Origin of the sequence: Paractinoplanes aksuensis, from assembly GCF_024137025.1 — a bacterium.
Lineage (GTDB): Bacteria > Actinomycetota > Actinomycetes > Mycobacteriales > Micromonosporaceae > Actinoplanes > Actinoplanes aksuensis.
In genome coordinates this window covers 168,728-283,327 of record NZ_JAMYJR010000009.1, presented here as the reverse complement: position 1 = coordinate 283,327, position 114,600 = coordinate 168,728, and the positions used below count along the sequence as shown (strand labels likewise).

The window sequence follows — 114,600 nt, the reverse complement described above, 5'->3', positions numbered from 1 at the left end:
TCGAGATCCCAGGCGTGAGCGCGGTCTACCGCGGCGGCTTCGTCGTCTATGCCACCGAGCTCAAGCACACCCTGGCCGGCGTGCCGCGGGGCCTGCTCGACGAGCGGGGTCCGGTCGATCCCGACGTGGCCGTGGCGCTGGCCGAGGGCGCCCGGGACCGCTGCGGCGCCGACTGGGGCGTGGCCACGACCGGCGTGGCCGGGCCCGAGCCGCAGGACGGTAAGCCGGTCGGCCTGGTCTATGTGGCGGCGGCCGGCCCGGCCGGTTCCCAGGTGCGCGAGCTGCGGCTCGAAGGAAATCGGTCGGCCATCCGCACTGAAAGTGTGACGAGCGCGCTACTTCTGCTCTCAGACTGTCTGCAGGACGCCTCAGCAGCGGTCTGAGCTGGGGAATGTCCCATGGACCACAGTCGTTACACGAGAGCCCCGTTGTCGGGCTGCCCCGGAATTCGGCGGGGCGGTATGTCGGTCTGGCCGGCAGCGGGTACGGTTGCGGGAAGCCTCCGGCGCGTGCCGGCGGCCCCGCCGCAGGAGGAGGTGCCATGGTCCTGCTACGCCGGGTTATCGGCGACGCACTGAGGGCGCGCCGGCAGGGGCAGCACCGCACGCTGCGCGAGGTGTCCACCGCCGCGAATGTCAGCCTGGGCTACCTGTCGGAAATCGAGCGCGGTCAGAAGGAAGCGTCCAGCGAGCTGCTGGCCGCCATCTGCGACGCCCTGGGCGCTCGCCTCTCCGAGCTCCTGGGTGAGGTCAGCAGCACGCTGTCGCTCGCCGAGGGCATGGAGGGTGTGCTCGTGCCGGTCGACGAGAAGGCGAAGATGACCGACGGGGACGTCTCCGTCGCCGTCCGCCGGGAATCGCCGCTCAAGGCGACGCTGCACGCGACTCGCAAGCCGCAGCGCGACGTCGTCTACGCCGCCTGAACAACGAGATCGTCTGCCCGGGCCGGGTCCGCTCCAGCGAGCGGAACCGGCCCGATTTCTGTTCGGCGGCTGTGGGGTTGCTGAGACTCCTCGGGGTGGCTCCCTCGGGATCGACCCCGAGCATCCAGAGCGCGTAACCTCGTAGCGTGGGGGTCACCCTGAGATCCCCCCGAGGTCACGTGACGTCGGTGGCGTCGAGCTGACACGATGGCATGACACAACTGGTGAATCGCCATCGCGACAGCTCCTCGATCTGCGTCGGTGGCGGACCCGATAGAGCGACATTGAGGGGATACCGCGAAATGGCGAACCCGTTCGTCAAGGGCTGGCGATACATGATGGCGCTCTTCGGCGCGAAGATCGATGAATACGCCGACCCGAAGGTTCAGATCCAGCAAGCCATCGAGGACGCGCAGCGCCAGCACCAAGGTCTCGTTCAGCAGGCCGCGGCCGTCATCGGCAACCAGCGCCAGCTCGAGATGAAGCTGTCCCGCCAGATGGAAGAGGTCGAGAAGCTGCAGGGCATGGCCCGGCAGGCGCTCGTCCTGGCCGACCGGGCGCGGGCCGGCGGCGACGAGGCCGAGGCTCAGAAGTACGAGAGCACCGCCACGACGCTCGCCACCCAGCTGGTCTCGGGCGAGCAGTCGATGGAAGACCTCAAGACGCTGCACGACCAGGCGCTCTCAGCCGCGGGCCAGGCCCGCAAGGCGGTCGAGAACAACGCCATGGTCCTCCAGCAGCGCATCGCCGAGCGCTCGCGTCTGCTGAGCCAGCTCGAGCAGGCCAAGATGCAAGAGACGGTGGCCAAGTCGCTCGAGTCGATGTCCTCGCTCGCCGCGCCCGGCAACACGCCGTCGCTCGACGAGGTCCGCGACAAGATCGAGCAGCGCTACGCGAACGCGATGGGCCGGGCCGAGCTCGCGTCCAACTCGGTCGAGGGCCGCATGCTCGAGGTGCAGAAGTCGAGCCTCGACCTGGCCGGTTCGTCCCGGCTCGAGCAGATCCGGGCGAGCATGGCCGGTGACAAGCTCGGCGCCGCGCCCACGCAGCCCGCGGTCGAGCAGTCGTCGGCTCCGGCCTCCGACCCGGCCAGCGTCGCGCGGCTCGACGAGATCCGCGCCAGCATGAACCAGAAGCGCGGCGACACGTCGGCCGCCGGCTGATTTTTCGAGGAGGGCGACGGTGGACGAGCGGACCAGATACTTCCGGCGGCTCAAGCGGCTGCGCAGCGCGGCGCGGCGGTGGAGTGTGCTGGGAGGCGGGCTGGCCGCCGCCACCGCCGTCCTCACTCCTTATCAGGGCATCGGCTGGGCCGACGCGATCTGGGCCGGCTCGGCCGGCGCCTCGGTCGCCCTGGCCTGGTGGCGCTTCAGCGACCACCGCGAGCTGGCGGCCCAGCCCGCCCCGCCGGCACCGCCGCCCGCGATCGCCGGGGCCAAGCTGACCGCGGCGCTCGAACGCTTCCCGGCCGGCCGCACCATGATCAACGAGGTCCGCCGGCAGAAGAACCGCTACGCCCTGCGCGGCTCGGCGATCACCCAGGCCTGGGACAGGCTCGATGTGGCTTCGTCAACTTTGACCGCTCTATCCGGTCGGCTCACCGGGGCCGGTGAGGGTGCGATGCTCGAGGCCGCGGTGGCCGAGGAGTGGTTGCGTGATCTCGGGCAGCGGGTGGCCAGTGTCGAACGGGCGCTGCCGCTGAGCCCGCCCGAGCAGCGGGCCGGGCTCACCGAGTCGCACGGCCTGCTGGCCGAGCAGTTCACCGAGGGCGTCGACGCGTACGAGCGGTTGGTCGCGGCCGCAGCCAGCTACGTCGCCGAGGACGGCCACCCGGTGACCGACGGCAAACACCCGGCCTTCGCCAGCCTGGTCGACGCGACCGACAAACTGCGCGGCATCGCCGAGGGCCTCTCCGAACTCAAACGCCCGGCCTAGCCTTTACGCTTCCGCTTCCGCTGTCGTGCCTTCGCGCCCGCGTCTCCGCGTTCGCCCGCGCCCGCGTCTCCGCGTTCGCCCGCGCCCGCGTCTCGGGTTCGCCCTCGCCCGCGCTTCGCGTTCGTCCTCGCGCCTTCGCGTTCGGGCCCCCGCGACTTCGGCCCCCGTGCATTTCGGGCCACGGTCTCTGCCTTCGTGCCCCCCTCGACCTCGCGCCTCTGCGCGGGCATCGCTGGGAGCTTCTTCCAACTGAACGGGCGGCCTAGCTTTCTGGCTTCTCTGCGGGGCGTGGCTGGCAGCGCGGACACCAGTATGTGATGCGTTCGCCCTTTTCGTCCTTCTGGATGGCGGCGCCGCACCGGCGGCAGGGTTGCGCGCGACGACCGTACACATAGCTCGTCTGGCCCCGGCGTAATGAGCCGGTGGTGGTCTGTGTCCAGCGGCCGCGATTCGAGGCGACCAGTTTCTGGGCCAGCTTCACGGTGCCGGGCAGGTCGGCGACCTGTGAAACGTGCGTCCATGGCCACAACCCGCGCAAAAAGAGCGTCTCGGCCTTGTAGAGGTTGCCCACGCCGGCCAGGTTGCGCTGGTCGAGCAGGGCCTCGGCGATGGTCCGCTCCGGCTGCTCGGCGATGCGCCGGGCCGCCTCGTCGGCGTCCCAGTCGGCGCCCAGCAGGTCGGGACCCAGGTGACCGACGTGCTGCTCCTCGTCGGCGGTCGGGTACAGCGCCAGCTCGTGCAGGTGATAACCGACAGCCACCGAGCGCCGGGTACGCAGCACGACCCGGATCAGGTGGGCCGGGCGGGCCGTCCATCGTTCGCCCGGGGCGTACGCCCGCCAGGCGCCCTCCATGCGCAGGTGCGAGTGCAGGGTCAGCGGCTGGCTGCCGTCCCGGGTCAGGCGCAGGAGCAGGTGCTTACCCCGGCTGGCCGACTCGGCGACGGTCCAGCCGCTGAGGTCGGTGGTGGCCAGCTGGGGCACGCGGAAGTCGGAGCCGGTCAGCACGTCGCCTTGGAGGGCCTTCTCCAGCACGCGCGCGGTGTTCCAGACGGTGTCGCCCTCAGGCATGCCCCAATCCTGCCCCGGAACCGCCCCCGGATAACGCCACCGCCCCGACTCGTCTCGGGTCGCTCGGTCCGATTGTTGCCGCTGGTCTGCCTTTATCGTCAGCCCGCCTGCGCCGGTCTGCCTGCGCCGGTCTGCCTGCGCCGGTCTGCCTGCGCCGGTCTGCCTGCGCCGGTCTGCCTGCGCCGATTTGCCCGCGTTGGCCTGCGCGCGTTGGCCCGCTGGACCGCTCGCGGTGGCCCGCCCACGCTGACTGGCCCGCGCCGGTCGGTGGACCGCACGCGCTGACCCGCCCGCGCCGACCGCTGGACCCCTCCGGTGCCGACCCGCCTGCGCCGGCTCCGCGTCGGCCCGCCCGCCTGTGCTTGCCCGTCTGTCCACGCCGGCGGGCTGCCTGGCGTGGTCGGCGCTACTGGCGGACGGCCACCTTGACGATGTCGCCCGGGGTCACCGAGAGGACGACCACAGCGCGGCCGTTGTTGACGGCGATCGCCACGTGGCCGGCCGAGTCCTCGAAGACCAGCAGGTCGCCCTGGTCGACGTCGGCGAAGGTGGCGCCGCGGCGGGCGCTGACCGTGCTGTTGATCACCAGGTCGCCGCTCAGCCCGCGCAGCATGTCGCCGTTCGCGGCCAGCTGCACATTGCCGAACCGGTCGACGGTGAGTACTTCCGCCTCGAGCCACCCGTCGCCCACAGTGACGACCGGGTCGGGCAGCCGGACGAGGGTGTCCTTGTCGATCGGCGTACCGGCCTCGGTCGGGGACGTGCCGGCGGCGAGCCGGGCGCCGGCCGGGGCGAAGACGTCCCGCCCGTGGAACGTGCTCGAGACGGCCTCTTTCACGGTCAGCTCATACGCCGCCTCGATGCCCCCGAGCGCCTCGGCGGCCCAGATCAGCAGGCCGTTGTCGGGCCCGACGAGCAGCCCCTCGGGCGTCACGAGGACGATGCCCCGGCGCGCCGTGCCCACCCCCGGGTCGACCACCGCGACGTGCACGCTCGGCGGCAGGTGGGGCGCCGTCTGCGCCAGCACGGCCGCGCCGCGGGCCACATCGGCCGGCGGCACGTGATGCGTGACGTCGATGACGCGCACCTGAGGCGCGACTCGCGCGATCGATCCGTGACACGCCGCGACGAAGCCGTCGAACGTTCCGTAGTCGGTAGTGAGGCTGATCCATTCATACCCGGCCATGGTGAGAAACGTTACTGCCTTGCTACGGATCGTGTGTGGCAGGTTCCCCGAGGCGCGCCGCGCACATTCTGGCAGGGTTGGGGCATGCGTCTCGTGATCTTCACCGAGCCCCAGCAGGGGGCAAGCCACGACGACCTGCGCAAGCTGGCGCAGGCGGCCGAGGCCAGCGGCTACGACGGCTTCTTCCGCTCCGACCACTTCCTCGCGATGGGCGGCGACGGCCTCCCCGGCCCGAGCGACGCGTGGCTGACGCTGGCCGCGCTGGCCGTGCAGACGTCCCGCATCCGGCTCGGCACGCTGGTGACCTCGGCGACCTTCCGCCTGCCGGGCCCGCTGGCCATCGCGGTCGCCCAGGCCGACCAGATCAGCAACGGCCGCATCGAGTTCGGCCTGGGCGGCGGCTGGTTCGAGGCCGAGCACACGGCCTACGGCATCCCGTTCCCGCCGCTGGGCGAGCGCTTCGACCGCCTGGAGGAACAGCTCGAGATCATCACCGGCCTGTGGTCGACGCAGCCCGGCCACACCTACGACTTCCAGGGCAAGTTCTACCAGCTCAATGACTCCCCGGCCCTGCCCAAGCCGGCCCAGTCGCCCCGCCCGCCGGTCATCGTCGGCGGCCACGGCAAGAAGCGAACCCCCAACCTGGCCGCCCGCTTCGCCGACGAGTTCAACGTCCCCTTCGCCAAAATCGAAGACGTAGCCCCCACGTACGAACGTGTCCGCGCCGCCTCAGCCGCCATCGGCCGAGCCACCCCGCCCGCCTTCTCCGCCGCCGCCGTGCTCTGCGTAGGCCGCGACGACGCCGAGGTGGCCCGCCGCGCCGCCGCCATCGGCCGCGAGCCCGCCGAAATGCGCGAGAACGGCGGCATCGTCGGCACCCCCGCCGAAGCCCTGGAAACCATCAAGGCATACGCCCAGGCCGGCGCCACCCGCCTCTTCCTCCAGGTCCTGGACCTACAAGACCTGGACCACATCGACCTGGTAGCCACCGAGGTAGCCCCCCACCTCTGACATCACCCACGCCCAGCCACACGCGGCCCGCCTACCCGGGGCTGTCACTGACCCCACGCGGGCCGCGCGCGGCTTGCCCACCCGGCGCCGACGCCCACCCACGCCCGGCCGTGCATGACCTGTCTGTCCGGGGTTGATGCCCACCTCGCGGTCGGCCGCGCCCAGGTCGCTTACCCGGAGCCGACGCCCGGCCGCGCCTGGCCTGCCACCCGGGGCCGATGCCTGCCTGGCGGCCGGCCAGGCCAGGCCCGCCGAGCTGCCACGCGCGTGGCCTGCCCGCCCATGGCTGACGCCTGCCTCACGATCGGCCGCGCCTGGTCCGCTCCACCTGGAGTCTGCGCAGTCTGCCCGCTTGCTGCGCGTTGGAACTGGCTCGCGTCGTGAGAGTTGGCCGCCGACCTCGAGCTTGATCGGTCGTGGGTGAGGCCGGGCGAACGGCCGAGCGCGCGGCTGGGGCGGGTCGCCTATCCTTCGGGTCGGAAAGAACAGCGGGGAGGGCGAGTGGCGGGTTCACGGCTTTATGTCGCGCGCGACGGCGCGGCCACCGTGGTTTCCCGCGAGCGGCTGCCCATGGCCCGTTCCCGCCTCGTCGACCGTTCCTGGACGGCACTGGTCGAAGTAACGGTGCCGGATGTGCGCGAGCCCGACGAAGAACTCGAACAGCGGGGCGCGGGCTGGTTCATCGGGGCTCCCGTGGCTGCGGGCGCGATCGCTGTCGCCCTGGGCCCGGTCGAGATCGGCGTCGCGGTGGCTGCCGTGACCTTCTTCGGCCTGGCCTACATCGAACCGGCCATCCGTCGTCGCCTGCAGGCCCGGCGGCCCCGCCCAGCTCCCGTCACTGCGCGCATCCTCACCGCAGCCGAAGACCGGGCGGCCTTCCGGAAAGCCGTCGAGACGGCCGACGCGGTCAGCGCCACGTGGCCCCGCCTGGGCGCCCTGGTCGACACCGCCGAGGCCGAGCCGATGCTGGCCGAGGCACTGTGGGAGATCGCCGGTGTCCTGGAACGCCGCCAGAAGCTGTCCCGCGTCCTGGCCGACCTGAGCCGCCCCGACTTCGCCGCCCAGCCCGCCTCCGACGCGACGGCCCTCGAACTGCGCAGCCAGCTGGACGCCACCCGCCAAGCCCTGGCCGCGGTGGAAGCCGACCTGGCCCAACGCCAGTCCAGCCTGCACCGCGCCGAACAAGCAGGCCAGGACTTCATCCGCGAGGACGAGATGCGCCGCGCCATCCGCGAGGCCAAGAAAACACTCGGCACCCCCGATGCCACTCCCGCCCTCCCCGCAGCCACCACGGCCCCGTCCGACACCGCCGCCGAACTGGCCAACCAGACCCGCTCAGTCCTGGACGCCTACCGCGAACTGACCGCCGGCCTGCACTCCAACCCACCCACCTGACAAAGCCACCACCGCTCGCCGCCGCTCCGTCGCTGCTGCTGCCCCCGCCGGTCCGCAGTTCGCGATCACCAGAGAGCCGGGCCGACGCCGTTCCCGGCTTTCTCACGCGTGGCAGGGCAACGCCCACACTGCCGCTCAAATCGCCGGGTGCAAGGGAGCCGAACCGACCGGCACCACACCGAATGCGCTACTCGGCTCGCGGGCAAGGGGGCCGAGCCAGCGTGGCATGGCCGGCACCGACGCCGCTGCTCATATCGCGTGCATGAGGGAGCCGAGCCGACGCCTTTCCGCGGTTTGCCAGCGCGACGGCGCCACACCGACGGGCTACTCGGTTCGCGGACAATAATGAGCCGAGCCGAGCCGAGCCGAGCCGAGCCGAGCCGAGCCGAGCCGAGCCGAGCCGAGCCGAGCCGAGCCGGCGTGGCAGGGCCGCACCGCCCGCCACTGCGCAGCTCGCGGGCATGGGGGAGTCGAGCTGACGACGTTCGTGCGGCTCGCAGGGGAACGAGGCTGCAGCGATGCTCATCGGCGGTTTGCGGGAGTGACAGGGCCGCGAATGAGCCGGTCGGTGCCGGCAGGTCATCCGCGCAGTCGCAGCCCCCTCGGGGTGGCTCGGAAGCCCGCGGCCGTCAGGGCGTCGCGTAGCGGGGAGGCGTGGACCGAGTCGCCGTCGGCGCGTTCGACCGACATGGCGCCCAGCGCGCCGGAGCGCACCGACGCGGCCAGCGCCTGGCCCGCGGCGAGGAGCGACTCGGGGTCGTCCACGAAGGACAGCAGCGTGCGCCCGCCGCGTTCGACGTAAAGGACCAGGTCGCCGGAGACCTGCACCACCAGGGCGCCCGCCTTGCGGCCGGCCCGGTGCCCGGCCTTGGCCACCGGTTCGCCGTCGCCGCTGTCGATGATGCGTTCGGGCCAGGGCAGGGCCGCGCCGTACGGGTTGGCCGGGTCGGTCGCGGCCAGCACCATGGCCGTGGCGCCGGTGCGCTTGGCCAGTTCGGCCGGCTCGGCCAGCGCGCGCAGCCGGTCGACCGCGCCGGGCACCGCGAACTGCGCCGCCCCCAAACCTTCGACGAAGTAGCCGCGCCGGGCCGCGCCCCTTTCCTCGAGCGCGCCCAGCACCGGGTAGACCCCGGCGAAGCCACCGACCGGGCCCTCGGACATGACCGCGCCGCGGGTCACCACGCCGTGGCGTTCGAGCAGCAGGTCGGCCAGGGCGGCGGCACGACGGGTCGGGTCGAGGTCGCGGTCGGGCAGCCGTGACCAGCGACCGGCCATGTTGGACGGACCGCCGCGGGACGGCATCGTCGGACGCCCGGGGCGGCGGTAGCGGGTGCGGGCCGGCGCCGACTTGGCCTTGTGGGCGCCGCTGCCGCCGAGCAGCGCCCGCAACGGCGCCAGTGTGTCGTTGGTCAGGTGGCCGGCCCACACCAGATCCCACACGACGGCGGCCAGCGCCGTGTCGTCGGTCGAGCCGACCCGGTCGGACAGCGCCCGGAAGAACAGGGCCTGCCCGTCGCTGAGTGCGTCGAGCACCGACTGGTGCAGCGGGGTGGCCGCGAACTCGTCGTCGGCCGGGGGCAGCAGCAGGGGAGCGCTGTCGGCGTAGGCCAGGGTGACCCACCCGTCGTTGCTGCCGATCGACCCCGAGCCGGCCCAGAGCACGTCGCCGCCGCCGCTGAGCTCGTCGAGCATGGGCGGGGCGTAGTCGTTGATCCGAGCCGGCAGCACCAGCCTCTCCCAGGCCGAGGCGGGCACCGCGATGCCCTGCAACTGCTCGATCGTGGCGGCCAGCGCGTCGGTGCCGCGGGCGTTGCCGCCGATCTGGTGCCAGCGCGGCAGGAACGCGGCCAGCACCCGCGGCGGCACCGGCTCGATCTCGCGGCGCAGCGCGGCCAGCGACCGTCGCCGCAGCATGCGCAGCACCTCGGCATCGCACCACTCGTTGCCGGCGCCGCCCGGGGAGAACTCGCCCGAGGCGACCCGCCCGGTCGCGGAGAGCCGCTTCAGGGCCTGTTCGACCACGAAGACGCCCAGGCCGAACCGGGCCGCGCAGGTCGCCGCCGCGAAGGGCCCGTGCGTGCGGGCGTAGCGGGCCACCAGATCGCCCAGGGGGTCGGCCACCGATTCCAGGTAGGCCTCGGGGATGCCGACCGGTAACGCCACCCCGAGCGCGTCGCGGTAGCGGCCGGCGTCGTCGATGCCGATCCAGCGTTCCTCACCCGCGATGCGGATGCGGATGGCTCGGCGGGACGCCTCCAGCGTGGACAGCCAGGCCTCGTCGACCCCACGCGCGGCCAGGTCGACGGGGGAGAGGTCGCCGAGCAGGCGCAGCAGCTCGGCCGCGTCCTCGGCGTCGCGCGGCTGCCGCTGGGTGGTCAGCCACTGCAACTGGGCCTCGGTCTCGGTGACCACCTCGGGGTCGAGCAACTCGCGCAGGTCGACGCGGCCGAGGAGCTCACCGAGCAGGGTGGCGTCGAGGGCCAGGGCGGCGGCCCGCCGCTCGGCCAGGGGCGCGTCGCCCTCGTAGAGGAACGCGCCGACGTAGCCGAAGAGCAGGGACCGGGCGAACGGCGACGGCCGTGGCGTCTCGACCTCGATCAGGCGGACCTTGCGCCCGGCGACCTCGCGCATCAGCCCGGTGAGACCCGGTAGGTCGAACACGTCCTGCAGGCATTCGCGGGCCGCCTCGAGCGTGACCGGGAAGTCGGCGTACTCGCGGGCCACGTCGAGCAGCTGGGCCGAGCGCTGCCGCTGCTGCCACAGCGGCTGCCGGCGGCGCGGGTCGCGGCGGGGCAGCAGCAGCGAGCGGGCTGCGCACTCGCGGAACCGCGAGGCGAACAGGGCCGAGGTGCCGACCGTCTCTTCGACCAGCTGGGCGATCTCTTCCGGGTCGAAGGCGACCAGGTCGGCGCCGGGCGGTTCCTCGGCCGTGTCGGGCAGGCGGACCACGATGCCGTCGTCGGAGGGCATGACCTGACCGTCGACGCCGTAGCGCTCGGACAGCCGCCGGGCGATCGCGAGCGACCACGGCGCGTTGACCCGGGCCCCGAGCACGCAATGGACGGTCATGCGCCAGTCACCCAGCTCGTCGCGGAACCGCTCGACCACCACCGTACGGTCGTCGGGCAGGTTGCGGGTGGCCTCGCGCTGCTCGCGCAGGTAGGCCAGCAGGTTGCCGGCGGCCCACTCGTCGAGCCCGGCCTCACGCAGGGTGGCCGTGGCTTTCTCGTCGTCGGCGCGGGTCAGCGTGCGCAGCTGGGCGCCGATCGCCCGGCCCAGCTCGATCGGGCGGCCGGGGGAGTCGCCCTTCCAGAACGGCATCTTGGCCGGCGCGCCGGGCGCGGGGGAGACCAGCACCCGGTCGGGCGTGATGTCCTCGATGCGCCACGAGGTGGAGCCGAGCAGGAACACGTCGCCCACGCGGGACTCGTAGACCATCTCTTCGTCGAGCTCGCCGACCCGGGACGCCCGCTCGGAACCGGCCAGGAAAACCCCGAACATGCCGCGGTCGGGGATGGTGCCGCCGCTGGTGACGGCGAGGCGCTGGGCGCCCGGGCGGCCGGTCAGCTCGTCGGTGCCGCGATCCCACACGAGGCGCGGGCGCAGCTCGGCGAACGCGGTGGAGGGGTAGCGGCCGGAGAGCATGTCGAGCACGGCGTGCAGAGCCGACTCGGGCAGTTCGGCGAAGGGGGCGGCCCGGCGCACCAGGGCCGCCATCTCGTCGACCTGCCACGCGTCGAGCGACACCATGGCCACGATCTGCTGGGCCAGCACGTCGAGCGGGTTGCGCGGGTAGCGCAGCTCTTCGATCGCGCCGGCGACCATGCGGTCGGCCACGACGGCGCACGAGACCAGGTCGCCCCGGTGCTTCGGGAAGACCACGCCGCGCGAGACCGCGCCGACCTGGTGACCGGCCCGGCCGATGCGCTGCAGCCCGGCCGCGACCGACGGCGGCGCCTCGATCTGGACCACCAGGTCGACCGCGCCCATGTCGATGCCCAGCTCGAGGCTCGAGGTGGCGACCACGGCCGGCAGCAGCCCGGATTTCAGCGCCTCTTCGATCTGTTTGCGTTCCTCGCGCGAGACGCTGCCGTGGTGGGCCCGGGCGACGACCGGTGGCGCGCCGCCGGCCTGTCCGGCCTGAGCCATCATCTGGGCCGGGGGACGGGCTGGTTCGGGCTGGGCCTCGCCCGCCCGCTCGGCCGCCAGCTCGTTGATGCGGGCACAGAGCCGCTCGGCGCCGCGCCGCGAGTTGGTGAAGACGATCGTCGACCGGTGGCCCTGGATGAGGTCGAGCACCCTTTCCTCGACCGCGGGCCAGATCGACGGGGTGTTGCGGCCGGCGCCGGGTTCGTCGGGGTCGACGTCGGGCACCTCGTCGAGGCGGGTCATATCTTCGACCGGGACCTCGACGGTGACCTCGATGGTCTTGGCGGTTGGGGGCTGGACGATCTCGACGTCGCCGGCGCCGCCGAGGAACCGGGCCGTCTCTTCGATCGGGCGCACGGTGGCCGACAGGCCGATGCGCTGGGCCGGGCGGCCCAGCAGCGCGTCGAGCCGCTCGAGGGAAAGCGCCAGGTGGGCGCCGCGCTTGGTCGCGGCGACCGCGTGGATCTCGTCGATGATCACCGTCTCGACGCCGCGCAGCGATTCGCGGGCGGCCGATGTGAGCAGCAGGAACAGCGACTCGGGGGTGGTGATCAGGATGTCGGGCGGGGTGCGGGTGAACAGGCGGCGCTCGTCGGCCGGGGTGTCGCCGGTGCGCATGGCCACGGTGATGTCGGGCGGGGTGAGCCCGAGGCGGCCGGCGGCCTGGCGGATGCCGGTGAGCGGGGCCCGCAGGTTGCGCTCGACGTCGACCGCGAGCGCCTTGAGCGGGCTGACGTAGAGGACCCGGCAACGTCGCTTCGGATCTTCCGGGGCGCCCTCGCGGGCCAGCTGGTCGAGCGACCACAGGAAGGCGGCCAGGGTCTTGCCGGAGCCGGTCGGGGCGACCACGAGCGCGTTACGCCCGGCGCCGACTGCCTGCCACGCGCCGGCCTGGGCGGCGGTGGGCGCGGCGAAGGCCGCGGTGAACCACTCGCGGGTGGCCGGTCCGAACTGCTCCAACACTTCATCCACCTCACCATGCTCTCTCGGGGGTATGACAAAAACTGAATACCCGCGTAATGGTCATCCGGGCACGGGTCGGGCGTCCGGCCAGCGGAATTTCTTGACGGGCCGGACCATGGTGCGATCGAGTGGCGGGTGGATATACATGGGCGCCACTCGAAGTTCGTGAACTTCATCGATGAAGGAGGCACCTTGTCCCTCCCCATCCGACAGCTGCGGCGCTTCGCTGCTGCCGCGGCGGCGCTCGCCATCGTCGTCCTCGGTGCAACGCCCGCCCGGGCCGCGGCCGGCGACGGTTACGTGCGGCTCGCCCACCTGTCGCCGGACACTCCGGCGGTCGACGTCTATCTGAGATCCGATTCCGGCGCGGTCGACCCGCAGACGTTCAAGGCCGTCGCCTATGGCGACATGTCCCGCTATCTGCGCCTGCCCGCCGGCACCTATCAGGTGGCGATGCGCAAGGCGGGTGCGCCCGCGAGCGAGAAGCCGGTGATCACCACTCAGGTCAGCGTCGAGAACAAGGGCGCCTACACGGTGGCCGGGGTGGGCCGCTTCGCCGACCTGGGCCTGCGCGTGCTCGAGGACGACCTGCGGCTACCCGACCCGGGCAAGTCGAAGGTGCGGATCATCCAGGCCTCGGTCAAGGCGCCCGTGCTCGACGTGGCCGGCAAGAACGGCACCACGATCGCGGACGGCGTCGAGTTCGCCACCACCACGGCCTATCGCGAGGTCAACCCTGGGCAGTGGAGTGTCGAGGTCGAGCCCACGGGTGGCGGCCGGACCAGTGAGCTGCCGTGCACACTGGGCGCGGGCAGCGTCTACAGCCTGGTGGTGCTCGACGACGACGCGGGTGGTCTCAAGCCCGAGCTTCATGTCGACGCCGAACGCCAGGGCACGGTTCCGCTGGGCAGCGTGGCCACCGGGGCGGGCGGCACGAGCCCGAGTTCCCCGGTCACCGGCGTCGTGCTCTCGGCCCTGGCGGCCGCCCTGGTCACCGGTGGCCTGGTGGTCGCCCTCCGACGCCGGCACCGCACCGTCTGAGGATCAGCAGTGGCCGCCGAGGACGCCGACACCCCGTTGATCGTCCGCGTGCCGACCAGCCCGGAGGCTCTCGCGGCCACCACTGTCCGCAACGTTGCGCGGCCCACGATCGAACACGAGGCCGAGGGGCTGGGCTGGGTCGCCCGCGGGGTAGCCAAGATCGTCAAGCCCGGCACCGTCCGGGCCCGCGCGACCGTGCCCGGCGCGCTGTCGATCCCGCGGCCGAAGCCTCGCCGGCTGATCAGGCTGGGCCAGGCGGCCATGCCTTTCCCGCGGCGCGTCTTTCCCAAGGCGGTGGAACCCGAGCCGGTCAAGCTGCGGGCGGCAATCCCCGCGGCGACCGGCTCCGAACAACTCGTGATCATGAATAGTCCCCTCAGCGATGGAGCGAGTCTTCCGCCCGCGCGGGCCGAGGACCAGCTACCGAAGGCCCGCCCTCACCCCGTACCGAAGAAGGGGTTGATCCTGCCCGTGGCCGCCGCGGCGGTGGCCGCTGTCGTGGCCGGCGCCGGATATCTGACCCTGACCGACCGCCCTGCCAGCGACAGCAACAGGGTCGTGAGCGCCGCGACGACGCCCAGCGAGAGCCCGGTCGTCGAACGGCCGGTCGGCGACCCGTTCGGCAGCGTCGAAGCCGCGCCCACCGGCGCTCCGACCAGGTTGCGCATCGGCGCTCTTAAGATCGACACTCCGCTCGAGACACTGCGTATCGGGGGCGACGGCGCCCTGCAGCCGCCCCGGGCGTTCGCCAAGGCGGGCTGGTACGCCGACGGCACGGCCCCCGGCGACAACGGTCCCGCCGTCATCGCCGGTCATGTCGATTCCAAGACCGGCCCGGCTGTCTTCTACCGGCTCCGCGAGATGAAGGCCGGTGACCGGGTCGACGTCGTGCGTGGCGGCCGATCGGTCAAGTTCACGGTGACGGCAATCCGGTGGTATCCCAAGGCCGAATTCCCCACCGAGGAGGTGTACGGCCCGACTCCGGACCGCCAGCTGCGGCTCATCACGTGCGGCGGCGTGTTCGATCGCTCGCTGCGGTCCTACCGCGACAACCTCGTGGTCTACGCGGTGGCCGGGTGATCGTGATTCCAACGGCAGGCAAGCCGAATTATGGTGGTTGAGATCGGGTCGACGGGTGGGGGCGGGATGGCGGTCGCACGCATGCTCGTCGCTGGTCGGTATCGCCTCGGCGAGCCGGTCGGCTCCGGTGGCATGGGCCGGGTCTGGCTGGCCCGCGACGAGATGCTCGACCGCGACGTGGCGGTCAAGGAGTTCGTGCCGCCCGAGTGGATGACCGACGAGGAACGTGTCCGGCTGCGCGACCGCACTCTGCGTGAGGCCCGCAGCGCCGGTCGTCTCAACCATCCGCACGTCGTCCGCATCTACGACGTCGTGCACTTCGACGGCCTGCCGTGGATCGTCATGGAGTACGTGCCGTCCCGCTCGTTGCACCAGGTGATCCACGAGGACGGCCCGTTCTCCCCGGCCACGGCCGCGCGCATCGGTGTGGCCCTGCTCGACGCGCTGCGGGCGGCTCACGCGGCCGGCGTGCTGCACCGCGACGTCAAGCCCCACAACGTTCTCATCGGCCACGACGGTCGTGTCGTGCTGACCGATTTCGGTCTGGCCACCTTTGTGGACGACGGTGCCGTGACAGGCCCCGGTCTGGTGGTCGGTTCCCCCCAGTACGTGTCGCCCGAGCGCGCCCGGGACGGCACCTCGACGCCCGAGTCCGACCTGTGGTCGCTGGGCGCGACCCTGTATGCCGCCGTCGAGGGCCGTTCCCCCTACGCCCGGGAAAATGCCATGGCCACGCTGATGGCCTTGGCCACGGAAGAGCCGGATCCACCGTCGCGGGCCGGCATGCTGGGCCCGGTGCTGACCGGCCTGCTGCGCCGCGATCCCCGGGACAGGCTGGCCGCGGCCGAGGTCGAGCGTCGCCTCCGCATGATCGTCGTGTCGACGCCGGCCCGGCCCCGGGTGCCGTCCCCGCGGGCGGCTCGGTCGATGCTCGCGTCCGAGATTGATCAGTCGGCCGCGGTGCGGTCGGCGGTGACGCCCGGGGTCGACGTGTTGTCGCAGCCGCTCGATCCGGGTCCGTCGTCACCCGTACGCCCCCGGTCGCACCCGCGTCCGGCCCTGGTTGCGGCCGGCCTCGCGCTGGTGGCCGTGCTCGGGGTGGGCGGCATCCTGGGCGGTTATCTCGTGCGGGACGAGCCGGTCGACACGCCGTCGTCCGCCGGCGCCGCCCCGCCCGTCCCGGCCCCGGTGGTGGCCGACGGTTTCTCGGCCGCCGTCTGCAACCAGCCGGAGCCGAGCGGGCTCGCGACCGCGCCGCAGCGCAACGCGTTGCGCGGGGTGGCCGGCCTGTCGCTGATCTCCGGCTGGTCGTACTTCAGTGACGGCTCGGGGTTCCGCATGCCCGTACCGGACGGCTGGAGCTACCAGCGGGTCGGCACGTCGTTCTGCTTCCGCGACCCGGCCGGCGACACCGTGATGAGCCTCGACACCGGCCGCAATCCGGCCGGTGATCCCGTGCAAGCGTGCCGGGCCGAGGCCACCCGACTCGTCCGGGCCGGGGCCCTGCCCGGGTACGAGGAAGTGCTGCTCGAAAAGAAACCTTTGCTCAACAAAGCCGCGGACTGGGAATACCGGTACGACCTGGACGGCATCCGGATGCACGCCCAGACCCGGTGGTTCGTGAAGGGCGGTGAGGGCTTCGCCATCACCTGGGCCACCCGCGACTTCGACTGGACCGGCGACCTGGCAAAGATCAACATGGTGTTGACCTCTTTCTACGCGCGCGGCTAGGTCATCTGATTCACAGCGTTCATACAGCCTTCGCTGATAATGTTCTGCGTCATGATCGGCAGTAGTCAGCCGGGCTCGGCCCGGCTCCCCGTCAGATCCTTCACGCCGTGTTGATCCTGACCGGCTTCCTCCTGGTGCTTGTGGTGACCGCGGTCACCGGCTATTTCGTGGCGCAGGAGTTCGGATATGTCGCCGCCGACCGCGGCCGCCTCCGGCACGACGCCGAGCAGGGCGACCAGGCCGCCGCCCGCGCTCTGAAAGTCACCGAGCGCCTCTCGTTCGTCCTCTCCGGCGCCCAGCTCGGCATCACCGTGACCGCCCTGATCGTGGGTTACGTGGCCGAGCCGTTCCTGGGCGAGGGCTTCTCCGCGCTGCTCGGCGGGGCCGGCGTGCCGACCGCGGTCAGCATGCCCCTCTCGATCGCGCTCGCCCTGCTCATCGCCACTGTCGTGCAGATGGTGCTGGGCGAGCTGGCCCCGAAGAACCTCGCCATCGCCCGCGCCGAGACCCTGGCCAAGGCGCTCAGCCGCTCCACGCTGATGTACCTGACGGTGTTCGGGCCGATCATCCGGCTCTTCGACCGGACGGCCGCGGGCCTGCTGCGCCGCATCGGCATCGAGCCCATCGAGGAACTGCCCGAGGGCGCGACCTCCGAGGATCTCGAGCAGATCATCCGCGAGTCGCGAGCCAACGGCGGCCTCGACGCCGAGCTCTCCACGCTGCTCGACCGCGGTCTCGACTTCCGCGGGCGCACCGCGGCCGAGGCGATGATCCCGCGCGTCGACGTGCACACCATCCCGGCCACGGCCAGCGCGGCCGACGTGGTGGCCCTGCTCGACACCCATCGTTCCCGTTTTCCCGTACGAGGTGACGAGGTCGACGAGATCGTCGGTGTCGTCAGCATCGCCGACATCCTGGCCATCGCGCCCGCCGACCGCTCCACGGTGCCGGTCTCGTCGGTGATGTCGGCGCCGATCCTGGTGCCGTCCTCGCTGCGGCTGCCGACCGTGCTCGAACGCCTCCGCTCGGCCCACCGCCAGCTGGCGTGCGTGGTCGACGAGTTCGGCGGCTTCGCGGGCATCATCACGCTCGAGGACATCGCCGAGGAACTGGTCGGCCAGATCCGCGACGAGGACGACGAGGCCGAGCCCGCGCCCGTGCGCCAGGCCGACGGCTCGTGGCTGGTGCCGGCCCGCTGGCGGATCGACGAGATCACCGACGCCACGGGCGTCGACCTGCCCGTCGGCGACGACTACGAGACGGTGTCGGGCCTGGTCCTGGCCCGGCTCGGGCGGGTCGCCCAGGCCGGTGACTCGGTCACCCTCGACGGCGGGTCCCTTTCCGTACGGGTGGAAAGCGTCGACCGGCACGTCCCCCTCACGGTTCGGATCTCCCGATGAACGCCCTCTGGGTCACGTTGCTGCTGATCGGCAACGCCTTCTTCGTCGCCGCCGAGTTCGCCCTGGTCGCGAGCAAGCGGCACCGTCTGGAACAGTCCGCGGCGAGCGGCAGCCGGGCGGCCAAGGCCGCGCTCGACGGCACCAGGGAGCTGTCGGTCATGCTGGCCGGCGCCCAGCTCGGCATCACCCTGTGCTCACTGGGCCTGGGCGCGCTGGCCGAGCCGTCGCTCGAGCACCTGTTCGGCCCGGCCCTGCACGCGCTCGGCCTGCCCGACGTGGCCAGCCACGTCATCGCGTTCCTGCTCGCCCTGATCATCGTCACGTTCCTGCACCTGGTGATCGGCGAGATGATGCCGAAGTCGTGGGCGATCACCCACCCCGAGCGCTCGGCCATCCTGCTGGCGCTGCCGTTCCGGTTCTACGCCCGCGCCGTCGGCCCGGCCCTGCGGGTGCTGAACGCGATGGCCAACGCCGCCCTCAAGCCGTTCGGCGTGCACCCGCAGGACCAGTTGGCGCAGGCCCACGGCCCGGCCGAGATGCGCATCCTGCTCGACCGGTCGCGGGCCGAGGGCCTGATCGAGGCCGAGCAGAGCGAGCTGCTGACCAGCGTGCTCAGCCTCGCCTCGCTGCCGGTGCGCGACGTCATGCTGCCGACCGCGCAGCTGGTGTCGGTGCCGCGGGCGGCCTCGGTGGCCGACGTCGAACTGGCCTCGCTGACCAGCGGCCGGTCCAGGCTGGCCGTCACCGGCGACGACGGCGAGGTGGTCGGCATCGTGCACGTCCGGGAAGCGGTACGGGCCAGCGCGGCCGGCCGGGCGGCGACCGCGGGCGAGCTGATGGAGCCCGCCTTCCTCATGGACTGCGGCGTCAACGTGGTCGAGGCGGTGGCCCACCTGCGGGCCGGCCGCACCCAGTTGGCCATCGTCACCACCCCCGGGCCGTCCGGGGCGGTCGAGCAGGTCGGCTTTGTCGCCCTCGAAGACCTGTTGGAGCAGGTGATCGGCCGTTTCGACGACGAGACCGACGACCTGCCCGTCACAACCGGCGCCTGATACCGCACGGACGAAATCGCAAGATCAAGCCACCCCGCTGTCGATTCAAGGAGGAATGACCCGGTGGTTTTCAAAAAGATGATGCGCGCCTTCGGCGTCGGCGGGCCCACCGTCGACACCGTGCTGGCCAACCCGAACACGCGGCCCGGTCTGGCCCTGGAGGGTCAGGTGCGGATCACCGGTGGCGACCACGACGTCGCCATCGACGGAGTCGTGCTGGGCCTGGTGACCCGGGTCGAGTCGGAGCACGGCGAGAACCTCATCGAGTTCCACCGGCTCCCGGTCGCGGGGGCCTTCCAGCTGCGCAAGGGCGAGAACCGGGACCTGCCCTTCTCGTTCCCGATGCCGTGGGAGACGCCGATCACCGACGTCTACGGCCAGCGGCTGCACGGCATGACGATGGGCCTGCGGACCGAGCTCGCCGTGGCCAAGGCCGTCGACAAGGGCGACCTCGACCACGTGGCGGTGCACCCGCTGCCCGCGCAGGAGCGGATCCTCGACGCGTTCGCGCGGCTGGGCTTCCGCTTCAAGAGCGCCGACCTGGAGCGGGGCGCGATCTACGGCGTCAACATGACGCTGCCGTTCTACCAAGAGATCGAGTTCTACCCGCCGCCGCAGTACGCGGGGGCCATCAACGAGGTCGAGGTGACCTTCATCGCCGACCCGCAGGGCGTCGAGGTCGTGCTCGAGTTCGACAAGCGCGGCGGCTTCCTGGCCCCCGGCCACGACTCGTACGGCCGGTTCCGGGTCTCGCACGCCGACGCGGACACGACCGACTGGACCGCGGTTGTCGAGCAGTGGGTCTCCGAGGCGGCGGGCCGCTACCAGGGTCTGCGCGCGGCCGGCGGCCACGGCGCTCCCGGCTACGGGGCTCCGGGCTACGGCGGGCACGGCGGTTACGGGCACGGCGGTGGCCACCACGGCCACTACCGCCGGGGCCACGGCGGCGGCATGGGCATGGGCGCGATGGCGGCCGGTGTGGCCGGCGGAGTCGTCGGCGGCATGATCCTGGGCGAGGCCATGGAAGAGGTCTTCGAGGACGACGGCGGCGGCGGCGAGGAAGAGTGACTCACCCCGGCTGTGCGGTCCACTGGGGCGGAACGCACAGCCACCCGCGGGCGGTTCTGCTTCGGCAGGGCCGCCCGCGGCGTTTCCCGGCCCTCGCTCGGCGGACTCGCGTCAGCCGATGCCGCCGCCGACCGGTCTCGCGTCAGCCGACGCCGGCGTCGGCTGGTCGTGCGTCAGCCGGGGCCGGCGTCGGCTGGTCGTGCGTCAGCCGACGCCGGCCGTGGCCAGCTTGATGCTGAAGCCGACGAACAGCGCGCCCACCCCGGCCGCGGCGCCCGCGGCGAGGCGCCGGCGACGCTGGAACTGCCCGGCCAGGAAGCTGCCACTGAAGATCAGCGCCGACAGGTAGAGCGCGCTGAACAACTGCACCACCGCGCCGAGCACCAGGAACGACAGGGCCGGATGGGCGTAGCCCGGCTCGACGAACTGGATGAAGAACGACACGAAGAACAGGATCGCCTTGGGGTTGAGCAGGCTGACCACGGCCGCCCGGCGGAACGGGTGGCGCAGGTCGGTCGGTTCCTCGGCCGTTGCCGGTCGCGCCGAGCCTCGGTCGCGCCAGGTGCGCCACGCGCCGCGCACGATGCCGAAGCCGACCCACAACAGGTAGGCCGCCCCCGCGTACTTGATGACCAGGAACAACGGTGGATAGGTGCGCAGCAGCGAGGCCGCGCCGGCTGCTGACAGCACCATCAGCACCGCGTCGCCGACGAAGACGCCGGCCGCGGCCTGATAACCCGCCCGCACCCCCCGCCGGGCCCCGACCGAGAGCACGTAGATCGAGTTGGGCCCGGGCAACAGGATGATCGCCATCGTGCCGATGACGTACGTCCAGAAGTCGGTGATTCCCAGCACGGTGCCCCCTCTAGGCGACCGTCCCGGCGGCCAGCCTTTCCCGCAGGCGGCGGCCCACCTCGGGCCACTCTTCGGCGGTCACGCCGAAGACTACGGTGTCGCGCCACGAGCCGTCGGGCCGCTGTTTGTGCCGGCGCAGCACACCCTCGCGCACCGCGCCGAGCCGGGCGATCGCCTGCTGCGAGCGCTCGTTGCGAATGTCGGTGTACCAGAAGACGCGCTCGGCCCCGAGTTCGTCGAAGGCATGCGTGAGCAGCAGCAACTTGGCCTCGGTGTTGACCCCGGTGCGCCACCAGGGCTGCCCGACGATCGTGTGGCCGATGGCCAGGGCCCGCCGGTCGGGGTCGACGTCGTGATAGCAGGTCATGCCGAGCACGCGGCCGGTGGACGGTTCGACCTGGGCCCAAGAGACCTGGCTGCCGGACCAGCGCAGGCTCAGCAGCCGGGCGATGTAGTCGCGCATTTCTCCGACTGTCTGCGGCCGGTGGGCGGGGATGTGTCGCCACACCTCGTCGTCGCCGATCGCCTCGATCAGCCCGGCCGCGTGCCCGGTGGTGAGCGGCTCGAGCCGGACGTGGCGGCCGGTCAACGGCACCGGGGTGGCCCAGGGCAGTTCGCCGCCGGGCAGGTAGGCCGGTTCCGCCACCGCGACGTCGTCGGCCGGAGCGGGCGGGCCGAACACCCGGCGGACGGGAAGAACGCCGGCCCAGTGCGGCAGGCCGAGATCGTCGTCCTCATCGATCACGCCGCCGGTGCGGGCCCGGGCCGAGACCTCGACCAGCGGGAGGGCGAGCACGCTCGTCTCGGCCATCTCGCGCTTGTCGGGCGGGCGGCTGTCGGCCGCGCGGCCGGCGCCGACCTTGTCGACCAGGGCCGCCATCGCGGCCTTTTTCTCATCGGGGTCGGTGACCAGCCGGGCCGAGCCGTGCACGACCACCGAGCGGTAGTTGGCGCTGTGGTGCACGTGGGAACGGGCATAGACGATGCCGTCGAGCAGGGTGACGCTGACCGCGACCGGCACCTCGCCCCCGCGCGCGGACAGGCCCATGCGGCCGCCGGACGAACCGTGCAGATAGAGCGTCTCGCCGACGCGGACGTGCAGGGTCGGCAGCAACCGGGGCTCGCCCTCGGCCACGAAGCCGACCGTGCAGTCGTAGGCCTCGTCGAGAATGGCGTGGGCCAGCGCGCGGTCGTAGTGCATGCGCTCGCGGTAGCGGGTGGCTGTCGTGCGGCTCGTCCGCGAATAGGTGTCGGACATCGGGCCTCCCTGCCGGTCGAGCGACTTGCGTCCGCTCTTGTGCTAGTACAGAATCTCTCGTGTGTCAGCACAGTATCAGGTCAGCGGTGACAGCGCCGCCACGATTTCCGCCAGCATCGAGGCCGGCGTCCGCACGGGCGACTGGGTCTTCGGCGCGGCGCTGCCACCGGTCCGGGTGCTGGCCGATGCTCTGCACGTCAGCCCGGCCACGGTGGCCAAGGCCTATCAAGAGCTGCGACAACGGGGCGTGGTCGAGACCGAGGGGCGCCGCGGCACGCGCATCCGGTCCCGTCCGCCGGTCGCCGGTCCGCGGTCGGCGCTGCGCCTGCCCGTGGCCGACGGTGTGCGCGACCTCTCGTCCGGCGAGCCCGACGTCGGGCTGCTGCCACCGCTGGGCCGGGCGCTGCGGGCCGTGGCCGAGACCAACGGCCCGCCCCAGGGCTACGCCTCGGCCGTCACGATGCCCGAGCTGATCGAGGCGGCCCGACCGCGCCTGGTGGCCGGCGGCATCCCGGCCGCCGAGGCCGAGATCGCGGTCACCTCCGGCACCCTCGACGCCATCGAACGCCTGCTCACGGTTCACCTGCGGGCCGGCGACGCGGTCGCCGTCGAGGATCCGGGCTGGGCCAACCTGCTCGACCTGCTGGCCGCCCTGGGCCTGCGCCCGCTCCCCGTCGCCGTCGACCGCGAGGGTCCCGATCCGGCCGCCATGGCGTCCGCGCTGCAGGCGGGCGCCCGGGCCGCCGTCCTCACCGTACGGGCTCAGAATCCGACCGGGGCAGCCGTCAGCGCAGCTCGGGCCGAGGCTCTACGCGGCCTGTTCGCGCGGTGTCCCGGCGTCCTGGTCATCGAGGACGACCATGCCGCCGAACTGGCCGAGCAGGCGCCCCACTGCGTCGGTCCGGTCACCGGGGCGTGGGCCCTGACCCGGTCGGCGTCCAAGCCCTTCGGGCCTGACCTGCGGATCGCTCTGCTCGCCGGTGACCCGGCCACGATCGCCCGGGTGGTGGGCCGCATGCGCATCGGCTCGGGCTGGGTGTCGACGGTCCTCCAGCGCATGCTGCTCCACCTGTGGCAAGACGATGAGGTCACCCGGGTCGTGGCGGAAGCCGCCGAGACGTACGGTCGTCGCCGTCGTGCCCTGTGCGAGGCCCTGCGGGGGCACGGCATCGCCGCCGAGGGCGACACCGGCATCAACGTCTGGGTCCCGGTGGCCGACGAGACCCGCACGATCGGTCTGCTGCGCGAGGCGGGCTACGCGGTCGCCCCCGGTTCCCTGTTCCGGGTGTCGGCCGCTCCCGGCATCCGCATCTCGATCGGCCCGCTGCCCGAGGGCGAGATCCCGGCACTGGTCGAGGCGGTGGCCGCGGCCGTCAGCCCGCCCAACCTCTACAGCCCGGCCCGTTAGGCGGTGGTGCGATAACGACTCGATCGGGGGCCCCGGATGCTTCCACGCCCCTGTTTGGGGTAGAACCTTCGGCATGCCTAGGACCGAAGCGCCGGTCGGCGCGCAGCAGTGGGTGCCGTCCGAGCCGCGCGGCATCGAGCAGCTTAAAGAGGCGGCGGCGCACTGCGAGGGCTGCGAGCTGCACGTCGACGCCACGCAGACCGTCTTCGGCCGGGGCGCGGCCGACGCGAGCATCGTGTTCGTCGGCGAGCAGCCGGGCGACGTCGAGGACCAGAAGGGCCTGCCCTTCGTCGGCCCGGCCGGTCGGCTGCTGCGTGAGGCGGTCGACGATGCGGGCATCGACCCGACCGACGTCTACATCACCAACGCGGTGAAGCACTTCCGCTTCGAGCGGAGGGGTGAGCGCCGCATTCACCAGAACCCGGGCCCGGCCCACATCACGGCTTGCCGGCCCTGGCTGGTCGCGGAGTTCTCGCTGCTCCAGCCGCGGCTCGTGGTGATTCTGGGCGCGACGGCCGGGCGGGCCCTGATCGGGCCGTCGTTCCGGGTCACCCAGCAGCGCGGCAAGTTGATGCCGTGGCCGGCCTCGGCCCAGCACCCGGCCGACTTCCCGGTGGCCGAGATCCAGGCCTTGGCCACCATCCACCCGTCGGCCGTGCTGCGGGCCGACGACCGCGAGACCGCCTATCGCGGCCTGGTCGACGACCTCAAGATCGCGGCCGACGCGGTGAAGTGAACTCCGCGACCCGTGACGCCAATCCCGCATCCGTGACGCCAATCCCGCATCCGTGACGCCAATCCCGCATCCGTGACGCCAATCCCGCATCCGTGACGTGACTCCTGCGGCCGTGAGATGACCTCGCGGCCGGGAGGTGAGCGTCAGCCGTCGTTCGAGGGGCGGGTGGCGAGCATGTGGTCGAGCCCGTCGAAGATCCGGTCGAGGCCGAACCGGAAGGACCGCTCCGAATCGCGGACAGCGTTGTACTCCTCGCCGGCCGCGGTGCCGACCCGGCCCGAGATCGGGTAGGCGCCGGGCGGCATCAGCCTGTCCAGCACCGGGGCGTTGACCGCCCACCACTCGGCGTCCGAGATGCCGGACTGCTCGGCCATGCGCCGGGCGGCCACGTCGGCCCGGGCCGACGCCGTGGTGAAGTCGCCGATCAGCGTGATGGTCTGGTCCATCTCGAGGTCGGTGAAGCCGGCCCCCTCGATCGCGGCCAGCTGCCACTCGTACCGGTCGGAGCCGTTGGGCCCGATCCACGGGCGGCTCTGCTCGACCTGCAGCAGCCACGGATGCCGGTGGAACTCGTCCCACATCTGACGGGCGACCACGGTCAGCCGCTCGCGCCAGGTGCCCTCGTGGGGCGGTAGGCCCGGCTCGCCCATCACCTCGTCGACCATCAGGCCGATCAGCTCGTCGCGGCTCGGCACGTACGTGTAGATCGACATCAGCTTGAGCCCGAGCCGGTCGGCGACCTTGCGCATCGAGAACGCGGGCAGCCCCTCCTCGTCGGCCACCGCGATGCCCGCTTGCAGCACCTCGTCGACGCTGAACCGCTGCTTGGGGCCGCGTGACCCTTGCGGCACGCCCAGGGTCCGCCGCCACAGCAGGGTCAGCGTGCGGTCGACGTCCCCATTTTCCATGTGCAGAGATTACCCCGTGGGGTGTACGGTGTACCGCGCACCAAATACCGTAAGGCATACGGAGTTAGGAGCAGCGGTGAATCTGGAAGCTGAAGGGCTACAGAAGCGGTACGGGGACGTGCGCGCCCTCGACGGCTTCGACCTGGCCGTGCCGCCCGGCGTGATCCACGGCCTGCTGGGCCCCAACGGCGCGGGCAAGACCACGGCGGTCAAGGCGCTCGCCACCCTCATCGATGTCGACGCCGGCTCGGCCCGGGTCGCCGGTTTCGACGTACGCGATCAGGCTGCGGAAGTCCGCCGCCGGATCGGACTGATCGGGCAGAACGCGGCGGTCGACGAGATCCTCGGTGGCCGCCAGAACCTGGTGATGTTCGGCCGGCTCTACGGTCTGAGCAAGGTGGACGCCCGGGCCAAGGCCGACCACCTGCTCGACATGTTCGGGCTCACCGAGGCGGCCGAGCGCGCGGTCTCGACGTACAGCGGGGGAATGCGCCGCCGGCTCGACATCGCGGCCGGTTTCATCCTCACGCCGGCCGTTCTTTTCCTGGACGAGCCGACCACGGGCCTCGACCCGAGGGCGCGCAACGAGGTGTGGGCGGCCGTCCGCGAGGTGGCCGAGGCCGGCACGACGGTGCTGCTGACCACGCAGTATCTCGACGAGGCGGACCAGTTGGCGGCCCGCATCTCGGTGATGAACCACGGCCGGATCGTCGCCGACGACACCCCGGCCGCGCTCAAGCGCCAGATCGGGGGCGACCGCGTGACGGTGACCCTCGCCGCCGACACCTCGCTCGACTCGACGGCCGAGCGGCTCACCGCGGCCGTCGGCATCCCGGCCGGGCCCGATGCCGACACGCACAGCCTCACCTTCGAGGTCGGGGCGGGTGTCACGGCGCTGGCCGGCATCGTCCGGGCGCTCGACGACCTCGGCCTCGTCCCGGAGGACCTGGTGCTGCGCCGGCCCACCCTCGACGAGGTCTTCCTCACCTTGACCGCCGCTCCGCAGGAGGCTGCGCGATGACCGCCGTACGGGCCGGATGGATTCTCACCCAGCGCAACCTGGCCCATTGGGCCCGCCAACCGTGGACGCCGATCTTCGGTTTGATGTTTTCGATCATGCTGTTGCTGGTCTTCGGCTTCCTCTTCGGCGGCGCGATCAGCGTGCCCGGGGGCGGCGACTACATCACGTTCCTGCTGCCCGGCATGCTGGCGCTGAGCATGATGTTCGGCGTCGAGTCGACGGCCACGGCGATGGCCGGCGACGCCCGCAAGGGCATCACCGACCGGTTCCGATCACTGCCGATCGGCAGCGCCTCGGTGGCTCTGGGCCGGGTCGGGGCCGACCTGGCCAACTCGGCCGTCGAACTGCTGGTGCTCATCGGCGGCGGCCTGCTGATCGGCTGGCAGATCACTTCGGACCCGGCTTCGGCTGCTCTCGCCGTACTGCTGCTGTTGTTCTTCCGGTTCTCGATGCTCTGGATCGGCATTTTCGTCGGGCTGGCGTTCCGCGGCGAGGGCGCGACGATGGCCGTGCAGGTGCTGGTGTGGCCGATCGGATTCCTGTCGACGGCCATCGTCTCGGCCGAGACCATGCCGGGCTGGCTCGGCGCGATCGCGGCCTGGAACCCGCTTTCGGCCACCGCGACGGCGGCGCGCGAGCTGTTCGGCAACCCGACCGGCATCACCGAGGGCCCGCTGGCCGACTCGGCGGTGTGGCTCGCCATCGGCTGGCCGCTGCTGCTCACGGCCGTGTTCCTGCCCCTGTCGGCGCGGGCCTACCGCCGTTTGCGGAGTGGGTAGGCTCATGGGGTGCGGTTGACGGATTTCTGGACGCGGCTGGAGGAAGCCTTCGGCGCCGCCTATGCGCGCAGCATCGCGGCCGACCATTCTTTCGGTGAGTTGGGCAACCGGACGATAAACCAAGCGATTGCGTACGGTATCGATACGGCTACTATCTGGCGCGCGGTAGTAGCCGCATACCCCGATCGGGTGCCTTCTCGCCTGCGATGACGCGTTTTTAGTACACCCGTTCTGGCGTGTCACTCGATCGTCGTACACGTGTTCGGCTATTGTCCACAGCGGCCTAGTTATCCACAGGCGGGGCAGGGCGGCGAATTTTTGTCATACCCACCGCTTACCTTGGTGCCCGTGGTGAACAGAAGCGCATCGGCGAAGACGACCGTTAAATCGGGTACAGGGGTGGCAGACATGGTGGCAGGACCTGACCGGGACAAGGCGCTCGATCTGGCGTTGGCTCAGATCGACAAGCAGTTCGGCAAGGGCTCGGTGATGCGGCTCGGGGAGCGGCCGGTCGTGGAGACCGCCATCATCCCCACCGGCTCCATCGCGCTCGACGTGGCGCTCGGCGTCGGCGGCCTGCCCCGCGGCCGGGTCATCGAGGTCTACGGCCCCGAGTCCAGCGGTAAGACGACGGTCGCGCTGCACGCCGTGGCCAACGCCCAGCGCAACGGCGGCATCGCGGCGTTCATCGACGCCGAGCACGCGCTCGACCCGGAATACGCGAAGGCGCTCGGCGTCGACACCGACGCGCTGCTGGTCTCCCAGCCCGACACGGGTGAGCAGGCACTCGAGATCGCCGACATGCTGATCCGCTCGGGCGCGCTCGACATCATCGTCATCGACTCGGTGGCGGCTCTCGTGCCGCGGGCCGAGATCGAGGGCGAGATGGGCGACAGCCACGTCGGTCTGCAGGCCCGGCTGATGAGCCAGGCGCTCCGCAAGATCACCGGCATCCTGAACAACTCGGGCACGACGGCGATCTTCATCAACCAGCTCCGCGAGAAGATCGGCGTCATGTTCGGCTCGCCCGAGACGACGACCGGTGGCCGCGCGCTGAAGTTCTACTCCTCGGTCCGGCTCGACGTGCGCCGCATCGAGAGCCTCAAGGACGGCACCGACGTGATCGGCAACCGCACCCGCGTCAAGGTGGTGAAGAACAAGGTCGCCGCGCCGTTCAAGCAGGCCGAGTTCGACATCATGTACGGCAAGGGCATCTCGCGGGAGGGTTCGCTGATCGACGTCGGCGTCGAGCAGAGCATCATCCGCAAGTCCGGCGCCTGGTACACGTACGACGGTGACCAGCTCGGCCAGGGCAAGGAGAAGGCGCGCGAGTTCCTCAAGGAGAACCCCGACGTCGCGGCCGAGATCGAGAAGAAGATCCTCGAGAAGCTGGGCGTCGGCCAGACGACCGGCGACGCGGCCGGTGGCCCCGAGCTCCCGCCGGTCGACTTCTGATCGGCTGAGCCGCCATGCCGGCCCGACGGGGCGCGCGTTCCGGACGCGGGTGGGATGCCATCCCACCCCGTCCCGCTCGCGCCCACGATGAGCACCCGCCCGGCGAGCCTCCGTCCGGCGACGACGCGGAACGCGGCAACGTTCCCACCCGTCGCCGGCGAGCTTCGCCGGGCGGTAACCCCTCCAGTGGTTACGACCCTTCCGGCGGCACCCTCTCTTCGGGTGGCTATGACCTTTCCGGCGGCACTCCCTCTTCCGGTGGCTACGACCTTTCCGGTACGGCCGGCGGCACTCCTTCGGTCGGCGGTTACGACCTCTCCGGTTCGGCCGGTGGGGGGCGCGGTCGCAGGGGCGGACGGCAGCCGGGCGGGGGAGGGGCCGATCAGCCGGCGCAGACCGAGGGCGAGCGGGCGCGCGAGATCTGCCTGCGACAGCTCGCCGTGCGGCCGCGCACCCGGGCCGAGCTGGCCAAGGTGCTGGCCCGCAAAGAGATCTCCGACGAGGTGATCGCCGAGGTCCTCGACCGGTACGACGAGGTCGGCATCATCGACGACGCCGCCTTCGCGAGGGCCTGGGTCACCAGCCGCCATCACGGTCGCGGGCTGGCCCGCCGGGCCCTGGCCAACGAGTTGCGCCAGCGCGGCGTCGACCCCGAGGTGGCCGGCGAGGCCCTGGAGATCGTCGACGAAGAGGACGAGGCGGCCACCGCGCGGGCCCTGGTCGACCGCAAACTCCGCACGGCCAACGGCACGCCCGACGCCATCTTCCGCCGGCTGGTCGCCATGCTGGCCCGCAAGGGTTACTCGGCGGGCGTGGCCATCCGCGCGGTCAAGGACGCCTTGGCCGCCCGCGACGCCGAGGCCGCCGAATTCGCCGACCAACTGGACGCCGACGCCCTGGCCACCGACGCCGACCCCACCTCCTGACCTACCACTGCGGTGGCCTCGCACCCGCCGCCACCTGGCAACTCGCTCCGGTCGTGGTGGTTCGCGCTGACCCCTTGCCGTGGTGGTTCGCGCTGACCACTCGCCGCGGCTCAGAACTGATCGGCTGCGCGGACAAGCCGTTGCGGTCCCTGGTTTCAGGGGACAGCGACAGCTGGCTTACCGCGCTGGGGTGGAAGTTCGCTGCCGTCCGATTGTTCTCAGACCGGTCGGGCTGCGGCCGGCGGTCCCGTGGACCGATCGAGGGTCGTGCCGACCGGGTGGGATGGGCGGCGGGCGGTGCGGGCGGGACGACGTAGCTGGGGCCCGTTCGCCGACGACGCGACCTCGCGGTTGGCGTGGGCGACGGGGCATGTGAGCGGTCGCGGGTGGTGGGCCAGCCGGAGTGAGTGACCCCGTGCGGTTGATTCCGCGCGCCCGGCGGGGCTGCCGGAGAGCTGGGTCAATATAGGTAACGATCAGTGTCTGGATATCCACATCTTGCTTTATGTGGATGGCGAAGGGCTTCTGATCTGGGCTAAGTTGCTCGCCTGGTTGCGGGGGAGCGACTGATCGACGTTGGACGTGTGTCCCCCGCATCGTGAACGGGGGAGGGAAATGCGGATCAATCAGCTTGCGCGGCACCGGAGTGTGCGTGTGGTCGCGCGCCTCGGAGTGTTGGCGGGGGCGGTCGGTGTTGCGGCGCTCGCCGGTGGCCATGCGGCCGGCGCGGCGACCACGTCGACCGCCACTCGCGGGATCGTCGTCGTGGCCGAGGACCCGAAGGGCGCCGACGCCAACGTGGGCGAGAAGGCGCCGGGCGACGACGAGGAACCGGGTGACCCGCCCGGCGACGGCGGCGGCGACACGCCCGGCGACGGCGGCGACCCACCGGGTGACGGCGGTGACCCGCCCGGTGACGGCGGTGGAGATCCGCCTGGTGACGGTGGTGACCCGCCCGGCGATGGCGGTGGCGACCCGCCTGGTGATGGCGGTGACCCGCCCGGTGACGGCGGAGGGGATCCGCCCGGCGATGGTGGTGGTGACCCGCCTGGTGATGGTGGCGGCGATCCGCCTGGTGACGGTGGGGGAAACCCGCCGGGCGACGGTGGTGGCGGGGGCGAGACTCCGCCGGGTGACGACGGGCCGGGGGAGACTCCGCCGACCGACGAGCCGGGCACGGGTGGTGGCACCGGTGACGACGACGAGCAGGATGGCGGGGCGCCGGATGGCGACGATGACGCGGACACCGGTGGTACCGGCGGTTCGAGCAGCGGCGGCGGACTTCCGGTGACCGGTGTGAACGTGATTGGCATCGCTGGCGTTGGCGCGGCCATCGCGGCGGGCGGTGTGGGGCTGGTGATCGTCACTCGGCGCCGGCGGCCCGAGGGTGGGAACCCGGCCTGATCCGGTGTCAGTCCGGCCGCGGTGAGGCTGCCGCGGCCGGGCTCACGATCTTCGCCGGACATCGGCGTTCGCCACTGATTGGTAACATGTGAGCTTGTGACCGAGTATCCGCAGAACGGTATGCGGGGCTACGGTCCCTTCCCGGAGGGTGCCGAGCCGACCGCCCCGATCGGTGCCCAGCCCCCGGTGGCCGGAGCTGAGGGCGGCATTCCGCCCGTCCACTCCGGCAGCGAGAACGCCCCCAGTACCCCACAGCCACCGTCCGGCCAAGCACAGGCGAGCGACATCCCGCAGCGGCCTGGCCCTGATCCGGCGCTGCCTACCGGCGGAGTCGCGCCTGCGAACGGCGCAGCGGATCCAGTCGGCGGGCAGCCGACCGGCTTCCCGCAGCAGGGTGGCGACCCCTACCCAGGCCCCGGCCCAGAACCGATGAGCCCCGGCCCGCACCCCGCGAGCCCCGGCTCGTATCCGTCGGGCGGTCCGTTCCCGACCAGCGGCGGGCCGCACCCCACCAGTGGCGGTGGCTCGTATCCGGGAGGCGGCACCCCGTCCGGCCCGCCCTATCCCAGCAGCGGCGGTGGCTACGGTCCCTTCCAAGGCGCCCCCGACCCGTTCGGGGAGAAGCAGGAAGGCTGGACCGACACCCCGTACGGTTTCGCCGCGCCGCCCGGCCGGCGTATCGAGCCGTCCCCACCCCCGCAGCGCAGCCGCCTGTTCGTCGGGCTGCTGGCCGGCCTGGTCGTGGGTCTGCTGCTCTTCGGCGCCGGCGGTTTCTTCGCCGGCCGCGCCACCGCCCCCAAGGCCGAAGCCGCCCCGGCCCCGGCCCCGACCTCGACGGCCGGCGACTCTCTCGGCGTCTTCGAGCAGAACCAGGTCGCCGTCAACAGCCCCGACTTCAAGGGCACCGCCCTCACCACGTTGGCCGAGGGCTGGCTCCCCTACTTGTCGACGTGCTCACGCCCCAAGCCCAACGGCGGCGAGAAGGTCCGCGTCCGCTGCACGCTCGACGGGATGAGTGCGATCTTCGTCGAGTACGAGTCGGTCGCCGAGCGGGACAAGGCCCGGGTCAAGGCCATGGGGCAGGCCGTCGACGCCCGTACGCTCACTCCGGGGGTCGCCCCGGCGGCGGAACGAAGCACTCCTTCGGGCCGGACCACCGGCAACTACCTGGAGTACGCGTACCGTCTCACTGAGGGTGGCACCACCCGCACGGTGAGCGGGATGTGGTGGGACGACGCCCAGACCCCGGTCGCCGGCTATCTGCTGGCGTACTGGGAGGAAGGCCTCGGTGAGAAGTGGGAGCCGATGCGCGATCTCTGGTCCCGGTACGCCTGAATTGCCCACCGGTGGTGTGAGCTGCGGGTAAGCAAGTCTGTGCCCTAAGTCCCATCCGCTGCCGAATCATGGAACCTTGACCGAAGTGCCACTCGCGACCTAGCCTCGCGTTACACAAGGTTTGTTCGACCATCGCATGCAACACGCACAACATAGATCCGATTACATTACGGCATCACTTAAGGCCCCGGGCGGGTCTTGATAAACGCCTCGGCACACGGACCGCAACGGCCGAGGGTCTGTCATAGCGCGGTCGGCTCCACGCACCGTCACGGTGCCGTGGTCCGATGACGCGCGCGGTCGTCTTGCCATGGTCGGGCATCCCGCAAATGGTCCGTGCGCGTCTCGACGTGCCGGGCGGCGAAGGGAGACGCGGCGAGATGACCGCCCTGGTTTGGGTACTGGTGGTGGCGTTCGTCGTCCTGGCCGCCCTCGTGGTGACCGGCCTGGTGCTCGGTGCCCGGGCGATGCGCCGGCTGCAGGTCAAGGGGGCCGACAAGGGCCAGGGCCAGGCCGTCGACGATGCCCTCGCCAAGGTCGAGGACGCCAACGCCAAGGTCGAGGACGCGAACGCCAAGGTTGACGACGCCAACGCCAAGGCCGCCTCCGTCCGGGCCGAGGCCGCCGCGGCCAAGGCCGAGGCCAGCTCCGCCCGGGCCGAGGCCCGCCGGGTGCTCGAAGCCGCCCACAGCGAGGCCGACACGATCCTCGAGCACGCCCACCGCCAGGCCGAGGCCGACGCCGAGCAGGTTCGCACGGCCGCCCGCCGCCAGGGTGAGCGCGAGGTCGCCCTGCTCAACACCACCGCCAAGGAGCAGGCGGCCGAGGTCGAGCGTCGCGCGGCCCGGATCGACGAGCGCGAGCGCCAGCACGCCGACGAGGTCGAGCGCCTGGTCGAGCGGGAGCGCCGCCTCGCGAGCATGGACTCCGACCTGGTCGCCCGCGAGACCGCGCTGGCCGGTCGTGAGTCGGAGTTGTCCGCGGCCGAGGAGGCCAAGCGCCGCGAGCTCGAGCGGATCGCCAAGCTGACCGCCGACGCGGCCCGCACCGAGCTGGTCGAGAGCATCGAGGTCTCGGCCAAGCGCGAGGCGGCCATCCTGGTCCGCGACATCGAGAACGACGCCAAGGCCACCGCCGACAGCCGGGCCCGCCGCATCGTGGTCGACGCCATCCAGCGCATCGCCAGCGAGCAGACCGCCGAGAGCGTGGTCAGCGTGCTGCACCTGCCCAGTGACGAGATGAAGGGCCGGATCATCGGCCGCGAGGGCCGCAACATCCGGGCCTTCGAGTCGGTGACCGGGGTCAACCTGATCATCGACGACACCCCGGAGGCGGTGCTGCTCTCGTGCTTCGACCCGGTGCGCCGCGAGGTGGGCCGGCTGACCCTCGAGAAGCTGGTGCTGGACGGGCGCATCCACCCGCACCGCATCGAGGAGGTCTTCGAGAGCGCCAAGGGCGAGGTCGAGCAGCTGTGCGACCGGGCCGCGGAGGAGGCGCTGGTCGACGTCGGCATCACCGACCTGCACCCCGAGCTGGCCAAGCTGCTGGGTCGCCTGCGCTACCGCACCAGCTACGGCCAGAACGTGCTCAAGCATCTCGTCGAGACCGCCCACATCGCCGGCATCATGGCCGCTGAGCTGGGGCTGGACGTTCCCTCGATGAAGCGGGCGGCGTTCCTGCACGACATCGGCAAGGCGCTGACCCACGAGGTCGAGGGCAGTCACGCGCTGATCGGGGCCGACCTGGCCCGCAAGTACGGCGAGAGCGAGGACGTGGTCCACGCGATCGAGGCCCACCACAACGAGGTGCAGCCGCAGACGATCGAGGCCGTGCTGACCCAGGCCGCCGACGCCTGCTCGGGTGGGCGCCCGGGTGCGCGACGGGAGAGCCTCGAGGCGTACGTGAAGAGGTTGGAACGCATCGAGGAGATCGCCGCCGGCAAGACGGGTGTCGAGAAGGTGTTCGCGATGCAGGCCGGGCGCGAGATCAGGGTGATGGTGCGCCCGGACGACATCGACGACATCGGCGCCGCGGTGCTGGCCCGCGACGTCGCCAAGCAGATCGAGGAAGAGCTGACCTATCCGGGGCAGATCCGGGTCACGGTCGTGCGGGAATCACGAGTCACCGAGCTCGCTCGTTAGCCCCAGCTGCTCGCGCAGGATGTCGGCGTGGCCGCAGTGCTGGGCCAGCTCGCGCAGCATGTGCAGGTAGACCCAGCGCAGCGGGATCGGCCCACGCCGGTTGCCGGGCAGCTTGTCGTCCAGCGACAAATCGGACACCGCGGTTCGGGAGGCTTCGACAGCGGCCAGGAACGCGGCGCGGACCGACGCGATCGTGTCCGAATCATCCAGGATGAACGACTCGTCGGGGTCGGCCGGGATGCCGATCTCCACCCGCGACCGCCCGGTGACCGCCTCGTCGAACCACACCTTCTCGACGAACGTCACGTGCTTGACCAGCCCCAACAGGGTGGTCCGGGACGGTACGAGGGACTGGCGCACCTGATCCTCGGAGAGGTCATCGAGGCAGTCGTGCAGGGCCTTCCGGTGCTCGTCGAGAAACGTCTCGAACTGGACCCGTTCCGGCTGGTTGATGACGTCGTCCGCGGAGATCATGCGGAAAAGCATGTCAAGGGTGGTGGCCCCGGATCAAGCCGGGGCCACCACACTCACACTACGCCGCCGCCCCCGCCGAGGCCGGGCTCGATGGTCGCCTGCTGCGTCGCGGCGCCGGCGGCCCGGGGCGCGCGGCCCTTGCGCCGGGTGCGCCGGCTCAGCCAGCCCGCGAACGAGGTCAGGAGCGTGTTGACGACGATGTAGATCGCGGCGGCCACGATCGCGGCCTGCAACACGTTTCCGTAGTTGGCCGCGAGGTTGTTGACGCCGAGCTGGAGCAGCTCGCTGTACGAGATGATGTAGCCCAGCGCGGTGTCTTTGACCAGCACGACGAGCTGGCTGACGATCACCGGCAGCATGGCCCGGGCCGCCTGGGGGATGAGGATGTGGGTCATCACCTGGCTCTTGCGCATACCGACCGCGTACGCCGCCTCGCTCTGCCCCTTCGGCACGGAGTGCACACCGGCCCGGAAGGCTTCGGCCAGCACCGACCCGTTGTAGAGCGTCAGGCCCAGGACCACGGCCCAGAAGATCGACATCGGCTGCTCGGTGATGAACGGCACCCCGAAGAAGATGAAGAACATCAGCAGCAGCAGCGGCACGGCCCGGAAGAACTCGACGACCGCGCCCGCGGGCAGCCGCACCCACCAGTGGTCGGAGAGCCGGCCGACGGCGAAGAGCACGCCGAAGACCAGCGACAGGAGCATCGCGACGGCGGCCGCCTGAAGCGTGCCCTGCAGACCCGGCAGGATGTAGTCGGTCCAGGTGCTGCTCTCGGTGAACGGCTTCCAGAGGGAGCCGGCCCACTGGCCCTTCTCGTCGAAGCGCGAGTAGATCCAGTAGAACAGCCCGAGCACCGCGAGCCCGAACACGATCGTCAGGACGAGGTTGCGCGCTTTGGCCTTGGGTCCAGGATGGTCGTAAAGAACCGCATCCGTACTCATGACGACTCTCCGCTTCGCTCCGAGCCGGCAAGAGCACGTGTGCTGCTGAGCCTGATTGTTCGTTCGCTGCGCTCTCTCACCTCTTCACCGCCAGACGGTTGGCGAGCCAGCCGAAGCCGTAGCCGGTGGGGATAAGAACGATCGCGAACGTGCCCGCGAAGACCAGGAAGATCGGGATGACCGCGTTGCCGTTCGCGTTGATCAGGTCCTTCATCGCGTTCGACGACTCCATCAGGCCGATCGTGCCGACGATGGTCGAGTTCTTGCAGAGCGCGATCAGGATGCTGCCCAGCGGCGCGATCACCGCGCGCCCGGCCTGGGGCAGGATGATGATCGTAAGCGTCTGGATGAACGTCATGCCGACCGCCCGGGCCGCCTCGGCCTGACCCGCCGGCACCGTGTTGATGCCGGAGCGGATGGCCTCGCAGACGAAGGCCGCGGTGTAGACCGACAGGCCGACCACGCCGAGCCAGAAGTTGTTGAGGTCGATGTCGTCGACGACCGAGAAGCCCAGCGTCGAGAAGAGACCGAAGTAGCAGAAGAAGATGATCAGGGTGAGCGGCGTGTTCCGGAAAATGTTGACCCAGGCGGTGCCGACGCCGCGCAGCACCGGGATCGGCGAGACCCGCATCGCGGCCAGGACGACACCCAGCACCAGCGCGCCGGCGCCTCCGGCCAGCGTGAGCTTCAGGATCCAGAGAAAACCGGTTATGTATACGTCCCGGTTCGAGGGGTCGGAGAAGACGTCCATCGGCACCTTCAAATCAAAAGGGTGGCGGGGCCGGTCGCCCGGCCCCGCCATCTAAGAAACGATCAGCTGCAGTTGGTGAGCTTCGAAGTGTCGAGCTCCGGCGCCGCCTTGCCGCTCTTGCCCAGGGTGTCGTCCCAGGCCTTCTTGTACGAACCGTCGGCGGCCGCCGCCTTCAGGATCTCGTTCACCTTGTTGCAGCCGGCGGTGTCGTCCTTCTTGAGGCCGATACCGTACGGCTCCTCGCTGAAGGGCTTGCCGACGACCTTGAACTTGCCCGCGTACTGGTCCTGCGCGGCGTACCCGGCGAGGATGATGTCGTCGGTGGTGACCGCGTCGACGTTGCCGCCGGCCAGCGCCGTCACGCACTTCGAGTACGTGTCGAACTGCTGGAGCTTGGCGTCCTTGTAGTCGCTCTGGATCCGCTTGGCCGGGGTCGAGCCGCTCACCGAGCAGACCCGCTTGCCGGCCAGCGACTCGGGACCGGTGATGGTCGAGGCGGTCGGCACCAGAAGGTCCTGGCCGGCCAGGTAGTACGGCCCGCCGAAGTTGACGACCTTCTTGCGCTCGTCGTTGATCGTGTAGGTCGCGACGACCAGGTCGACCTGACCCTGCTGGATGTAGGGCTCACGGTTGGCCGACACGGTGGTCTTCCACTCGATGCCGCTGTCCGGCACGCCCAGGCCCTTGGCGATGATCTTGCCGATTTCGACGTCGAAGCCCGTGTACGCCGTGCCGGACTGCAGGCCCAGGCCGGGCTGGTCGGCCTTGACGCCGATGACGAGCTTGCCGCCCGCCGCCTTGCCCTCGATGCCCTTCGCGCCGCCGCTGCCGGAGTCGCTGCCGGAGTCGTCGCCGCCGCACGCGGCCACGGCCAGCGCCATGGTGAGCGCTCCGATCGTGGCTGCCAATCGGGTGATGCGCATGATGTCGCTCCTCGAGTGTCGTTCGTGTGTCTTATGGACTCAATTGAGAAGGGTTCGCGGCCGCCCAGAGGCTGGAGAGTCGCGAACCGGTCTCAATGGGTGAGGATCTTGGACAGAAAGTCCTTGGCGCGGTCGCTCTTGGGGTTCGCGAAGAACTCGGCGGGCGGCGCCTGCTCGACGAGCTGACCGTCGGCCATGAAGACGACCCGGTTGGCCGCGTGGCGGGCGAAGCCCATCTCGTGGGTGACGACGACCATCGTCATGCCCTCCTTGGCCAGCGACGTCATGACGTCGAGGACCTCGCCGACCATCTCGGGGTCGAGGGCGCTGGTGGGCTCGTCGAAGAGCAGCGCCTTGGGCTGCATGGCCAGGGCCCGCGCGATCGCCACGCGCTGCTGCTGACCGCCGGAGAGCTGGGCCGGGTATTTCTCGGCCTGGTTGCCGATGCCGACCCGGTCGAGCAGGCTCATCGCCCGGTCGCGGACGGCCGCCGGCTTCTCTTTGCGGACCTTGGTCGGGCCGAGCATGACGTTCTGCAGGATCGTCTTGTGCGCGAAGAGGTTGAACGACTGGAAGACCATGCCGACCTCGCTACGCAGTCGCGCGAGGGAACGCCCCTCGGCCGGCAGAGGCCGGCCGTCGAACGTGATCGTGCCGTCGTTGATCGGCTCGAGCCGGTTGATCGCACGACAGAGGGTGGACTTGCCGGACCCGGAGGGTCCGATCACGACCACGACCTCGCCCTTGGCGACGGAGAGGCTCACGTCGTTGAGGACGTGCAACGGGCCGAACCACTTGTTGACCTTGTCGAGGACGATGAGAGCCTCGTCGGACACTGCTGGACCACCGTCCCTGTTCTGGCGGATCACCCGGATGGGCACACTCTATGTGGGCCCTTGTATCGGTTCACACCGAGAATGGTCACGGAGCGGTAACACAGCGAGTGCGAAGCGAGGGCATTGTCCACCATGTTCGGTATGGCTGACATGGATCCGACCGGCGGCCTTTGGAACTGGGCGGCCGCGGCGTCCCTTACCGCTGACCGGGTCCACGGTGCGCTCGCGGGTGCTTTGGAGCGCAATGTCGGACCCTTGGAGTCGGGCGCGCCGACCCTGTGCGACGTCTATCACGTCGGCGGCGAGTTCCCGACGATCATCGACGTCTACCTCGCACCGGAAACCATCGCTGAGTCCACCGCCGCCAGCGCGGTCGCGGTGCGCCTCGAGGTCGAGATCATCCTTCCGGACGACACGCTCGACCCGGCCGGCTACCTGCTGGCCGGGCCGGACGGCAGCCTGACATCGGTCGAGGTCGACGAGGTCGAGACCGACGAGGGGGTCGAGAGGCGTCTCCGGCGCGAGCGACCGGCGGCCTGAGCGTAGTCTTGGCCATTGCCATGACTAGCCAGACGCAGAGCGCCGCCCGCACGTACGACGTGCGCACTTACGGCTGCCAGATGAACGTGCACGACAGCGAGCGCATCTCCGGCCTGATGGAAGACGCGGGCTACGTGCGCGCGGCCGACCCCGAGGCGGCCGACGTGGTGGTCTTCAACACCTGCGCCGTGCGGGAGAACGCCGACAACCGCCTCTACGGCAACCTCGGCCACCTGCGGCCGACCAAGGTCAAGAACCCGGACATGCAGATCGCCGTGGGCGGCTGCCTGGCCCAGAAGGACCGCGGCGACATCGTCAAGAAGGCGCCCTGGGTCGACGTGGTCTTCGGCACCCACAACATCGGCTCGCTGCCGGCCCTGCTCGAACGGGCCCGGCACAACCAGGAGGCCGAGGTCGAGATCCTCGAGTCGCTCGAGGTCTTCCCGTCGACGCTGCCGACCAAGCGCGAGTCGACGTACGCGGGCTGGGTCTCGATCAGCGTCGGGTGCAACAACACCTGCACTTTCTGCATTGTGCCGTCGCTGCGCGGCAAGGAGAAGGACCGCCGCCCCGGCGAGATCCTGGCCGAGGTCGAGGCCCTCACCAAAGAAGGCGTCCTCGAGGTCACGCTGCTCGGTCAGAACGTCAACTCGTACGGTGTCGAGTTCGGCGACCGGCTGGCGTTCGGCAAGCTGCTGCGGGCCACCGGCGAGATCGAGGGCCTGGAACGGGTGCGGTTCACCAGCCCCCACCCCAAGGACTTCACCGACGACGTGATCGCCGCGATGGCCGAGACGCCCAACGTCTGTCACTCGCTGCACATGCCGCTGCAGTCCGGCTCCGACCGCGTGCTCAAGGCGATGCGCCGCAGCTACCGGCAAGAGAAATACCTGGGCATCATCGAAAAGGTGCGGGCCGCGATGCCCGATGCCGCCATCACGACCGACATCATCGTCGGCTTCCCGGGCGAGACCGAGGAAGACTTCGAGCAGACCCTCGAGGTCGTGCGGCAGGCCCGCTTCTCCAGCGCCTTCACGTTCCAGTACTCGAAGCGTCCCGGCACGCCGGCCGCGGTGATGGACGAGCAGCTGCCCAAGGCCGTCGTCCAGGAGCGTTACGTCCGGCTGGTCGACCTGCTCGAAGAGATCACCTGGGCCGAGAACAAGCGGCTCGTCGGCGAAAAGGTCGAGGTGCTGGTCGCGGTGGGCGAGGGGCGCAAGGACGAGCGTACGGGCCGGATGAGCGGCCGGGCCCGGGACGGCCGTCTGGTGCACTTCGCCACCGGTGACCTCGCCCCGCGCCCCGGCGACATCGTCGAGACCGTGGTGACGTACGCCGCGCCGCACCACCTGAACGCCGACGGCGCCCCGCTGAGCCACCGCCGCACTCGGGCCGGCGACGCGTTCGAGGCCGGTCGCACCCCGAAACTCAAGGGCGTCTCGCTGGGTCTGCCGACGATCGGGGCCCCGGCTCCGCTGCCGGCCACTCAGGGCTGCGCTCTCTGAGCTTCTCGACCAGGGCCCGGGTCGCGGGCGGGTCGGGCGCTTCACCGGCGACGGCCACGAGCACCCGTCGCGACCGGCCGGGCAACGGCACCACCCGTACGCCGTCGTTGCGATGGCCGGCCAACGCGAGCCCGGGCAGCGTGGTCACGCCCAGCCCGCGCGCGACGAGCTGCTGGGCGGCCACGTAGTCGTCGGTCGTGAACCGGATGTCCGGGGTGAACCCGTCGGCCGCGCACACCCGCAGCAGCTCCTCGCGGCAGCGTTCGCACCCGCCGATCCAGCGCCGGTCCCGATGGTCGGTGAGCCGGTCGCCATCGACGGCCAGGGGCGTCACCAGGTACGTCTGGTCCTCGAACAAGTCCTCGGTGCGCAGCCCGGCCAGGTCGGGCCCGCCCGCGTGGGCGAACAGCACCGCCACCTCGACCTCGCCCCGGCGCAGCAACTCCACCGCGGCGGGCGGCTCGGCCTCACGGAAGCGCAGCTCGACCTCGGGGTGGTCGGCGTCGAACGCGGCCGCGGCGGCCGGCACGAACGTGCCCAGCGCAGAGGGAAAAGCGGCCAGGCGTACGCGTCCCGCCCGCAGCCCGGTGTGGGCCGCCAGCTCCTGCTCGGCCGCGTCGAGCCGGCCCAGGATCTCTTCGGCCCGCTCGGCCAGCAGCCGTCCGGCCTCGGTCAGCCGGATGCCGCGGCCGACGCGTTGCACGAGCCGGCTGCCGGTCTCGGCCTCGAGCCGGGCCAGGTGGTGGCTCACCGACGGCTGGGCGTAGTGCAGCGCCTCGGCCGCAGCCGTGACACCGCCGTGCCGGGCCACCGCGGCCAGCACCCGTAGTCGCGTCACATCGAGCATGTCTATAGGTTCGCCTAACAATGGGCATTGGACCAATAGGTTCCGGGCCCTCAGGATCAAGTCATGGACTTCTCGTACGCCGCCGTCCGTGTCGCCGCCGCCACTGTCGCCCGCCACTTGTCGCCCACGCCCATGTGGTCGTACCCGGTGCTGAACGCCACCGTCGGCGCGACCGTGCTCGTCAAGCACGAGAACACCCAACCCATCGGCGCGTTCAAAGCCCGCGGGGCGCTGAACCTGCTGTCGTCGGCGACGACCGGCACGGTCACGTACTCGACCGGCAACCACGCCCAGTCGATGGCCTGGGCCAGCCACCTGTTCGGCCTGCCGTGCACGGTCGTGATGCCCGAGAACGCCAACCCGTCCAAGGTCGCCGCCGTCCGGGCCTGGGGCGCCGAGGTCGTCCTGGCCGGTGCGGTGCTGGCCGACTCCGAGGCCCACGCCGTTGAGCTGGCCGAGCGCACCGGCCGCCGCCTCGTCAGCCCCGGCGACACCCCGGAGCTGCTGGCCGGCGTGGGAACCCTCTACGACGAGATCCTGACCGCCCGCCCCGACATCGACACGATCCTCGTCCCGGTCGGCAGCGGAACCGGCGCCGCGGCGGCCACGGTGGTCACGCAGGCGTTGGCGCCCGGCTGCGAAGTGATCGGCGTCCAATCCGCCGCGTCCCCGGCCGCCCACGACTCGTGGCGCTCCGGCGAGCTGTGCGTCCGCCCCAACCGCACCCGCGTCGAGGGCCTGGCCACCGGTCGCGGCTACGACCTGCCCCAGCAGCTCATGCGTAAGGGCCTGCACGACTTCCTGCTCGTCGACGACGACCGCATCGCCGAGGCCCAGCGCCTGCTGGCCACCGCGGCCCACACCCTGGCCGAGGGCGCCGGCGCGGCCGCTCTGGCCGCGCTCCTGGAGCACCCCGGCCGCTTCGCGGGCCGCACAGTCGCCGTCGTCTGCTCCGGCGGAAACGCGTCGCCCCGGGAACTCGCAGCGCTGAGATGAGCGGAACGTCATCGCCTCGGGAGTTCGCGGCGTTGCAATAACGCGAAAGAGGCTCTGCCTTTAGTCCGGTCAGGGGTGGCGGGCGGGGCGGTCGGATGGGCAACGGCCCGGTCCCACCGGGGACCGGGCCGTGTCGAGGCGGGTGGCCGGAAATCGAGCGCCCCTAGTCAATCCGCGGCGGAGCCAGAATTCCGTACCGTATGAAATTGAATTTGATCTTTAGTTGGCCTGTTCCGCGAGAGCCAAGAACTGGCGCTTGCTCGACAATGCCTGCTCGGCCTCTTTGATGCGGCGCTGGTCGCCGGCGTTACGGGCCCGCTCGAGCCGCGATTCCGCCTCGGCCACCTGCTCGCGCATCTGCTGGAGCAGCGGGTTGTCCTGCGGGGTGGTCTTGCGCCAGGCCGAGTCCATGGCCACGCGGATCCGGTCTTCGGCGGCCCGCCAGCGACGGTCGAGCGAGGCCGACGACTCGCGCGGCACCCGACCCGCGTCGTGCCAGGCGGCCTGAGCGTCGCGCAGCTTGTTCTGCGCGCCCCGGGGGTCGGCGTCGACGTCGAGCGCCTCGACCTCGGCCAGGATCGCCTGCTTCTTGTCGAGGTTGCCCTTGTACTCGGCGTCGCGGGCCGAGAAGACCTCGCTGCGGCGGGTGAAGAAGGCGTCCTGTGCGGCCCGGAAGCGTTCCCAGAGGCGCTGCTCGGCCTCCTTGGCGGCGCGGGGAGCGGCCTTCCACTCGGCCATCAGCTCTTTGAGCCGGTTGGCCGTGGGCGCCCACTCGGACGACTCGGAGAGGCTCTCGGCCTCCTTGACCAGCTCTTCCTTCGCCGTCTGGGCCTGCTTGCGCTGGCCGTCGAGGGTGGCGAAGTGGGCGCCGCGGCGGCGGGTGAAGCCGTCACGCGCGGTGGCGAACCTCTTCCACAGCTCGCCGTCGGTCTTCTTGTCGACGCCGCGGATGGTCTTCCACTCGTCGAGGATCTCTTTGAGGCGGTCGCCGGCCGACTTCCAGCCGGTGGACTCGGCGGCGATCTTCTCCGCCTCCTCGACCAGGGCCGTCTTGCGGGCGAGGGCCTCGACCCGGGCCTGTTCGCGAGCGACGCGGGCCTCGCCCGCCTTCTCGTCGGCCAGCCCGGCCAGCCGGTCGAGCCGGGCCGCGAGCCCGTCGATGTCGCCCACGACGTGGGCCTCGTCGAGCTGCTGGCGCAGGCGCTTGACGCTGCTCAGCGAGTGTGACGCGTCGGCCGCGCCCGACTTGAGACGGGCCTCGACGAGCTCGACCTCGGTCACCAGGTCGGCGAAGCGCCGCGCGAAGTGGGCCAGGCCCTCCTCGGGTGTGCCCGCCTGCCAGGAGCCGACCACGCGGTCGCCCTCCGCGGTCTTGACGTACACGGTGCCGTCGGCGTCCACACGCCCGAAGGTTGTCCAGTCGATCATGACCCATCCTCGTCTTCCCGGCGTCCCCGATCTCGCCTGATCGGTGACCACCGCCACAGCACAGTTGAACGCCTAGCTTCTCTACGGCATTCTTTCTCGCGCATTGTCACAGGTCCAACCCGGTTACGGGGAAGCGCCCGATGATGACCGTGTCCAAACCTTGTCCTACCGTGGCTCCGTGCCGTTCGAGACAGCTCCGCGCGTGATCACTGTCGTCGGGCCGACGGCGGCCGGGAAATCCGCGCTCAGCCTCGCTCTCGCCCACGAGATGGGCGGGGAGGTCGTCAACGCCGACTCGATGCAGCTCTACCGGGGTATGGACATCGGCACGGCCAAACTCACTCCCGGCGAGCGGGACGGCGTGCCCCACCATCTGCTCGACATCTGGGACGTCACCTTTCCGGCCGCCGTGGCCGAGTACCAGGGGCTGGCCCGGGCCGCGATCGACGACATCCTGGCCCGGGGGCGGGTGCCGCTGCTGGTCGGCGGGTCGGGGCTGTACATCCGGGCGGTGCTCGAGGAGTTCGAGTTCCCGGGCACCGACCCCGACGTCCGGGCGCGGCTCGAGGAAGAGCTGTCCCTCAGTGGGGTGGCGGCGCTGCACGACCGGCTGCGGGCGCGCGATCCGGAAGCGGCGGCCAAGATTCTTCCCTCGAACGGGCGGCGCATCGTGCGGGCCCTCGAAGTCATCGAGCTGACCGGGCAGCCGTTCACCGCCTCGCTGCCGTCGCCGACGCCTTATTACCCGTCCGTGCAGCTGGGGGTCGACCGCGCCGACCTCGACGAGCGGATCGCGCTGCGGGTCGACCTGATGTGGGAGCAGGGACTGATCGACGAGGTGCGGGCGCTGATCCCGCTCGGGCTGCGCGAGGGGCGTACGGCGAGCCGGGCCCTCGGCTATCAGCAGGCGCTGGCCGAGATCGACGGCACACTCGGCCCGGAAGAAGCCAAGGCCGACACCGTACGTGGAACTCGCCGTTTCGTGCGCAGGCAGCGTTCCTGGTTCAAGCGCGACCCGGCGATCACCTGGCTCGACGGCGCCGCGCCGACGCTGGTGGCCGACGCGCTGGCCGTTGCGCGATGATGGACCGCGTGAGATTCACCAAGGGCCACGGCGCCGGCAACGACTTCGTGATCGTCGAGGACGTCGACGGCGCGCTCGACCTGACCCCGGCCCAGGTGGTCGCGCTCTGCCACCGCCGCTTCGGCATCGGCGGCGACGGCGTGCTGCGGGTCGTGCGCAGCGCCAAAGACCCGGCCGGGGCCGAGCTGGCGGGCGAGGCCGAGTGGTTCATGGATTACCGCAACAGCGACGGCTCGATCGCCGAGATGTGCGGCAACGGCGTCCGCGTCTTCACCCGCTACCTCGTGTCGCACGGCCTGGCCACCCCGTCGCCGGCCGGCATCCCGATCGCCACCCGGGCCGGCGTCATGCTCGCGATCGTCGAGGGCGACCAGATCCGGGTCCGCATGAAGAGCCCCCGGGTGTACGCGGCCGGCACCGCCACCACCGGTCCGCTGACCTTCCCGGGCGTGGCCGTCGACTGCGGCAACCCGCACCTGGTCTGCGGCCTGCACGACGGTCTGTCGCTCGACTCGCTCGACCTGACCACCGAGCCCGGCTTCGACCGGTCGCTGTTCCCGGCCGGGGTCAACGTCGAATTCGTGGTCACCGCGGCCCCGCTGGCCGAGGCCGACCTGCACGTCGGCATGCGGGTCCACGAGCGCGGCTCGGGCGAGACGCTGGCCTGCGGCACCGGCGCCCTGGCGGTCGGCGCGGTCGCCCTGCGCGACGCCGGCCTGGCCATGGGCGTGGTCGCGATCGACCTGCCCGGCGGCCGGCTCACGGTCACCCACGACGCCGAGGACGGGTGGTGGCTGTCCGGCCCGGCCGTCCTGGTCGCCACCGGCGAATACCTCGATGCATAACGTCGCCCATCGGGGCTACTCGGCGGTCGCTCCCGAGAACACGCTGCCCGCCTTCGCCGCCGCCGTCCGGGCCGGCGCCACGCTGGTCGAGTTCGACGTGCGCACCACGGTCGACGACGTGCCGGTGGTGATCCACGACCGCACGCTCGACCGCACGACCACCGGCTCCGGGCACGTCTGGGACGTCTCGTACGCCGAGGTGGCGGCTCTCGACGCGGGCTCGTGGTTCTCGCCCGCCTACGCCGGCGTCCGCGTGCCGACCCTGGCCGCGACCCTCGAGCTGCTGCTCGCGCCCGGCCCCGGCCTGCTGCTCGAGATCAAGCCCCCGGCCACGTTGTCCCAGGTCAAGACGATTGTCGAGCTGGTCGACGAGTACGGCCTGGCCGGTCGCACGATCGTGCAGAGCTTCGACCCGGCCGTCGTCCGCCTGGTCCGCGAGGCCGGCCCCGCGCTGCGGCGCGGCCTGCTGCGCCTGCGCTTCGAGGCCGACACCGTCGACCTGGCCGACGAGCTCGAGGTCGTCTGCCTCAACCCGTCGACCGCCGACGTCCTCGGCGATCCGCCGACCGTGTCGGCTCTGACCGCGCGCGGCATCGACGTGATGCCCTGGACGGCCAACGACATGACGGAATGGCCCCGGCTGACCGAGGCCGGCATCGCCGGCCTGATCACCGACCGGGTCGCGGAGCTGACGGGGTGGTCGGCCGCCCGCTGACGTGCGATTCTCTCCGCTCAATCACTGAGGGGGATCGATGGGCGGAAGTCCGCGACGGGTCGGGGCCTTGGCCGCGCTCGCGCTGGTCGGCGGTTGCGGCGGTAACGACGACGCCGTGGGCGACAAGAAGTGGACGCTGGCGGCCGATCAGTGCCCGGCCTGGACGGCGCCGGCCCTGGCCGGGTTGAAGCCGCTGAACGACCCGCAGAAGGCCGACCTGCCCAACGTCCTCACGTTCACCTGCGCCTACGGGTCGACGGAGAAACCGCCCGCGGCCATCGGCAACGTCGAGCTGGTCAAGAGCGATCAGCGGCTGACGCCGCCCGAGGAGGAGGCGAACTCGCAGCTCGAGGCAGCGCGCCGAGCCGGCGATCCGCATCTCGAGCTGAGCGGCCTTGCCGGTCGCGCCATCGCCTACACCTCGAACGAGGGCGGGCTGGAGGCCTATCTGTGGACAGGGAACGCCAAGCTCCAGGCCATGGTCCTCCTCGAAGCGCCGGTCACCACCCAGGGCCAGATGGACGATCACGAGGAGCTCCTGGTGTCCTCGCTCCGCGACCTGCTGGGCACCCTGAAGTCGAACTGACCGATTCTGACGGCGGCAGGCGCGTCTGACGCCTGCCGCCTCAGCTCAGAAGGTCTCTTCCGGGGCCTGGGCCAGCTCGGCCTCGGGCAGGGCGGCCACGTTGTGCGGGGCCGGCCCCTTCACCGCGGCCCGGATGGCGGCGGCCACGGCCGGCGTCACCTTCGGGTCGAAGACGCTGGGGATGATGACCGTGGGGTTGAGCTTGTCCTCGCCCACCACGTCGGCGATGGCCCGGGCCGCGGCCAGCGCCATTTCTTCGGTGAACTCCTCGGCGCTGACGTCGAGCATGCCGCGGAAGACGCCCGGGAAGGCCAGCACGTTGTTGATCTGGTTGGGCTGGTCGGACCGGCCGGTGGCGACCACCGCGGCGTGCCGGCGGGCCTCGCGCGGGTCGACCTCGGGGTCGGGGTTGGCCAGCGCGAAGACGATCGACTTGTCGGCCATGCGGGCGATGTCGTCCCCGGTGAGCAGGTTGGGCGCGCTCACCCCGATGAACACGTCGGCGCCGACGATGGCGCCGGGCAGGTCACCCGAATAGTTGTCCTTGTTCGTGTTCTCGGCCAGCCACTGCCAGGTCTCCGACATGTCGGCCATGCCGCGGTGCAGGGCGCCCTTCCGGTCGTACGCGATGATGTCGCCCACGCCCTGGCGGAGCAGCAGCTTCATGATCGCCGTGCCCGCCGCGCCCGCGCCCGAGACCACGACCCGCACGTCCGGCAGGCGCTTGCCGACCACCCGCAGCGCGTTGGTCAGCGCGGCCAGCACGCAGATGGCCGTGCCGTGCTGGTCGTCGTGGAAGACCGGAATGTCCAGCTGCTCGCGCAGCCGCGCCTCGATCTCGAAGCAGCGCGGCGCCGCGATGTCCTCGAGGTTGATGCCGCCGTAGGCCGGGGCGATCGCCTTGACGATCTTCACGATCTCGTCGGTGTCCTGCGTGTCGAGCACGACCGGCCACGCGTCGACGCCGCCGAACCGCTTGAACAGCGCGGCCTTGCCCTCCATGACCGGCATGGCCGCGGCCGGGCCGATGTTGCCCAGACCGAGCACGGCCGAGCCGTCGCTGACCACGGCCACGGTGTTGCGCTTGATGGTCAGGCGCCGGGCGTCGGCCGGGTTCTCGGCGATCGCCATGCAGACCCGGGCCACACCCGGCGTGTACGCCCGGGACAGCTCGTCGCGGTTGCGCAGCGCGACCTTCGAGGTGACCTCGATCTTGCCCCCGAGGTGCAGCAGGAACGTGCGGTCGGAGACCTTGCGGACGTCGACCCCGTCCTGCTCCTCGAGCGTCTTCACGACCTGGTCGGCGTGGCTGGAGTCGGCGGTGTCGCAGGTGAGGTCGACCAGCACGCGGGTCGGGTCCGAGTCGACCACGTCGAGGGCCGTCACGATGGCGCCGGCCTCGCCGACACAGGTGGTGAGCCGGCCGATGGACGAGGCGTCCGCGGTCACAGCTATCCGGATCGTGATCGAGAATCCTGCGCTCGGCAGGCGGGTCGTCACCACGGTTGTCCCTCCGACATTGGTGGGTGCGTCACCGTAATCTTGCCCCCGTGGAATATCGGGTTCCACCCGGGTCGTTGTACCAGGCCCCAACCCATCCAACCGCCCCACCCGCCGCCCTGGAGCGGACTGAAGACTTTCCATCATTCGAGAACGCTTGGCCACGTTATGTGGATGCGCCGGACACGGCGACGTGCCACGATCGGGGCCGAGGAGGTCACCTTTTGCGAAACACTTACCAGGCACCCGTCCTCGAGGTCGACGAGCCGGACGTGACAACCGGCGAGCTCGAGCTCGAAGAGAGGCACTCGCTGCGCCGGGTCGCCGGTCTTTCCACCGAACTCACCGACATCACCGAGGTCGAGTACCGGCAGCTGAGGCTCGAGCGGGTCGTCCTGGTCGGCGTCTGGACCGAGGGCAGCGTCTCCGATGCCGACAACTCGCTGACCGAGCTGGCCGCGCTGGCCGAGACCGCCGGTTCCCAGGTGCTCGAGGGCCTGATCCAGCGGCGCTCCCGGCCCGACACGGCCACCTTCATCGGCCGCGGCAAGGTCGACGAGCTGCGTGAGGCGGTCATCGCCACCGGCGCCGACACGGTCATCTGCGACGGCGAGCTGTCGCCGTCCCAGCTCCGCAATCTCGAGCAGCAGATCAAGGTCAAGGTCGTCGACCGTACGGCTCTGATCCTCGACATCTTCGCTCAGCACGCGAAGAGCAAAGAGGGTAAGGCCCAGGTCGAGCTGGCCCAGCTGCAGTATCTGCTGCCGCGTCTGCGCGGCTGGGGTGACTCGCTGTCCCGCCAGGGCGGTGGCGCCGGCGGTGGTTCGGGCGGTGGTGGCGTCGGGACCCGTGGTCCCGGTGAGACCAAGCTCGAGACCGACCGCCGCCGCATCAACCAGCGCATCGCCAAGCTCCGGCGCGAGATCAAGGGCATGCGGACCGTACGGCAGACCAAGCGCTCGCGCCGGCAGAGCAGCGGCGTTCCGGCCGTGGCCATCGCCGGCTACACCAACGCCGGCAAGTCCAGCCTGCTCAACCGGCTGACCCAGGCCGGCGTGCTGGTCGAGGACGCGCTGTTCGCCACGCTCGACCCGACCACCCGGCGCACCGCGGCCGAGGACGGGCGGGTCTACACGCTGTCCGACACGGTGGGCTTCGTGCGGCACCTGCCGCACCAGATCGTCGAGGCGTTCCGCTCCACGCTCGAAGAGGTGTCGTTCGCCGACCTCGTCGTGCACGTCGTCGACGGCGCCCACCCCGACCCCGAGGGTCAGGTCAGCGCCGTCCGCGAGGTGCTGGCCGACGTCAGCGCCGACACGGTCCCCGAGCTGTTGGTGATCAACAAGATGGACGCCGCGGACGAGGAGACGGTGCTGCGCCTCAAGCGGGCGTGGCCCGACGCCGTGTTCGTGTCGGCCCGCTCCGGCGCCGGCATCGCCGAACTGCACCGCGCCATCGCCGACCGGCTGCCCAAGCCCGCGGTCGATATGCGCGTTCTGCTGCCGTACGACCGAGGCGACCTGGTCGCCCGGATTCATCGGTCCGGTCAGGTGCTGCACACCCTCCATGTGGAGGAGGGCACCGAGATGCGGATCCGGGTCGACGAGCATCTGGCCAACGAACTGGAGTCCTTCCGGCACTGAGGGTGCCGTTGATCCACCTCGCCGTCAGGGCTTGACTGACGCGTAACACCAGCACGGGGCGCCGCGTGCGACACTGATCGGATGCGGCGTCTCGTGTTCCCGGTGATCGTGGCCTCCGGGCTGGTGATGATCGGCTCGTCCGCGGCGTTTGCCGAGGATCCGGCCCCGACGGTCAGTGTTCCCGCCGTCGCGGGCAAGAAAATGTGCAAGATCAGCAGCAAGAAGATCGACGAGGCGTCGGGTCTGGTCGCCACGAAGTCGGGTTACGTCGTCGTCAACGACAGCACCGACGAGCCGACCCACAAGCGGATCTTCTTCCTCGACACCAAGTGCGAGATCACCAAAGAGGTCGAATACTCGGGCAAAGGCCCGCTCGACCCCGAAGACCTGATTCTCTCGCCGGACGGCACGAAGCTGTGGATCGCCGACATCGGCGACAACCGGTTCGACACCGACGACCGCCGCCCCACCGTCAGCCTCTGGTCGATGCCGTCCAACGGTTCGGCCGAGCCCACGATCCACCGGCTCACCTATCCCCAGGGCGACGCCCACGACGCCGAGGCGCTGCTGCTCAACGGTGACGGCTCCCCGCTGATCGTCACCCGCGAGATCGGCAAGCCGGCCTATGTCTACCAGCCGACCGCCCCCCTGAAGCCCAAGACCGAAGAGGGCGTGCCGATGAAGCGCGTCGCCGAGCTGCCGATCGGGGCCACGCAGACCGACGGCAACCCGTTGGCCCGCATCGGCAACCAGACGATCAGCGGCGGCGCCGTCGCGCCCGGTGGCAAGAAGGTCGCGCTGCGCACGTACACCGACGCGCTCGAATGGGATGTGCCCAACGGCGACGTGCTGGCCGCCCTCAAGGGCAAGCCGCGCACGACCGGGTTGCCCAACGAGATCACCGGTGAGGCGATCAGCTACAGCCCCGACGGCAAGTTCTTCTACACGGTCTCCGACATGAACGGCGAGACCGAGACGGCCAACTACATCCTCCGCTACACGCCGGCCACCACTGTGGCCACCGCCGCCAAGAACGGTGGCGAGGAAAGCGGGGACAAGTGGTACGCCAACCTCGAACTGAGCGACATCACGTACGCCGTGGGCGGGGTCGGCCTGGTCGGTCTGATCCTGGTCGGGGCGGGCGTGTTCGGGATCACCCGGCACCGCAAGCGGCTCGCGGCGGCGCCCGCGGTGGCCGATGACGACGACTTCAAGAACCCGCTCGAGGGCGACCCCGAGACCGAGCTGATCGGGGTCGGTGGCGCGGCACAACGGGCCGGTGTCTACGGCGGGGCCCGCTCGGGCCCGGCGGCCAACGGCTCGCCCAAGCCGGCCAACGGTGTCTACGGCGGCAAGCCGAAGGGCAACGGCGTCTACGGTGGCGCCCCGGCCAAGGCCAACGGCCAGCAGCCGGCGCCCGCGCGGGCCGGTGTGTACGGCGGCGGCCCGGGCCAGCCCCCGCGCGGTCCGCAGGGTCAGCCGCCGCGTGGTCCGCAGGGTCAGCCGCCTCGCGGCCCGCAGGGTCAGCCCGCCCGTGGCCCGCAGGGCCAACCCGCGCGTGGTCCGCAGGGCCAGCCGCCTCGCGGTCCGCAGGGTCAGCCCGTCCGTGGTCCGCAGGGCCAACCCGCGCGTGGTCCGCAGGGCCAGCCCGCGCGTGGTCCGCAGGGCCAGCCCGCGCGTGGTCCGCAGGGCCAGCCCCCGCGTGGCCCCCAGGGCCAACCCCCGCGCGGTCCGCAAGGTCAGCCGCCCCGGGGCCCGCAGGGGCAGCCCGCTCGAGGTCCGCAGGGTCAGCCTCCGCGTGGTCCGCAGGGTCAGCCGCCCCGCGGTCCGCAGGGTCAGCCCGCGCGTGGTCCGCAGGGCCAGCCGCCGCGCGGTGGTGGCGGCGGGGTCTACGGCGGCAACAGCGGCGGTCAGCCGCCCGTCGCCAGTAACGGCAACGACTTCCGGCGGAGCCCCGAGAGCCGCTTCGACGGCTACGGCCCCCGGTAACTCCGCCAGTTGCTGGGTCCTGGCTCTCAACCGGCCCCGCTCGCCGTTCAGGAAGCCACCGGACCCGGCACTTCGCTCAGGCCCGTTGCCTAGCTCGGCGTGGCCGTCGGTCGAGGCGAGCCCACGCCCCCCTCGGCGGGCGACCGGGCCCGCTGGGCCGGGGTGCCGACGCAACCCGAATGTCAGACCCGGCGCAGGACGGCCACGACGCGGCCCATGATGGTCGCGTCGTCGCCGGGGATCGGGTCGAAGGCCGGGTTGGCCGGCATCAGCCACACGTGCCCGTCGCGCTGGCGGTACCGCTTCACGGTCGCCTCGCCGTCGATCATCGCGGCCACGATGTCGCCCGCGACGGCCGTCGGCTGCTGGCGCACGACGACCCAGTCGCCGTTGCAGATGGCGGCGTCGATCATCGAGTCGCCCTTGACCTCGAGCATGAAGACCTCGCCCTCGCCGACCAGCTCGCGCGGCAGCGGGAAGAACTCTTCGACCGCCTGCTCGGCCAGGATCGGCCCACCGGCGGCGATGCGGCCGACCAGCGGCACATAGGCGGGCTGGGGTCGCGCCGAGCGCAGCGTCTCGTCGTCGACCATCTCGGCGGGGGAGCGCACGTCGACGGCCCGGGGGCGGTTGGGGTCGCGCCGCAGGAAGCCTTTGGTCTCGAGCGCCTTCAGCTGGTAGGCCACGCTCGACGGGGAGACCAGCCCGACGGCCTCGCCGATCTCACGGACGCTCGGCGGGTAGCCGTAGCGCTCGACCCAGTCGCGGATGAACTCGAGGATGCGGCGCTGGCGCGCGGTCAGCTCGGCCGTGACCGGCTCGGGGAATTGGCTGACCACCGGAGTGACGGAACGCAGTTGCGGCGCGTCGGCGGCCCGCCCGCGGCTCGGTGTGCGGCGGCGCAGGGCCGCGCCGTTGTCGGGCTTGGTCTGGTGTTGCCGGCTGCTCGTCCGGTCGTCGGTCGACACGTCCGCCTCCCTGTCGGCCAGTGCCTCGTCGGCACGTGGTGCTCTTCGCGGAGCCGAGCGCCTTGCCGTGGGGATGGCGCGTGCCCGGCTGACCCCTTTGACGGAGAACCGTAATCGCGGGGTACGACATATTCAAACATCTGTACGACTTTCTTCCGGCGTGTCGCCCGGAAGTGCTCGACTTCCGTACGCGTGTTCTGATAGACCGTCGTACGGGCGTTCGATCGAACGTCCGTACGAAGATCGTCTTCCCGGTGGGAGATACGCCATGGTGACGGACGTTGTGGTGGCCCCGAGAATGCAGCCCGTCCAGCCTCCGCTGCGGCTGACCCGGCGCGGGCGCGCCGTCGTGCTCGGGTTTCTCGTCGTGCTGGCCTCGCTCGCCAGTGCCGTGTTGTTCACCACCGCGTCCCGGGCCGAGCAGCCGCCGGCCGGCCCGCCCCCGTCGATCGTCGTCCGCCCGGGTGACACGTTGTGGGATGTCGCCGCCCGCACGTCGTCCCGGCGTGACGGTCAGGCCGCCGTCGAAGAGTTGCGCCGCCTCAACGGCCTGTCGGGCTACGGCGTACACCCCGGTGATGTTTTGATCTTGCCGCGGGCAACGTGATCCACGTCGCGTCCGGCTCGACCGTGGCGATGTCCGAAGCGCGACAACGGCAAGGTCGAAAACGCGTGACGTTGCATGATCGAACCGGTGTCCGGAGGCAAAACGGGGCATGATCACCTCGTTCTGTGAGGGTGCGGTCAACCGCTCGTGTTGAGTCGCAAAATACGGCGCGTCGGCATGCCGCTGAGCTTGCGTCCGCGTCCGCTGCGGCATAGCGTCTACCCCAACATCTAGTAGTTACAAGGGTGTAAGTCATCCACAGGTTGGGGTTCGCCTCCACCGGTTATCCACAGGCCGTAACGGCGCGAACTGGTGTGTTACCAGCGAGCAGCCGTGCTTTTGCGTGCCCGCGTTTTCCGGTGACAGGCGCCGGAGGGGGTTCGAGGTGCGCTGTCCGTACTGTCGCCACGCTGATTCTCGGGTGGTCGACTCGCGCGAGGCCGACGACGGTCAGTTGATCCGTCGCCGTCGATCGTGCCCCGAGTGCGGCAAGCGGTTCACCACGGTCGAAGAGGCCGTGCTCGCCGTCGTGAAGCGCAGCGGCGTCACCGAGCCCTTCAGCCGCACCAAGATCATGAGCGGTGTCCGCAAGGCCTGCCAGGGCCGGCCCGTCGACGAGGACTCGATCGCGCTGCTCGCGCAGAAGGTCGAGGAGACCGTCCGGGCCAAGGGCGCGGCCGAGATCCCCAGTCACGAGGTCGGGCTGGCGATCCTGGTCCCGCTGCGGGATCTGGATCAGGTGGCCTATCTCCGGTTCGCCAGCGTCTACAAATCCTTCGACTCGCTCGACGAGTTCGAAAAAGAAATCACCGCACTGCGCGAGGCGACGATCGCCCGCGAGTCCGGTCTGCGCCACCCGGTGGCGCCGCGGTCCGGCGGCCGCACACCGAAAATCGGCGGATGACGCAGTAAAGACGAGTGGCAGTGTCAACGAGGGGGAGCAGTATGGCCGGGGACGGCATCACAGCAGGTCGGCAGCGCAGCCGTGCGAACGGCAACAGCGTGGCCGGCGGGGGGCTGCGGGTCGAGCGGGTCTGGACGACCGAGGGCGTTCACCCGTACGACCAGGTCGAGTGGGAGCGCCGCGACGTCGTCATGACGAACTGGCGCGACGGCTCGATCAATTTCGAGCAGAAGGGTGTCGAGTTCCCGTCCGGGTGGAGCATCAACGCGGCGAACATCGTCACCACCAAGTACTTCCGGGGCGCGGTCGGCACGCCCGACCGTGAGTGGTCGCTCAAGCAGCTGATCGACCGGGTCGTCTCGACGTACCGCAAGGCGGGCGAGAAGCACGGCTACTTCACCACCCCGGCCGACGCCGAACTGTTCGACCACGAGCTGACCGCGATGCTGCTGAACCAGGTGTTCAGCTTCAACTCGCCGGTCTGGTTCAACGTCGGCACCAAGTCGCCGCAGCAGGTCAGCGCGTGCTTCATCCTCTCGGTCGACGACTCGATGGACTCCATCCTCGACTGGTACAAGGAGGAGGGGCTCATCTTCAAGGGTGGCTCCGGCTCCGGCGTCAACCTGTCGCGCATCCGCTCGTCCAAGGAACTGCTGTCGTCCGGGGGGACCGCCAGCGGACCGGTGAGCTTCATGCGGGGCGCCGACGCGAGCGCCGGCACCATCAAGTCCGGTGGCGCCACCCGCCGCGCGGCCAAGATGGTCATCCTCGACGTCGATCACCCCGACATCGAAGAGTTCGTGCAGACCAAGGCGCGCGAGGAAGACAAGATCCGCGCCCTGCGCGACGCCGGCTTCGACATGGACCTGGGCGGCGCCGACATCGTCAGCGTGCAGTACCAGAACGCCAACAACTCGGTCCGCGTCAGCGACGAGTTCATGAAGGCGTACGAGGCGGGCACCGAGTTCGGTCTGCGCGGCCGGCAGGACGGCGAGGTCATCGAGACCATCGACGCCAAGAAGCTGTTCCGCGACATCGCCCAGGCTGCCTGGGAGTGTGCCGACCCCGGCATGCAGTACGACGACACGATCAACGACTGGCACACCAACCCCGAGACCGGCCGTATCACCGCGTCCAACCCGTGCTCGGAATACATGTCGCTCGACGACTCGTCCTGCAACCTGGCGTCGCTCAACCTCATGAAGTTCCTCAAGGCCGACGGCGGCTTCGAGACCGAGAAGTTCGTGCAGAGCGTCGAGTTCATCATCACCGCGATGGAGATCTCGATCGCCTTCGCCGACTTCCCGACCGAGAAGATCGGCGTCACCACCCGGGCCTACCGCCAGCTCGGCATCGGCTACGCCAACATCGGCGCCCTGCTGATGGCCTCGGGCCTGCCGTACGACTCGGAGGCCGGTCGTAACGTCGCCGCCGCCATCACCTCGCTGATGACCGGCACGGCCTACCGCCGCTCGGCCGAGATCGCCGGCGTCGTCGGCGCGTACGAGGGTTACGCCCGCAACGCCGAGGCCCACAAGCGCGTCATGCGCAAGCACGCCGCGGCCAACGACGACATCCGCCCGGCCGGTTCCGTCGCCACCGAGCTCGTCCGTGAGGCCACCAAGCAGTGGCAGCAGGGCCTCAAGATCGGTGAGAAGAACGGCTGGCGCAACGCCCAGGCGTCGGTGCTCGCCCCGACCGGCACCATCGGCCTGATGATGGACTGCGACACCACCGGCATCGAGCCCGACCTGGCCCTGGTCAAGTTCAAGAAGCTCGTCGGCGGCGGCTCGATGCAGATCGTCAACCAGACGGTCCCGCGTGCCCTGCGCAGCCTCGGCTACCCCGAGGAGCAGGTCGAGGCGATCGTCGAGCACATCTCCGAGAACGGCAACGTCGTCGACGCCCCGGGCCTCAAGCCCGAGCACTACGCGGTCTTCGACTGCGCCATGGGCGAGCGCGCGATCGCCCCCATGGGCCACGTGCGCATGATGGCGGCCGTGCAGCCGTTCATCTCGGGCGCCATCTCGAAGACGGTCAACATGCCCGAGACGGCGACCGTCGAAGAGATCGAGAACATCCACTACCAGGGCTGGAAGCTCGGCCTGAAGGCGCTCGCGATCTACCGCGACAACTGCAAGGTCGGCCAGCCGCTCTCGGCCGCCGGCTCCAAGAAGACCACGACCGAGGTCGCTCCGGCCGCCTCGACCGAGGTCGAGAAGGTCGTCGAAAAGGTCATCGAGTACCGCCCGGTCCGCAAGCGCCTGCCCAAGAAGCGCCCGTCCGAGACGGTGTCGTTCTCGGTCGGCGGGGCCGAGGGCTACCTCACCGCGTCGTCCTACCCGGACGACGGCCTCGGCGAGGTCTTCCTCAAGATGTCGAAGCAGGGCTCGACCCTGGCCGGCGTCATGGACGCCTTCTCGGTCGCGATCTCGATAGGGCTGCAGTACGGCGTCCCGCTCGAGACGTACGTCAGCAAGTTCACCAACATGCGCTTCGAGCCCGCCGGCATGACCGACGACCCCGACGTGCGCATGGCGTCCTCGGTGATGGACTACATCTTCCGTCGGCTGGCGCTCGACTTCCTGCCGTACGACACCCGGGCCGACCTCGGCATCTTCACCGCCAAGGAGCGCGCGGCCCAGGTCCAGGCCGAGGCCGCCGCCGAAGCGGCCGCGGTCGACCTGGCCGGCATGGCCGCGTCCGCCCCGGTCTCGGCCCCCGTCGGCGCCGCCACGGCCCCGGCCGAGGCCGTCGTCCCGACCACCATTGACGCGGAAGAGAAGGCGGCCCCGTCCCCGGTGGCCGGCTCCTCGACCGAACTGCTCGAGATCGTGATGGGCCAGTCGGCCGACGCCCCGCTCTGCTTCACCTGCGGCACCAAGATGCGCCGCGCCGGCAGCTGCTACGTCTGTGAAGGCTGCGGCAGCACCTCCGGCTGCAGCTGAGACTGACCATTCTCAGGGTGTCCCCTGCGGGGGTGTCTTGAGACCTCAGATGAGGCTGTACGCCTGACCAATCGGGTGTCCCCCGGACCTGCTACGGTCCGGGGGACTTTCCGTTGCTACACCACGTGGACTCGACTCGGGTTCGGCAGGGAACGACACCTGTCCGAAGGAGACCCAGTCCGTGCCACACACCGTCAAGGTTCATGAACCCATCGAGTACGAGCCCGCCATCGTGGCCGCCGTACTCGGCGAAGACGCCCTGCCCATCAACCTGACCGACCGCGTCCTCGCCCCGTTCATCACCATCAACGGCCGCATCCATACCCCGACCAGCAACTACCTGCGCCACCACTGCACTATCCGGCCGAACCTCGCCTCGGCCCGCCGCCTCGCCTCCGATTTGCGAGCCTGGCTCGACTACCTCTGCAACACTCGCGGCCTGCACCCCTACGAAGACCGCCGCGACCCCGTCCTCGCCGCCACCGAGGACCACTTCGCCGCCTTCTACCGCCAGCGCCAGTACGGCACCGACGAAGAAACCACGCTCACCTCACGCGGCTGGGCCCATGCCGCGTCCGCCATCAAGCGCTTCTACGAGTACGCCCAACGCCACTACCAGCACCTACCGCCGTTCGAGATCGTCACCGTCACCCGGCGCGACGGCGGCACCGGCACCACGATCGCCAAATACCAGCCCCGCCGCCGCAACACCGGCTCGGCAGGCATCCCCATCACCCCCGAGTATGCCCAGTACCTGCTCATGGGCGCACTCCGAACCGACCTCGACGGCAACCAGTTCCCCTACCTCGGAGCCGACCGCGACCACGCCCTCTTCGCCCTCGGCCTGGCCACCGGCATCCGACGCAACAACCTCGCCAACATCACCGTCCACGAGATCCCACCCCTGGGCGGGCTGCCGATCACCACCATGCGCGTCGCCGACCACATCACCAAGGGCGACGCCGGCGGCGACGCGCTCGCCTTCACTCACCACCTCGCCGCGGTCCGCGAGTACATCGACGGTGCCCGCGCCGACCTCATCGACCGCACCACCTATCGTCCCGCCCGGCCCCTGCTCATCGAATCGGCCGACTCCACCACGGTCCGCTACCGGACCACTGAGGCACCCGACGTGGTCGCCAGCAAACGCTGGGCCGACGCAGATGAGGACTTCCGTCGCCGCCTGGTCACGGCGGACGGCGCGAGTCCGGTCCTCTTCCTCAACGAGTACACCGGCGAGCCACTCGCCTACCGCAGCCTCCAGCACGCCATCGAGACCGCGCGCACATTCGTACGCGAACGCATCGACCCCGATTTCCCCGAAAACTTCAGAATCCACGACCTACGGCATACCTACGCCGTTCACCTCACCGTCGCGATTTACCGGGGCGTCATCGCGGACATCGTCGAACAACACCGACGTGACGACTGGATGGTCGACCACATCGCCGCGGCCGTCGAACTCGTCAAGTTCTCCCTCGGCCACTCCAGCGAACAGTCCACCCGTCTCTACACCCAGACTGCGCACCGATTCCTCGGAATCCCGGTCGATCACTTCCTCGGATGGTTCTGATGGCACACGCAACCCGAGGCCACCGCAGCGGAACCTACGAGATCGAGCGCATCAACAAGGTCGACAAACGGCGGCTGTCCATCACCTTCCAGCACGCCGCCGCCTACCAACCGCAAGTTGTCACGCTGCACGTCGACCACACCCCCGCCGCTGAGCAGATGCTGCAAGCCATGGCCGACTCGATCAAGGTCGGCGACAACGGAGACGCGGACTCCGCGTGGGAATCCTCGGAGACTCTGCGGCAGGCGAGATGGCAGGCGACGACAATGCTCAACCGTTTGGCTGAGCGCGGCTTCGATACCTTTGCCGATGCACGGCTCGACGTTGCCACGCTTAGGTGGCTCTACGAGCCTATGCACAGCAATACGAAAAGGTCCGCTTGCTGGCTCCTGGCTCGCGCCGTTCGTGATAACCATCCGAACGGCGTGGCCATTAGTCGGGCACTGAAGAACAGCCGTTTCCAGGTTGAGGATTCAACGCCGTTCATCTATGACGACGCGGTCAGCGATGCCATCGAAGCGGCGGCCAAGGCCGTCTACACCGAATACTTCACTGCTCAGCGCGAGATCTTCGAGCGCCTCGGGCACGACGTGACTGGCCGCGGCTGGCTCCGCATCCCCGCCCAGGAACTCATCGACTGGGCCGAGCGCGCACACCCTGACCTCTCCCAGCCAGGTGCGCCGCAACCGTCACTCGCCGCTCCGTACGAGCAGCAGGTCGCCTGGGCTCTGACTCATCCGCGCATGTTCGGCTACATCAAATACAACCGGACCAGCCCGCTCCGCGGACCACAGATCAAGGTGATCGGCCGCGCGCTCTACCCAGACAACATCCTCATCACTGCCGCGCTGATCCTGCACTGTCTCGGCGAGAACAGCGGATTCAACGCCTCCGTCCTGCTGCAGAAAGACGCCGACACCCTCACCTACCTGGGTAGCGACTACGCTCTCGAACATAACGTCAAGGCCCGCAACCGGTCCGAGGACACCCGACCCACCCGGCTGACCTCGATCTACACCGCAGGCGGCGTCGTCGAGACGATGACCGGCCTCACCCGCTTCGCTCGACACTCTCGACGGGACCTCACCGCCCCAGCCGGAACCCCCGCGGCCGTCGTCGACCGGCTCTACGTTGAGCATGCATCCGAACCCGTCGAAGCCCAGGTCATCAACGAGTTCCGGCGCATCAACGCCTGGAAATCGCCGACCTTCGACAAGTACTGGGACGAAGCCACAGCCGGCCCGCGCAGCGAGGTTTCCCTTCGACTGTCAGCGCTGCGCTACGTGGCCCAGCGCCGAGTCATGGGGGAAGGTCTCACCGCGGACGTCCACGGCCACACGCCGAGCACGAAACTGCACTACACCGCGCACGTGCTGCCCGACCATGTCTTCAACAAGCACGCCACGGCAGCACAGAACGCGTTCCACGACGATGCCGTCGCCGGATTCACCGTCGTCGCCGACGCCACCGAAGGACCCGCCGCTGACCTGGCCGCCGTCGACCCCGACAGGGTGATGGACGTCGAGATCGGCGTCTGCACCTCCGGCGGCAACGCACCGGACGGCTCCGGCCGCCGCTGCGACCTCGGCATCGTCGCCTGCTTCACCTGCCCCAACGGCTACCGCACCGTCGACCACGTTCCAGGGCTGCTCGCCGCCGTCGAACTCGGCGACATCATCGAACGCAACGACCCCACCGAGTGGGAACACGGACAAGCCTCCCACTTGCGGTTCTACGCCCAAGCGTGCCTCGACAAGTTCTCGCCCATGGTGGTCGGCAACATCAAACGATCCACCGATCTCGTCCCTCACATCCTGACCGTCACCGGCATGTACATGGAGATGCGCCATGGCTGAGGTCCTGCCACTCTTCCCGCTCGACTGGGGCCGCAGTGCCAGCCTGCTGTTCCGCGACGACGAGCGGCTCAACGACCTGATCCCCGGCGGGGAGGACCTCGAACGCGTCATCCTGTTCAGCGAAGACGTCTGGGACCTCGCCGGTCACCGCACCTGGAAAGACAAGTCCGGGGCGATGACCCGCATCAACTTCACCGCGGTCGCCGAGCGCTGGCGTGACGCCGCGAAGGAGATGGCGGTGCTGCAGATGAACCCTGCTCTCGCCATCGACCATGCCGACAACCCGATGGCTCAGACCTGGCCCAACGTGCAGGAACCGGTCGTGCCCGTCACCGCGCAGGGCAACATCAAGATGCTCAGCCATGCCCTCACGATCATCGACCAGCAGCACATCACCCGGTTTGACAGCGACAACTGGGCACGACTGGTAGTCCTGCTGGTCCAGCCCCAGAGCGTCAAGGAGAAGCAGGCCGGCAGCACACTGTCCAACGCCACGGGCCGCGGCCGGGCTCAGCAACTCATCACCCTTTGGCAGATCACCGAGATCGCCGACCGGCCCGGCCTTCTGGGCGACGCCCCGCCGTTCGACGGCCGCGAAACCGTCGAACTGTTTGGAGGCCGCACCAAACAGAACGCGGTCCGCCCACACGAAGGTGTCGGCCACGCCCTCGGCTTCGTCGCATGGGTCTTCGACTACATCGCCGAGGACATCGTTCGCCCACATCGAGTGGTGGACCGAGAACACCAGCGCCGAACCGCCGATGAGCAGGCAAGACACCTTCGAGGCCATGCTCGACCTGACGGCCCGCATCGCGCACGAGAATAACGGGAAGATCCCCGGCTCCCGCAACGTCAACGGCGGGCTCACCCTGGCGCACGCCCCGCTGGCACGGCTGCTCGGCGTCTACGACGCCGACGAGGCATACCTCGCCGGACGGTGGACCATGTCGCAACTGCGCGACACCGTCCAACTGACCGCCACGCTCAGCCCCTGCCCTCTACCCGTCGGCGAACTGCCCAGCCGCACGGGCGAGCGGATCACCTGGACCGAACGGCTGATCGCCTCCAAGGAGAGCCTCGACATCTGGCAGCGACGCCTCGTCTACTACGCGATGTACTACCTCGCCGCCACCGTCATGCTGCGCGACAGCCAGTTGTCCGTCCTGCCCTTTGACCCGCTGAAAACTCAGGAGTTCACCCGGCCAGACGGCAGCACCTACATCAAGCACACCCTGTCGGCCTACAAGACCAAGAACCGGCATGCCGCCGTCCCCACCAGCGTCGTGGTCAACGGCCGCGTCGCCCGCATCATCGCCCTACTCCATCGGCTGCAGCGAGCACTCGGCTACGAACCCCGCCGCAGCGACACCACCGGAGTGCCCTTCCTGTTCGACCAGCTCCTCGCCACGCCGTTGGGCAAGAGAAGCCACGGGATGGCCCGCGACGGCCTCTACCTCGACCTCAGTTTCCCCAAAATGCTCAAGGAAGGAGCCCGGGAACTCTACGACCGCGGCGTCACCAAGCGATCCCTCGACGACATCGACATCTCCATGCGACACGTCCGCATCACCAGCGCGCAGGCATACGCCGTCCGCGAGCACGGCCAAGCCCTCGCCGCCGCCTTCGGCCAGTGGGACACCGCCGCCGTCGCCCGCGGCTACGTCGGCGACGTCTACAAACTGATCACACCGATCGACCCCGACGAGGCCGCCGACCTCGTCCACCAGGACGCCGGCCGCCGGCTGCACCGCGCCTACACCCACCGGCCCGAACTCACTGGCAAGGGGCAGGCACGCCTCGACCAGACCATCGAGACGAACCTGGCCGCGTTGTCCAACCCGCAGCCGCTGACCCCAGCCAGGCTCAAGACGCTGGGCAAACGCAACCGCAACATCGAGCAAGGTCCCTTGACGCTCTGCCTCTACCAGATCGAAGGCGCCCTCTGCGGCGGCAAGGGCAAGCCCGACTTCCGGCTATGCCTGCCCGGCCAATGCCGCAACTCCGTCATGACCCCCGCCGACCGGGCCCGCTACGAACTTATGCGCCGCCAACACCTCGCGCTCAAGTCCGACGTCCTGCGCCGGGCCGCGGACAAGATGCACGACGCCAACCCCGACATCGCCGCGGAGTTCGCCGACACCACCGACGACGAACTGCACGCCATCATCACCGCACACATCGACGAGTACATCCGAGCCGCACTGGAAGACAGGGCATGAACAGCGACGACATAGCAGCACTCACCCGCGTCGCCGCCCGCATCGAGGCTGGCGAGGACCTGACCACCGAACTCATGGGCCAGGAAGGCGTGCCCGTCGCGCTGCGTCTGGTCATCGCCGCGGTCACCCTCGCCGCCGCGGACATGCCGGTCAACAAGAAGTCCATCACCACGATCGCCCCCGCAGCCCGGTCCGCGACATACCGCGACCACGCCGCCCTGCTCGACCAGGCCAAAGCCGTCATCCCCGCCCTCGTCCAGGCGCAACTCGGACTGGCCGGCACCAAGATTTCCGCCGCCGACCTCGCGCGGCAGCTCGAAGCCGCCCACGCGACCATCGAGAAGGAGCGCCGTCTCCGCGAGGAGGCCGAGGAGCGGCTCAAGCACGTCGCCGCGTACGCCCGCGAGCTGCATTGGCAGCTCAAGCCGGAATACGAAGCCCGGGTACGGGAACGCGAGGAGAAGGTCCGCTACCTTCGCCTCGTGCCCGGCGGTCCAGAGGAGGATGAGCCGGGGATCGGCGAGGAGGCTCACCAGCGGAGGTCAGCGCCCTCCAAGGAGAGGTAGCGCGGCGAGGTGGTGTCGGAGCTGTCCAGCAGTTGACTGAGCCGGACGGCAGCCTCGCGGGGCGACGTGTGCGCGTCGCTCGCTCCCATGGCGGTGGTGAGGCCGCCCGGGTGAACAGCCCAGCACCGTACACGACAGGCAAGTTCATGAGCGAGGGTGATCGTCAGCATGTTCTGAGCGGCCTTGGAGATGCGGTACGCGTAGCTGGTCCGTCGGCCGGCGAAGTCGCCCGCGGCCTGCGCGGCCAGCGAACCGAGCCGGGACGACACGTTGACGATCAGCGGTGCGGGCGCGGTCAGCAGCATCGGCAGCAGGGCCTGAGTCAGGCGCATTGGACCCGCGACGTTGACGTCAACGGCGTCCAGGATCGTCTGCGGGTCACAGTCCTCCAGCGGGCGGGCCGGTGCTCCGATGCCGGCGTTGTTGATCAGCGCATCGATCGGCCGTCCGTGGACAGCCGCCAGAAGGGCCTCGCTCACCGGGTCCCGGACGTCCTGCAGAACAGGTTCAACGCCGGCCCGCTTGATCGACACGGCTGCGGACTCTGTACGGACACAGGCCACGACGTTCCAACTTCGGTCGGCGAGATGCTCGGCCAGGGCCGCGCCGAGTCCTCGGCTGCTGCCGGTGACCACTGCCAACCGGGTAATCACCGGAGTACCAGCAGGTCGAGAGCGTCAACGACCGGTCCAGACTCGGTTCGTGCGGCCTCCTGTAGACGGACTACGCCCACCGCATAGGCTTCATCGCTGATCAACTGCAGGGGCGTATGCGCCTCACGCTGCAGAGCGGCGGCGGCATCGGCCACTGACGGGGCGGTCACTTGAGGGACCGGTTCGCAGCCAGTCGTCGCGAAGCCGACGGTGGCGAACGCCGCCTCGACGCCGGGGATACTCGGGTAGCGGTCCAGCACGGCTACGGCCTCCGGGAAAAAGCGGAACAGGTTGATCGCTTCGTGCCGACCGGCGAACGCGGAGCGGATCAACACCGGTGCGTCCGGCTTCAGCACCCGCCGGATTTCGCGGGCAGCGGCTTCCAGGTCGGGAACGTGGTGGATCACGGTGGAGAGCCAGACCCCGTCGAGGCTTGCATCCGGGAAAGGGATGTCGTCGGCCGTTCCGGCCACGACCGGCTGGAACATCGCCCGCTCCCGCATCGCTGCCGACGGCTCGACCGCCAGGACCTCGACGCTGGGCCACCAGGTGCAGAAGGCCCGCGCCCAACTGCCGGTGCCGCATCCGAGGTCGAGCAGGCGCGCCCCGGTGCGGGGCTCGAAGTGCCGGCCGATCGCGGCACGCCAGGTAGCGAGGTCATCATCTCGCAAATGCCGGGTCTCCTCGAACGCCGCTGCGTCCACGTTGTCGTATGCGATGAGGGCCATGCGCCGACCCAACCCGGCCGACCACGCGGTGAGCAAGGCTGAGTGCACCGGTTCACATCGATCGAGGGTTCCGGGCGCGTGAAGACACCAGCGTCCTCGCACGTCAGCGAATCGCAGGGACGCACTGTGATTTATCAGGCAGCGCCCGGAACACCTTGTACGCGTCGATGCGCTTAGGGTCACGCCTATGAGCTTCGGCAGCGCGGCGCGGGCGTTTCTGCGAGAGCACGGCACGGAAGCGATCGAGCATCCGGGCGGCACTCTCTACTCCCACCTGTGCCGGGTCGAACAGCGTCTCGCGGCGGCCAGTGCTGCCCGGTACGTGCAACTGGCCGGTCTCACCCACGCTGCCTACAGCACGGATGGGTTCGACCTGGCGCTGATCGCTTGGACCGATCGGCACCTGCTCCGAGCAGTTATCGGACTGGAAGCCGAGGAACTCGTATACCTGTACGGGGCTTGTGACCGTGACCGTACGTGGCGGGCTTTGGCTGCCACCTCCACCGTGCATGATCGCTTCACTGGGCAGAAGAGGATTCTCGAATCGCATCTCATCGTGCCGTTCGTGGATCTGAGCATCGTCAACGAACTCGACGTGATCGAGCAGAATCCGGCGTTGCTTGTCAACCACGGCGACTACTTCCGCGACCTCTTCGATCGCTGGGCGCCACTGACGTCGCCCAAGGTGGCCGATGAGATTCAGCGGCTGATGGGATCGCGTCAGTGAACTCGATGGCCTGACCATCGAGCCTCGGCGCTGGGCATGGCCGGCAGCGTTCAGGTCGGGCCGGATCTACGCGATGGTCGATTCTCGGCGGCATCTTGCAGGGTTCGTCCGCATGTCTTGCTTCCGTGAGGAGCAAGGGGACAGTATGCTGGGGTACGCCGACTCGGTGATCAAGGCCGCGACTTCCGTCATGGAGGGACATGCGCCGCACCGGAGGGGACCCCGAAATCCGGGGGACACCCCGAGATCGGTCAGGTACAGCTGAGCAAGGAGAAGTAGGTAGGGAAGGGCGGCCCTGGATCATTCCGGGGCCGCCCTTTTAGCGCACAACCGGCGGCCCTGAAACACCAGGACCGCCGGTCGTGTGAGCACCGCGGAGACCTCCCACCCCCGAGCCGGGAGGGCCCCGGTGATGGTGCCGGTCTTAGGGGAGCAGGGTGTCGTCGACGGTGGTCACCGTGCCCAGGGCGAGGGTGAACTCGGTGGCCTGGTCGTAGCCGGCGGCCTGGTACGCGTACTGGCTCCGCCCGTCGGCCGTGCGGAAGGCGACCTTGATCGGGCCCGGGTTGAGCTTGTCGAACGTGTAGCGGCCGTCGGCGTCGGTGGTGGTCTGCAGTTCGAACGCGGTCTCGGTGTAGATGAAGCGGACCGTGGCCGACCCGACCGGCGCCCCCGCGGCGTCGACGAGGCGGCCGGTGAGCGACGCGGCCTGGAGGAAGCGGTCGTTGACCCGGACGTTCTGGCCCGAGGCGACCGTGTAGTGGCGGGCCTGCTGCTGGTCGGTGGTGCCCACGGCGTACTGGCGGAAGTTGCCGTCCCGATAGCTGACCACGTAGTCGCCGCGCGGCGGCACCTTCACGGAGTACGAACCGTCGGCGCCCGTGGTGGTCTTGTACTCGCGGGCCGTGTTGTAGTCGTCCACGGTGACCGCGACGCCGGCCGCGGGGCCGCCCGCCGAGGTGGTCAGCCGGCCGGCGAAGGAGCCCGCCCGCTCGACGACGCTGTTGACGACGGTGAGGCGGCGTGACGACACCGCGTACGTCCGGGCGTCCTGGTGGTCGCGTTCGCGGCCCGGCGCGTACTCGGACCAGCCGGCCAGTCCGATCTCGACCTTGTAGCGGCCGGAGTCGAGGTCGGCGACCCGCCACTTGCCGGCGGCGTTGGTCCTGGTGACGGCGACGGGGTTGGTGTCCTCGTTGACGGTCGGCCAGACGCTGATCGTGGCGCCGGCCACGACCGCACCCCGGTCGTTGAGGACCGTGCCGGTGACCAGGCCGCTGGTCCAGCCGGCCTGAGCCGGTGACGCCCCGACCGTGGCTACTGCGGCCCCCGCGACGGCAGCAGCGATGGCGGTTCTGACGATGACTTTCGGTGCACGCACTGTGGTGTCCCTTTCGGATAGTTGCTTGCTGCCCCAGAACCTATGGGCGGCAGGGCATCCGGCCCATCGACGATCCCCACTCGCGGCACGAACCCGGTAGTCGATCGATCACCCCCTGCGTTCCGGGGCGCCTCGGGTTTAACGTGTAAGTTGAGGTAGTGACCGCGACTGAACTCGATCGTCCCCGTCTCGACCGAGCCCGAGTCGCCGTCGGTTTCACCTTTGCCACCAACGGCCTGGCGTACGCCGGCTGGCTCGCCCGCGCCCCCGCCGTCCGCGACGGCCTCGACCTGTCGGCGGCCGGCTTCGGTCTGCTCCTGCTCTGCCTGTCGGCCGCCGCGATCGCCGCCATCCCGTTGGCCGGCCCGCTCGTGCAGCGGTTCGGTCCGGCCCGCGCCGTGCTGCTCGGCAGCTCGTCGATGGTGATCGGCCTGTCCGGGCTGGCCACCGGCACCCTGCTGGGCTCGGTTCCGCTGGCCGGTCTCGGCCTGGTGCTGGTCGGCATGGGCAACAGCACGTGGGACGTCGCCATGAACGTCGAGGGGGCCGACGTCGAACGGCGGCTGGGCCGCACGATCATGCCGCGCTTCCACGCCGGTTTCAGCCTGGGCACGGTGGTCGGGGCCGCGTTCAGCGCCGTCGCCGCCGCGGCCGGGCTGCCGATCTGGGCCCAGCTCTACCTGACGGCGGCGCTCGCGGCCGCGGTCACGGCCCCGACCGTGCGCCACTTCCTGCCGTACCACCCGCTCCCGGCCGGGCAGAAGCCCGCGATGAGCGTCCGCCGGGCCTGGCGCGAACCTCGCACCATCATGATCGGCCTGGTCATGCTCGGTTTCGGCTTCACCGAGGGCACGGCCAACGACTGGCTGGCCATCGGGCTGGTCGACGGGTACGGCGCCGGCGACACGGTCGGCGCGGTGGCCTTCGGCGTGTTCGTCACCGCTATGACGCTGGGCCGGCTCTTCGGCGGTTACGCCATCGAACGCTGGGGCCGGGTCGTCACCCTGCGGGTCACCGCGGCGTCGGCCGTGCTGGGTCTGGTGCTCGTGGTGGCCGAGATCGGCGTGCCGGTCGCCGTGGCCGGGGCGCTGCTCTGGGGCGCCGGCGCCTCGCTGGGCTTCCCGATCGGCATGAGCTCGGCGGCCGACGACCCGGCCAAGGCCGCGATCCGGGTCTCGGTGGCCGGTTCCATCGGCTACGGTGCATTCCTGGCCGGTCCGCCGCTGATCGGTCTGCTGGCCGAGCACCTCGGCGTGCTGCGTGCGATGCTCTGCGTCTTCGGCGCCCTGGCCATCGGCCTGATCGCGTCCGGCGCGACTCGTCCCCTGCCGCAGGCAAAGGAGTGAGATGTCGTACGACAGTTCCGCGGTAATCGAGTCGCATGTGGACGCCGCGCCCGAGCGGGTCTGGTTCGCGCTGACCGACGCCGCCGCGCTCACCGCCTGGTACTGGCCCGCCGCGATGCAGCCGCGGGCCTTCTCCGAGCCGGTGGTCGGCGGCCGGTTCGGCGTCGAGGCGGGCGAGATGGGCTTCGCGGGGGAGTACCGGGAGCTCGACCCGCCCCGCCGCCTGGTGCAGTCGTGGCGCTGGGCCGGCGACGACCGCGACAGCCGGGTGACCATCGAGCTCACCCCGGCCGGCGCCGGCACCGCCCTGCGGATCGTCCACGACCAGGTCGACGACGAGACCGCCGAGATGTACCGCGCCGGCTGGGAGAGCTGCCTGACCCGCCTGCCGGCCTACCTCGAGGTCACGCCGAGCGCAGGAAGTCGGTGATCAGCCCGGCCAGCACGGCCGGCTGCTCGACCACCATGGCGTGCGAAGCGTCGGCCAGCTGCAGGTAGCGCGGGTGGCCCGCCGCCCGCACCTGCTCGAGCAGGAAGCGGCGGTGCGCCTCGTACAGCTCGGCGAACGGCTCCTGCTGGGGCAGGTTGCGCGTGGCCAGGACGACCAGCTCGGGACACGTCGTGCCGGCATAGACCGGCCCCAGGTCAAGACCGTTCATCAGCGTACGCAATTGACTGGTCACCGCGGCTGACGGCCGCGTCGACGTCTCGCCGTTCTCGTGGGCCAGGTTGCGCCGGAAGCCCTCGATCCACACCTTCTCGTTGGCGCCCATGTCCCGGGCCGCGGCCTGCTGACTCTCGACCAGGTCGGCCAGCTGATCGGCCGGGATCACCTGGCCCGCCTGGGCCTCGACCTGGTTGAAGACCGTGTTCAGCCGGTCGAGGTCGGCCGCCGCCTGGGCCGGGTCGAGCCCCGGCAGCTGCGCGACCGAGGTCGGCGGCGGGTTGCCGTCCAGGCTGACCACGCCCGGCGCCTCCGGGTGCCGCTGACCCCACAGCGCGGCCAGCATCCCGCCCAGCGAATGGCCGACCACGGCCGGTCGTTCGATCTCCATCTGTACGCACACCGCGGCCAGATCGCCCAGGGCCGAGTCCCACGTCCACGTGCCCTCGCCCGAGCGCCCGTGCCCCCGCAGGTCGACGGTGATCACCCGGTGGTTCGGGCGCAGCGCGCGGGCCAGCGTGGTCATCGTGGCCAGGTTGCCCCCGGCTCCGTGCAGCAACAGCAACGGCGGCTGGTCGCCCCCGAAGTCGCGCACCGCCAGCGGCACATCGCCCGCATCGATCAGCCGGTCGTTAATCATGTCGCCATCCTGTCGGCCGTTGACGCTGAGTGTCCAGTCGCGGGATCACTGTGCGTACATCGATGGTTTCGGACGCGGGCTTTCGGGAGCCTTGCCCGGACCAGTACGGTGTGTCCCGGATCTCTCGGGAGGATCAATAGTGCGTTCCGTCGCTGTGGCCGGCGCCGTTCTGCTGCTCGCGCTGACCGGCTGCGAGAAGCGGGACGAGGAACAGGCGGCCGCCCCGCCGCCGGTCAAGGTCGAGCAGGCCCCCGCCGCCTCGGCCGGTGGCGCCTGCATCCTCTGGGACTGGGCCTTCATCAAGCAGAAGATCGGCGTCGCGTTCGACGTGGCCGCCTCGGACCAGATCGACGACACCTCGACGTGCGTCGTGCAGACCACGGCCGGCGACTACCCCGACCTGATGCTCTCGGTGGTGGAGACCACGAAGGCGAGCCCCGCGCAGTTCCTGGCCGACCTCAAACCGTCGAAGGCGAGCACGCTCAAGGGGGTGGGCAAGGCGGCCTACCGCCTCTACACGCCGCCGACCGCGGCTCATGGCCCGACCATCGAGATCGGCTGGCTCAGCGAGGCCAAGCAGCTGCAGACATTGCGCTTCACGTTCGACAAAAAAGCGCCGGCCGCTGCCGTGTCCGCGATGAACCCGAAGCTCATCGCGCTCGCCAAGGCGATGGACACGACCGACGGCTGACGCTCTTCCGCCGAACTCAGTGCGCGGCGACGAACACCCGCGACGCCACCTCACGCGGCAGCCGGATCTTGTCGCCGGAGCGGTCTATGGTCACCCCGTCGCGTTCCTGCGCCACCGTCACCGTCGTGCCCGGGTCGATGCCCGCGGCGTGCAGCTGACGCAGCACGTCGGCGTTGGTCTGCACGCTCTCGCAGATGCGCTGGACCACGACGCTGCCGCTGAGACCGGGGAACGCGAGGTTGCGCTCGCCCGTCACCGAGTCGACGTTCTCTTCCTCGGGCAGGCCGAGCGCCTCGAGACCGGGGATCGGGTTGCCGTACGGCGAGCGGGTGGGCTTGTTGAGCAGCTCGTAGACCTTCTTCTCGACCGAGTCGCTCATCACGTGCTCCCACCGGCAGGCCTCTTCGTGTGCCTCTTCGTAGGGCATGCCGATGACGTTGACCAGCAGCAGCTCGGCGAGCCGGTGCTTACGCATGACGGAGACCGCGGTCGACCGGCCCTGGTCGGTGAGCACGAGGTGACGGTCGTTCTCGACCGTCAACAGGCCGTCACGCTCCATGCGCGCGACCGTCTGGCTCACGGTGGGACCGCTCTGGTGCAGCCGCTCGGCAATGCGCGCACGCAGCGGTGGCACACCCTCTTCCTCGAGTTCGAGGATGGTGCGCAAGTACATCTCGGTGGTGTCGATCAGGTCGTGGTTGTGCGCCGATGCCTTCATGCCCCGACCTCCAAGCGGTCTCGGTGGACCGCCAGCGCGAAGCTGACGACAGAAACATTCACAGTGCGGCCCTCCCAGCAGCGATAATACCTCGTTACCGGGGGTTGACAGACGCCCCGAGCAGGTGCATGAAGCCTACCTGACCGTGCACCTTCCGCCCACGTGTGGAAGGCGTGGCAGCATGACGTTCATGGTTGATCCGACGACCACGGTGGTGTGGGACAGGGCCCTGCTCGACTACGACATGGGCGAGCACCCGCTCAACCCCGTGCGTGTCGAGCTCACCATGGCCCTGGCCGAGGAATTGGGCGTTCTCGATCGACCGGGGGTGCGTCTGGTCACACCCGAGCCGGCCACCGAGGCCGATCTGACCCGCGTCCACCGCCCCGACTACCTCGAGGCGGTCCGGCACGCGCCGATCGACCCGTTCTTCCGGGGCTGGGGTCTCAACACCACCGACAACCCCGTCTTCGACGGCATGCACGAGGCTTCCGCTCGCATCTGCGGCGCCAGCATCGCGGCGGCCGAGGCCGTCTGGTTCGGTACGACGAAACGCGCGGTCAACATCGCCGGCGGTCTGCACCACGCCATGGCGGCCCGCGCGGCCGGCTTCTGCGTGTACAACGACCCGGCGGTGGCCATCGCGCGCCTGCTCGACCAGGGCGCCCAGCGGGTGGCCTATGTGGACGTCGACGTGCACCACGGCGACGGCGTGCAGGCCGCCTTCTGGAACGACCCCCGGGTCCTGACGATCAGCCTGCACGAGACCCCACTGACCCTCTTCCCCGGCACCGGCTTCGCCGACGAGACGGGCGGTCCGGGGGCCGAGGGCTCGGCGGTCAACGTCCCGCTTCCCCCGGGTACGGGCGACGGCGGCTGGCTGCGGGCCTTCCACGCGATCGTGCCTTCGGTCCTCCGCGCGTTCGCGCCCGAGATCATCTTCAGCCAGTGCGGGGCCGACTCCCACCTCCTCGACCCGCTGGCCGACCTGCGGCTGTCGGTCGACGGTCAGCGCGCGGCCCACCTGGCGATGCGCGAGCTGGCCGACGAGCTCTGCGACGGCCGCTGGGTGGCCACCGGCGGCGGCGGGTACGCGCTGGTCGAGGTGGTGCCCCGGGCCTGGACCCACCTGCTGGCCACGGCCACGGGCGAGCCGCTCGACCCGCGTACGCCCACCCCGGCGGCCTGGCGCGAGCTGGCCACCGAGCGGTGCCCCGGCGTCACCGTGCCCCAGACGATGACCGACGGCACGCCACCCCCGGTCGAGCAGTGGCAGCCCGGCACCACCCCCGACGCGGTCGACCGGGCGATCCTGGCCAGCCGCATGGAAGTGTTCCCCCTGCACGGTCTCGACCCCCACGATCCCCGCGACTGACCGGCCCCGAGGAGCTCGAGATGGACATCAGCGCGGACGTCCTGCTCTCCGACGGCAGTGCCGCCCACATGCGACAGATCCAGCCCTCCGACGCCGACGCCATCGTGCAGTTCCACTCCCGGATGAGTGACCGCACCCGCTATCTGCGCTACTTCTCCCCGTATCCGCGCATCCCGCAGCGCGACCTCGAACGGTTCGTCAACGTCGACCACCACGACCGCGAGGCCTTCGTCATCGTCAGCGGCTCGCGGATCATGGCCGTCGGCCGCTACGAGCGTCTCGGCCCCGATTCGCCCGAGGCCGAGGTCGCCTTCGTCGTCGAGGACGCCCACCAGGGCCGCGGCATCGGCTCGGTGCTGCTGGAACACCTGGCCGAGGCGGCCCGGGCCAACCACATCACCCGGTTCGTGGCCGAGGTGCTGCCCGAGAACGGCGGCATGCTCCGGGTCTTCAGCGACTTCGGCTACCTGGTCCAGCGCAAGTATGCCGACGGCGTGGTGCACCTGAGCTTCCCGATCGCGCCCACCGAGAAGTCGCGCGAGGTGCAGGAATCGCGGGAGCACCTCACCGAGTCGCGCTCGATCGCCCGGCTGCTGTCCCCGCGCGCGGTCGCGGTCTACGGCGCCAGCGCGAGCGGTCAGGGCATCGGCGCGGCCATGCTGGGCCACCTGCGCGACGGCGGGTTCACCGGCCCGATCGTGCCCGTGCACCCCAGCGCCGACCGGGTGGCCGGCCTGCGCGCGTACCGCTCGGCCACCGAGGCCGGCGTGCCGATCGACCTCGCCCTCGTCGCCGTTCCGCCCGAGGGGGTGGCCGACGTGCTGGCCGACGCGGCGGCCAGCGGCGCGGGCGGTCTGGTAATCGTCTCGGCCGGCTTCGCCGAGGCCGGTCCCGAGGGCGGCGCCGCGCAACGGTCCCTGATCGAGGGCGCGCATGCGGCGGGGTTGCGCGTAGTGGGCCCGAACAGCATGGGGGTGGCCAACACCGACCCCGGCGTACGGCTCAATGCCACCCTGGCCCCCCGGCTGCCCGTCGCCGGGCGGGTCGGGTTCTTCAGCCAGAGCGGCGCCCTCGGCGTGGCGTTGCTGGCCGAGGCCGAACGCCGCGGGCTCGGGCTGTCCAGCTTCGTCTCGGCCGGCAACCGGGCCGACGTCTCCGGCAACGACCTGCTGCAGTACTGGCGCGACGACCCCGGCACGGATGCGGTGCTGCTCTACCTCGAGACGTTCGGCAATCCGCGCAAGTTCGCCCGCCTGGCCCGCCGCATGAGCCGGGTCAAACCGGTCGTCGCGGTCGCCTCGGCCACCCGTCCGCCCGGTCTGGCCGGCGACCTGCCCGGGCCCGACGTCAACGCGGTCACCGCCCTGTTCGCCCGGTCCGGCGTGATCCGGGTCGACACCGTCCAGGAGCTTTTCGACGTCGGCCTGCTGCTCGCCCACCAGCCGTTGCCGGCCGGTCGCCGGGTCGCCGTGGTCGGCAACTCGTCCGCACTGTCCGAATTGGCGGTGGCCGCGTGCCGGGCCAACGGGCTGACCGTCGCCGCCGGTTATCCGCTCGACATCAGCCCCCAGGCCGGCGCCCACGACTTCGCCGACGCGCTGGCCGACGCCGCCGTCGACGAGCGGGCCGACGCGCTGGTCGTGGTGTTCGCGCCCCCGCTGCCGGGCCAGCTCGCCGACGAGGACGCCGACTTCGCGGCCGCCCTGGGCAGTGTCGCCCTGGCCGGCGAGAAACCGACAGTGGCCACGTTCCTGCTGGGCCGCCTGACCCCGGGCGTGCCCGCCTACCCGTCGGTCGAGGAGGCGGTGCGCGCCCTCGGCCGCGTCGCCACCTACGCCGACTGGCTGCGCCGCCCGCCCGGCGTGCTCCCGCTGCTCGAGGGGGTCGAGCCCGACGCGGCCCTGGTCGACGGTCCACCGGCCGATCTGCTGCGGGCGTACGGCATCACGGTGGTCCCGTCCACGCTGGCCACCACGGCCGACGAGGCCATTGCGGCCGCGGGCGTGCTCGGCTACCCGGTCGCGCTCAAGGCCGCCGGTGGTGCCCTGCGCCACCGGATCGACCTCGGCGCGGTCCGCCTGGCCCTGGCCGACGAGGACGACGTGCGCGCCGCTTACACCGAGCTGGCCGTCGCCTTCGGCCCCGACGTGCTGGTCCAGACCATGGTCGCGGCCGGGGTGGCCTGCCGCGTCGAAGTGATGGAAGACCCCGCCTTCGGCCCGGTGGTCGGGTTCGGGCTGGGCGGCGTGGCCAGTGAGCTGCTGGGCGACCTGGCCTGGCGGGCCGCGCCGCTGACCGACCGCGCGGCCGAGGCGCTCGTGGTCGAACCGCGGGCCGCGCCCTTGCTGCACGGCTACCGCGGGTCGGCCCCCGTCGACCGCGAGGCCCTCATCGACCTGCTGCTGCGGGTCGGGCGGCTGGCCGACGACCATCCCCGGCTGCGCAAACTCTCGCTCAACCCGGTGCTGGCCCGCCCCGACGGCATCTCCGTCCTGCACGCCGCCACCGAGATCGGCGACCCCACCCGCCGCCCCGACACCGGCCCCCGCCGCCTCCGCACCCCGTGACCGAGCCCGGCGACCCGGCCCGCCGCCCCCGTCGCCTCCGCACCCCTGTGCGCTGCCGATCCGAGCCGCTGCCGGTGCGCGCTACACCTTCGGTGGGCGGCCACCTTTGCGTCAGCCGGGCCGGCGAGCACGGCCAGTGCGAGCGCTCCTAGCCCGTACAAAATGATGCGCAACCAACTCACTCACCTGGACCAAAAACCGCCCGGTGAGCCGAAGCTCGCCGGGCGGTGCTGGTGTCACTCTCAGCCGGCGTAGGCCTCGAGGCGGGAGGAGCGCTCCGGGTCGCGGAGCTTGAGCATGGTGACCTTCTCGATCTGGCGGATGCGCTCGCGGCTCAGGCCGAACTCGCGGCCGACCTCGTCGAGGGTGCGCTGGCGGCCGTCGTCGAGGCCGAAGCGCAGGCGGATCACGGCCGACTCGCGCTCGCTCAGCGTGGCCAGCACGATCTCGACCTCGCTGCGCAGCTCGCCCGAACCGACCGTCACACCGGGCTGGCTGGGGTCGACCGCGGCCACGAAGTCACCGAGCGCGCTCTCGCCGTCCTCGCCGACGGCCTGGTCGAGGCTGACCGGCTCGCGGTCGTACGAGATGAGCTCGATGACCTGGAACTCGGGCACGCCCATGGCCTCGGCGATCTCGGCGATGCTGGGCTCCCGGCCGAGCGACGCGGCCAGGTCGCGACGGCTGCGCACCATCCGGTTGACCTGCTCGACCATGTGCACCGGGATGCGGATGGTGCGGGCCTGGTCGGCCATGGCGCGGGTGATGGCCTGGCGGATCCACCACGTCGCGTAGGTCGAGAACTTGTAACCCTTGGTGTAGTCGAACTTCTCGACGGCGCGGATGAGGCCGAGGTTGCCCTCTTGGATGAGGTCGAGGAAGGCCATGCCGCGGCCGGTGTAGCGCTTGGCGATGCTCACGACGAGCCGCAGGTTGGCCTCGAGCAGGTGGTTCTTGGCCGCCTTGCCCTCCGCGATGATGATCTGCAGGAGGGGGGCCAGGTCGTCGCCGGCCTCGGTGAACTTCTCGTCGGCGTACAGGCCGGCTTCGATCCGCTTGGAGAGCTCGACCTCTTCGACCGCGGTGAGCAGCCGGGTGCGGCCGATGCCGTTGAGGTACGCGCGAACCAGGTCGGCGGAGACGCCGCGCTCGTCCGTGGCGTCCAGGTCGGTCAGGAGCTCGACACCGTCAGTCATGCTGTTGTCGACGGCAACCGCCGTCTTGGACTCCGACGCCTTCATCTGCAGGACCACCTTTCAGTCCCCTCCCCGCTGAGTACTGTCTCGTGCATTCCCAGCCGCTTCGTGCCGGTGTGATCGATAGCTTGGCCTGGGGCGCGTTAAACCGAGGTGAGGCAAGCGTCCAGGTGGCATGAATCAGGGAGAACCCTGACGTCGCCAAGCCGACAAGTGACCGGATTGCCGGTACTCGCCGCGTGTTGCGCGCCGATACTGTTCCCCAAACGCCCTCGAGGAGGAGATGGTTCAGTGGTCTTCAAGAAGATGTTGCAAGCCTTCGGCGTCGGTGGGCCGTCAGTCGAAACTGTGCTGGCCAACCCCAACTGCCGCCCGGGCGGGTTCCTCGAGGGCCAGGTCCACGTGCTGGGCGGCGACCACGCCGTCGACGTCGAATATCTGGCGGTCGGGCTGATCACCCGCGTCGAGGTCGAGAGCGGCGACAGCGAGTACAACACCGATCAGGAATTCCACCGCCAGCGGCTGACCGGCTCCTTCCGGCTCGACCCGGGCGCGAAGTACGACGTCCCGTTCCGGTTCGATGTGCCCTGGGAGACACCGATCACCGAGGTGTACGGGCAACATCTGCATGGCATGACCATGGGCCTGACCACGGAACTCGAGATCGCCCGCGCCGTCGACAAGTCAGACTTGGACGCGGTGGCGGTGCACCCGCTGCCGGCCCAGGAGCGCATTCTCGACGCGCTGCTGCGGCTGGGCTTCCGCTTCAGCCGGGCCGACGTCGAGCGCGGCCGGGTGTACGGGGTCGAGCAGCACCTGCCGTTCTACCAAGAGATCGAGTTCTACCCGCCGTCGGCCTACGCGAGCGGCATCAACCAGCTCGAGCTGACCTTCCTGCCGACCCCGCACAAGTTGCAGGTGGTACTCGAGATCGACAAGCGGGGCGGGTTGTTCACCGAGGGTCACGATGCGTTCGGCCGCTTCGACATCGACTACGCAACGGTGGATCACACCGACTGGGCCGGCCAGCTCGACAACTGGCTGCGTCAGTCGGCCCAGCGGCGCGGCCTGTTCTTCTGATCCCTCAGAGCTGCCCTCAGAGCGCTTCTCTCAGAGCTCGATCAGGATCGTCCGCGGTCCGACGTTGACGCTTTCGACAAGCATGTGCGCCCGGAAACGACCGGTCTGTACGGTCGCGCCCCGGGCGCGCAGGCTTTCGACGTACGCGGTGACCAGCGGCTCGGCCACCTCGGCGGGCGCGGCGGCGTTCCAGGTGGGACGCCGCCCTTTGCGCGCGTCCCCATAGAGAGTGAACTGGCTGACGACGAGCAATGGGGCGCCGAGATCGGCGGCAGAGGCCTCATTGTCCAAGATGCGCAGTTCATAGGTCTTGCGCGCCAGTTCGGCGGCCTTGGCCGGAGTGTCATCGTGGGTCACACCGACCAGCACGAGCAGCCCGTCCTCAATCTTGCCGACAATCTCGTCATCCACAGTGACGGCAGCCCGGCTCACGGTCTGTACCAACGCCCGCATCTGTCCCTCTCCCAGTGTCTTGGTCACCACGGGGTCCGCCGCTGAGCCGCCCCGAACCAGTCTCGCCGTTTCGCCGAGCCACCACGCATCGCCCCACCGACGTCCGACAGGCCCGCCGGTCACACGCCCGGCTGACGACAGCACGCCCGGCTTGTGGTGCCGTGCACGGTCGTGCCGGGGTCAGGCGTCCTCTGTCAGGCCGACTCTCGGACCAGTGCGGCCGCTCGTGGGAGGTCGGCAACCTCTTCGGCCGACATGGTCCACTGCCCGGCCCGGAAAGCGACGACGTTGTCGAGTTGAGCCAGCGGGTCACCCGGGACCAGCCGGAGCAGGTGAGACAGCATGGCCCCCGCATCCGCCCCGATCTCATGATCGATCGACCCGATCGCCACCTGGGCCAGGATCAACGCCGTCAACGCGGTGTCGAAGTCCGGATCCCCGTCCCCCGCATTGCGCCAGTCGATCACCACCGGCCCGCCAGGAGTCAGCACGATGTTGTCCGGATGCAGGTCGAGGTGCACGATCGAGCCCGCCCCGGCCCGCCCCGGCAACGCGTGCAGCCGCCCGAGTAGATCCGCCATGATCCCGGCCGCGGCCTCCGGCAACAGCTCCCCGCTCAGATAGGCGCCGGCCATGGTTGGCCCGTCCAACCGTTCCATCTCGATCTCGGGACCATCCGCCCGGTACACGCGCGGCACCGGATAGCCGAGTCCGGCCGCATACTTCATAACCGCGGCCTCGGGCGCAGCGTCCCCACCGTCCCGGTAGCGCCGCAACACAACCCCGCCACCCAGCGCGTAGACGTCCGCTTCCCGCCCAGACGCCAACGGCTCACCCAGCGCGCGTGCGTCCGTCTTTCGTCCGGGCGCGAGTGGCTTGCCCGCGGTGTGGACGTGTGCCCGTCCGGGCGCGAGTGGCTTGCCCGCGGTGTGGACGTGTGCCCGTCCGGGCGCGAGTGGCTCGCTCGCGGTGTGGACGTCTGCCCGTCCGGGCGCGAGTGGCTCGCCCAGGGCGTGGGCGTCCGGTTCTTGCCCGGGGGCGGAGGGCTCGCCCGGCGCGTCTCCGTTCACGGCGGTGACGCTAACCGATTCGTTGCCCGGCGGCGGCCCTATTTATCGCCGCCGCCGGCGAATGTCGGGGTCAGTCGACCGCGTTGCTGCTCGCGTCGCTGGTGTAGCTGTCGACCGGGGTCTCCATGGCGCCGGTCGTGGCGTCGCCGGTCGTCGTGTTGGCGACGCCCGGGCCCGAGCGCGGGTGCGTGCGGAAGCTGTTCGGCCCCGCGGTGCCCCCGGTGGTGGTCATGACGCCGTGCTCGGGGTGCGGTCCGCCGTCTTGGAGCTGGTCGACGTCGGTGCCCGCGGCCAGCGTGCTGGACAGCCCGGCGTCGTCGTCGCCCTTCTCGGGACGATAGGTGGTGGGCTCGTCGAGGACTCCGGGGCCGTAGTCGCCACCCAGGATCTCCCGCTCGATCTCTTCCTGCGAGTCGCTCATCTCGTTTCCTTTCGGCAGATCGGCACTGCAGGTGCCCCCGAGGCCCACCGGTAAACCGTGACCCGGCGGGCGAGGTGGTCACCATCACCCTCGTCGGTCATCATGCTCGTTCCCGGAGCGGGTTGGCAGCCGTCAGATGCGCTCGAGCCGGAAGCGTGGCGGCCATCACGGCCAGGACGAAGCAAGCACCCACCGCGGCCGCCGGCACGGGCCAGGGCACGGTGAGCGCGACCGACGTGCCGGTCTGCGCCCGGAGTCCCGCTGTCGCTCCGTGAAGAGCGAGGACCGCGGCCGCAGTTCCCAGCACCGAGCCGACCAGGACCGAGAGGGCCGACTCGCCGGCGACGGTCAGCAGCACCTGTCGGCGGGTGGCCCCGGCCAGCCGGAGCAGCCGGTAGTCGTTGGCCCGCCGCGCGGTCGCCATGGCCAGCGTGTTCGCGACCGCGAGGGAGCCGTACCCCACCGAGATCCCGATCAGCAACAGCGTGAAGATCCAGACCTGCCGGTCCTCCTCGGCGTCCGCCTCGCGTGCGTAGGTCGCGACATCGACGATCCGCCCGCCGAGCGGCGCCACTGCCGGAGCGCCCGCGGCGACGGGCGTAGCCTGCACCAGCGCCGACGGATCGTGGCGCCGCACCTCCGCCCTGGACAGCACAACGCCGCTGGACCCCGAAGTGTCAGGTCGCACGGCTGACACCCGCAGCGACACACGGGCCCCGTCGGCGAACGTCGCGTCGATCGTGCCGCCCTCGGTTACACCCCACTCCCGAGCGCGCGACTCGCTGAGCACCACGCTGCCGTCAGCCGGACTGGACGGTGAGCCGGCCGCCGTGGCCACGGTGTCACCGATGTAGATGCTGGTGACGAGCTCTCCGTCAGCGGCGGCGACATCGCTGAGACCGGGCGTGCCGTCGGGGACGATCACTGCCCGCGTCCCGGTCGCCTCGGCCCGGCGGTCGGCGTACGCCTTCTCCGCGGTCTGCACGTTGCCGGCGATGAATACAGAGAAGGCCACCGTGAGCAGCACCGGCGCGGCCGTCGAAGCCGTCCGCCGGGCGCCGGCCAGGGCGCTCTCCCGGATCACCGTGCCCAGCGCGCCGCCCGCCGGGCGAAGAATCAGCCGCACCACCAGCGGCACCACGGCCGGCGCCAGCACGGTTGCGGAAACGATCAGGGCCATGGCACCGAGCAGTGCGTACGTGCCCAACGCGGACAGGTCGTCAGTGACCACTGTGGCCGCACCGGCGGCCAGGCCGATCACGACGAACACGAGCCCGACGACCCAGCGTGTGCGGGTCATGGGCCGGGTCTCGACCTCGGCCCGGCGCAACGCCTCGAGCGGACGCACCCGTGACGCCCGCCGCGCCGCGGGCGACCCACCAGCCACGGCGACCAGCGGCCCGAGCGCGATACCGGCCAGAACCGGCCACCAGTGGACACCCGCCCGGAAGGACTCGGGTTGAAAGCCGGCATCGACCAGCACACCCCCGATCATCGGGGCCAGCAGCACACCGACGACTGCACCGGCGGCCCCGCCCCATAGGCCGATCACTGCGGCCTCGCGCAGCACGGTGAGCCGGACCTGTCGTGGTGTGGCGCCGACCGCGCGCAGCAGACCGATCTCGCGCCGGCGCTGATTGATCGAGAGAGCGAGTGTCGAGGCGATCACGAAAATCGAGGAGAACACCGAAAGGGCGATCATGGCGGTCAGCACCTGCAGACCGATCCACCGGTCGTGCGCGTCGGACCTGGACTCGAGCCGCCCCAACCCGGAGCCGTGCAGCACTGTCGCGCCGCCCGCGGCGGCCCGCACCTCATCCAGGTCGGGATTGCCGGTCAGTCCGATGACCCGCACACCGGGGGCGAGCCGGGCCGCCTCGGCGTCGGCCACGTAGAGCCGGTCGGCCTCGACCAGCCCGGTCACCCGCCACGAGGCCGGACCGCTCGCGGTGAGGACAGTCGCCGTGGCACCCACTGGAAGGCCCAGGCTGCGGCCGAGCACGACCTCGCCGGAGCCGGTGGCCGCCCGGCCCGCGACCAGGCGATCGGACGCCATCGCTGCGCTCGCCCAGCCCAGGCCTTGCTGGATCGCGGCCACCGGTCGCCCCGCCACCAGTGGCTGCGCGTAAAACGGCCGGTCGGCGACGGCCGCCCGCACGCCGGGAACTTCGACGAGCCGGGCGGTGAGCCGGGTCGCCTCGTCGGCCGGCCACGGCCGGGACTCGGGGAACGGGTCGGCCGGGGTGGACACCTCGGGGCTCAGCAGGGCGACCGTCACGGCGGAGAACCGCTCGGGGCACCGCGGACCGGCCGAGGCGAGCAGGGTGAGGGTCAGCGTGACCACGGCCGTGCCGACGAGAACCGCGAGGAGGGAGCCGAGGCGGTCACGGGTCAGCATGCCGCCTCCGCCCGGGCCATCTGGGCCGCGATGACCTCGGCCGAGGCGCCGTCGAGGCGATCGGCGAGCCGGCCGTCGGCCAGCAGCAGCACCGCATCGGCCCACGCCGCGGCCACCGGATCGTGCGTGACCATGACAATCGTCTGGCCCCGATCGGTGGCCAGGGCGCGCAGGAGCTCGAGGACGTGGCGGGAGGTCTGATTGTCGAGAGCGCCGGTGGGCTCGTCGGCGAAGATGACGGCGGGCTCGGTGATCATCGCGCGGGCGATGGCCACCCGCTGCTGCTGCCCGCCGGAGAGCTCGACCGGGCGGTGCCCGGCCCGGTCGGCCAGGCCGACGGCGGCGAGCGCGGCAGTCACCTCGCCCGTGGAGACGCGGCGGCCGGACAGCCGCAGCGGTAGGGCGACGTTTTGCGCAGCGGTCAGCGCCGAGATGAGGTTGAAGGACTGGAAGACGAAGCCGATCCGCCGCCGGCGCAGCAGGGTCAGCCCGGTCTCGTCGAGATCGGCCAGACGGACACCGTCGATCGTCACGTGGCCGGCGGTGGGGCGATCGAGGCCGGCGGCGCAGTGCAGCAAAGTGGACTTGCCGGAGCCGGAAGGGCCCATCACGGCGGTGAAGCTGCCCGCGGCGAGATCGGCCGACAGACCGTCGAGCGCGGTTACCCGGGCCGGGCCGGATCCGTATTCCATCCGCAGATCTCGTATCGAAACCATCGGTGTCGTCATGCCGTCGAGCTTGGCGAGCGGCGGGCCGGTTGTCGTCCAACCGGGGTTCCGGTGCGGGGCGGCAGAAAATCGAACTGTGGGTTGACGCGGGCGGCCGGTCCGGCTCGATAACGTCGCTCTCGTGACTGCCGCTGCACCCTCCCTTCTCCTCCGCAGGCTCAGCCGTGGCCAGCTGATCGCCATCGACGGTCTGCTGGCCGCGGCGGCCGTGCTGGTCTGCGGCTACGCGGCCACCGAGGCGCCGACCGACCCGCCGGGCGGCTGGGTCGAGCCCGGCTGGTTCTCCGTGCTCCTGGGCCTTGCCCTGGGCCTGCCGGTGGCGGTCCGTCGTTTGTGGCCGATCGCGGTGTCGATCGCGGTTCTCGCAGTCGGCTCCTTTGCCGTCGGGTCCGGCGCCATCCCCTTCTACGCGGGCACCGCGCCGGTCTTCGCGCTGGGCCTGGTCCTTTATTCAGTGGGCCTGCAGGTCGGCCGTCGCCGTTCGGTGCCCATCGTCCTGGCCGCTGCGGTGGTCGTGGCGGCGGTCTTCGGTGCGACCTCGCACGACGTGATGGGCACCGGCCTGGTCACCTGGGTGGTCGGCGCGTGCTGGGCGACGGGCCGCGTGGTCCGGGAAAGGCGAGCGCACGCCTTGTCGCGGACCGAGCAGGCCACCGTGCTGGCGGTCGAGCAAGAGAGGCTGCGCATAGCCCGCGAGCTGCACGACATCGTCGCCCACAGCATGAGCATGATCGCGGTCAAGGCCACAATCGCCGATCACGTCGGGGCCGACCGTCCGGACGAGATGCGTGAGGCTCTGCGGGTGATCGCCACCACCAGCCGCGAGACGCTGGGCGAGATCCGCCGCGCGCTCGGTGTCGTCCGGGCCGAGGCGGCGCTGAGGCCGACGCCGGGGCTGGCCGACCTCGACGGCCTGATCGAGGCGGCCCGCTCGACCGGCCTGACCGTCGAGTTCGACTCGCGGTTCGAGAAACCGGGCGAGGGCGAGACAGCGGCCAAGATACCGGCTGAGCCAGAGGCCAACATACCGGCCGAGGCACGGGCCGAAATGCCGGCCAAGGGTCGGGCCGAGACACCGGCCGAGGCCGAGGCTGAGACGCCGGCGGCGGCTCTGCCCGGTGATGTCGCTCTGTCGGTCTATCGCGTCGTGCAAGAAGCGCTGACCAACGTGGTCCGGCATTCGAGGGCTACGCGCTGCCGGGTCGAGGTCGTGACGGCCGAAGGCCGGGTCGACGTGCGGGTGACCGACAACGGCGGGCCCCACGCTCCGGGCCCGGCGGCGCCTGACCGGCCGCAGCGGCGGGGAGACGACGAGGGCGAAGCCGCCGTGCCCCGGTCTGAGGCTGGGCAGGGGTTGATCGGGATGCGCGAGCGTGCGGCCCAGTTCGGCGGTGAGCTGAGCGCCGGTCCGCAGGCGGGCGGTGGGTGGCGGGTGGCGACGACCCTGCGGTACGGCTCATGACTGACGTCCGGGTGGTCGTGGCTGACGACCAGGTGCTGGTGCGGGGCAGTTTCCGGCTGCTGATCGACCACACGCCGGGGCTGGTTTGCGTCGGCGAGGCGGGGACGGGGCGGGAAGCAGTCGAGGTCGTCCGGCGGGAACGCCCTGATGTCGTCCTGATGGATATCCGGATGCCCGACATGGACGGCATCGAGGCCACCCGCGAGATCTGTCAGGGCTTTCCCCGCGTCGAGACGCAGGTGCTCGTGCTGACCACCTTCGACCTCAAGGAATACGTGCTCGGGGCGCTGCGGGCGGGCGCGCAGGGCTTTCTCATGAAAGAGGCATTGCCCGACGAGCTGATCGCGGGCATCCGGCATGTGGCGGCGGGCGGCCGTCTGCTGGGTCCGACAGCTCAGGAACGGCTGATCGATGCGTACGTGGAAATGCCCGAACGTCAGGTCGTGCCGCTGCCCCACATCACCGGTCGCGAACGTGAGGTTCTGCTGCTGGTGGCGCGCGGCCTCTCCAACGACCAGATAGCCGCCGACCTGGGCGTAAGCATGTCCACGGTCAAGACCCACATCAACCGCCTGCTGGCCAAGTTCGACGGCCGCGACCGCTCCCACCTGGTCATCGCCGCCTACGAGGGCGGCCTCCGCTGACCCCGCGGCCGGCCCCGGCCGACCGCCGAGACATGGGGGCGGCCCCGCGCCGCGATGTGGTGGTGGCGCCGCGCGACGCTGCGCCCTTGCCGCGCGACGCTGTACTCGCGCGACGCCACGTTGCACCCTCGCCTCGCCTCGCCTCACTGCGCTGCTGCGCGCTTGCTGCATTGCGCCCGTGCCGCGTCACGGACGGGGGTGTCGAGGGCGCAGCGGGTGGCTGGAGGGACCTGCGAGGATGAGCGTCATGACGCTTTCGCTGCCTATTGACGCCGAGGCCAACCAGCTGTTGTCCACCGATCCGCTGGCGTTGTTGATCGGTATGGTGCTCGATCAGCAGATTCCGTTGGAGAAGGCGTTCAGCTCGCCGTTGGTGCTGTCGCAGCGGCTTGGGCATGCGCCGACTGCGGTCGAGCTGGCTGAGTTCGATCCTGAGGCGCTGATCGCGATCTTTGCCAAGCCGCCGGCGTTGCACCGGTTCCCCAAGGCCATGGCGGTCCGGGTGCAAGAGGTCTGCCGGGCGCTGGTCGACCGGTACGACGGCGACGCTGCGCAGCTGTGGGCCGGTGCCGAGGACGGTAGTGAGCTGCTCAAGCGGGTTGCCTCACTGCCCGGCTTCGGCAAGCAGAAGTCACAGATCTTCGTGGCACTGCTCGGCAAGCAGTACGGCGTGCAACCGGCCGGCTGGCGGGAGGCCGCCGGTGGCTACGGCGTCGAAGGTTCGTACAAGTCGGTGGCCGACATCGTCGATGAGCAGAGCCTGGGCAAGGTTCGTGCGTACAAGAAAGAGATGAAGGCGGCCGCCAAGGCCTGACCGGTCCCGGAACGACGCGGTTTTGTAGCGCGCTGGGCGTCGTGATGGCAACGGTGTAATTATGGGGGGTCGATCGGAGACCCCATCGTGAAGAAGCAGCCGGACCGGGCGGTTCTCATCACAGACGCCGCTCGCAGTCCGGAAGAACAGTTCCGCTGGCGGCAGATCCGCTACGTGACGATGATGAGCATCCGGGCCGCCTGCCTGATCGTGGGCGCGGTGCTGCTCAGCATCCGTCCACCGTTGCTCGGGCTGTGGCTGATCCTCTGCGCCGCCGGCATGGTCTTCCTGCCGTGGGCAGCCGTGCTCATCGCCAACGACCGGCCGCCCAAGACCAAGGCCGAGCGCGCGGCCGACGCCCTGGCCCGCGAGCCCAAGCCGCCGGCCAGCCTGCCGCAGCACTCTGCCGAGACCACCGAGTACCTGACCATCGATCTCGAGCCGACCGAGACGGGCGAACGCTGGACCTCCGCCGACCCCCGCGACCGCGAGAAGCGTTAGGACCCGTCCCGCCGATCATGGCGGGCTCCCTCCAGCCGTTGCGGGGTGAGGACACCGGGATTCTCGCCGGCCCGACACAGCTCCGGCCTGCGGCTGACGCCGGCATGGACTGCACCTCGCACCCATGTGAGCCGCTGGACGAGCCCTATGCTGGCCGCGCGCCAATCGAGGCGACGGCTTGCGCGCCGAGTGCGGCGCCTGCCTTCAGCGCGGCTTCCGAGGCCCGGCCGGCGCACCACGCGGCGAGCAGGCCGGCCGCGAACGCGTCGCCCGCGCCGGTCGGGTCCTTCATGGCCACCCGTGTGGGCGTCACCGTCACCGCGGAGCCGTCGCGCGATCCCCAGACAGCCCCCGCTGCGCCTTGCTTGACCACCACATTGCGTACGTGTTGAGTCAGCCGACGGGCCTGCCCGGCTGCTGCCCCCGCGCCGGCCAGCACGTCGGCCTCATCGGCGTTGCACAGCAGCAGGTCGCAGTCGCGTACCCAGTCCAGGAACGCCTCGGGCCCGGCCGCGCGCAGCGGCGCCGCCGAGGCCGCGTCGACGCTGGTCGTCAGCCCCCGCTCCGCGGCGACCTTCAGTGCTTCCAGCCCGGCCCGCCGCGACCCGTCGTGCAGCAGCGGATAGCCGGAAAGGTGCAGGTGGGAAGCCTCGGTGCTCTCGATCGCGGCCCGGACGTGGGCCGGGTCGAGCCGCAGGGCCGCGCCCCGGTCGGTGATCATCGTGCGCTCCTCGGGGCCGGCCAGCACGACCACGCTGCCGGTGACCTGACCCGGGTGGGCCCGCACGGCGCAGCGCACCCCGGCCGCCGTCAGCTCGGCCACCCGCTCGCGGCCGGCCGGGTCGTCGCCGACAGCGGCGATCAGCGTGACCGGCTGACCGGCGTGCGCGAGCCAGGCCGCCGTGTTCGCGGCCTGGCCACCGCCGCTCACCGTGATGGCGGCGGCGGTGTCCGAGCCGAGCTCGATCGGCCCACGATGCGCCACCAGCACGTCGGTGACGAGATCGCCGACGACGATGATCACGCGGATGCGGGGACGCTGAAGCCCAGCGGGGCGGTCGCCTCGGTCGCGGTGGCCACGGCGATCTGCGCGGCGAGGGCGGCGTTGCGCAGAATGATGCGGACGTTGACCTCGAGGCTCTTGCCCTCGGTGCTCTCGTGGAAGTGGCTCAGCAGGAACGGGGTCACCGCCTTGCCGGTGATGCCGCCCCGCGCGAGCAGCGAGAGGCCCTCGGACAGGGTGCGGTCGTGCAGCTCCGGATCGAGCTGCTCGTCGGCCGGCAGCGGGTTGGCCAGGATCAGCGCGCCCGCCCCCACGTTCTGGTCGGAGCGGGCGCGGATCACGTCGGCCACCTGCTCGGGCGAGTCGAGCTGCCAGTCGACGTCGAAGCCGCCGTCGGTGATGAAGAAGCCGGGGAAGCGCCGGGTGCCGTAGCCGGCCACGGACACGCCCAGCGTCTCGAGCCGCTCCAGCGTGGCGCCGACGTCGAGGATCGACTTCACGCCGGCGCAGACGACCACGATCGGCGTACGCGCGAGCGTGGTGAGGTCGGCCGACTCGTCGAAGGTGACGTTCGCCTCGCGGTGGACGCCTCCCAGGCCACCGGTGGCGAACACGCCGATGCCCGCGGCGGCCGCGACCGCGCTGGTGGCAGCGACCGTGGTGGCACCGTCGGCGCGCCGGGCGGCGGCCACGGCGAGATCGCGGACCGACAGCTTGGCCACGCCCTCGGCCAGCGCCAGGTGCTCGATCTGGGCGTCGTCGAGGCCGACGATCAGCTCGCCGCCGATCATGCCGATCGTGGCCGGCACGGCGCCCTGGTCGCGCACGGTCTGCTCGATCTCGCGCGCCACCCGCAGGTTGTCCGGGTGCGGCAGGCCGTGCGAGATGATCGTGCTCTCGAGCGCGACCACCGGCCGGCTGTCCCGGCGGGCACGGGTCACGTGCTCGCCGTATCGAATCGCGAAGTCAGTCACGAGAGCTACCGTACGGTGCCTGATCACGACCTGACCAAAGACCGCCGAGCTGGTCGTTGGACCGGTCCGGTCCGAGGTGTCACACTTGCGGGTTGGAGCTTTCGTCAGCTGCCGTGGGCCGGGGGGACCGGTGGCTCGACGATCCTGACCACGTGAAATGAAGGGCAGATGTCGTGAGCACGGAGATCCTGGAGCGTCCCGAAACCAAGGATGCCGACACCGGGCCAGAGATGTTCCATTACGTGCGTAAAGAGAAGATCGCCGAGAGCGCGGTCATGGGCACGTACGTCATCGCGCTGTGCGGCGAGAAGTTCCCGGTGACCAAATCGCCGAAGCCGGGTTCCCCGGTGTGCCCGCAGTGCAAAGAGATCTACGAATCGATGAAGCACTGATCGGTCGTTCCTCCCGAGGCGCCCGGTGAACGCGGGGGACGGGCTCCTCGTCGCCGACCTGGTCGGTGTGGCGGTCTTCGCCGCCTCGGGCGCCTCGGCCGGAATCGCGAAGCGTCTCGACCTGTTCGGGATCGCCTTTATCGGTTTTGTCGCGGCGCTCGGCGGTGGCATCGTGCGCGACCTGGTGATCGGCGCCGTGCCGCCGCTGGCCTTCGCCGACTGGCGCTACGCGGTCACGGCGGTCGTCGCCTCGCTCGCCGTCTTCTGGCTCCACCCCCAGCTGACCCGGTGGCGCCGCTCGGTGCTGCTGCTCGACGCGGCCGGGCTGGGGCTCTTCACGGTCACGGGCACCCTCAAGGCGCTGGACGCCGGGGTGCCCGCGGTCGGCGCGTGCCTGATCGGCATGATCACGGCGATCGGCGGCGGGCTGGCCCGCGACCTGCTGACCGGCGAGATCCCGGTGGTCCTGCAGCGTGACATCTATGCCGTTGCCGCCCTCGGCGGCGCGATTCTTGTCACGATCCTGCGCGGGACCGGGGTCGCTGATCCGCTCACGATGGCTGTATCGGCGCTGCTCATCACCGGCGTACGGCTGGTCGCGCTGTACCGCCGGTGGTCGGCCCCAGTGGCTGCGCCGTAACCCGCACCGAGTGCCTGCCGCCGCTATGCTGAATGCCGCCTCCGGTCGCTTGCCGGGGGTGTTTTGTTGAGGGGAAAGGATCGTCGCAGCTTGAGCCCGCCACTGCCGGATCTGGAGACCTTCCCCCCGCTTCGCGACTGGCAGCGCAAGGCCCTCGTGGGCTACCTGCGCCGCCGCCGCGACGACTACATGGCGGTGGCGACCCCCGGCGCCGGCAAGACCACGTTCGCGCTGCGGATCGCGGCCGAGCTGCTGGCCGACGGCACCGTCGACGCGGTCACCGTGGTCTGCCCGACCGAGCACCTCAAGGTGCAGTGGGCGACGGCCGCGGCGCGGGTCGGCATCCAGCTCGACCACGAGTTCCGCAACGCCGACATCCACTCGTCGCGCGACTTCCACGGCGCGGTGCTGACCTATGCCCAGGTCGGCATGGCGCCGGCGGTGCACCGGCGCCGCACGATGACCCGCTCGACGCTGGTGATCCTCGACGAGATCCACCACGCCGGCGACTCGCGCAGCTGGGGCGACGGCGTCAAGGCCGCATTCGAACCCGCCGTACGCCGCCTGATGCTCACGGGGACGCCGTTCCGCTCGGACGAGAACCCGATCCCGTTCGTCAACTACGAGCGGGGCGAGGACGGCCTGCAGCGTTCGCGGGCCGACTCGGTTTACGGATACTCGGACGCGCTGCGCGACGGCGTCGTGCGGCCGGTGCTCTTCATGGCCTATTCGGGCGAGACGCGGTGGCGCACGAACGCGGGCGACGAGCTGGCCGCCCGCCTCGGCGAGCCGATGACCAAAGACCTGGTCGCCCAGGCCTGGCGCACGGCGCTCGACCACCGCGGCGACTGGATGCCCCAGGTGTTGCGGGCGGCCGACGCCCGGCTGACCAAGCTGCGCGAGCACGGCATCGTCGACGCGGGCGGGCTGATCATCGCCAGCGACCAGCAGACCGCCCGCGCCTACGCCAAGCTGATCGGGGAGATCTCGGGGCAGCCGGCGACCGTGGTGCTCTCGGACGACGACGGCGCCTCGAAGCGGATCGCGACCTTCGCCGCCTCGCAGGACCGCTGGCTGGTAGCCGTGCGGATGGTGTCGGAGGGGGTCGACATTCCCCGGCTGGCCGTCGGGGTCTATGCCACCAGCGCCTCGACGCCGCTGTATTTCGCGCAGGCGATCGGCCGCTTCGTGCGGGCCCGGCGCAAGGGCGAGACAGCGACCGTCTTCCTGCCCAGCGTGCCGCACCTGCTCGGGCTGGCCAGCGAGATGGAGGCGCAGCGCGACCACGTGCTGGGCCTGCCGAAGCAGAAGGACGGCCTGGACGACGACCTGCTGGAGCGGGCGCAGCGCGAGGAGAACGCGGAGGGCGACCTCGAGAAGCAGTTCGAGGCGCTCTCGGCGACGGCCGAGCTCGACCAGGTGATCTATGACGGCACGTCCTTCGGCATGGGGGCGATGACCGGGACGCCCGAGGAGGAGGAATACCTCGGCCTGCCCGGCCTGCTGACGGCCGACCAGGTCTCGGTGTTGCTGAACAAGCGGCAGGCGGACCAGCTGGCCGCCAAGAAGCGGCAGAAGGCCGCTGAACCGGCCGCTCCGGCCCAACGGGAGGCGCCGCCCTCGATGACCGCGGGGGAGCGGCGCAACAGCCTCAGGCGGCAGCTGAACACATTGGTGGCGGCGCACCACCACCGCACCAACCTGCCGCACGGCAAGATTCACGCCGAGCTGCGCCGGCTGTGCGGCGGGCCGCCCAGCGCGCAGGCGACGATCGAGCAGCTCGAGGAACGGATCGCGACGATTCAGACGCTGTGAACGAGGCACGTCAAGGAGTCTTTACGTCAAGTCTCCTTGACGTCAAGAGGACTTGACTTCATGCTGGGTGCATGACGACGACAATTCTCGACCGGATCGTTCGGTGGAATCTCGATCTCGACGGCGACTGGTACGGCGACGAGCGCGAGCGCTACCGGTGGTACGAGGGCATTGCCGCGGCGGCCTCGATGCAGTGGGTCGCCGTCCCGTGGGCCGCGGCGATCATGGTCTGGCCGCTGGGTCGCCCCTCGGTGATCCCGCTGGCCGTCGTGCTGGTCGCCATGTTCGTCCCGATGCTCGTCTGCATGTGGTACGTGCGGTCGCGCCGCGTCGAGACCACGCCCCGCGTCATGGACACCCGGCGGGTGGTCTGGGGCCTCATCGGTGGCCTGCCCTACGCCGTGTTCCTCGTGGGCGCTCTGCGCGCCTACGGGCCCGATGACTCGACGTGGATCGGCGCCGCGGTCGGCGGCGTCGTGGGCGGTCTGGGTGGCCTGGTGGCGCAGTTCGTGCAGAGCCGCCGCCGGCGCCGTCAAGAGGCCCTCGCGGCCGCGGACGAAGACTGATGGCGCCTCCCGCGGGCCCGGTGCGGGCTCCGGAGGCGGATGGCACGGCCGGTGTACGCATCCGGGCCGCCCGCAAAGAGGCCGGTCTCACCCAGCAGGGGCTCTCGGCGGCGGTGCAGGTGAGCCGTCAGACCATCATCGCGATGGAGACGGGCGACTACGCCCCCTCGGTCTACCTCGCGATCAAAGTGGCCAGGGCCCTGAACGCCAGCGTCGAAGACCTCTGGGCCGCCGACCCCGCCGCGGAGCAGTGAGCTCGTCGGTGCAGTGAGCGCGCCAGGACGGTGAGCGGGCCGGAGCAGTGGGCGCGCTGGGGCGGTGAGCGCGCGCCGGGCGGTGAGCGGGCCGGGGCGGTGAGCGGCAGGCGCCACAGCGGCGGAGCGGAGCGAGCTGCGGGCCGGGCATGGAAAAGGGGCGCCCCACACCGTGGGCGCCCCTTTCAAGCTTCGGTCGGGGGAAGGGGGTTATTCAGTTGGAACTGGGCATCATGTCGGCGCCACGCCAGGTGAACTCCGGGTCTGCCGTGAACTGCACTGCGATCTTCACCAGGTCCTCGGCGTACCGGTTGGCGTGGTGTCCGCAGAACACCAGCTCACTGCCGCCTGCCAGGGTCAAACGGAGCTTCCCGGCTGCATTGCAGCGGTCGCACCGTTCATCGGCTGCGGGGCCGGCCACACTACCTGCCGGCGGCGTGAGAGTCGGGGTCATCGCCTTCCTCCTCTGTTCGAACCGATGAACATGTTCCTCGGCTACTGCTCACCATCGTGCAACACCCTGCACCGTTGCGGCCTTCCCACTGTGCCCCGGGGGGACCGAGGTCACACGTGCTGGGCTCTAAGTGTGCCGTGATCCAAGGGTGCCACGTCAACGATCACTTCTGCACAACGGTCTGATCACCACCCGATGATGTACGGGTGGTGACCATTCGGGCACGCATTGTTGACCGAATGCCCCTAGTCCAGGTAGTCGCGCAGAACCTGGGACCGGGACGGGTGTCGCAATTTCGACATCGTCTTGGACTCGATCTGGCGGATGCGCTCACGGGTGACCCCGTACACCTGACCGATTTCGTCCAGCGTGCGCGGTTGGCCGTCGGTCAGGCCGAATCGCAGCCGCACCACGCCCGCCTCGCGCTCGGAGAGCGTCTGGAGGACCTGCTGCAACTGGTCTTGGAGGAGCGAGAACGACACCGCGTCGACCGCGACGACCGCCTCGGAGTCCTCGATGAAGTCGCCGAGCTGGCTGTCGCCCTCGTCGCCGATCGTCTGGTCGAGCGAGATCGGTTCCCGAGCGTACTGCTGGATCTCCAGCACCTTCTCGGGCGTGATGTCCATTTCCTTGGCCAGCTCCTCAGGAGTGGGCTCGCGCCCTAGGTCCTGGAGCAACTCACGCTGTATGCGGCCGAGCTTGTTGATGACCTCCACCATGTGCACCGGGATGCGGATGGTGCGGGCCTGGTCGGCCATGGCGCGGGTGATGGCTTGGCGGATCCACCAGGTGGCATACGTGGAGAACTTGTAGCCCTTGGTGTAGTCGAACTTCTCGACGGCGCGGATCAGGCCGAGGTTGCCCTCTTGGATGAGGTCGAGGAAGGCCATGCCGCGGCCGGTGTAGCGCTTGGCCAGCGACACGACCAGGCGCAGGTTGGCCTCGAGCAGGTGGTTCTTGGCCCGCTCGCCGTCGCGCCCGATCCAGCGCAGGTCGCGTTCCATGTTGCGCTCGAGCTTCTCTTCGCCCTCGTCGCAGGCGCGCAGCCGCTCGGCGGCGTAGAGGCCGGCCTCGATCCGCTTGGCCAGCTCGACCTCTTGCTCGGCGTTGAGCAGCGGGACCTTGCCGATCTGCTTCAGGTAGGCGCGGACCGAGTCGGCCGAGGCGGTGAGCTCGGCGTCGCGACGCGCCTGCTTGAGGGCCTCGGACTCTTCGTCGTCCCACTCGAAGTCGCCGTCGGTGGCGGAGCTGGCAGCGTCGGTCGCGGCCGCGGCGACCATGGCCGGCGGCTCCTCGATCACGACGTCCTCGACCTCGGCGGCGAGAGCCTCGGGGTCGATGTCGCCCTCGGCCGGGCCCTCCTCGCCGGGCTTGGCGGCCTTGGCCGGGCCGGCCGCCTTCTTGGTGGGAGCGGCCTTCTTGGCGGCGGCTTTCTTGGCGGGGGCGGCGGGCGCCCCCTCGCCGGCCTCGGCCTGCTTCGGCGCCGGCGTCGCCTTGCGGGCGGGGGCGGCCTTGGCGGTCGTGGCCTTGGAGGCGGGAGTGGCGGCGCGAGCGGCGGCGACCTTGCGGCGGGTGCTCACCGAGCCGTCGACGACCACGGTGATGCCGGCGTCGACCAGCCCGCGCAGGATCTTCTTGGCCTGAGCCGGATTGACCTCGGCGGACTCGAGCGTCCGCGCGACGTCGGCCGACGTGAGCTGCCCGCCGGCACCCTGTGCATGGGCGATCAGGGCCTCGGTGAGAGAACGAACGTCGGCACCGTTCTGGTGGGGTTCTGTCACGAAAGACCTTCCGGAGGCGAGGATTAGCACGGCCATTGAGCCCAGCGCAGCGCACGGCGGGGAGGCTGGCCGGTGTTGGTGTGGGGACCCCCGGGACGCGGACGATCGGTGCTGTGGTGTCCGCGAAGCGGTGGGCAGGGGTGAATTGTAGCGCCGTCGGGCGAGATCCTCCTGCCGCAGCACGCCGCGGGGGCCGCCGACCTCGCTCGTGCGGGCCGGCGAGAGAATGCTAACGGCGGAAAGGGCGTACACGTGAGTGAGTTTTCGGCGGCTTCTACCCCATCGACACCCGGCGCTTTGCTAGGGCTCGCGGTGAAAGTGGCCCGCGAGGCCGCGGCCACCGCGCGGCGGATGCGGGCCGAGGCGATCGGTGATGTCCAGACCAAGAGCACGGCCACCGACGTGGTCACGGCGGCCGACAAGGCGGTCGAGCGCCAGGTGATCGAGGCCCTGCAGGCGGCCCGGCCCGGTGACGGCGTGCTGGGCGAGGAGTACGGCACCACGGCGACGAGCGCCGAGGGAGCAGTGCGCTGGATCCTCGACCCGATCGACGGCACGGTGAACTACCTCTACGGGCTCCCGCAGTACGCGGTGTCCCTGGCCGCCGAGCTCGACGGCGTCGTGGTGGCCGGTGTGGTCGTGAACGCGGCCACCGGCGACGAGTGGACGGCCACCCGGGGCGGCGGCGCCTGGCGCGGCGACAAGCAGCTGCGCGGCTCGGCCCCCAGCGGTCTCGGCCAGGCTCTGGTCGGCACCGGTTTCGGGTACGACGCCCGGCGGCGCGAGCACCAGGGCCGGGTGCTGGCCGGCCTGATCACCCAGGTGCGTGACATCCGCCGGTTCGGCGCGGCGGCCCTCGACCTGTGCGCGGTCGCCGAGGGCACGCTCGACGGCTACTACGAGAAGGGCCTCAACCCGTGGGACTGGGCCGCCGGCGGCCTGATCGCCACCGAGGCGGGCGTTGTCGTCTCCGGCCTGGGTGGGGCGGCCCCGGGCATCGAGATGCTCGTGGCCGCGCCCCCGGTCGTGCACGCACCCCTGCACGACGCCCTGGTCGCCCTGGACGCCGCCGGGGGCGCCTAGGGCGTATCTGGCGGATCACGTGGGAGCGAGGCGAGGTCCAGGTCGTGGCTGGCGGCGGCCGCAGGGCGGTCCAATACCGGTGTTGTATTGGGCCGTTCTGCGGACGCCGCCAGGCGCGGGCTGGGCCACGCCGCAGCCCCGCGTGATCCGGCAGATACGCCCTAGCGCCTAGGAGTCCTTGTCGACGGGCTTGACGCAGGAGCCGGGCGGCAGCGTCGGCTCGCCCACCTCGACCAGCGACTGGTTGACCTCGGTGGTGGTGGCGAGCTGGCGGTACTGGTTGCCGATGACGATCTCGATGACGCCGCCCTTGCGCTTGGCGCTGTAGGTCATCTTCGACTGGGCCAGGAAGTACGCCCGCAGCAGCTGGGCCTTGCCGACCGTGTCCGGCCCGTACCGGATCTCGGCCACGCCCTTGAGCTTGGACTTGCTCTCGGCCGGCTTCTGAGTGGTGAAGCGCCTGTTCTTGAACTCGGTCGTGACGCTGTCGGCCAGCCCGGGGGTGTCGGTGCCGTTCAGCACCTTGACGGTGACCTCAGCCGGGTCGTCGGGCAGCCGGACGTCGGCCAGGGGTGCTCCGGCCGGGCAGCCCTCACCGGCGGTCGGGCCGCCCTGGGTGTCCTGCACCAGCGCCACGATGACGAACACCACCGCGGCCACGGCAAGCACGCCGACGACGACGAGCGCTCGTACGCGCGCAAAGCTCATGGGGTTGGCTCCAGTGATTCTGAAATAGGTGCAGCCGGGGTCTCCAGGCCGCCCGGGGAAGGGGCAGGACCTGTCGAGAGGTTAGCGTCTGTCCGCCAGGCCCGCGGAAACAGGGAATACTTCCGGCGCGGCGACGATGATCCAGAGGCTGCTACCCCTACCTTGATGTCGCCTCGGTCACATCGGGAACAATGGGCCGCCCGTGCGCGTACATCACTGCCGCGACAGCGGTAGTGTTCCCCGCTCACCGGGGGTGTCCGACGTGGCAGGGGGCAATGTCGGAAGCAGTGTCGGAAATCGTCCGGCGGAACCGGGAACCGAAACAACGTCGCTGGCGTTACTAACGCCAAGTGACACATCGATACAGGAGAGTGAAGACCGATGGCCACCGACTACGACGCTCCGCGTCGCGATGAGGTCGACCTCGGCGAGGACAGCCTCGAGGAGCTCAAGGCCCGCCGCGCCGACTCGCAGTCGGGTTCAGTGGATGTCGACGAGGTCGAGGTGGCGGAGAGCTTCGAGCTTCCCGGCGCCGACCTGGCCGACGAGGAACTCACCGTCAAGGTGCTGCCGATGCAGACCGACGAGTTCCGCTGTGCTCGCTGTTTCCTCGTTCACCACCGCAGCCAGCTGGCCGCGGAGCGCAACGGGGAGCTGATCTGCCGCGAGTGTGCCTGACCAGGCCACTTGCGCAACGCCCGGGCGGGTAGCACGGGCGCACCACTACCCGGCCGCGGTTCGCGGTCGGGCGTCAGGCCGTTGCCGGGTTTGGCTCGGGGTCGACACGGGGCATCACCATCAAGGCATGAGCCCGGGGGCCGACAACGGGAGGACGATGATGAGCGGAACCGACCACACCGCCGAGACGAGCGATGCGCGGGCCCTGGAGCAGACGACTGCCAAGAACCAGGAGCTGGCCGCGGTCGACGCCGATCTCGGGCAGACGGTCGCCGCCCTCACCGCTGACGACCTGGAACCGGGTGGCCGCCGGCAGCTTCTCGGCCGGCTCGTGGGGGACATCCGCCGCCGGGGAATGGGCCAGCTGTTCAAGCCCAAAGCCGCGCTGCGGTGGATGGGGGACGTGGTCGCCGACGTCGCGCCACACGTCCCCGTACGGGACATCGAGACCCTGCGCCGGCACTTCCCCGGCCTGACCGACGACGACCTGGCCGACCGCCTGATCCGCAACGCCGCGAACTCGACGGCGGGTGTCGGTGCGGCCGGGGGCGGCGTCGCCGCGGTCGAGTGGGCCGCGCCGCCGACCCTGCTCACCGCGCCGGTCCTGCTCGCGGCCGAGACGGTCGCGGTCGTGGCGGTCGAGCTCAAGCTGGTCGGCGAGCTGCACGAGATCTACGGACAGCCGATCCGGGGCGGACTCGGACAGCGGGCCGCCTCGTTGATCCAGGCCTGGTCGCAGCAGCGTGGGGTCAATCCGCTGGTGCCCGGGGTCGGTGTCGCCTCCGTGCTCGGCACCGCCGCCCGCAAGGAGCTGCAGAGCAGCTTGCTGAAGCGGTTCGGCCGCAGCCTGACCACCCTGGGCCCGATGCTGACGGGTGCGGCGGTGGCCGGTTACCTGAACCGCCGGGCCACCAAGAACCTGGGTGAGCACATCAAGAAAGACCTGCGCAAGGCACGTCGGAAGGTCATCGACGGCTGAGCAGGGCCGTGGCCAGCTCGACCGGATGACGGGTGCTGACGATCCAGTACGGCGTGGGGTCGTCGGGGTCGTCGAGCAGCACCTGGACGGCCGGGCCGATCCACGGGCGCTGGACCACGAAGGCGAGCGGGTGCGCGCCCACGCCCAGCGCCTCGCGCTTGCCCTCGGCGTCGAGCGCCACCACGTCCTTGACGAACTCGAGCGGGAGCCGGGCGTCGTCGACCTGGAACTCGCCGGCGGTCACGGCGACCCGGATGCGGCTGGTCCAGGCCATGCCGGCCAGGGTCAGCGGCACCAGCACGGCAAACGGGACCCAGACCGGCAGGTCGGGGAAGCCGAGCAGCACCTCGACGGCCAGGATGGCCACGACGAGCAGCATGACCGGCCAGATCCACCAGGTCAGGTGCAGCCGCTCGGCGTAGGCGGGGGCCGCGGTGGTGCGCGTGGAGGACTCCGGTGTCACCCTGGAAGGGTACGGCGCGCCTCCGCGACGGGGCACGGCAGGATGGCAGGGTGAGTGCCGCCCGCCGCCGCACCAGTGAGGATTTTTTGCCTTGACCGACGTTGTGATCCCGATCCGCCGGCTCGACCCCGACCTGCCGCTGCCGGCCTACGCGCACCCGGGTGACGCGGGCGCCGACCTGGTCGCGGCCGAAGGCGTCGACCTGGCGCCCGGGCAACGGGCCAAGGTGCGCACGGGCATCGCCGTGGCCATTCCCGAGGGGTACGTCGGTCTGGTCCATCCCCGCTCCGGTCTGGCCGCCCGCCTGGGCGTGACGGTGCTCAACGCGCCCGGTACGGTCGATGCCGGTTACCGCGGCGAGATTCTGGTGATCCTGGTGAACCACGATCCGGTGAACACGGTCAAGATCGCCCGGGGTGACCGCATCGCCCAACTGGTCGTCCAGCGGGTCGAACGGGCGTCGTTCCAGGTGGTCGACGAGCTGGACGACACCTCCCGCGGCGCCGGCGGCCATGGATCCACGGGCGGGCACAGTGCGCTGCCCACGCAGCAGGCATGAGACGGAAGGTCAGTAAAGATGTTCTCCCGTAAGCGCGGTGGCCCCAAGCACGTTCGCGCCACCGACGCGGCACCCTCCGAGGCGCTCAAGCAGAGCCTGGCCGCCGGCGACGAGCCCCCGCCGCCCGACCACGGTCCGTGGGACGCGAGCCACGCCCCCGATGACGTACAGCGGCTCGACCTGGGCAGCCTGCAGATTCCGGCCGTCGACGGCGTCGAGGTGCGGGTGCAGGCCAACCCCGACGGCGCGGTCGAGCAGATCGTGCTGGTCGACGGCGAGAGCGCGCTCCAGCTGGGCGTGTTCGCGGCGCCGAGGTCCGAGGGCATCTGGGACGAGGTGCGGGCCGAGATCTCGGGCGCGATGACCTCCGACGGCGTGGCCCCGCGCGAGATCGACGGCCCGTACGGCATCGAGCTGGCGGCCCGGGTGAACACCCCGGACGGCCCGGCCGACGTGCGCTTCGTCGGGATCGACGGGCCGCGCTGGATGGTCCGGGCCCTCTACCAGGGCGCGGCCGCCGCTGACCCGTCCCGTGAGGGCCGGCTGGGCGAGGTCCTCTCCGGTCTGGTCGTCGTCCGCGACAACGAGGCCCGCCCGGTGCGCGAGGCGCTGCCGCTGCGGCTGCCCAAGGAGATGACCGACCAGGCGCAGCAGGAGCAGGCTGAGCAGGAGCAGGCGGGTCCGCCGACGAACGGCAGCCGGCCCGTCTAGCGGCTCGTGACAGTGGTCACCCAGGGCGTACCTTGTAGGGGCGGCACGGCGATGGCCCGTGCCGCTCATCCCGTGCGGGACGAGGAGAGGTCATGACCACCGACGAGCGCACCGGCCTGCGCCGGTTCTTCGACCGGTTGACGGCCACCGATTCCGAGCTCGACGCCCGCGACCTGCAGCGTGAGGTGGCCAAGTGCGGCGCGATGCCGGCCGGCCAGTGCTCCCGGGGTCAGGTCGTCTCGGTGAACGGGCGGTTGCGCACGGTGGCCTACACTCCTCGCACCAATCTGCCGACGCTCGAGGCCGACCTGTGGGACGGCAGTGACGTCGTGACTTTGATCTTCCTGGGCCGCCGGTCGATCGCCGGCATCGAGCCCGGCCGCCAGCTCACCGCGCGCGGCCGCATCGCGATCAGGGACGACCGTAAGGTCATCTACAACCCGTACTACGAGCTGGAGGCGCCCCGGTGACACCCGGCAGCGAGCCGCGTCACGCCGCGCACGAAACCGTGGAGGAACGGCTCGCCGAGGAGGTCGTCGAGGACCTCGACCTTCACCCGGCGCCGCCCGCGAAGAAGGACGACGAGGAAGAGCCTTTCCCCTCGATGTCCGAGCAGATCTCGGAGCAGCTCGGCGGGGTCCGCGGGCTGATCGAGTCGAGCCTTCCGGTGCTCACCTTCGTGCTGCTCAACGTGATCCTGGGCGACACCGTGGCCGGGCTCGAGAAGCGGACGGCGCTCTATTGGGCGATCGGTGGCGCCGTCTTCACCGCGCTGGCCATCGGCGCCTTCCGTCTGGCCCGCAAGCAGCCCGTACGCCATGCGGTGAACGGTCTTTTCGGCATCGCCATCGGGGCCTTCCTGGCCTGGCGCACGGGCAACGCCGAGGATTTCTACCTGCCCGGCATCCTGCTCACGTTCGCGCAGGCCGCGGCCCTGTTGATCTCTGTCCTGGTCCGGAAGCCGATCATCGGCTACGTCTGGGGCATCATGGCCAACAAGGGCCAGCAGAACTGGTTCGGCAACGCGCGGCTGTTCAAGACGTTCCAGTGGCTCACGCTGGTCTGGGTGGTCTCGCTCAGCCTGCGCGCGGGCATCCAGTTCGTGCTGTGGCAGATGGGCGAGGCGAACGCGCTCGGCATCGTCCGCATCCTGATCAGCTGGCCGATCTACGCCGCCACGTTCGCCTTCACCGCGTGGGCCATCCACCGCGTGACCAGCGAGCAGAAGGCGGAACAGACGGTCTAGCCGAGTTCGCGGCCGTCGCTGCCCAGCACGACGGCCCGGATCTGGTCCTCGACCTCGGCCGTGCAGACGAAGATCAGCTCGTCGCCGGCCTCGAGCGGGTCGTCGGCCGTGGGAACCATGACGCGCTTGCCGCGCAGGATCGCCACCAGCGCCGAGTCGCGGGGCAGCGGCACATCGCGGACGGGCTGACCCTCGTACGGGGCATTCTTGGGCAGGGTGATCTCGACCAGGTTGGCCTCGCCCTGGCGGAACGTCATCAGGCGGACCAGGTCGCCGACCGTCACCGCCTCCTCGACCAGGGCGGCCATCAGGCGCGGCTTGCTGACCGAGACGTCGACGCCCCACTGCTCGGTGAACAGCCACTCGTTCTCGGCCCGGTTGACCCGGGCCACCACCCGCGGCACGGCGAACTCGGTCTTGGCCAGCAGCGACACGACCAGGTTGACCTTGTCGTCGCCGGTCGCCGCGACCACGACGTCGCAGCCGGCCACGTCGGCCTCCTCGAGGCTGCTGAGCTCGCACGCGTCGGCCAGCACCCAGTCCGCCTCGGGCACCCGCTCGGGGCGCAGCTGGCGGGGCTGGCGCTCGATCAGCATGACCTGGTGGCCGTTGCCGATCAGCTCCTGGGCGATCGAGCGGCCCACGTTCCCGGCCCCGGCGATGGCGATCCGCATGGTCACAGCCCCTCCCTGGTCGCGCCGGCCGCGACGTCCAGCACGTCGCCCACGGTCTCGTCGGTGACCAGCATGAACACCTGGTCGCCGTCCTGGATCACGGTGGACGGGGTGCCCAGGGTGCCCATGCCGAACCGCATCAGATAGGCCACCCGGGCGCCCGAGCGCTCCTCGAGCGACTTGAGCGTGCGCCCGACCCAGTCGCGGTGCAACGGCGCCTCGACGATGGAGACCACGCTGGTCGGGTCGCGGAACACCTCGACCGTGCCCTCGGGGACGAGATGGCGCACCATCCGGTCGGCCGCCCAGCGGATCGTGGCCACGGTCGGGATGCCCAGACGCTCGTACACCTGGGCCCGTTTTTGATCGTAGATGCGGGCCACGACGCGGGAGACACCGAACGTCTCGCGGGCCAGCCGGGCCGAGATGATGTTGGAGTTGTCGCCGCTGGAGACGGCGGCGAAGGCGTCGGCCCGCTCGATGCCGGCCGCCCGCAGCACGTCGCGGTCGAAACCGATGCCGGCGACCGTGGTGCCGCCGAAGCCGGAGCCCAGCCGCCGGAAGGCGTCCGAGTTCTGGTCGATGACGGCGACCGCATGGCCCCGCTCCTCGAGGTTGTGCGCGAGCGTCGAACCGAGTCGCCCGCACCCCATGATGACCACGTGCACGTGTCGCGTCCTCCCGCATGGGTGCTACTCAGTCAGAGATTGCCATGCCCTCGCCAGAAGCAGCAGCCGGGGCGGCCGTACCCTTCCTCTCGTGGCCAGTCCGACCTCCCTCGCGAAGCGGCTGCTGCTGGGTCGGCCGTTCCGCTCCGACCGGCTGCAGCACACCCTTCTGCCCAAGCGCATCGCGTTGCCGGTCTTCGCCAGCGACGCCCTCTCGAGCGTGGCCTACGCGCCCGACGAGATCCTGCTGACGCTGTCGATCGCCGGGGCCGGGGCCTTCTACATCTCGCCCTGGATCACGCTGGCCGTCGCGGTCGTGATGGTCACCGTGGTCGCCAGCTACCGCCAGAACGTGCACGCCTATCCCTCCGGGGGCGGCGACTACGAGGTGGCGACGGTCAACCTGGGCCCGCGGGCCGGGCTGGGCGTGGGCAGTGCCCTGCTGGTCGACTACATCCTGACCGTGGCCGTGTCGACCACGGCGGGCGTGACCAACCTGGGCTCGGTCGTGCCGTTCGTGGCCGAGCACAAGGTGGCCTTCGCGGTCGGCGCGATCGCCCTGCTGACCGCGCTCAACCTGCGCGGGCTGCGGGAGTCGGGGACGGCGTTCGCGGTGCCCACGTACGCCTTCATCATCGTGATCGTCAGCATGATCCTGGTCGGGCTGTTCCGCATCTACGTGCTCGGCGACGACCTGCGGGCGCCCAGCGCGGGCCTGGTCATCGCGGCCGAGGAGGACCACCTCACCAGCTTCGGCTTCGCCTATCTGCTCCTGCGCACGTTCTCGTCGGGCTGTGCCGCGCTGACCGGCGTCGAGGCGATCTCGAACGGCGTACCGGCGTTCAAGCCGCCCAAGAGCCGGAACGCCGCGACCACGCTGATGCTGCTGGGCGGCCTCTCGATCGTCATGCTGGTCGGCATCGTGCTGCTCGCCCGGGCCACCCGCCTGCAGTACGTCGAGGACCCGGGTCTGCAGATCCTGTCCGGCCCGGCCAACTACGTGCAGCACCCCGTCACCGCCCAGCTGGCCGAGACGATCTTCGGGCCGGGCTCGATCCTGCTCTTCGTGGTCGGCGCGGTCACCGCCCTGATCCTGTTCCTGGCGGCCAACACCGCCTTCAACGGCTTCCCGGTGCTCGGCTCGATCCTGGCCCAGGACCGCTACCTGCCCCGCCAGCTGCACACCCGGGGCGACCGGCTGGCCTTCAGCAACGGCATCATCTTCCTGGCCATCGCGGCCATGATCCTGGTCGTGGCGTTCCAGGCCGAGACGACCCGGCTGATCCAGCTCTACATCGTCGGTGTGTTCGTGTCGTTCACGCTGTCCCAGGGCGGCATGATCCGGCATTGGAACCGCTTGTTGCGTACGCAGCGTGACCCCGAACGGCGCCGCCGGATGGTCCGGTCGCGGGCCATCAACGCCTTCGGGATGGGCCTCACCGGCTTCGTGCTGATCATCGTGCTGGTGACGAAGTTCCTGCTCGGGGCCTGGATCGCCATCGCCGCCATGGTGGCCATCTACGGGCTCATGGTGGCCATCCGCAAGCACTACACACGGGTCGCGCGCGAGCTCGAGCCGACCGACGAGCGGCCCGTGCTGCCCTCCCGCAACCACGCCGTGGTGCTGGTCAGCAAGGTGCACATGCCGACCCTGCGGGCGGTGGCGTACGCCCAGGCGACCCGGCCCGACACGCTGACCGCGGTCACCGTGAACGTCGACGAGAAGGACACCCGGGTCATCCAGGAGGAGTGGGAGCGCCGCCAGATCCCGGTGCCGCTGGCCGTCGTCGACTCGCCGTACCGCGAGATCACCGGCCCGATCATCGACTTCGTCAAGGGCGTACGCCGCGGCTCCCCGCGCGACGTGGTGACCGTGTTCGTGCCCGAGTACGTGGTCGGTCGTTGGTGGGAGAACCTGCTGCACAACCAGAGCGCGTTGCGGATCAAGGCCCGGCTGCTGTTCGAACCGGGCGTGATGGTGACCAGCGTGCCCTGGCAGCTGCGGTCCAGCCAGGACCGGGACCTCGACCGCTTCGACCAGAGCCTGACCCGGGTGCCGGCCCGCGGGCCCCGGGTGCGGGCGGCCGAACCGGAACCACCGACCGACCGAACCCCGGAGCCGCATTCGTGACCAGCACCGAACCCGATCTTGTCGAAGGCGACCGCGTCGAGCTGACCGTGGGCGCCCCCGCGCACGGTGGGCACTGCGTCGCCCGACTGGGCGACGAGCACGGCCGGGTCGTCTTCGTGCGGCACGCGCTGCCCGGTGAGCGGGTGACGGCCGAGATCACCGAACTGCACAAGGGCTTCCTGCGGGCCGACGCGGTGGCGATCCACGAGGCCTCGCCCGACCGGGTCGAGCCGCCGTGCCCCTTCGCTCATCCGGGCGGATGCGGTGGCTGCGACCTGCAGCACGCCTCGGGTGAGGCGCAGCGCCGGTGGAAGAAGTCCGTCGTTGAGGAGCAGCTCCGGCGGCTGGCCAAGCTGGAATGGGACGTGCGCGTCGAGGAACTGCCGAACGGGCTTCTCGGCTGGCGCAGCCGGGTCCGGTACGCGGTCGACGCCGCTGACCGGCCCGGTCTGCTGAAGCACCGGTCGCACGAGGTGGTGGCGATCGACCGGTGCCGGATCGCGCACCCGGCCATCCAGGAGCTCGACGTGCTCAAGCTCGAATGGCCCGGCACGGACGCCGTGGCCGCGGTGGCGACCACCGGCGGCGACGTGGCGGTGCTGTCCCGGCCCTCCTCGGGCGGGGGCCTGCTGCCGCCGGACGATCCGGCCGAGGGCGCGGCCCTGGGCAACAACGGGCAGGTGCATGTGTCCGGCCCGGACGAGGTGTCCGAGGTCGCTGCCGGCCGGCGCTGGCAGCTGCCGCCCGACGGCTTCTGGCAGGTGCACCCGGCCGCGGCCGAGACCCTGGCGGCCGCGGTGGTGGAGCTGCTGCAGCCGACCGAGGGCGAGAGCACCTGGGACCTTTATGGCGGGGCCGGCCTGTTCGCGGGGGCGGTCACCGAGCACACCCACGGGCGGACGACCGTGGTCGAGTCGTCCCGGTCGGGGGTGGTCGCGGCCCGGCGGAATCTGGCCGACCTGCCCTCGGCCGAGGTGGTCGAGGCACGGGTGGAGGCGGCGCTGGCCCGGCGGCGGGTCACCGGGCCGGTCGACCTGGTGGTGCTCGACCCGCCGCGGACCGGCGCCGGCGCGAAAGTGGTGCGCTCGGTGGTGGCGGCGACGCCTCGGGCGGTGGCCTACGTGGCCTGCGATCCGGCCTCGCTGGCCCGCGACATCAACACGTTCCGGGAGCTGGGCTGGCGGCTGACGCAGCTGCGGGCCTTCGACCTGTTCCCGATGACCCAGCACATCGAGTGCGTGGCCTTGCTGGAGCCGGATCCGGCCTTGGTGCAGCCGGAGCCGGGCCAGGGCGACGCCGCGGCCTGACCGCGCGCCGCGACCCGGCCCGGCACCAGGGTCAGGCCGCGGCGACCGCGCGTTCGGCGGCGCTGATGGCATTGCGGAACAGCATGGCCACGGTCGTCGGGCCCACGCCGCCCACACGGGGGGTGATGGCCCCGGCGACCTCGGCGCACTCCTCGGCCACGTCGGGCAGCAGGCGCTTGCCCTCGTAGCGGACGCCGGCGCCGATCACTGTCGCGCCCGGGCGGACGTGCTCGGGCTGGATGATGCCGGGCACGCCGGCCGCCGCGATGAGGATCTCGGCCCGCTTGGTGTAGCGGTCCCAGTCCGGTACGCCGGTGTGCACCACGGTGACGGCCGCGTTCGCGGTCGGCCGCTTCTGGGCCAGCAGCATCGCCAGCGGACGGCCCAGCGTCGCCCCGCGACCGAGGATCACCACCTCGTGCCCGGCCACCGGGATCTCGTAGTGGGCCAGCAGAGCCTCGATGCCGGCCGGGGTGCACGGCAGCGGGCCGGGCAGACCGACCGCGAGCCGGCCCATGTTGAGCGGGTGCATGCCGTCGACGTCCTTGTCGGGGTCGAGGGTCTGCAGCGCGGCGTCGTAGTCGAGGTGGGCCGGGATCGGGTACTGGATCAGCACCCCGTGCACGCTCGTGTCGGCGTTCAGCTCGGCGATCACGTCGAGCAGCTGCTGCTGGGTGATGTCGCCCGAGAGGTGCCGGTGGGGCGACTCGAAGCCGAGCTCGGCCGCCTGCCGCTGCTTGATGCGGATGTAGCCGGCGCTGGCGTCGTCGTCGCCGACGAGCACGGTGGCCAGGCTGGGCGTGACGCCCTGGGCCTTGAGCTTGGCGGCTCGCTCGGAGACGTCGGTGAGAACGGCCTCGGCGACCGGAGCGCCGGGAAGCAATCGTGCGGACATGCGACCACCTTCTCGCACGGGGGCCCAGGCGGTCGACTTCCCCGTGACAGGCTCCCCGATGGTCGATCCATCCCCGGTGCCGCCAGTCGCGTGCCTCAAGTCTGCCCGACGCGACCGGAGGCTTTGATATCGGGTTGTTACTGTGCGGTAGATCACCGCATGGTCGCAGGTCACGTACATGTGTCGGTTATGTGTAGGAGCTGAGGACGGCCCTTCGGACAGGATGCGTTGTCGCCCCGCGCCGATAGACTAGGGCCTCATGAGCGACCTCCCCGCCTCTGACGGCATCCTGGCCAGCATCACCTCTCCGGGTGACCTCAAGCGCCTCACCCCTGAGCAGTTGACCGTGCTGGCGGCGGAGATTCGCGACTTCCTGGTGGCCAAGGTGTCGCGCACCGGCGGCCACCTCGGCCCCAACCTCGGCGTCGTCGAGACGACCCTGGCCATCCACCGGGTCTTCGACTCGCCGCGCGACCGCGTGCTGTTCGACACCGGCCACCAGGCGTACGTCCACAAGATCGTCACCGGTCGGCAGGACGGCTTCGACCTGCTGCGCCAGCGCGGCGGCCTCACCGGCTACCCGAGCCGGGCCGAGAGCGAGCACGACTTCATCGAGAACTCGCACGCCTCGACCGCCCTGTCGTACGCCGACGGCATGTCCAAGGCGTTCGCCCTGCGCGGCGAGGACAGGCACGTGGTGGCCGTCGTCGGCGACGGCGCGCTCACCGGCGGAATGTGCTGGGAGGCGCTGAACAACATCGCGGCCGCCAAGAACAGGCTGGTCATCGTCGTCAACGACAACGGCCGGTCGTACGCGCCGACCATCGGCGGCCTGGCCGACCACCTCTCCACGCTGCGGCTCAACCCGGGCTACGAGAAAGTGCTCGACCTGGTCAAGGACGCGCTGGGCTCGACCCCGGTGGTGGGCAAGCCGGTCTACGAGGTGCTGCACGCGGTCAAGCGCGGCATCAAGGACGCGGTCAGCCCGCAGCCCATGTTCGAAGACCTCGGCATCAAGTACCTCGGCCCGGTCGACGGTCACGACCAGCAGGCCATGGAATCGGCGCTGCGCCGGGCCAAGGGCTTCGACGCCCCGGTGATCGTGCACGCGGTCACCCGCAAGGGCTACGGCTACCGGCCGGCCGAGCAGGACGAGGCCGACTGCCTGCACAGTCCGGCCGCGTTCAGCATCGAGACCGGCAAGTCGCTCGGCGCGGCCAAGCTGAAGTGGACCAACGTCTTCGCCGACGAGCTGGTCAAGATCGCCGACGAGCGGCCCGACGTGGTGGGCATCACGGCGGCCATGGCCGAGCCGGTGGGCATCGCCGCGCTGGCCAAGAAGCACCCCGAGCGGGCGTACGACGTGGGCATCGCCGAGCAGCACGCGGTGACCAGCGCGGCCGGCCTGGCCATGGGCGGGCTGCACCCGGTGGTCGCGCTCTTCTCGACGTTCCTCAACCGCGCGTTCGACCAGCTGCTGCTCGACGTGGCGCTGCACGAGCTCCCGGTCACCTTCGCGCTCGACCGGGCCGGCATCACCGGTCCCGACGGGCCGAGCCACTACGGCATCTGGGACATGAGCGTCCTCGGCGTGGTCCCGGGCCTGCGGATCGCGGCGCCGCGCGACGAGGCGACGCTGCGCGAGGAACTGCGCGAGGCGGTCGCGGTCGAGGACGGCCCGACCGTCCTGCGGTACCCGACCGGTGCCGTCCCGGCCCCGGTGCCCGCGCTGCGCCGCGTCGGCCAGGTCGACGTGCTGCGCGAGGACGAGGGCAAGGACGTGCTGCTGGTCGCCGTGGGCTCGTTCGCCGGGCTGGGCCTCGACGTCGCCGGCCGCCTGGCCGAGCAGGGCTTCGGCGTCACCGTGGTCGACCCGCGCTGGGTGCGCCCGGTGCCGATCGAGCTCAGTGGCCTGGCCGCGCAGCACCGCCTGGTCGTCACGCTCGAGGACGGCGTCCGGGCCGGCGGCGTGGGCGACGCGGTGGCCAGCGCGCTGCGCGACGCGGGTGTCGAGGTGCCGCTGCGCGACTTCGGCGTGCCGGCCGGCTGGCACCCGCACGGCACCCGGGCCGAGATCCTGGCCGAGCTCGGTCTGACCGCGCAGGACGTGGCCCGCGACGTCACCGAGTGGATCTCGAAGCTCGCGGACCAGCCCGAGCTTCAGCGGAAAGCGTGATTCACGGCACTGGTAAATCGGCGATAGCCCCGCGAAACGGACCGGCGTGGGGCGTCGCCGTTATCTGCTCGTTACCTTTAGGGAATGACGGTGCAGAGCAACACGGTGATCATCGATCTGGGCCTGGAACGCGGGGAACCTGATTCGTACGATTCGCCGCAGCGCTCGGTGTTCCCGATCTGGTTCCCGGCCGCCGTCCTGGCCGCGCTCGTGCTGTTCACCGCGGGCTCCTCGATCGCCCCGGCCAAGGCCCCGCTGACCGAGGTCTTCAGCCTCGAGGTGGGGCCGGCCGACGCGTACGCGCTGACCGACGACGGCCGCCTGCTGGCCCAGACGTTCGGCATGCTCAGCGCCTACGACCTGGCCGACGGCGAGACGCAGTGGGAGGCCGGGCAGACCGCGCCCGCCTTCCGGCTGCGGCTCGGCTCCGGCCTGATCCTGATGCGGCCGTGGACCATCGGCTCGCGCGACCCCGGCACCACGGCGATCTCGCTCGCCGACGGCACCGAGAAGTGGAGCCGGACCGGCAGCGTGGTCACCCTGGCCGGGTCGCCGACCCTGCTCGCCGCCTCACCCACCCGCAGCATGGGCGGGGCGGCCCGGCGGGTGCAGGGGCCGATCGACGCCATCGACCCGGTGACCGGGGGCACCCGGTGGACCGTCGACGTGCCGTCCAGCGCCGTGCTGACCGGGCTGCCCGGGCCGGGCGACTCCGGCACGCGGATGCTGCTGGTGCACGACGACCGCACGATGGCCGTGCACGATCTGGTCACCGGCGAGCGGCTGACCACCGCGGCCGTGCCGCCGGCCGACTACGACCCGAGCAACCCGGTGGTGGTCGACGGGACGATCCTGCTGCGGCACCCCGGCCGGCCCGACATGGAGTTCTCGGCGTACGACGGGGTGACCCTGCGCAACCTGTGGTCGCAACCGGCCGACGGCTTCTACGAGATCGAGCCCTGCGGGGTGCTGGCCTGTCTGACCGGGCCGGACGGGATGCGCGCCATCGACCCGGCGACCGGGGACGTGCGCTGGGCCAACCCGCAGTGGCGGGGCGTCCAGCAGTTCGGTCACTCGTTCGTCGCGTACGGGTCGGCCGAGAACACCCAGCCGCTCGGCCTGATCGATCCGGACACCGGGGAGTTGCAGGTCGACCTGACCGGATGGCGGCCGATCCACGGCGCCGGTAACGAGGACCACCTGCTGGTCACGCGGTCGGAGGAGTCCGGAGGCCGTAGCATGGTCGCCGTCGCCCAGCCGGGCGAGACACGGCCGCGACTGCTGGGACCGCTGCCGGCCGGCACCGGCGACTGCCAGGCCGCGCCCGAGCGGCTGGTGTGCCGCTCGATGTACGGCCAGCTCGTCGTCTGGGCGTACGACCGGAAGGGGTAGGCGTTGGCGGTGATCGAGCTGGACCTGACGGCCCCGCCCGACCCCACGCTGAACGCCCCGCCGCCGGCCCACCGCTACCGGGTGCCCGGTCTGGTCCTGGTGGCCGTGCTCGTGCTCACCATCGGCGGCGCGGCCCCGATCACCCCTGTGCTCTGGCGTTACCTCGGCGCGGTGCCCGCACCCGGCGGGCCCGAGTCGCCGTTCCAGCTCTCCGGCGGCCGGGTCTACACCGTCGCGGTCAGCGGGTTTCACCGAGTGACCACCGCATGGAGCATCGCCGAGCCGCCCCGGCAGTTGTGGCAGAACACCCTGCGCTTCGAGGCCACCGATCCCGACGACATGGGCTGGGGCGGGCTCTACGCCCAGCAGGTGGGCGATGTGGTGCTGTTCTCGTACCGGTTCACCACCGCGGTCGTCGACGCCCGCACCGGCCGGACCCGCTGGACGTCCCCGGCCACGGTCACGCCGTTGCCGGGCGGCCGGGTGGGCCTGGTGCCGGAGTACGAGTTCCGGCCGGACACGGTCTACGACCAGGCGTCGGGCGAGCCCGGCCAATTGTTCTTCTCAGCCACCGGCGAACCGCACACCGAGCCCCCGCTGCGGACCGACGTGCGCGGCGTCGATCTCGCCACCGGCCGGACGCTCTGGACCGTGGGCGCCCCGGGAGCGGTCAACGTGTCGGTCGCGCCGGGCGACGAACCGGCGGTGCTGATGCTGTCGTCCGACCGGCTCCAGCGCATCGACGGCCTGACCGGCGCCGTCGTGCGGACCACGCCCATGGCGCAGTTCCAAGGGGAAGGGCCGACCGGCGGCGCCGTGGTCGACGGGCTCATGGCGGTCACGTTCGGCCAGGACGGCCTGCCCCGGAAAGAGGTCGCCTACTCGGCCGAGACCCTCGAGCAGCGCTGGTCGCGACCTGTGCCCGAACTGACCGACCCGGCCAGCTGCAGCGAGCTGTTCTGCTCGGGCGAACGCCGGACGCTGGACGTGCTCGACCCCGCCACCGGTGCGGCCCGCTGGCGGGCCGCCGACGACGTCGACCTGAGCAAGCAGGACGGCTACGTGATCGAGCTGGACAGCGAGTCGGGGCTGCCCCGGCGGCTGGCCGACCCGGTCACCGGCGCCACCCGCGTCGACCTGGCCGGCTGGCCCCATGAGCTGCTCGGGCAACCCGGCGGGCCCATGGTGCTGCGGCGCGGCCACGACGGCGGGGCCAGCAGCTTCGGTGTGGTGCTCGCGCAGCGCGACCTGATCCAGCCGCTGGGCCGGACCGACGGGCCGGTCAGCGACTGCGCCGCCGACGAACGGCACGTGGTGTGCCGCACCGAGGGCGAACTGCGAATCTGGGCCTATCGGGTCTGACCCGCGCAGCGCCACAATGGGCGGGGGTGCGCCGTGGCGAACGAAGTCATCGAACTCGGCGAGGTGCCCCGCGAGGCGCCGCCCGTCGCCGTCGAGGACGACCGGCTGGTCCCGCGCCGGGCCCTGCTGGCGCTGCTGTCCATCGCCCTGCTGGGCCTGATCACGGCGGCCGTGCCCTTGCCTGTCCGGCCCGCGCCGACGATAGTGCCGGCCCGGCTGGGCGACACCATGTTCCTCGACGACGGCCGGATGCTGCTGGTCAGCGGCTCGGCCACGTTCGTCTCGCAGGTCAGCCGGCGGGTCGTGCGCAACTACGCCCTGCCCGCGGCCCGGCTGCTCAGCAGCACCACGGTCACCGTCTCGGGCGGCATCAACCAGGTGCTGCTCGCGGGCGACACCATGGTCGTCTCGTACCAGGTCGACGCCAGCGGCATCTGGGCCGCGGTGGCCGTGGCCGAGGGCACCGACCACACCCGGTGGCGGCGGACGGCCCGGCTGATCGCGATCTCCGCCGCCGACCAGCTGGTGCTGCTCGGCACCGACGAGGCCGTGCTCGGGGTCGACCTGCGGACCGGGGCCATCCGCTGGAAGCTGGCCCGGCCCTCGGACGGCTACATCGCCGAGACCGGGTGGGCCGGCGACTTCCCGGGCTGGCTGGTGCTGCTGAGCGACTCCGGCCGGCTGGAGAGCCACGACCCGCACACCGGCGCGCTGATCGCCACACGCACGCTGCCGCCGCGGCCGGGACGGGCCAACGGGCTGGTCTGGCCGGTCGACGACCTGGTCATGGCCGACGAGGGGAAGGCCGGGTTCGGCGCGTACCGGCTGCCCGGGCTGACCCCGCTCTGGCACACCGGGGCCGATCTGTCGACGAGCTGGATGCAGGCCAGCTGCGGCCGGCTGATCTGCACTTTCCAGCACCAGCGGGGGATGACCGCCATCGACCCGGACACGGGGCGCGAGTTGTGGCGGTCGGCCTATTACGCGTACGCGGACGGGGTCGGTGATTATCTGCTGGCCACCCGGGCCGAACGGGGACAGGACGAACCCGGCCTGTGGGTGCTCGACCCGGCGACCGGGCAGGCCCGGGGCAACTTCGGCCGCTGGGAGTACCTGGCGAGCACCGGGGACGGGCGGTTCTACGGCAAGCTCGACGTCCGCGGCTCGTACCTGCTGCACTACGGCATCCTCGACCCGGCCACCCTCTCGATCCGCCTGCTCGGCACGGCCGACGACGTCTCCAACAGCTGTCAAGCCGCCGCCGGTCTGCTCATCTGCCGGCTGGTCGACGCCGACGTCGCCCTGTGGCCGCTTGGGTAACCTTCAGGCGCTGCCTCTTCACACCCGGTTCACCCCGGGTCAGCGAGGCTGTGGCCGGCGAGGTTGACGGAGGAACTGCGGTGCGGGTGCTGGTGGTCGAGGACGAGCGGAACCTCTGTGACGCGATCGCACGGGGACTGCGGCGCAAGGGGATGGCGGTCGACGTCGCGTACGACGGGTTGCAGGGGCACGAGATGGCCTACGTGACCCGGTACGACGTGGTGGTGCTCGACCGCGACCTGCCCGGCATGCACGGCGACGAGATCTGCGCGGCCCTGGTCGAATCGGGCGCGCTGACCCGGGTGCTCATGCTGACCGCCAGCGGCACGGTCGCCGACCGGGTCGAGGGGCTGCAGCTCGGGGCCGACGACTACCTGGCCAAGCCGTTCGCGTTCGAAGAGCTGGTGGCCCGGGTGCAGGCGCTGGGCCGGCGGGCCACCCCGGCCGCCCCGCCCGTGCTCACCGTGGGCAACCTGGTGCTCGACCAGACCCGCCGGGTGGTGACCCGCGGCGGCACCCCGATCGAGCTCACCAACAAGGAGTTCGGCGTGCTCGAAGAGCTGCTCAAGGCCCGGGGCGGGGTGGTGTCGAGCGAGGAGCTGCTGGAACGCGTCTGGGACGCCAACACCGACCCCTTCACCACGACCGTACGGGTGACCGTGATGACGCTGCGCAAAAAGGTCGGCGATCCGCCGCTGATCGAGACCGTGGTCGGGGCGGGGTATCGCGTGCCCGAACCGGTCGTCCTCTCATGACGGTCTATCTCGGGCGGGCCAAACGCGGCCCCGGTTTCACCCTGCGGCCCACGCTGCGGCTGCGGCTCACCCTGCTCAACGGCATTCTGCTGGTCGGGGCCGGGGCGATCCTGGTGCTGCTGGCCTGGCTGCTCGTCGGCGACGTCATGCACCCCGGGGTCGACCTGCGGCCCGGCTCCACGGTCACGCTGACCGACGGGCGCACGGTCGACGCGCTCGGCTGGCAGGAGGCGCTGGTCGACCAGGCGTCACGCGAGATGCTGGTCAAGGGGCTGGCGGCGCTGGTCGCGATCGGAATCATCGGCATCGCCGGGGCGTACGCGGTGGCCGGGCGGGCGCTGCGGCCGTTGCACAACGTCACCCAGACCGCGCGCCGGCTCGGCGAGGAGACGCTCGACCAGCGCATCAAGTACTCGGGCGCGGACGACGAGGTGGCCGAGCTGGCCCGTACGTTCGACGCGATGCTCGACCGGCTGGCCGGGGCCTTCGAATCACAGAAGAGATTCGTGGCCAACGCGTCGCACGAACTGCGGACACCGCTGGCCGTGATGCGCACCGAGATCGACGTGACGCTGACCGACGACGAGGCCGACGTGGCCGAGTACCGGCGGATGGCCAAGGTCGTGCGCAACGCCTCGGAACGGGCCAACGGGCTGGTCGACGCGCTGCTGGTGCTGGCCCGGTCCGAGGCGCAGTCGGGGCGCAGGCTGGTGCGGAAGGTGCCGGCTGACCTGGCGATGAGCGCGACCACGGCGTTGTCGGCGGTGCAGGCGGAGGCCGAACGGCTCAAGCTCGAGGTGACGACCGATCTGCAGGCGGCGCCGGTGGTGGGGGATCCGTCGCTGTTGGACCGGTTGGCCGGGAATCTGATTGAGAACGCCATCCGTTACAACCACCTTTTGGGGCGGTTGTGGTTGCGGACCTCGACGGTGAACGGGCATGCGGTGCTGGTGGTGGGCAACACCGGGTACGAGGTCGAGCCGGGGGACGTGCCGGGGCTGTTCGAGCCGTTCCGGCGCGGGGGCTGGGAGCGCACGGGGTCGCGCGGGTCGGGGCTGGGGCTGTCGATCGTGCGGGCGGTCTGTGATGCGCATGGCGGCACGGTCTCGGCCGTTGCCCAGGATGGCGGTGGTCTCGAAGTGACGGTGTCGCTGCCGACCGCGGATGCCACGCCCGTGGCGGTGGCGTCGGCCTCCGTGCCGCGAGCCAAAGGGCTTGGCATCGCCTGAGTAGGGCTGCGCCCGGCCCGGCCGTCCCACGCGCGGCCGGGACGGGGTCAGCCCATGGGGCCGGCGCCCCAGTGGGGTCGGCCGCGGCCGTCGTCGTTGCCGCAGCGTTCGCACTGGGAGTAGCGACTTCCCTCGGCGTTGAAGCGCCGCACCCACTTGTGCCACCCGATGCGGCACCTCAACGGCTTGCTCATAGCGTGAAGCTACGCTTACCCAGAGATCATCGGTCTCACCCGAACGGTCCCGTCCAAAAGCACTTCGAGCAGCACAAACGCGGATTTTCGGGGTTGGGCGCAACCGCTCACGCACGTCGCCGGGGCGGGGTGGGCGTTCTGGGCGCGCCAGCGCCCTGCTCGCGCCGGCGCGGCCCTCGGCGTGAGCGGCGGTCTGCACCTACCACCCCGCCACGACATGATCTTGATCTTCGGCTTTGTGAAGTTTTACGGACTGGGTGGCACTGCTTAGTTACTGGCGAGTAGCATTCACCCACCACCGCGCTAGGAGGTCCCGTGCCCCGTGAGATACGCGAAGTCGTCTTTGTTGACGGCGTCCGCACACCGTTCGGCAAGGCGGGCGGCATGTATGCCGAGACCCGCGCCGACGACCTGGTCATCCGCTGCATCCGCGAGCTGATGCGCCGCAATCCCCAGCTC

106 protein-coding genes, 1 pseudogene and 1 riboswitch (2 of these 108 only partly in view) are annotated in these 114,600 nt (G+C 70.8%); of the genes and pseudogenes, 71 read left to right on the top strand and 36 right to left on the bottom strand.

Annotated elements, in window-relative coordinates; all coding sequences use genetic code 11:
- The 4 genes from M1L60_RS10315 to pspM form a co-directional block, all read left to right on the top strand.
- Positions 1–383 carry the 3' portion of a CinA family protein gene (locus tag M1L60_RS10315; protein ID WP_253237099.1) on the top strand. Its footprint begins 109 nt before the window's first position, so 383 of the gene's 492 nt are visible here — the last part of the coding sequence; the start codon falls outside the window, past its left edge; it ends in the stop codon at positions 381–383.
- A gap of 158 nt (positions 384–541) precedes the next feature.
- Complete coding sequence (locus M1L60_RS10310; protein ID WP_253237098.1) at positions 542–922, top strand: helix-turn-helix domain-containing protein; 381 nt, start codon at positions 542–544, stop codon at positions 920–922.
- Between the two features lie 302 nt (positions 923–1,224).
- On the top strand, positions 1,225–2,085 hold the full coding sequence (locus M1L60_RS10305) for a PspA/IM30 family protein (protein ID WP_253237097.1): 861 nt from the start codon (positions 1,225–1,227) through the stop codon (positions 2,083–2,085).
- A 19-nt stretch (positions 2,086–2,104) separates the two neighbouring features.
- Positions 2,105–2,857, top strand: coding sequence for a phage shock envelope stress response protein PspM (gene pspM / locus M1L60_RS10300; protein ID WP_253237096.1), 753 nt, complete (start codon positions 2,105–2,107; stop codon positions 2,855–2,857).
- Positions 2,858–3,119: 262 nt separating this feature from the next.
- On the opposite strand, the gene M1L60_RS10295 is transcribed toward pspM, so the two are convergent.
- Both M1L60_RS10295 and M1L60_RS10290 read right to left on the bottom strand, forming a co-directional pair.
- Positions 3,120–3,926: a DNA-formamidopyrimidine glycosylase family protein gene (locus tag M1L60_RS10295; RefSeq protein WP_253237095.1), complete on the bottom strand. Its 807-nt coding sequence runs from the start codon at positions 3,924–3,926 to the stop codon at positions 3,120–3,122.
- Between the two features lie 406 nt (positions 3,927–4,332).
- Positions 4,333–5,112: an SAM hydrolase/SAM-dependent halogenase family protein gene (locus M1L60_RS10290; RefSeq protein ID WP_253237094.1), complete on the bottom strand. Its 780-nt coding sequence runs from the start codon at positions 5,110–5,112 to the stop codon at positions 4,333–4,335.
- Positions 5,113–5,196: 84 nt separating this feature from the next.
- Here M1L60_RS10290 and M1L60_RS10285 point away from each other — a divergent pair, with 84 nt between their 5' ends.
- Together M1L60_RS10285 and M1L60_RS10280 are read left to right on the top strand one after the other, a co-directional pair.
- Complete coding sequence (locus M1L60_RS10285; RefSeq protein WP_253237093.1) at positions 5,197–6,123, top strand: LLM class F420-dependent oxidoreductase; 927 nt, start codon at positions 5,197–5,199, stop codon at positions 6,121–6,123.
- A gap of 501 nt (positions 6,124–6,624) precedes the next feature.
- The gene (locus tag M1L60_RS10280; protein ID WP_253237092.1) at positions 6,625–7,518 is read left to right on the top strand and encodes a hypothetical protein; all 894 of its coding nucleotides are present in this window, start codon (positions 6,625–6,627) and stop codon (positions 7,516–7,518) included.
- Between the two features lie 579 nt (positions 7,519–8,097).
- On the opposite strand, the gene M1L60_RS10275 is transcribed toward M1L60_RS10280, so the two are convergent.
- On the bottom strand, positions 8,098–12,639 hold the full coding sequence (locus M1L60_RS10275) for an ATP-dependent helicase (RefSeq protein ID WP_438862091.1): 4,542 nt from the start codon (positions 12,637–12,639) through the stop codon (positions 8,098–8,100).
- 183 nt (positions 12,640–12,822) lie between these two features.
- On the opposite strand from M1L60_RS10275, the gene M1L60_RS10270 reads away from it, so the two are divergent.
- The 6 genes from M1L60_RS10270 to M1L60_RS10245 all read left to right on the top strand — a co-directional run bounded on the left by M1L60_RS10270 (position 12,823) and on the right by M1L60_RS10245 (position 20,002).
- Complete coding sequence (locus M1L60_RS10270) at positions 12,823–13,671, top strand: DUF4397 domain-containing protein (protein ID WP_253237091.1); 849 nt, start codon at positions 12,823–12,825, stop codon at positions 13,669–13,671.
- A gap of 9 nt (positions 13,672–13,680) precedes the next feature.
- Positions 13,681–14,751 (top strand): class F sortase, encoded by a 1,071-nt coding sequence (locus M1L60_RS10265; protein WP_253237090.1) that lies wholly within the window; start codon positions 13,681–13,683, stop codon positions 14,749–14,751.
- An 81-nt stretch (positions 14,752–14,832) separates the two neighbouring features.
- Positions 14,833–16,482, top strand: coding sequence for a serine/threonine-protein kinase (locus M1L60_RS10260; protein WP_253237089.1), 1,650 nt, complete (start codon positions 14,833–14,835; stop codon positions 16,480–16,482).
- A gap of 107 nt (positions 16,483–16,589) precedes the next feature.
- On the top strand, positions 16,590–17,882 hold the full coding sequence (locus tag M1L60_RS10255; protein WP_253237088.1) for a hemolysin family protein: 1,293 nt from the start codon (positions 16,590–16,592) through the stop codon (positions 17,880–17,882).
- A complete protein-coding gene (locus M1L60_RS10250; protein WP_253237087.1) occupies positions 17,879–18,934 on the top strand; it encodes a hemolysin family protein in 1,056 nt (351 codons plus the stop codon). Before M1L60_RS10255 ends, M1L60_RS10250 begins: the two co-directional genes overlap by 4 nt.
- 63 nt (positions 18,935–18,997) lie before the next feature.
- Positions 18,998–20,002 (top strand): sporulation protein, encoded by a 1,005-nt coding sequence (locus M1L60_RS10245; RefSeq protein ID WP_253237086.1) that lies wholly within the window; start codon positions 18,998–19,000, stop codon positions 20,000–20,002.
- A 204-nt stretch (positions 20,003–20,206) separates the two neighbouring features.
- Here M1L60_RS10245 and leuE read toward each other — a convergent pair whose 3' ends face one another.
- Complete coding sequence (leuE, locus tag M1L60_RS10240; protein WP_253237150.1) at positions 20,207–20,815, bottom strand: leucine efflux protein LeuE; 609 nt, start codon at positions 20,813–20,815, stop codon at positions 20,207–20,209.
- A gap of 52 nt (positions 20,816–20,867) precedes the next feature.
- A complete protein-coding gene (locus M1L60_RS10235; protein ID WP_253237085.1) occupies positions 20,868–22,115 on the bottom strand; it encodes a bifunctional pyridoxamine 5'-phosphate oxidase family protein/GNAT family N-acetyltransferase in 1,248 nt (415 codons plus the stop codon).
- 61 nt (positions 22,116–22,176) lie between these two features.
- Here M1L60_RS10235 and M1L60_RS10230 point away from each other — a divergent pair, with 61 nt between their 5' ends.
- Together M1L60_RS10230 and M1L60_RS10225 are read left to right on the top strand one after the other, a co-directional pair.
- Positions 22,177–23,523 (top strand): aminotransferase class I/II-fold pyridoxal phosphate-dependent enzyme, encoded by a 1,347-nt coding sequence (locus M1L60_RS10230; protein ID WP_253237084.1) that lies wholly within the window; start codon positions 22,177–22,179, stop codon positions 23,521–23,523.
- A gap of 73 nt (positions 23,524–23,596) precedes the next feature.
- Positions 23,597–24,259, top strand: coding sequence for a UdgX family uracil-DNA binding protein (locus M1L60_RS10225; RefSeq protein WP_253237083.1), 663 nt, complete (start codon positions 23,597–23,599; stop codon positions 24,257–24,259).
- A gap of 143 nt (positions 24,260–24,402) precedes the next feature.
- Here M1L60_RS10225 and M1L60_RS10220 read toward each other — a convergent pair whose 3' ends face one another.
- A complete protein-coding gene (locus M1L60_RS10220) occupies positions 24,403–25,167 on the bottom strand; it encodes a TetR/AcrR family transcriptional regulator (protein ID WP_253237082.1) in 765 nt (254 codons plus the stop codon).
- Between the two features lie 76 nt (positions 25,168–25,243).
- Between M1L60_RS10220 and M1L60_RS10215 the strand changes: the two genes are divergently transcribed.
- The 8 genes and pseudogenes from M1L60_RS10215 (at position 25,244) to rny (ending at position 34,228) form a co-directional block, all read left to right on the top strand.
- On the top strand, positions 25,244–26,188 hold the full coding sequence (locus tag M1L60_RS10215; protein WP_253237081.1) for an ATP-binding cassette domain-containing protein: 945 nt from the start codon (positions 25,244–25,246) through the stop codon (positions 26,186–26,188).
- Positions 26,185–26,967, top strand: coding sequence for an ABC transporter permease (locus M1L60_RS10210; protein WP_253237080.1), 783 nt, complete (start codon positions 26,185–26,187; stop codon positions 26,965–26,967). The genes M1L60_RS10215 and M1L60_RS10210 overlap by 4 nt, the downstream gene beginning before the upstream one ends.
- Positions 26,968–26,976: 9 nt before the next feature.
- The gene (locus M1L60_RS10205; protein ID WP_253237079.1) at positions 26,977–27,177 is read left to right on the top strand and encodes a DUF3046 domain-containing protein; all 201 of its coding nucleotides are present in this window, start codon (positions 26,977–26,979) and stop codon (positions 27,175–27,177) included.
- Positions 27,178–27,375: 198 nt separating this feature from the next.
- A complete protein-coding gene (gene recA, locus M1L60_RS10200; RefSeq protein WP_253237078.1) occupies positions 27,376–28,422 on the top strand; it encodes a recombinase RecA in 1,047 nt (348 codons plus the stop codon).
- A gap of 305 nt (positions 28,423–28,727) precedes the next feature.
- Positions 28,728–29,348 (top strand): annotated as a pseudogene (locus M1L60_RS10195) (regulatory protein RecX); the annotation flags it as partial.
- A gap of 654 nt (positions 29,349–30,002) precedes the next feature.
- Positions 30,003–30,752 (top strand): hypothetical protein, encoded by a 750-nt coding sequence (locus M1L60_RS10190; protein WP_253237077.1) that lies wholly within the window; start codon positions 30,003–30,005, stop codon positions 30,750–30,752.
- Positions 30,753–31,181: 429 nt separating this feature from the next.
- Positions 31,182–32,087 (top strand): hypothetical protein, encoded by a 906-nt coding sequence (locus M1L60_RS10185; protein ID WP_253237076.1) that lies wholly within the window; start codon positions 31,182–31,184, stop codon positions 32,085–32,087.
- 380 nt (positions 32,088–32,467) lie between these two features.
- A complete protein-coding gene (gene rny / locus M1L60_RS10180) occupies positions 32,468–34,228 on the top strand; it encodes a ribonuclease Y (RefSeq protein WP_253237075.1) in 1,761 nt (586 codons plus the stop codon).
- On the opposite strand, the gene M1L60_RS10175 is transcribed toward rny, so the two are convergent.
- The 5 genes from M1L60_RS10175 to M1L60_RS10155 all read right to left on the bottom strand — a co-directional run bounded on the left by M1L60_RS10175 (position 34,202) and on the right by M1L60_RS10155 (position 38,156).
- Entirely contained in the window at positions 34,202–34,702 is a 501-nt protein-coding gene (locus M1L60_RS10175; protein WP_253237074.1) for a DinB family protein, read from the bottom strand. The two genes, rny and M1L60_RS10175, sit on opposite strands and share 27 nt — an antisense overlap.
- A 53-nt stretch (positions 34,703–34,755) precedes the next feature.
- On the bottom strand, positions 34,756–35,646 hold the full coding sequence (locus M1L60_RS10170) for an amino acid ABC transporter permease (protein ID WP_253237073.1): 891 nt from the start codon (positions 35,644–35,646) through the stop codon (positions 34,756–34,758).
- 76 nt (positions 35,647–35,722) lie between these two features.
- Positions 35,723–36,397: an amino acid ABC transporter permease gene (locus tag M1L60_RS10165; RefSeq protein ID WP_253237149.1), complete on the bottom strand. Its 675-nt coding sequence runs from the start codon at positions 36,395–36,397 to the stop codon at positions 35,723–35,725.
- A 62-nt stretch (positions 36,398–36,459) separates the two neighbouring features.
- Positions 36,460–37,320 carry a glutamate ABC transporter substrate-binding protein gene (locus tag M1L60_RS10160; RefSeq protein WP_253237072.1) on the bottom strand — a complete coding sequence of 287 codons (861 nt, stop codon included), beginning with the start codon at positions 37,318–37,320 and terminating at the stop codon, positions 36,460–36,462.
- A 92-nt stretch (positions 37,321–37,412) separates the two neighbouring features.
- Positions 37,413–38,156, bottom strand: a complete 744-nt coding sequence (locus M1L60_RS10155) for an amino acid ABC transporter ATP-binding protein (RefSeq protein ID WP_253237071.1) — start codon at positions 38,154–38,156, stop codon at positions 37,413–37,415.
- A 141-nt stretch (positions 38,157–38,297) separates the two neighbouring features.
- Between M1L60_RS10155 and M1L60_RS10150 the strand changes: the two genes are divergently transcribed.
- Together M1L60_RS10150 and miaB are read left to right on the top strand one after the other, a co-directional pair.
- A complete protein-coding gene (locus tag M1L60_RS10150) occupies positions 38,298–38,696 on the top strand; it encodes a hypothetical protein (protein ID WP_253237070.1) in 399 nt (132 codons plus the stop codon).
- A gap of 20 nt (positions 38,697–38,716) precedes the next feature.
- The gene (miaB, locus tag M1L60_RS10145) at positions 38,717–40,201 is read left to right on the top strand and encodes a tRNA (N6-isopentenyl adenosine(37)-C2)-methylthiotransferase MiaB (RefSeq protein WP_256516239.1); all 1,485 of its coding nucleotides are present in this window, start codon (positions 38,717–38,719) and stop codon (positions 40,199–40,201) included.
- Here the strand turns inward: miaB and M1L60_RS10140 are convergent.
- Positions 40,125–41,048, bottom strand: a complete 924-nt coding sequence (locus M1L60_RS10140; protein WP_253237069.1) for a LysR family transcriptional regulator — start codon at positions 41,046–41,048, stop codon at positions 40,125–40,127. The two genes, miaB and M1L60_RS10140, sit on opposite strands and share 77 nt — an antisense overlap.
- A gap of 63 nt (positions 41,049–41,111) precedes the next feature.
- Between M1L60_RS10140 and M1L60_RS10135 the strand changes: the two genes are divergently transcribed.
- Positions 41,112–42,044: a threonine ammonia-lyase gene (locus tag M1L60_RS10135; RefSeq protein ID WP_253237068.1), complete on the top strand. Its 933-nt coding sequence runs from the start codon at positions 41,112–41,114 to the stop codon at positions 42,042–42,044.
- 219 nt (positions 42,045–42,263) lie between these two features.
- Here M1L60_RS10135 and M1L60_RS10130 read toward each other — a convergent pair whose 3' ends face one another.
- Positions 42,264–43,472: a DUF349 domain-containing protein gene (locus M1L60_RS10130; RefSeq protein ID WP_253237067.1), complete on the bottom strand. Its 1,209-nt coding sequence runs from the start codon at positions 43,470–43,472 to the stop codon at positions 42,264–42,266.
- A 160-nt stretch (positions 43,473–43,632) separates the two neighbouring features.
- Between M1L60_RS10130 and miaA the strand changes: the two genes are divergently transcribed.
- Genes miaA through M1L60_RS10110 form a run of 4 tightly spaced genes read left to right on the top strand, consistent with a single transcriptional unit; the run spans position 43,633 to position 46,702 of the window.
- On the top strand, positions 43,633–44,556 hold the full coding sequence (gene miaA / locus M1L60_RS10125) for a tRNA (adenosine(37)-N6)-dimethylallyltransferase MiaA (RefSeq protein WP_256516238.1): 924 nt from the start codon (positions 43,633–43,635) through the stop codon (positions 44,554–44,556).
- Between the two features lie 8 nt (positions 44,557–44,564).
- Positions 44,565–45,401: a diaminopimelate epimerase gene (gene dapF / locus M1L60_RS10120; protein WP_253237065.1), complete on the top strand. Its 837-nt coding sequence runs from the start codon at positions 44,565–44,567 to the stop codon at positions 45,399–45,401.
- Complete coding sequence (locus M1L60_RS10115; RefSeq protein ID WP_253237064.1) at positions 45,394–46,116, top strand: glycerophosphodiester phosphodiesterase; 723 nt, start codon at positions 45,394–45,396, stop codon at positions 46,114–46,116. The genes dapF and M1L60_RS10115 overlap by 8 nt, the downstream gene beginning before the upstream one ends.
- A gap of 37 nt (positions 46,117–46,153) precedes the next feature.
- The gene (locus M1L60_RS10110; RefSeq protein WP_253237063.1) at positions 46,154–46,702 is read left to right on the top strand and encodes a hypothetical protein; all 549 of its coding nucleotides are present in this window, start codon (positions 46,154–46,156) and stop codon (positions 46,700–46,702) included.
- 45 nt (positions 46,703–46,747) lie between these two features.
- Here the strand turns inward: M1L60_RS10110 and M1L60_RS10105 are convergent, their stop codons facing one another.
- Positions 46,748–48,205, bottom strand: a complete 1,458-nt coding sequence (locus tag M1L60_RS10105) for an NAD-dependent malic enzyme (protein ID WP_253237062.1) — start codon at positions 48,203–48,205, stop codon at positions 46,748–46,750.
- Positions 48,206–48,426: 221 nt separating this feature from the next.
- On the opposite strand from M1L60_RS10105, the gene hflX reads away from it, so the two are divergent.
- Both hflX and M1L60_RS10095 read left to right on the top strand, forming a co-directional pair.
- Positions 48,427–49,845 carry a GTPase HflX gene (gene hflX / locus M1L60_RS10100; protein WP_253237061.1) on the top strand — a complete coding sequence of 473 codons (1,419 nt, stop codon included), beginning with the start codon at positions 48,427–48,429 and terminating at the stop codon, positions 49,843–49,845.
- A gap of 81 nt (positions 49,846–49,926) precedes the next feature.
- A complete protein-coding gene (locus M1L60_RS10095) occupies positions 49,927–51,834 on the top strand; it encodes a YncE family protein (protein WP_253237060.1) in 1,908 nt (635 codons plus the stop codon).
- Between the two features lie 182 nt (positions 51,835–52,016).
- Here M1L60_RS10095 and lexA read toward each other — a convergent pair whose 3' ends face one another.
- The gene (lexA, locus tag M1L60_RS10090) at positions 52,017–52,802 is read right to left on the bottom strand and encodes a transcriptional repressor LexA (protein ID WP_438862090.1); all 786 of its coding nucleotides are present in this window, start codon (positions 52,800–52,802) and stop codon (positions 52,017–52,019) included.
- Between the two features lie 268 nt (positions 52,803–53,070).
- Between lexA and M1L60_RS10085 the strand changes: the two genes are divergently transcribed.
- From M1L60_RS10085 to M1L60_RS10050, 8 genes are all read left to right on the top strand, one after another.
- Positions 53,071–53,409 carry a LysM peptidoglycan-binding domain-containing protein gene (locus M1L60_RS10085; RefSeq protein WP_253237059.1) on the top strand — a complete coding sequence of 113 codons (339 nt, stop codon included), beginning with the start codon at positions 53,071–53,073 and terminating at the stop codon, positions 53,407–53,409.
- A 385-nt stretch (positions 53,410–53,794) separates the two neighbouring features.
- Positions 53,795–54,313: a transcriptional regulator NrdR gene (gene nrdR / locus M1L60_RS10080; protein ID WP_253237058.1), complete on the top strand. Its 519-nt coding sequence runs from the start codon at positions 53,795–53,797 to the stop codon at positions 54,311–54,313.
- Between the two features lie 41 nt (positions 54,314–54,354).
- Entirely contained in the window at positions 54,355–57,261 is a 2,907-nt protein-coding gene (locus M1L60_RS10075) for a vitamin B12-dependent ribonucleotide reductase (protein WP_253237057.1), read from the top strand.
- Between the two features lie 181 nt (positions 57,262–57,442).
- Positions 57,443–58,834 (top strand): site-specific integrase, encoded by a 1,392-nt coding sequence (locus M1L60_RS10070; RefSeq protein ID WP_253237056.1) that lies wholly within the window; start codon positions 57,443–57,445, stop codon positions 58,832–58,834.
- Positions 58,834–60,690, top strand: coding sequence for a hypothetical protein (locus M1L60_RS10065; protein WP_253237055.1), 1,857 nt, complete (start codon positions 58,834–58,836; stop codon positions 60,688–60,690). The genes M1L60_RS10070 and M1L60_RS10065 overlap by 1 nt, the downstream gene beginning before the upstream one ends.
- Positions 60,683–61,516, top strand: a complete 834-nt coding sequence (locus M1L60_RS10060; protein ID WP_253237054.1) for a hypothetical protein — start codon at positions 60,683–60,685, stop codon at positions 61,514–61,516. The genes M1L60_RS10065 and M1L60_RS10060 overlap by 8 nt, the downstream gene beginning before the upstream one ends.
- Positions 61,479–62,909, top strand: a complete 1,431-nt coding sequence (locus M1L60_RS10055) for a hypothetical protein (RefSeq protein ID WP_253237053.1) — start codon at positions 61,479–61,481, stop codon at positions 62,907–62,909. Before M1L60_RS10060 ends, M1L60_RS10055 begins: the two co-directional genes overlap by 38 nt.
- Positions 62,906–63,475 (top strand): hypothetical protein, encoded by a 570-nt coding sequence (locus M1L60_RS10050; RefSeq protein WP_253237052.1) that lies wholly within the window; start codon positions 62,906–62,908, stop codon positions 63,473–63,475. Before M1L60_RS10055 ends, M1L60_RS10050 begins: the two co-directional genes overlap by 4 nt.
- On the opposite strand, the gene M1L60_RS10045 is transcribed toward M1L60_RS10050, so the two are convergent.
- Positions 63,439–64,128 carry an SDR family NAD(P)-dependent oxidoreductase gene (locus M1L60_RS10045; RefSeq protein ID WP_253237051.1) on the bottom strand — a complete coding sequence of 230 codons (690 nt, stop codon included), beginning with the start codon at positions 64,126–64,128 and terminating at the stop codon, positions 63,439–63,441. The genes M1L60_RS10050 and M1L60_RS10045 overlap by 37 nt on opposite strands.
- Positions 64,125–64,856, bottom strand: a complete 732-nt coding sequence (locus M1L60_RS10040; RefSeq protein ID WP_253237050.1) for a class I SAM-dependent methyltransferase — start codon at positions 64,854–64,856, stop codon at positions 64,125–64,127. The genes M1L60_RS10045 and M1L60_RS10040 overlap by 4 nt, the downstream gene beginning before the upstream one ends.
- A 187-nt stretch (positions 64,857–65,043) precedes the next feature.
- Here M1L60_RS10040 and M1L60_RS10035 point away from each other — a divergent pair, with 187 nt between their 5' ends.
- Positions 65,044–65,583: a DUF6817 domain-containing protein gene (locus M1L60_RS10035; protein ID WP_253237049.1), complete on the top strand. Its 540-nt coding sequence runs from the start codon at positions 65,044–65,046 to the stop codon at positions 65,581–65,583.
- A 424-nt stretch (positions 65,584–66,007) separates the two neighbouring features.
- Here the strand turns inward: M1L60_RS10035 and M1L60_RS10030 are convergent, their stop codons facing one another.
- The gene (locus tag M1L60_RS10030) at positions 66,008–66,964 is read right to left on the bottom strand and encodes a carboxypeptidase-like regulatory domain-containing protein (RefSeq protein WP_253237048.1); all 957 of its coding nucleotides are present in this window, start codon (positions 66,962–66,964) and stop codon (positions 66,008–66,010) included.
- Positions 66,965–67,122: 158 nt separating this feature from the next.
- Between M1L60_RS10030 and M1L60_RS10025 the strand changes: the two genes are divergently transcribed.
- On the top strand, positions 67,123–68,310 hold the full coding sequence (locus M1L60_RS10025) for an MFS transporter (RefSeq protein ID WP_253237047.1): 1,188 nt from the start codon (positions 67,123–67,125) through the stop codon (positions 68,308–68,310).
- A 1-nt stretch (position 68,311) separates the two neighbouring features.
- Positions 68,312–68,740 carry an SRPBCC family protein gene (locus M1L60_RS10020; protein WP_253237046.1) on the top strand — a complete coding sequence of 143 codons (429 nt, stop codon included), beginning with the start codon at positions 68,312–68,314 and terminating at the stop codon, positions 68,738–68,740.
- Here the strand turns inward: M1L60_RS10020 and M1L60_RS10015 are convergent.
- The gene (locus M1L60_RS10015; protein WP_253237045.1) at positions 68,715–69,614 is read right to left on the bottom strand and encodes an alpha/beta fold hydrolase; all 900 of its coding nucleotides are present in this window, start codon (positions 69,612–69,614) and stop codon (positions 68,715–68,717) included. The two genes, M1L60_RS10020 and M1L60_RS10015, sit on opposite strands and share 26 nt — an antisense overlap.
- A 139-nt stretch (positions 69,615–69,753) precedes the next feature.
- Here M1L60_RS10015 and M1L60_RS10010 point away from each other — a divergent pair, with 139 nt between their 5' ends.
- Positions 69,754–70,305: a hypothetical protein gene (locus M1L60_RS10010; RefSeq protein WP_253237044.1), complete on the top strand. Its 552-nt coding sequence runs from the start codon at positions 69,754–69,756 to the stop codon at positions 70,303–70,305.
- 16 nt (positions 70,306–70,321) lie between these two features.
- On the opposite strand, the gene M1L60_RS10005 is transcribed toward M1L60_RS10010, so the two are convergent.
- Complete coding sequence (locus tag M1L60_RS10005; protein WP_253237043.1) at positions 70,322–71,023, bottom strand: iron-dependent transcriptional repressor DtxR; 702 nt, start codon at positions 71,021–71,023, stop codon at positions 70,322–70,324.
- Positions 71,024–71,213: 190 nt separating this feature from the next.
- On the opposite strand from M1L60_RS10005, the gene M1L60_RS10000 reads away from it, so the two are divergent.
- Both M1L60_RS10000 and M1L60_RS09995 read left to right on the top strand, forming a co-directional pair.
- Positions 71,214–72,398: an acetoin utilization protein AcuC gene (locus tag M1L60_RS10000; protein ID WP_253237042.1), complete on the top strand. Its 1,185-nt coding sequence runs from the start codon at positions 71,214–71,216 to the stop codon at positions 72,396–72,398.
- Between the two features lie 20 nt (positions 72,399–72,418).
- Complete coding sequence (locus M1L60_RS09995) at positions 72,419–74,965, top strand: bifunctional acetate--CoA ligase family protein/GNAT family N-acetyltransferase (RefSeq protein WP_253237041.1); 2,547 nt, start codon at positions 72,419–72,421, stop codon at positions 74,963–74,965.
- Between the two features lie 242 nt (positions 74,966–75,207).
- Here the strand turns inward: M1L60_RS09995 and sigB are convergent, their stop codons facing one another.
- Positions 75,208–76,161, bottom strand: a complete 954-nt coding sequence (gene sigB, locus M1L60_RS09990) for an RNA polymerase sigma factor SigB (RefSeq protein WP_253237146.1) — start codon at positions 76,159–76,161, stop codon at positions 75,208–75,210.
- 291 nt (positions 76,162–76,452) lie between these two features.
- Here sigB and M1L60_RS09985 point away from each other — a divergent pair, with 291 nt between their 5' ends.
- Complete coding sequence (locus M1L60_RS09985; protein ID WP_253237040.1) at positions 76,453–77,241, top strand: sporulation protein; 789 nt, start codon at positions 76,453–76,455, stop codon at positions 77,239–77,241.
- A 30-nt stretch (positions 77,242–77,271) separates the two neighbouring features.
- On the opposite strand, the gene dtd is transcribed toward M1L60_RS09985, so the two are convergent.
- The 5 genes from dtd to M1L60_RS09960 all read right to left on the bottom strand — a co-directional run bounded on the left by dtd (position 77,272) and on the right by M1L60_RS09960 (position 82,275).
- Positions 77,272–77,694, bottom strand: a complete 423-nt coding sequence (gene dtd, locus M1L60_RS09980; RefSeq protein ID WP_253237145.1) for a D-aminoacyl-tRNA deacylase — start codon at positions 77,692–77,694, stop codon at positions 77,272–77,274.
- Between the two features lie 194 nt (positions 77,695–77,888).
- Positions 77,889–78,521, bottom strand: a complete 633-nt coding sequence (locus M1L60_RS09975; RefSeq protein ID WP_253237039.1) for a phosphotransferase — start codon at positions 78,519–78,521, stop codon at positions 77,889–77,891.
- 313 nt (positions 78,522–78,834) lie between these two features.
- Entirely contained in the window at positions 78,835–79,185 is a 351-nt protein-coding gene (locus M1L60_RS09970; protein ID WP_253237038.1) for a hypothetical protein, read from the bottom strand.
- 100 nt (positions 79,186–79,285) lie between these two features.
- A complete protein-coding gene (locus M1L60_RS09965) occupies positions 79,286–81,583 on the bottom strand; it encodes an ABC transporter permease (protein WP_253237037.1) in 2,298 nt (765 codons plus the stop codon).
- Positions 81,577–82,275: an ABC transporter ATP-binding protein gene (locus M1L60_RS09960; protein ID WP_253237036.1), complete on the bottom strand. Its 699-nt coding sequence runs from the start codon at positions 82,273–82,275 to the stop codon at positions 81,577–81,579. The genes M1L60_RS09965 and M1L60_RS09960 overlap by 7 nt, the downstream gene beginning before the upstream one ends.
- 157 nt (positions 82,276–82,432) lie before the next feature.
- Between M1L60_RS09960 and M1L60_RS09955 the strand changes: the two genes are divergently transcribed.
- The 4 genes from M1L60_RS09955 (at position 82,433) to M1L60_RS09940 (ending at position 85,732) form a co-directional block, all read left to right on the top strand.
- Positions 82,433–83,773: a sensor histidine kinase gene (locus M1L60_RS09955; protein ID WP_253237035.1), complete on the top strand. Its 1,341-nt coding sequence runs from the start codon at positions 82,433–82,435 to the stop codon at positions 83,771–83,773.
- On the top strand, positions 83,770–84,417 hold the full coding sequence (locus tag M1L60_RS09950; protein ID WP_253237034.1) for a response regulator transcription factor: 648 nt from the start codon (positions 83,770–83,772) through the stop codon (positions 84,415–84,417). The genes M1L60_RS09955 and M1L60_RS09950 overlap by 4 nt, the downstream gene beginning before the upstream one ends.
- Before the next feature lie 247 nt (positions 84,418–84,664).
- Entirely contained in the window at positions 84,665–85,231 is a 567-nt protein-coding gene (locus M1L60_RS09945) for an HhH-GPD-type base excision DNA repair protein (protein ID WP_253237144.1), read from the top strand.
- 87 nt (positions 85,232–85,318) lie between these two features.
- A complete protein-coding gene (locus tag M1L60_RS09940) occupies positions 85,319–85,732 on the top strand; it encodes a DUF3099 domain-containing protein (protein WP_253237033.1) in 414 nt (137 codons plus the stop codon).
- A 145-nt stretch (positions 85,733–85,877) separates the two neighbouring features.
- On the opposite strand, the gene M1L60_RS09935 is transcribed toward M1L60_RS09940, so the two are convergent.
- Together M1L60_RS09935 and M1L60_RS09930 are read right to left on the bottom strand one after the other, a co-directional pair.
- Positions 85,878–86,756 carry a carbohydrate kinase family protein gene (locus tag M1L60_RS09935; protein WP_253237032.1) on the bottom strand — a complete coding sequence of 293 codons (879 nt, stop codon included), beginning with the start codon at positions 86,754–86,756 and terminating at the stop codon, positions 85,878–85,880.
- Positions 86,753–87,709 (bottom strand): pseudouridine-5'-phosphate glycosidase, encoded by a 957-nt coding sequence (locus M1L60_RS09930; RefSeq protein ID WP_253237031.1) that lies wholly within the window; start codon positions 87,707–87,709, stop codon positions 86,753–86,755. The genes M1L60_RS09935 and M1L60_RS09930 overlap by 4 nt, the downstream gene beginning before the upstream one ends.
- Before the next feature lie 173 nt (positions 87,710–87,882).
- On the opposite strand from M1L60_RS09930, the gene M1L60_RS09925 reads away from it, so the two are divergent.
- The 5 genes from M1L60_RS09925 (at position 87,883) to M1L60_RS09905 (ending at position 91,376) form a co-directional block, all read left to right on the top strand.
- Positions 87,883–88,101 (top strand): DUF3039 domain-containing protein, encoded by a 219-nt coding sequence (locus M1L60_RS09925; RefSeq protein ID WP_253237030.1) that lies wholly within the window; start codon positions 87,883–87,885, stop codon positions 88,099–88,101.
- A 25-nt stretch (positions 88,102–88,126) separates the two neighbouring features.
- Positions 88,127–88,741, top strand: coding sequence for a trimeric intracellular cation channel family protein (locus M1L60_RS09920; protein ID WP_253237029.1), 615 nt, complete (start codon positions 88,127–88,129; stop codon positions 88,739–88,741).
- Between the two features lie 90 nt (positions 88,742–88,831).
- The gene (locus tag M1L60_RS09915) at positions 88,832–90,556 is read left to right on the top strand and encodes a DEAD/DEAH box helicase (RefSeq protein WP_253237028.1); all 1,725 of its coding nucleotides are present in this window, start codon (positions 88,832–88,834) and stop codon (positions 90,554–90,556) included.
- Positions 90,557–90,627: 71 nt separating this feature from the next.
- Positions 90,628–91,122 (top strand): hypothetical protein, encoded by a 495-nt coding sequence (locus tag M1L60_RS09910; protein WP_253237027.1) that lies wholly within the window; start codon positions 90,628–90,630, stop codon positions 91,120–91,122.
- A complete protein-coding gene (locus M1L60_RS09905) occupies positions 91,122–91,376 on the top strand; it encodes a helix-turn-helix transcriptional regulator (protein ID WP_253237026.1) in 255 nt (84 codons plus the stop codon). Before M1L60_RS09910 ends, M1L60_RS09905 begins: the two co-directional genes overlap by 1 nt.
- A gap of 214 nt (positions 91,377–91,590) precedes the next feature.
- On the opposite strand, the gene M1L60_RS09900 is transcribed toward M1L60_RS09905, so the two are convergent.
- Both M1L60_RS09900 and M1L60_RS09895 read right to left on the bottom strand, forming a co-directional pair.
- Positions 91,591–91,830 (bottom strand): DUF7455 domain-containing protein, encoded by a 240-nt coding sequence (locus tag M1L60_RS09900; protein ID WP_253237025.1) that lies wholly within the window; start codon positions 91,828–91,830, stop codon positions 91,591–91,593.
- A gap of 245 nt (positions 91,831–92,075) precedes the next feature.
- Complete coding sequence (locus M1L60_RS09895; RefSeq protein WP_308208442.1) at positions 92,076–93,611, bottom strand: RNA polymerase sigma factor; 1,536 nt, start codon at positions 93,609–93,611, stop codon at positions 92,076–92,078.
- A gap of 252 nt (positions 93,612–93,863) precedes the next feature.
- Here M1L60_RS09895 and M1L60_RS09890 point away from each other — a divergent pair, with 252 nt between their 5' ends.
- The gene (locus M1L60_RS09890; RefSeq protein ID WP_438862089.1) at positions 93,864–94,694 is read left to right on the top strand and encodes an inositol monophosphatase family protein; all 831 of its coding nucleotides are present in this window, start codon (positions 93,864–93,866) and stop codon (positions 94,692–94,694) included.
- A 168-nt stretch (positions 94,695–94,862) separates the two neighbouring features.
- Here the strand turns inward: M1L60_RS09890 and M1L60_RS09885 are convergent, their stop codons facing one another.
- On the bottom strand, positions 94,863–95,402 hold the full coding sequence (locus M1L60_RS09885) for a LytR C-terminal domain-containing protein (protein WP_253237023.1): 540 nt from the start codon (positions 95,400–95,402) through the stop codon (positions 94,863–94,865).
- Positions 95,403–95,783: 381 nt separating this feature from the next.
- On the opposite strand from M1L60_RS09885, the gene M1L60_RS09880 reads away from it, so the two are divergent.
- Both M1L60_RS09880 and M1L60_RS09875 read left to right on the top strand, forming a co-directional pair.
- Positions 95,784–96,080, top strand: coding sequence for a DUF4193 domain-containing protein (locus M1L60_RS09880; protein WP_221378756.1), 297 nt, complete (start codon positions 95,784–95,786; stop codon positions 96,078–96,080).
- Positions 96,081–96,207: 127 nt separating this feature from the next.
- Positions 96,208–97,059 carry a hypothetical protein gene (locus M1L60_RS09875; protein WP_253237022.1) on the top strand — a complete coding sequence of 284 codons (852 nt, stop codon included), beginning with the start codon at positions 96,208–96,210 and terminating at the stop codon, positions 97,057–97,059.
- On the opposite strand, the gene M1L60_RS09870 is transcribed toward M1L60_RS09875, so the two are convergent.
- Positions 97,046–97,522: a DUF3093 domain-containing protein gene (locus M1L60_RS09870; protein ID WP_253237021.1), complete on the bottom strand. Its 477-nt coding sequence runs from the start codon at positions 97,520–97,522 to the stop codon at positions 97,046–97,048. The genes M1L60_RS09875 and M1L60_RS09870 overlap by 14 nt on opposite strands.
- Before the next feature lie 91 nt (positions 97,523–97,613).
- On the opposite strand from M1L60_RS09870, the gene dut reads away from it, so the two are divergent.
- The 4 genes from dut to M1L60_RS09850 all read left to right on the top strand — a co-directional run bounded on the left by dut (position 97,614) and on the right by M1L60_RS09850 (position 100,038).
- The gene (gene dut / locus M1L60_RS09865) at positions 97,614–98,081 is read left to right on the top strand and encodes a dUTP diphosphatase (RefSeq protein WP_253237020.1); all 468 of its coding nucleotides are present in this window, start codon (positions 97,614–97,616) and stop codon (positions 98,079–98,081) included.
- An 18-nt stretch (positions 98,082–98,099) separates the two neighbouring features.
- Positions 98,100–98,792: a DUF3710 domain-containing protein gene (locus M1L60_RS09860; protein ID WP_253237019.1), complete on the top strand. Its 693-nt coding sequence runs from the start codon at positions 98,100–98,102 to the stop codon at positions 98,790–98,792.
- Between the two features lie 92 nt (positions 98,793–98,884).
- Positions 98,885–99,262 carry an OB-fold nucleic acid binding domain-containing protein gene (locus M1L60_RS09855; RefSeq protein WP_221378760.1) on the top strand — a complete coding sequence of 126 codons (378 nt, stop codon included), beginning with the start codon at positions 98,885–98,887 and terminating at the stop codon, positions 99,260–99,262.
- Entirely contained in the window at positions 99,259–100,038 is a 780-nt protein-coding gene (locus tag M1L60_RS09850; protein WP_253237018.1) for a DUF3159 domain-containing protein, read from the top strand. The genes M1L60_RS09855 and M1L60_RS09850 overlap by 4 nt, the downstream gene beginning before the upstream one ends.
- Here M1L60_RS09850 and M1L60_RS09845 read toward each other — a convergent pair.
- Together M1L60_RS09845 and M1L60_RS09840 are read right to left on the bottom strand one after the other, a co-directional pair.
- The gene (locus M1L60_RS09845) at positions 100,035–100,718 is read right to left on the bottom strand and encodes a potassium channel family protein (protein ID WP_253237017.1); all 684 of its coding nucleotides are present in this window, start codon (positions 100,716–100,718) and stop codon (positions 100,035–100,037) included. The genes M1L60_RS09850 and M1L60_RS09845 overlap by 4 nt on opposite strands.
- On the bottom strand, positions 100,715–101,380 hold the full coding sequence (locus M1L60_RS09840; RefSeq protein WP_253237016.1) for a potassium channel family protein: 666 nt from the start codon (positions 101,378–101,380) through the stop codon (positions 100,715–100,717). Before M1L60_RS09840 ends, M1L60_RS09845 begins: the two co-directional genes overlap by 4 nt.
- A 91-nt stretch (positions 101,381–101,471) precedes the next feature.
- Between M1L60_RS09840 and M1L60_RS09835 the strand changes: the two genes are divergently transcribed.
- Together M1L60_RS09835 and M1L60_RS09830 are read left to right on the top strand one after the other, a co-directional pair.
- Positions 101,472–103,511, top strand: coding sequence for an APC family permease (locus tag M1L60_RS09835; RefSeq protein ID WP_253237015.1), 2,040 nt, complete (start codon positions 101,472–101,474; stop codon positions 103,509–103,511).
- On the top strand, positions 103,508–104,818 hold the full coding sequence (locus M1L60_RS09830; RefSeq protein WP_253237014.1) for a class I SAM-dependent RNA methyltransferase: 1,311 nt from the start codon (positions 103,508–103,510) through the stop codon (positions 104,816–104,818). Before M1L60_RS09835 ends, M1L60_RS09830 begins: the two co-directional genes overlap by 4 nt.
- Before the next feature lie 31 nt (positions 104,819–104,849).
- Here M1L60_RS09830 and M1L60_RS09825 read toward each other — a convergent pair whose 3' ends face one another.
- On the bottom strand, positions 104,850–105,713 hold the full coding sequence (locus M1L60_RS09825; protein WP_253237013.1) for a bifunctional 5,10-methylenetetrahydrofolate dehydrogenase/5,10-methenyltetrahydrofolate cyclohydrolase: 864 nt from the start codon (positions 105,711–105,713) through the stop codon (positions 104,850–104,852).
- 15 nt (positions 105,714–105,728) lie between these two features.
- A riboswitch (ZMP/ZTP riboswitch) is annotated at positions 105,729–105,813 on the bottom strand.
- A 159-nt stretch (positions 105,814–105,972) separates the two neighbouring features.
- Between M1L60_RS09825 and dxs the strand changes: the two genes are divergently transcribed.
- From dxs to M1L60_RS09795, 6 genes are all read left to right on the top strand, one after another.
- Positions 105,973–107,889, top strand: coding sequence for a 1-deoxy-D-xylulose-5-phosphate synthase (gene dxs, locus M1L60_RS09820; RefSeq protein ID WP_253237012.1), 1,917 nt, complete (start codon positions 105,973–105,975; stop codon positions 107,887–107,889).
- 84 nt (positions 107,890–107,973) lie between these two features.
- Positions 107,974–109,281 carry an outer membrane protein assembly factor BamB family protein gene (locus M1L60_RS09815; RefSeq protein WP_253237011.1) on the top strand — a complete coding sequence of 436 codons (1,308 nt, stop codon included), beginning with the start codon at positions 107,974–107,976 and terminating at the stop codon, positions 109,279–109,281.
- Positions 109,282–109,290: 9 nt separating this feature from the next.
- On the top strand, positions 109,291–110,643 hold the full coding sequence (locus tag M1L60_RS09810; RefSeq protein WP_253237010.1) for an outer membrane protein assembly factor BamB family protein: 1,353 nt from the start codon (positions 109,291–109,293) through the stop codon (positions 110,641–110,643).
- A 33-nt stretch (positions 110,644–110,676) separates the two neighbouring features.
- Positions 110,677–111,963: a PQQ-binding-like beta-propeller repeat protein gene (locus M1L60_RS09805; protein ID WP_253237009.1), complete on the top strand. Its 1,287-nt coding sequence runs from the start codon at positions 110,677–110,679 to the stop codon at positions 111,961–111,963.
- Positions 111,964–112,043: 80 nt separating this feature from the next.
- Positions 112,044–112,718 (top strand): response regulator transcription factor, encoded by a 675-nt coding sequence (locus tag M1L60_RS09800; RefSeq protein ID WP_133874990.1) that lies wholly within the window; start codon positions 112,044–112,046, stop codon positions 112,716–112,718.
- Complete coding sequence (locus tag M1L60_RS09795) at positions 112,715–113,947, top strand: sensor histidine kinase (protein ID WP_253237008.1); 1,233 nt, start codon at positions 112,715–112,717, stop codon at positions 113,945–113,947. The genes M1L60_RS09800 and M1L60_RS09795 overlap by 4 nt, the downstream gene beginning before the upstream one ends.
- Positions 113,948–113,994: 47 nt before the next feature.
- On the opposite strand, the gene M1L60_RS09790 is transcribed toward M1L60_RS09795, so the two are convergent.
- On the bottom strand, positions 113,995–114,141 hold the full coding sequence (locus M1L60_RS09790; protein WP_253237007.1) for a hypothetical protein: 147 nt from the start codon (positions 114,139–114,141) through the stop codon (positions 113,995–113,997).
- Positions 114,142–114,456: 315 nt separating this feature from the next.
- Between M1L60_RS09790 and M1L60_RS09785 the strand changes: the two genes are divergently transcribed.
- Positions 114,457–114,600: the 5' end (the start) of a thiolase family protein gene (locus tag M1L60_RS09785; protein ID WP_253237006.1), read on the top strand. The gene runs 1,047 nt beyond the window's last position; 144 of the gene's 1,191 nt are visible here — the first part of the coding sequence; its start codon is at positions 114,457–114,459; the stop codon falls past the right edge of the window.

Bases quoted from the DNA above. Each gene is read 5' to 3' on its own strand.
- M1L60_RS10310 (WP_253237098.1), top strand. From the start codon at position 542: ATGGTCCTGCTACGCCGGGTTATCGGCGACGCACTGAGGGCGCGCCGG.
- M1L60_RS10305 (WP_253237097.1), top strand. From the start codon at position 1,225: ATGGCGAACCCGTTCGTCAAGGGCTGGCGATACATGATGGCGCTCTTC.
- M1L60_RS10295 (WP_253237095.1), bottom strand. From the start codon at position 3,926: ATGCCTGAGGGCGACACCGTCTGGAACACCGCGCGCGTGCTGGAGAAG.
- M1L60_RS10290 (WP_253237094.1), bottom strand. From the start codon at position 5,112: ATGGCCGGGTATGAATGGATCAGCCTCACTACCGACTACGGAACGTTC.
- M1L60_RS10285 (WP_253237093.1), top strand. From the start codon at position 5,197: ATGCGTCTCGTGATCTTCACCGAGCCCCAGCAGGGGGCAAGCCACGAC.
- M1L60_RS10260 (WP_253237089.1), top strand. From the start codon at position 14,833: ATGCTCGTCGCTGGTCGGTATCGCCTCGGCGAGCCGGTCGGCTCCGGT.
- M1L60_RS10250 (WP_253237087.1), top strand. From the start codon at position 17,879: ATGAACGCCCTCTGGGTCACGTTGCTGCTGATCGGCAACGCCTTCTTC.
- leuE (WP_253237150.1), bottom strand. From the start codon at position 20,815: ATGGCGATCATCCTGTTGCCCGGGCCCAACTCGATCTACGTGCTCTCG.
- M1L60_RS10235 (WP_253237085.1), bottom strand. From the start codon at position 22,115: ATGTCCGACACCTATTCGCGGACGAGCCGCACGACAGCCACCCGCTAC.
- M1L60_RS10225 (WP_253237083.1), top strand. From the start codon at position 23,597: ATGCCTAGGACCGAAGCGCCGGTCGGCGCGCAGCAGTGGGTGCCGTCC.
- M1L60_RS10220 (WP_253237082.1), bottom strand. From the start codon at position 25,167: ATGGAAAATGGGGACGTCGACCGCACGCTGACCCTGCTGTGGCGGCGG.
- M1L60_RS10210 (WP_253237080.1), top strand. From the start codon at position 26,185: ATGACCGCCGTACGGGCCGGATGGATTCTCACCCAGCGCAACCTGGCC.
- recA (WP_253237078.1), top strand. From the start codon at position 27,376: ATGGTGGCAGGACCTGACCGGGACAAGGCGCTCGATCTGGCGTTGGCT.
- M1L60_RS10185 (WP_253237076.1), top strand. From the start codon at position 31,182: ATGAGCCCCGGCCCGCACCCCGCGAGCCCCGGCTCGTATCCGTCGGGC.
- rny (WP_253237075.1), top strand. From the start codon at position 32,468: ATGACCGCCCTGGTTTGGGTACTGGTGGTGGCGTTCGTCGTCCTGGCC.
- M1L60_RS10175 (WP_253237074.1), bottom strand. From the start codon at position 34,702: ATGATCTCCGCGGACGACGTCATCAACCAGCCGGAACGGGTCCAGTTC.
- M1L60_RS10170 (WP_253237073.1), bottom strand. From the start codon at position 35,646: ATGAGTACGGATGCGGTTCTTTACGACCATCCTGGACCCAAGGCCAAA.
- M1L60_RS10165 (WP_253237149.1), bottom strand. From the start codon at position 36,397: ATGGACGTCTTCTCCGACCCCTCGAACCGGGACGTATACATAACCGGT.
- M1L60_RS10160 (WP_253237072.1), bottom strand. From the start codon at position 37,320: ATGCGCATCACCCGATTGGCAGCCACGATCGGAGCGCTCACCATGGCG.
- M1L60_RS10150 (WP_253237070.1), top strand. From the start codon at position 38,298: ATGGCTGACATGGATCCGACCGGCGGCCTTTGGAACTGGGCGGCCGCG.
- miaB (WP_256516239.1), top strand. From the start codon at position 38,717: ATGACTAGCCAGACGCAGAGCGCCGCCCGCACGTACGACGTGCGCACT.
- M1L60_RS10140 (WP_253237069.1), bottom strand. From the start codon at position 41,048: ATGCTCGATGTGACGCGACTACGGGTGCTGGCCGCGGTGGCCCGGCAC.
- M1L60_RS10135 (WP_253237068.1), top strand. From the start codon at position 41,112: ATGGACTTCTCGTACGCCGCCGTCCGTGTCGCCGCCGCCACTGTCGCC.
- M1L60_RS10130 (WP_253237067.1), bottom strand. From the start codon at position 43,472: ATGATCGACTGGACAACCTTCGGGCGTGTGGACGCCGACGGCACCGTG.
- M1L60_RS10115 (WP_253237064.1), top strand. From the start codon at position 45,394: ATGCATAACGTCGCCCATCGGGGCTACTCGGCGGTCGCTCCCGAGAAC.
- M1L60_RS10110 (WP_253237063.1), top strand. From the start codon at position 46,154: ATGGGCGGAAGTCCGCGACGGGTCGGGGCCTTGGCCGCGCTCGCGCTG.
- M1L60_RS10095 (WP_253237060.1), top strand. From the start codon at position 49,927: ATGCGGCGTCTCGTGTTCCCGGTGATCGTGGCCTCCGGGCTGGTGATG.
- M1L60_RS10085 (WP_253237059.1), top strand. From the start codon at position 53,071: ATGGTGACGGACGTTGTGGTGGCCCCGAGAATGCAGCCCGTCCAGCCT.
- M1L60_RS10075 (WP_253237057.1), top strand. From the start codon at position 54,355: ATGGCCGGGGACGGCATCACAGCAGGTCGGCAGCGCAGCCGTGCGAAC.
- M1L60_RS10065 (WP_253237055.1), top strand. From the start codon at position 58,834: ATGGCACACGCAACCCGAGGCCACCGCAGCGGAACCTACGAGATCGAG.
- M1L60_RS10060 (WP_253237054.1), top strand. From the start codon at position 60,683: ATGGCTGAGGTCCTGCCACTCTTCCCGCTCGACTGGGGCCGCAGTGCC.
- M1L60_RS10055 (WP_253237053.1), top strand. From the start codon at position 61,479: ATGCTCGACCTGACGGCCCGCATCGCGCACGAGAATAACGGGAAGATC.
- M1L60_RS10050 (WP_253237052.1), top strand. From the start codon at position 62,906: ATGAACAGCGACGACATAGCAGCACTCACCCGCGTCGCCGCCCGCATC.
- M1L60_RS10040 (WP_253237050.1), bottom strand. From the start codon at position 64,856: ATGGCCCTCATCGCATACGACAACGTGGACGCAGCGGCGTTCGAGGAG.
- M1L60_RS10035 (WP_253237049.1), top strand. From the start codon at position 65,044: ATGAGCTTCGGCAGCGCGGCGCGGGCGTTTCTGCGAGAGCACGGCACG.
- M1L60_RS10020 (WP_253237046.1), top strand. From the start codon at position 68,312: ATGTCGTACGACAGTTCCGCGGTAATCGAGTCGCATGTGGACGCCGCG.
- M1L60_RS10015 (WP_253237045.1), bottom strand. From the start codon at position 69,614: ATGATTAACGACCGGCTGATCGATGCGGGCGATGTGCCGCTGGCGGTG.
- M1L60_RS10005 (WP_253237043.1), bottom strand. From the start codon at position 71,023: ATGAAGGCATCGGCGCACAACCACGACCTGATCGACACCACCGAGATG.
- M1L60_RS10000 (WP_253237042.1), top strand. From the start codon at position 71,214: ATGGTTGATCCGACGACCACGGTGGTGTGGGACAGGGCCCTGCTCGAC.
- M1L60_RS09995 (WP_253237041.1), top strand. From the start codon at position 72,419: ATGGACATCAGCGCGGACGTCCTGCTCTCCGACGGCAGTGCCGCCCAC.
- sigB (WP_253237146.1), bottom strand. From the start codon at position 76,161: ATGACTGACGGTGTCGAGCTCCTGACCGACCTGGACGCCACGGACGAG.
- dtd (WP_253237145.1), bottom strand. From the start codon at position 77,694: ATGCGGGCGTTGGTACAGACCGTGAGCCGGGCTGCCGTCACTGTGGAT.
- M1L60_RS09970 (WP_253237038.1), bottom strand. From the start codon at position 79,185: ATGAGCGACTCGCAGGAAGAGATCGAGCGGGAGATCCTGGGTGGCGAC.
- M1L60_RS09965 (WP_253237037.1), bottom strand. From the start codon at position 81,583: ATGCTGACCCGTGACCGCCTCGGCTCCCTCCTCGCGGTTCTCGTCGGC.
- M1L60_RS09960 (WP_253237036.1), bottom strand. From the start codon at position 82,275: ATGGAATACGGATCCGGCCCGGCCCGGGTAACCGCGCTCGACGGTCTG.
- M1L60_RS09950 (WP_253237034.1), top strand. From the start codon at position 83,770: ATGACTGACGTCCGGGTGGTCGTGGCTGACGACCAGGTGCTGGTGCGG.
- M1L60_RS09945 (WP_253237144.1), top strand. From the start codon at position 84,665: ATGACGCTTTCGCTGCCTATTGACGCCGAGGCCAACCAGCTGTTGTCC.
- M1L60_RS09910 (WP_253237027.1), top strand. From the start codon at position 90,628: ATGACGACGACAATTCTCGACCGGATCGTTCGGTGGAATCTCGATCTC.
- M1L60_RS09905 (WP_253237026.1), top strand. From the start codon at position 91,122: ATGGCGCCTCCCGCGGGCCCGGTGCGGGCTCCGGAGGCGGATGGCACG.
- M1L60_RS09900 (WP_253237025.1), bottom strand. From the start codon at position 91,830: ATGACCCCGACTCTCACGCCGCCGGCAGGTAGTGTGGCCGGCCCCGCA.
- M1L60_RS09885 (WP_253237023.1), bottom strand. From the start codon at position 95,402: ATGAGCTTTGCGCGCGTACGAGCGCTCGTCGTCGTCGGCGTGCTTGCC.
- M1L60_RS09880 (WP_221378756.1), top strand. From the start codon at position 95,784: ATGGCCACCGACTACGACGCTCCGCGTCGCGATGAGGTCGACCTCGGC.
- M1L60_RS09875 (WP_253237022.1), top strand. From the start codon at position 96,208: ATGAGCCCGGGGGCCGACAACGGGAGGACGATGATGAGCGGAACCGAC.
- M1L60_RS09860 (WP_253237019.1), top strand. From the start codon at position 98,100: ATGTTCTCCCGTAAGCGCGGTGGCCCCAAGCACGTTCGCGCCACCGAC.
- M1L60_RS09855 (WP_221378760.1), top strand. From the start codon at position 98,885: ATGACCACCGACGAGCGCACCGGCCTGCGCCGGTTCTTCGACCGGTTG.
- M1L60_RS09825 (WP_253237013.1), bottom strand. From the start codon at position 105,713: ATGTCCGCACGATTGCTTCCCGGCGCTCCGGTCGCCGAGGCCGTTCTC.
- dxs (WP_253237012.1), top strand. From the start codon at position 105,973: ATGAGCGACCTCCCCGCCTCTGACGGCATCCTGGCCAGCATCACCTCT.
- M1L60_RS09815 (WP_253237011.1), top strand. From the start codon at position 107,974: ATGACGGTGCAGAGCAACACGGTGATCATCGATCTGGGCCTGGAACGC.
- M1L60_RS09795 (WP_253237008.1), top strand. From the start codon at position 112,715: ATGACGGTCTATCTCGGGCGGGCCAAACGCGGCCCCGGTTTCACCCTG.
- M1L60_RS09790 (WP_253237007.1), bottom strand. From the start codon at position 114,141: ATGAGCAAGCCGTTGAGGTGCCGCATCGGGTGGCACAAGTGGGTGCGG.